90 protein-coding genes (1 of these 90 cut by a window edge) are annotated in these 90,509 nt (G+C 43.8%); 56 read left to right on the plus strand and 34 right to left on the minus strand.

All coding sequences use genetic code 11. The features are described from left to right. The 10 genes in view from gspE to R7R78_RS10580 are tightly spaced (at most 59 nt apart) and all read left to right on the plus strand, a layout consistent with a single transcriptional unit that may run on beyond the window. A protein-coding gene (gene gspE, locus R7R78_RS10535) for a type II secretion system ATPase GspE (RefSeq protein WP_005379296.1) crosses the window boundary here: on the plus strand, positions 1 to 1,119 show its 3' portion. Its footprint begins 384 nt before the window's first position; 1,119 of the gene's 1,503 nt are visible here — the last part of the coding sequence; the start codon falls outside the window, past its left edge; it ends in the stop codon at positions 1,117 to 1,119. Next, positions 1,119 to 2,336: a type II secretion system inner membrane protein GspF gene (gene gspF / locus R7R78_RS10540; RefSeq protein ID WP_005382993.1), complete on the plus strand. Its 1,218-nt coding sequence runs from the start codon at positions 1,119 to 1,121 to the stop codon at positions 2,334 to 2,336. The genes gspE and gspF overlap by 1 nt, the downstream gene beginning before the upstream one ends. Before the next feature lie 59 nt (positions 2,337 to 2,395). Beyond that, the gene (gene gspG / locus R7R78_RS10545) at positions 2,396 to 2,839 is read left to right on the plus strand and encodes a type II secretion system major pseudopilin GspG (protein ID WP_005379298.1); all 444 of its coding nucleotides are present in this window, start codon (positions 2,396 to 2,398) and stop codon (positions 2,837 to 2,839) included. 29 nt (positions 2,840 to 2,868) lie between these two features. Continuing rightward, positions 2,869 to 3,468, plus strand: coding sequence for a prepilin-type N-terminal cleavage/methylation domain-containing protein (locus tag R7R78_RS10550; protein ID WP_017635010.1), 600 nt, complete (start codon positions 2,869 to 2,871; stop codon positions 3,466 to 3,468). Continuing rightward, positions 3,455 to 3,844 carry a type II secretion system minor pseudopilin GspI gene (gene gspI / locus R7R78_RS10555; protein WP_017635009.1) on the plus strand — a complete coding sequence of 130 codons (390 nt, stop codon included), beginning with the start codon at positions 3,455 to 3,457 and terminating at the stop codon, positions 3,842 to 3,844. Before R7R78_RS10550 ends, gspI begins: the two co-directional genes overlap by 14 nt. Next, on the plus strand, positions 3,831 to 4,508 hold the full coding sequence (gene gspJ / locus R7R78_RS10560) for a type II secretion system minor pseudopilin GspJ (protein ID WP_047103742.1): 678 nt from the start codon (positions 3,831 to 3,833) through the stop codon (positions 4,506 to 4,508). The genes gspI and gspJ overlap by 14 nt, the downstream gene beginning before the upstream one ends. Next, a complete protein-coding gene (gspK, locus tag R7R78_RS10565; RefSeq protein ID WP_005379302.1) occupies positions 4,501 to 5,511 on the plus strand; it encodes a type II secretion system minor pseudopilin GspK in 1,011 nt (336 codons plus the stop codon). The genes gspJ and gspK overlap by 8 nt, the downstream gene beginning before the upstream one ends. Beyond that, a complete protein-coding gene (gspL, locus tag R7R78_RS10570) occupies positions 5,480 to 6,682 on the plus strand; it encodes a type II secretion system protein GspL (RefSeq protein WP_167415599.1) in 1,203 nt (400 codons plus the stop codon). Before gspK ends, gspL begins: the two co-directional genes overlap by 32 nt. Before the next feature lie 7 nt (positions 6,683 to 6,689). Next, positions 6,690 to 7,181 (plus strand): type II secretion system protein M, encoded by a 492-nt coding sequence (locus R7R78_RS10575; protein WP_005383002.1) that lies wholly within the window; start codon positions 6,690 to 6,692, stop codon positions 7,179 to 7,181. A gap of 1 nt (position 7,182) precedes the next feature. Beyond that, complete coding sequence (locus R7R78_RS10580) at positions 7,183 to 7,944, plus strand: type II secretion system protein N (protein ID WP_222712369.1); 762 nt, start codon at positions 7,183 to 7,185, stop codon at positions 7,942 to 7,944. Between the two features lie 302 nt (positions 7,945 to 8,246). Here R7R78_RS10580 and cysQ read toward each other — a convergent pair whose 3' ends face one another. The 4 genes from cysQ to R7R78_RS10600 all read right to left on the minus strand — a co-directional run bounded on the left by cysQ (position 8,247) and on the right by R7R78_RS10600 (position 11,272). After that, positions 8,247 to 9,074 (minus strand): 3'(2'),5'-bisphosphate nucleotidase CysQ, encoded by an 828-nt coding sequence (cysQ, locus tag R7R78_RS10585; protein WP_005379308.1) that lies wholly within the window; start codon positions 9,072 to 9,074, stop codon positions 8,247 to 8,249. Between the two features lie 44 nt (positions 9,075 to 9,118). Next, a complete protein-coding gene (gene nudE, locus R7R78_RS10590; protein ID WP_005379309.1) occupies positions 9,119 to 9,688 on the minus strand; it encodes an ADP compounds hydrolase NudE in 570 nt (189 codons plus the stop codon). 176 nt (positions 9,689 to 9,864) lie between these two features. Next, entirely contained in the window at positions 9,865 to 10,449 is a 585-nt protein-coding gene (gene nfuA, locus R7R78_RS10595) for a Fe-S biogenesis protein NfuA (protein ID WP_005379313.1), read from the minus strand. A 97-nt stretch (positions 10,450 to 10,546) separates the two neighbouring features. After that, positions 10,547 to 11,272 (minus strand): amidophosphoribosyltransferase, encoded by a 726-nt coding sequence (locus tag R7R78_RS10600; RefSeq protein ID WP_042522603.1) that lies wholly within the window; start codon positions 11,270 to 11,272, stop codon positions 10,547 to 10,549. A gap of 84 nt (positions 11,273 to 11,356) precedes the next feature. Between R7R78_RS10600 and bioH the strand changes: the two genes are divergently transcribed. Then, positions 11,357 to 12,124 (plus strand): pimeloyl-ACP methyl ester esterase BioH, encoded by a 768-nt coding sequence (bioH, locus tag R7R78_RS10605; protein ID WP_225473514.1) that lies wholly within the window; start codon positions 11,357 to 11,359, stop codon positions 12,122 to 12,124. A 124-nt stretch (positions 12,125 to 12,248) separates the two neighbouring features. After that, positions 12,249 to 12,713, plus strand: a complete 465-nt coding sequence (locus R7R78_RS10610; RefSeq protein WP_005379316.1) for a hypothetical protein — start codon at positions 12,249 to 12,251, stop codon at positions 12,711 to 12,713. A gap of 104 nt (positions 12,714 to 12,817) precedes the next feature. On the opposite strand, the gene R7R78_RS10615 is transcribed toward R7R78_RS10610, so the two are convergent. Further along, the gene (locus R7R78_RS10615; RefSeq protein WP_005379317.1) at positions 12,818 to 15,139 is read right to left on the minus strand and encodes a Tex family protein; all 2,322 of its coding nucleotides are present in this window, start codon (positions 15,137 to 15,139) and stop codon (positions 12,818 to 12,820) included. A 229-nt stretch (positions 15,140 to 15,368) separates the two neighbouring features. Here R7R78_RS10615 and R7R78_RS10620 point away from each other — a divergent pair, with 229 nt between their 5' ends. The 5 genes from R7R78_RS10620 (at position 15,369) to envZ (ending at position 20,603) form a co-directional block, all read left to right on the plus strand. Next, complete coding sequence (locus R7R78_RS10620; RefSeq protein ID WP_225473516.1) at positions 15,369 to 17,249, plus strand: ATP-dependent zinc protease; 1,881 nt, start codon at positions 15,369 to 15,371, stop codon at positions 17,247 to 17,249. Positions 17,250 to 17,366: 117 nt separating this feature from the next. Further along, positions 17,367 to 17,858: a transcription elongation factor GreB gene (greB, locus tag R7R78_RS10625; protein WP_005379321.1), complete on the plus strand. Its 492-nt coding sequence runs from the start codon at positions 17,367 to 17,369 to the stop codon at positions 17,856 to 17,858. A gap of 105 nt (positions 17,859 to 17,963) precedes the next feature. After that, positions 17,964 to 18,359: a DUF1090 domain-containing protein gene (locus R7R78_RS10630; RefSeq protein ID WP_017635004.1), complete on the plus strand. Its 396-nt coding sequence runs from the start codon at positions 17,964 to 17,966 to the stop codon at positions 18,357 to 18,359. 129 nt (positions 18,360 to 18,488) lie between these two features. After that, entirely contained in the window at positions 18,489 to 19,208 is a 720-nt protein-coding gene (gene ompR / locus R7R78_RS10635) for a two-component system response regulator OmpR (RefSeq protein WP_005379333.1), read from the plus strand. A gap of 102 nt (positions 19,209 to 19,310) precedes the next feature. Further along, the gene (envZ, locus tag R7R78_RS10640) at positions 19,311 to 20,603 is read left to right on the plus strand and encodes a two-component system sensor histidine kinase EnvZ (protein ID WP_017820700.1); all 1,293 of its coding nucleotides are present in this window, start codon (positions 19,311 to 19,313) and stop codon (positions 20,601 to 20,603) included. 72 nt (positions 20,604 to 20,675) lie between these two features. Here envZ and R7R78_RS10645 read toward each other — a convergent pair whose 3' ends face one another. The 13 genes from R7R78_RS10645 to R7R78_RS10705 all read right to left on the minus strand — a co-directional run bounded on the left by R7R78_RS10645 (position 20,676) and on the right by R7R78_RS10705 (position 36,689). After that, positions 20,676 to 22,064: a uracil-xanthine permease family protein gene (locus R7R78_RS10645; RefSeq protein WP_005379335.1), complete on the minus strand. Its 1,389-nt coding sequence runs from the start codon at positions 22,062 to 22,064 to the stop codon at positions 20,676 to 20,678. Between the two features lie 232 nt (positions 22,065 to 22,296). Next, the gene (gene recG, locus R7R78_RS10650; protein ID WP_225473518.1) at positions 22,297 to 24,378 is read right to left on the minus strand and encodes an ATP-dependent DNA helicase RecG; all 2,082 of its coding nucleotides are present in this window, start codon (positions 24,376 to 24,378) and stop codon (positions 22,297 to 22,299) included. Between the two features lie 253 nt (positions 24,379 to 24,631). Beyond that, on the minus strand, positions 24,632 to 25,315 hold the full coding sequence (trmH, locus tag R7R78_RS10655) for a tRNA (guanosine(18)-2'-O)-methyltransferase TrmH (RefSeq protein ID WP_017820702.1): 684 nt from the start codon (positions 25,313 to 25,315) through the stop codon (positions 24,632 to 24,634). A gap of 52 nt (positions 25,316 to 25,367) precedes the next feature. Further along, complete coding sequence (spoT, locus tag R7R78_RS10660) at positions 25,368 to 27,488, minus strand: bifunctional GTP diphosphokinase/guanosine-3',5'-bis pyrophosphate 3'-pyrophosphohydrolase (protein WP_005379340.1); 2,121 nt, start codon at positions 27,486 to 27,488, stop codon at positions 25,368 to 25,370. 39 nt (positions 27,489 to 27,527) lie between these two features. Then, entirely contained in the window at positions 27,528 to 27,800 is a 273-nt protein-coding gene (gene rpoZ / locus R7R78_RS10665) for a DNA-directed RNA polymerase subunit omega (RefSeq protein ID WP_005379346.1), read from the minus strand. Positions 27,801 to 27,981: 181 nt separating this feature from the next. Next, a complete protein-coding gene (gene gmk / locus R7R78_RS10670) occupies positions 27,982 to 28,605 on the minus strand; it encodes a guanylate kinase (RefSeq protein WP_005379347.1) in 624 nt (207 codons plus the stop codon). A gap of 448 nt (positions 28,606 to 29,053) precedes the next feature. Next, entirely contained in the window at positions 29,054 to 30,277 is a 1,224-nt protein-coding gene (locus tag R7R78_RS10675) for a tetratricopeptide repeat protein (protein ID WP_005379348.1), read from the minus strand. Between the two features lie 9 nt (positions 30,278 to 30,286). Then, positions 30,287 to 30,919: an energy transducer TonB gene (locus R7R78_RS10680; protein ID WP_005379353.1), complete on the minus strand. Its 633-nt coding sequence runs from the start codon at positions 30,917 to 30,919 to the stop codon at positions 30,287 to 30,289. A gap of 4 nt (positions 30,920 to 30,923) precedes the next feature. Beyond that, on the minus strand, positions 30,924 to 31,331 hold the full coding sequence (locus R7R78_RS10685) for an ExbD/TolR family protein (protein ID WP_005379359.1): 408 nt from the start codon (positions 31,329 to 31,331) through the stop codon (positions 30,924 to 30,926). A 25-nt stretch (positions 31,332 to 31,356) separates the two neighbouring features. Continuing rightward, positions 31,357 to 31,884 (minus strand): MotA/TolQ/ExbB proton channel family protein, encoded by a 528-nt coding sequence (locus R7R78_RS10690; RefSeq protein WP_005379363.1) that lies wholly within the window; start codon positions 31,882 to 31,884, stop codon positions 31,357 to 31,359. A gap of 9 nt (positions 31,885 to 31,893) precedes the next feature. After that, the gene (locus R7R78_RS10695; RefSeq protein ID WP_005384750.1) at positions 31,894 to 33,255 is read right to left on the minus strand and encodes a MotA/TolQ/ExbB proton channel family protein; all 1,362 of its coding nucleotides are present in this window, start codon (positions 33,253 to 33,255) and stop codon (positions 31,894 to 31,896) included. A gap of 3 nt (positions 33,256 to 33,258) precedes the next feature. Then, complete coding sequence (locus tag R7R78_RS10700) at positions 33,259 to 34,023, minus strand: DUF3450 domain-containing protein (protein WP_005379365.1); 765 nt, start codon at positions 34,021 to 34,023, stop codon at positions 33,259 to 33,261. Between the two features lie 65 nt (positions 34,024 to 34,088). After that, on the minus strand, positions 34,089 to 36,689 hold the full coding sequence (locus R7R78_RS10705; RefSeq protein ID WP_225473520.1) for a TonB-dependent receptor plug domain-containing protein: 2,601 nt from the start codon (positions 36,687 to 36,689) through the stop codon (positions 34,089 to 34,091). Positions 36,690 to 37,509: 820 nt separating this feature from the next. Here R7R78_RS10705 and R7R78_RS10710 point away from each other — a divergent pair. The 6 genes from R7R78_RS10710 to R7R78_RS10735 all read left to right on the plus strand — a co-directional run bounded on the left by R7R78_RS10710 (position 37,510) and on the right by R7R78_RS10735 (position 43,781). Then, the gene (locus tag R7R78_RS10710; protein ID WP_005384771.1) at positions 37,510 to 38,535 is read left to right on the plus strand and encodes an ABC transporter permease subunit; all 1,026 of its coding nucleotides are present in this window, start codon (positions 37,510 to 37,512) and stop codon (positions 38,533 to 38,535) included. Between the two features lies 1 nt (position 38,536). Continuing rightward, a complete protein-coding gene (locus R7R78_RS10715) occupies positions 38,537 to 39,580 on the plus strand; it encodes an ABC transporter permease (protein WP_225473521.1) in 1,044 nt (347 codons plus the stop codon). 38 nt (positions 39,581 to 39,618) lie between these two features. After that, positions 39,619 to 41,445, plus strand: coding sequence for an extracellular solute-binding protein (locus R7R78_RS10720; RefSeq protein ID WP_225473522.1), 1,827 nt, complete (start codon positions 39,619 to 39,621; stop codon positions 41,443 to 41,445). Between the two features lie 9 nt (positions 41,446 to 41,454). Continuing rightward, positions 41,455 to 42,312: an ABC transporter ATP-binding protein gene (locus tag R7R78_RS10725; protein ID WP_005379371.1), complete on the plus strand. Its 858-nt coding sequence runs from the start codon at positions 41,455 to 41,457 to the stop codon at positions 42,310 to 42,312. 35 nt (positions 42,313 to 42,347) lie between these two features. Then, the gene (locus R7R78_RS10730) at positions 42,348 to 43,187 is read left to right on the plus strand and encodes an ABC transporter ATP-binding protein (RefSeq protein WP_005379372.1); all 840 of its coding nucleotides are present in this window, start codon (positions 42,348 to 42,350) and stop codon (positions 43,185 to 43,187) included. Positions 43,188 to 43,355: 168 nt separating this feature from the next. Further along, positions 43,356 to 43,781 carry a phosphate-starvation-inducible protein PsiE gene (locus R7R78_RS10735; protein WP_025768316.1) on the plus strand — a complete coding sequence of 142 codons (426 nt, stop codon included), beginning with the start codon at positions 43,356 to 43,358 and terminating at the stop codon, positions 43,779 to 43,781. 55 nt (positions 43,782 to 43,836) lie between these two features. On the opposite strand, the gene R7R78_RS10740 is transcribed toward R7R78_RS10735, so the two are convergent. After that, on the minus strand, positions 43,837 to 44,703 hold the full coding sequence (locus R7R78_RS10740; RefSeq protein ID WP_225473523.1) for a YicC/YloC family endoribonuclease: 867 nt from the start codon (positions 44,701 to 44,703) through the stop codon (positions 43,837 to 43,839). A 184-nt stretch (positions 44,704 to 44,887) separates the two neighbouring features. Here R7R78_RS10740 and rph point away from each other — a divergent pair, with 184 nt between their 5' ends. Then, on the plus strand, positions 44,888 to 45,604 hold the full coding sequence (rph, locus tag R7R78_RS10745; protein WP_017634994.1) for a ribonuclease PH: 717 nt from the start codon (positions 44,888 to 44,890) through the stop codon (positions 45,602 to 45,604). 104 nt (positions 45,605 to 45,708) lie between these two features. Continuing rightward, entirely contained in the window at positions 45,709 to 46,350 is a 642-nt protein-coding gene (pyrE, locus tag R7R78_RS10750) for an orotate phosphoribosyltransferase (RefSeq protein ID WP_026000307.1), read from the plus strand. An 84-nt stretch (positions 46,351 to 46,434) separates the two neighbouring features. Here the strand turns inward: pyrE and R7R78_RS10755 are convergent, their stop codons facing one another. The 3 genes from R7R78_RS10755 to coaBC all read right to left on the minus strand — a co-directional run bounded on the left by R7R78_RS10755 (position 46,435) and on the right by coaBC (position 49,353). Next, a complete protein-coding gene (locus R7R78_RS10755) occupies positions 46,435 to 47,385 on the minus strand; it encodes a Kdo(2)-lipid IV(A) acyltransferase (RefSeq protein WP_033905948.1) in 951 nt (316 codons plus the stop codon). A 6-nt stretch (positions 47,386 to 47,391) separates the two neighbouring features. Continuing rightward, positions 47,392 to 47,982 (minus strand): nucleoid occlusion factor SlmA, encoded by a 591-nt coding sequence (slmA, locus tag R7R78_RS10760; protein WP_005379386.1) that lies wholly within the window; start codon positions 47,980 to 47,982, stop codon positions 47,392 to 47,394. Positions 47,983 to 48,153: 171 nt separating this feature from the next. Beyond that, positions 48,154 to 49,353, minus strand: coding sequence for a bifunctional phosphopantothenoylcysteine decarboxylase/phosphopantothenate--cysteine ligase CoaBC (coaBC, locus tag R7R78_RS10765; RefSeq protein ID WP_225473524.1), 1,200 nt, complete (start codon positions 49,351 to 49,353; stop codon positions 48,154 to 48,156). 193 nt (positions 49,354 to 49,546) lie between these two features. On the opposite strand from coaBC, the gene R7R78_RS10770 reads away from it, so the two are divergent. The 8 genes from R7R78_RS10770 (at position 49,547) to R7R78_RS10805 (ending at position 55,887) form a co-directional block, all read left to right on the plus strand. After that, positions 49,547 to 51,220, plus strand: a complete 1,674-nt coding sequence (locus R7R78_RS10770; protein WP_136976543.1) for a methyl-accepting chemotaxis protein — start codon at positions 49,547 to 49,549, stop codon at positions 51,218 to 51,220. Between the two features lie 114 nt (positions 51,221 to 51,334). Continuing rightward, positions 51,335 to 52,009 carry a RadC family protein gene (gene radC, locus R7R78_RS10775; protein WP_031780918.1) on the plus strand — a complete coding sequence of 225 codons (675 nt, stop codon included), beginning with the start codon at positions 51,335 to 51,337 and terminating at the stop codon, positions 52,007 to 52,009. Between the two features lie 302 nt (positions 52,010 to 52,311). Beyond that, a complete protein-coding gene (gene rpmB, locus R7R78_RS10780; protein WP_005384783.1) occupies positions 52,312 to 52,548 on the plus strand; it encodes a 50S ribosomal protein L28 in 237 nt (78 codons plus the stop codon). A 13-nt stretch (positions 52,549 to 52,561) separates the two neighbouring features. Next, positions 52,562 to 52,732, plus strand: coding sequence for a 50S ribosomal protein L33 (gene rpmG / locus R7R78_RS10785; protein ID WP_004410866.1), 171 nt, complete (start codon positions 52,562 to 52,564; stop codon positions 52,730 to 52,732). Positions 52,733 to 53,007: 275 nt separating this feature from the next. Further along, positions 53,008 to 53,484 (plus strand): hypothetical protein, encoded by a 477-nt coding sequence (locus R7R78_RS10790; protein WP_031780919.1) that lies wholly within the window; start codon positions 53,008 to 53,010, stop codon positions 53,482 to 53,484. A 102-nt stretch (positions 53,485 to 53,586) separates the two neighbouring features. Further along, on the plus strand, positions 53,587 to 54,396 hold the full coding sequence (mutM, locus tag R7R78_RS10795) for a bifunctional DNA-formamidopyrimidine glycosylase/DNA-(apurinic or apyrimidinic site) lyase (protein ID WP_053349744.1): 810 nt from the start codon (positions 53,587 to 53,589) through the stop codon (positions 54,394 to 54,396). Between the two features lie 86 nt (positions 54,397 to 54,482). Next, positions 54,483 to 54,965 (plus strand): pantetheine-phosphate adenylyltransferase, encoded by a 483-nt coding sequence (gene coaD, locus R7R78_RS10800; RefSeq protein ID WP_005379411.1) that lies wholly within the window; start codon positions 54,483 to 54,485, stop codon positions 54,963 to 54,965. Then, positions 54,952 to 55,887, plus strand: coding sequence for a glycosyl transferase family 90 (locus tag R7R78_RS10805; protein WP_136976544.1), 936 nt, complete (start codon positions 54,952 to 54,954; stop codon positions 55,885 to 55,887). Before coaD ends, R7R78_RS10805 begins: the two co-directional genes overlap by 14 nt. 30 nt (positions 55,888 to 55,917) lie before the next feature. Here R7R78_RS10805 and R7R78_RS10810 read toward each other — a convergent pair whose 3' ends face one another. The 3 genes from R7R78_RS10810 to R7R78_RS10820 are packed head-to-tail and all read right to left on the minus strand — an operon-like array spanning position 55,918 to position 58,561. After that, positions 55,918 to 56,706 (minus strand): glycosyltransferase family 2 protein, encoded by a 789-nt coding sequence (locus tag R7R78_RS10810; RefSeq protein WP_005379421.1) that lies wholly within the window; start codon positions 56,704 to 56,706, stop codon positions 55,918 to 55,920. After that, positions 56,703 to 57,470 (minus strand): glycosyltransferase family 2 protein, encoded by a 768-nt coding sequence (locus R7R78_RS10815; RefSeq protein WP_005395793.1) that lies wholly within the window; start codon positions 57,468 to 57,470, stop codon positions 56,703 to 56,705. Before R7R78_RS10815 ends, R7R78_RS10810 begins: the two co-directional genes overlap by 4 nt. A 35-nt stretch (positions 57,471 to 57,505) precedes the next feature. Next, positions 57,506 to 58,561: a glycosyltransferase family 9 protein gene (locus R7R78_RS10820; RefSeq protein WP_017820712.1), complete on the minus strand. Its 1,056-nt coding sequence runs from the start codon at positions 58,559 to 58,561 to the stop codon at positions 57,506 to 57,508. A gap of 107 nt (positions 58,562 to 58,668) precedes the next feature. On the opposite strand from R7R78_RS10820, the gene R7R78_RS10825 reads away from it, so the two are divergent. The 13 genes from R7R78_RS10825 (at position 58,669) to R7R78_RS10885 (ending at position 69,224) form a co-directional block, all read left to right on the plus strand. Beyond that, positions 58,669 to 59,076 carry a diacylglycerol kinase gene (locus R7R78_RS10825; RefSeq protein WP_005395798.1) on the plus strand — a complete coding sequence of 136 codons (408 nt, stop codon included), beginning with the start codon at positions 58,669 to 58,671 and terminating at the stop codon, positions 59,074 to 59,076. A gap of 11 nt (positions 59,077 to 59,087) precedes the next feature. Further along, positions 59,088 to 59,798, plus strand: a complete 711-nt coding sequence (locus tag R7R78_RS10830) for a 3-deoxy-D-manno-octulosonic acid kinase (RefSeq protein ID WP_132936687.1) — start codon at positions 59,088 to 59,090, stop codon at positions 59,796 to 59,798. A 144-nt stretch (positions 59,799 to 59,942) separates the two neighbouring features. Then, on the plus strand, positions 59,943 to 61,007 hold the full coding sequence (rfbB, locus tag R7R78_RS10835; protein WP_213896270.1) for a dTDP-glucose 4,6-dehydratase: 1,065 nt from the start codon (positions 59,943 to 59,945) through the stop codon (positions 61,005 to 61,007). After that, a complete protein-coding gene (rfbA, locus tag R7R78_RS10840; protein ID WP_136976546.1) occupies positions 61,007 to 61,879 on the plus strand; it encodes a glucose-1-phosphate thymidylyltransferase RfbA in 873 nt (290 codons plus the stop codon). Before rfbB ends, rfbA begins: the two co-directional genes overlap by 1 nt. A gap of 30 nt (positions 61,880 to 61,909) precedes the next feature. Further along, positions 61,910 to 62,998: a DegT/DnrJ/EryC1/StrS family aminotransferase gene (locus tag R7R78_RS10845; RefSeq protein ID WP_206170716.1), complete on the plus strand. Its 1,089-nt coding sequence runs from the start codon at positions 61,910 to 61,912 to the stop codon at positions 62,996 to 62,998. Positions 62,999 to 63,061: 63 nt separating this feature from the next. Further along, positions 63,062 to 64,558, plus strand: a complete 1,497-nt coding sequence (locus R7R78_RS10850; protein WP_198556784.1) for an amino acid adenylation domain-containing protein — start codon at positions 63,062 to 63,064, stop codon at positions 64,556 to 64,558. Positions 64,559 to 64,595: 37 nt separating this feature from the next. Beyond that, positions 64,596 to 64,790, plus strand: coding sequence for a phosphopantetheine-binding protein (locus R7R78_RS10855; RefSeq protein WP_161782023.1), 195 nt, complete (start codon positions 64,596 to 64,598; stop codon positions 64,788 to 64,790). Between the two features lie 3 nt (positions 64,791 to 64,793). Further along, positions 64,794 to 65,861, plus strand: a complete 1,068-nt coding sequence (locus R7R78_RS10860; RefSeq protein ID WP_136976548.1) for a ketoacyl-ACP synthase III — start codon at positions 64,794 to 64,796, stop codon at positions 65,859 to 65,861. Continuing rightward, on the plus strand, positions 65,862 to 66,077 hold the full coding sequence (locus R7R78_RS10865; protein WP_021453150.1) for a phosphopantetheine-binding protein: 216 nt from the start codon (positions 65,862 to 65,864) through the stop codon (positions 66,075 to 66,077). Between the two features lie 5 nt (positions 66,078 to 66,082). Next, positions 66,083 to 66,823, plus strand: coding sequence for an SDR family NAD(P)-dependent oxidoreductase (locus R7R78_RS10870; protein ID WP_033905964.1), 741 nt, complete (start codon positions 66,083 to 66,085; stop codon positions 66,821 to 66,823). Further along, positions 66,816 to 67,691: a formyltransferase family protein gene (locus R7R78_RS10875; protein ID WP_198556783.1), complete on the plus strand. Its 876-nt coding sequence runs from the start codon at positions 66,816 to 66,818 to the stop codon at positions 67,689 to 67,691. The genes R7R78_RS10870 and R7R78_RS10875 overlap by 8 nt, the downstream gene beginning before the upstream one ends. 3 nt (positions 67,692 to 67,694) lie before the next feature. Beyond that, positions 67,695 to 68,324 (plus strand): NeuD/PglB/VioB family sugar acetyltransferase, encoded by a 630-nt coding sequence (locus R7R78_RS10880; protein WP_033905966.1) that lies wholly within the window; start codon positions 67,695 to 67,697, stop codon positions 68,322 to 68,324. 39 nt (positions 68,325 to 68,363) lie between these two features. Continuing rightward, positions 68,364 to 69,224, plus strand: coding sequence for a glycosyltransferase family 2 protein (locus R7R78_RS10885; RefSeq protein WP_225473525.1), 861 nt, complete (start codon positions 68,364 to 68,366; stop codon positions 69,222 to 69,224). Between the two features lie 28 nt (positions 69,225 to 69,252). On the opposite strand, the gene waaA is transcribed toward R7R78_RS10885, so the two are convergent. The 9 genes from waaA to R7R78_RS10930 form a co-directional block, all read right to left on the minus strand. After that, on the minus strand, positions 69,253 to 70,521 hold the full coding sequence (gene waaA / locus R7R78_RS10890; RefSeq protein WP_225473526.1) for a lipid IV(A) 3-deoxy-D-manno-octulosonic acid transferase: 1,269 nt from the start codon (positions 70,519 to 70,521) through the stop codon (positions 69,253 to 69,255). Beyond that, entirely contained in the window at positions 70,515 to 71,570 is a 1,056-nt protein-coding gene (waaF, locus tag R7R78_RS10895) for a lipopolysaccharide heptosyltransferase II (RefSeq protein WP_225473527.1), read from the minus strand. Before waaF ends, waaA begins: the two co-directional genes overlap by 7 nt. Beyond that, on the minus strand, positions 71,567 to 72,289 hold the full coding sequence (locus tag R7R78_RS10900; protein ID WP_186584527.1) for a glycosyltransferase family 25 protein: 723 nt from the start codon (positions 72,287 to 72,289) through the stop codon (positions 71,567 to 71,569). The genes waaF and R7R78_RS10900 overlap by 4 nt, the downstream gene beginning before the upstream one ends. After that, positions 72,286 to 73,272 carry a lauroyl-Kdo(2)-lipid IV(A) myristoyltransferase gene (gene lpxM / locus R7R78_RS10905; RefSeq protein WP_132936695.1) on the minus strand — a complete coding sequence of 329 codons (987 nt, stop codon included), beginning with the start codon at positions 73,270 to 73,272 and terminating at the stop codon, positions 72,286 to 72,288. Before lpxM ends, R7R78_RS10900 begins: the two co-directional genes overlap by 4 nt. Before the next feature lie 126 nt (positions 73,273 to 73,398). Then, positions 73,399 to 74,340: an ADP-glyceromanno-heptose 6-epimerase gene (rfaD, locus tag R7R78_RS10910; RefSeq protein WP_017634969.1), complete on the minus strand. Its 942-nt coding sequence runs from the start codon at positions 74,338 to 74,340 to the stop codon at positions 73,399 to 73,401. A 148-nt stretch (positions 74,341 to 74,488) separates the two neighbouring features. Further along, the gene (locus tag R7R78_RS10915; RefSeq protein WP_225473528.1) at positions 74,489 to 76,681 is read right to left on the minus strand and encodes a YjbH domain-containing protein; all 2,193 of its coding nucleotides are present in this window, start codon (positions 76,679 to 76,681) and stop codon (positions 74,489 to 74,491) included. Then, a complete protein-coding gene (locus R7R78_RS10920) occupies positions 76,678 to 77,436 on the minus strand; it encodes a capsule biosynthesis GfcC family protein (protein WP_225473531.1) in 759 nt (252 codons plus the stop codon). The genes R7R78_RS10915 and R7R78_RS10920 overlap by 4 nt, the downstream gene beginning before the upstream one ends. Further along, complete coding sequence (locus R7R78_RS10925; RefSeq protein ID WP_064368922.1) at positions 77,433 to 78,113, minus strand: YjbF family lipoprotein; 681 nt, start codon at positions 78,111 to 78,113, stop codon at positions 77,433 to 77,435. Before R7R78_RS10925 ends, R7R78_RS10920 begins: the two co-directional genes overlap by 4 nt. A 69-nt stretch (positions 78,114 to 78,182) precedes the next feature. Next, positions 78,183 to 78,401 carry a hypothetical protein gene (locus R7R78_RS10930; protein WP_225473533.1) on the minus strand — a complete coding sequence of 73 codons (219 nt, stop codon included), beginning with the start codon at positions 78,399 to 78,401 and terminating at the stop codon, positions 78,183 to 78,185. A gap of 405 nt (positions 78,402 to 78,806) precedes the next feature. Between R7R78_RS10930 and R7R78_RS10935 the strand changes: the two genes are divergently transcribed. From R7R78_RS10935 to R7R78_RS10980, 10 genes are all read left to right on the plus strand, one after another. Next, positions 78,807 to 79,325, plus strand: coding sequence for a porin family protein (locus R7R78_RS10935; RefSeq protein WP_225473534.1), 519 nt, complete (start codon positions 78,807 to 78,809; stop codon positions 79,323 to 79,325). Positions 79,326 to 79,389: 64 nt separating this feature from the next. Beyond that, complete coding sequence (locus tag R7R78_RS10940; protein WP_225473535.1) at positions 79,390 to 82,092, plus strand: SLBB domain-containing protein; 2,703 nt, start codon at positions 79,390 to 79,392, stop codon at positions 82,090 to 82,092. Positions 82,093 to 82,393: 301 nt separating this feature from the next. Then, the gene (locus R7R78_RS10945; protein WP_225473536.1) at positions 82,394 to 83,356 is read left to right on the plus strand and encodes a Wzz/FepE/Etk N-terminal domain-containing protein; all 963 of its coding nucleotides are present in this window, start codon (positions 82,394 to 82,396) and stop codon (positions 83,354 to 83,356) included. A 22-nt stretch (positions 83,357 to 83,378) separates the two neighbouring features. Further along, on the plus strand, positions 83,379 to 84,257 hold the full coding sequence (locus tag R7R78_RS10950; protein ID WP_225473538.1) for a glycosyltransferase family 2 protein: 879 nt from the start codon (positions 83,379 to 83,381) through the stop codon (positions 84,255 to 84,257). Next, positions 84,254 to 85,336: a glycosyltransferase gene (locus R7R78_RS10955; protein WP_225473539.1), complete on the plus strand. Its 1,083-nt coding sequence runs from the start codon at positions 84,254 to 84,256 to the stop codon at positions 85,334 to 85,336. The genes R7R78_RS10950 and R7R78_RS10955 overlap by 4 nt, the downstream gene beginning before the upstream one ends. 11 nt (positions 85,337 to 85,347) lie before the next feature. Continuing rightward, a complete protein-coding gene (locus R7R78_RS10960; RefSeq protein ID WP_225473540.1) occupies positions 85,348 to 86,574 on the plus strand; it encodes a lipopolysaccharide biosynthesis protein in 1,227 nt (408 codons plus the stop codon). A gap of 2 nt (positions 86,575 to 86,576) precedes the next feature. After that, a complete protein-coding gene (locus R7R78_RS10965) occupies positions 86,577 to 87,719 on the plus strand; it encodes an EpsG family protein (protein WP_225473541.1) in 1,143 nt (380 codons plus the stop codon). After that, positions 87,720 to 88,838: a glycosyltransferase gene (locus R7R78_RS10970; protein ID WP_225473543.1), complete on the plus strand. Its 1,119-nt coding sequence runs from the start codon at positions 87,720 to 87,722 to the stop codon at positions 88,836 to 88,838. Beyond that, positions 88,835 to 89,590 (plus strand): hypothetical protein, encoded by a 756-nt coding sequence (locus R7R78_RS10975; RefSeq protein ID WP_187568384.1) that lies wholly within the window; start codon positions 88,835 to 88,837, stop codon positions 89,588 to 89,590. The genes R7R78_RS10970 and R7R78_RS10975 overlap by 4 nt, the downstream gene beginning before the upstream one ends. A 44-nt stretch (positions 89,591 to 89,634) precedes the next feature. After that, positions 89,635 to 90,390 carry a glycosyltransferase family 2 protein gene (locus tag R7R78_RS10980; protein WP_225473546.1) on the plus strand — a complete coding sequence of 252 codons (756 nt, stop codon included), beginning with the start codon at positions 89,635 to 89,637 and terminating at the stop codon, positions 90,388 to 90,390. Positions 90,391 to 90,509 lie beyond the last annotated feature (119 nt).

The following is a 90,509-nucleotide window of genomic DNA, read 5'->3' on the forward strand; positions in this document are numbered from 1 at the left end:
GGCGAAGCGATCAAAGAAGGTGCGTCGGATATTCATATTGAGACGTTCGAGAAAACCCTTTCGATTCGTTTCCGTGTCGATGGCGTATTGCGTGAAGTCCTGACTCCAAGCCGTAAGCTAGCGCCTTTGCTAGTTTCTCGTGTGAAGGTTATGGCTAAACTAGATATCGCAGAAAAGCGTGTGCCTCAAGATGGCCGTATTTCGTTGCGTATCGGTGGTCGTGCGGTGGACGTGCGTGTATCTACGATGCCGTCCTCACATGGTGAGCGCGTGGTAATGCGTTTGTTGGATAAAAACGCGACTCGTCTTGATTTACATAGTTTGGGCATGACACCTTCAGTGCATGACAACTTCCGTCACTTGATTGGCCGCCCTCACGGTATCATCTTGGTGACGGGCCCGACAGGTTCTGGTAAATCAACCACCTTGTATGCTGGCTTGCAAGAGATCAATAGCAACGAGCGCAACATTCTAACGGTTGAAGACCCGATCGAATTTGATATTGATGGCATCGGTCAAACTCAGGTGAACCCAAAGGTCGATATGACGTTTGCGCGCGGCTTGCGTGCCATTCTGCGTCAGGACCCGGATGTGGTGATGGTCGGTGAGATCCGTGACTTAGAAACCGCACAAATTGCAGTGCAAGCGTCCTTAACGGGTCACTTGGTAATGTCTACTCTCCACACCAACACCGCAGTGGGTGCGATTACGCGTCTACGTGATATGGGTATTGAGCCATTCCTTATTTCTTCTTCGTTATTAGGGGTGCTAGCGCAGCGCTTAGTTCGAACGCTTTGTCCAAGCTGTAAAGAGCCGTATGAAGCCGATGCGGAACAGAAAAAACTGTTTGGTATGGAAGCGCATGAACCGTTAGAACTGCACCGAGCAAAAGGCTGTGAAGCGTGTAACCAAAAAGGCTACCGAGGTCGAACAGGTATCCACGAGCTCATTATGGTTGATGAGCAAGTGCAAGAGTTGATTCATCGAGAGTCTGGTGAACAAGAAATTGAGAGAGCCGTTCGCGCCCATACGCCAAGTATTCGCAGTGATGGTTTAAGCAAAGTACGTCGTGGTATTACGTCACTTGAAGAAGTGATGCGAGTGACGAAGGAAACCTAATGGCGGCATTTGAGTACAAAGCGCTAGATGCAAAAGGCAAGCATAAAAAAGGCACGATAGAAGGGGACAACGCCCGACAAGTGCGCCAGCGACTCAAAGAGCAAGGGATGATCCCGATTGAAGTGGTCGAGACGAAAGCTAAATCGGCTAAGTCTTCAGGTTCAGTCAGCTTTAAGCGCGGCATCTCGACATCTGAGCTGGCACTCATCACACGGCAATTGTCTACGCTAGTCCAATCAGGAATGCCTTTGGAAGAGTGTTTGCGTGCGGTCTCTGAGCAGGCTGAAAAGCCGAGGATTCGTTCTATGTTGGCTGCGGTTCGCTCGAAAGTAACAGAGGGTTATCCGCTTGCCGACAGTTTTGCCGATTACCCACACGTGTTTGATGAACTGTACCGCTCCATGGTTGCGGCGGGTGAAAAATCAGGTCACCTCGATACCGTATTAGAGCGTTTGGCAGACTATGTCGAAAACCGCCAAAAGATGCGATCTAAATTGCTTCAAGCCATGATTTATCCTGTAGTTTTGGTGGTATTCGCGGTTGTCATCGTTTCGTTCTTATTGGCGACAGTGGTTCCTAAAATCATTGAACCCATCATTCAGATGGGCCAAGAGTTACCTCAATCGACGCAATTTTTACTGGCAGCCAGTGAGTTTGTGCAAGATTGGGGGCTGATTATTTTCGTTGTGCTGGTGGCGCTTTTCTATGGCCTCAAACTGGCGTTGCAAAAGCCAGACTTTCGCTTAGCTTGGGACAGAAAAATCTTGAGCTTACCGCTAATAGGTAAGATCTCTCGAGGTTTGAATACCGCACGATTCGCACGAACGCTTTCGATCTGTACTTCCAGTGCGATTCCAATTCTAGAGGGTATGCGCGTTGCGGTAGATGTTATGTCTAACCGTTATGTGAAGCAGCAAGTGTTGCTTGCAGCGGATAACGTTCGAGAGGGCGCTAGTTTGCGTAAGGCGTTGGACCAAACCCGCTTGTTTCCACCAATGATGCTACACATGATCGCCAGTGGTGAGCAAAGTGGTGAATTAGAGAGCATGTTGACGCGGGCAGCCGATAACCAAGATCAAAACTTTGAATCAACAGTCAATATTGCTCTGGGTGTGTTTACTCCTGCGCTGATTGCATTAATGGCTGGATTAGTGTTGTTCATTGTGATGGCGACCTTGATGCCAATGTTAGAAATGAATAACTTGATGAGCGGATAATTTCGAATTAAGACGTGTCTACTAACGGCATGGCTTTAATCTAACTTTCGGAGAAAAAAATGAAGTTTAAGCGTAGTAAACAACAGGGTTTTACACTTTTAGAAGTGATGGTTGTTGTGGTTATCCTAGGTATTTTGGCAAGTTTTGTTGTTCCAAACCTATTGGGTAACAAAGAGAAGGCTGACCAACAAAAAGCGATTACGGACATTGTCGCGTTGGAAAATGCCTTAGATATGTACAAGTTGGATAACAGCGTTTACCCAACAACGGACCAAGGTCTAGAAGCATTGGTTAGTAAGCCATCTAACCCAGAGCCACGCAACTACCGTGATGGTGGTTACATCAAACGTCTTCCTAATGACCCTTGGGGCAACCAGTACCAATACTTAAGCCCAGGTGATAACGGTACAATCGATATCTTCACTCTAGGCGCAGATGGCCAAGAGGGTGGAGAAGGTCCAGCTGCAGATATTGGCAACTGGAACATGCAAGACTTCCAATAATTGAGCCTAAGCCAGCACTAATGAAACAAATGCGAAAACATAACGGTTTTACATTGATAGAAATTCTATTGGTGCTGGTTTTGCTATCTCTTACGGCTGTGGCCGTGATCTCGACGTTACCGACTAGCCAAAAAGATCTTTCCAAACAGTATGCTCAAAGCTTTTTTCAGCGTTTACAGCTGCTCAATGAAGAAGCGGTGCTGAGCGGTAAAGATTTTGGCGTTCGAGTGGATGATGCCAAATCGACCTACGCTCTACTGAGTTTAACCTCAGAAGGTTGGCAGCCTCTGAAATTAAAGCAGATTCCGAGCAAAACCAAGCTAGAAGAAGATATTACGCTACAACTCGAGCTCGGAGGTGGTGCTTGGGATAATGATGAGCGCTTATTCAAACCAGGTTCTCTTTTTGATGAAGACATGTTCGCAGAAGAAGAGGACGAAAAGAAAATTGAGCCACCGCAAGTGTTTATCTTTTCCAGCGCCGAAGTCACGCCATTTACCCTGTCTTTTTTTCCGCAAAATGGTGATGCCTTTAATGACGGTTGGCGAGTCATTGGCAAAGAAAGTGGACAAATTTTGTTATTAGCTCCGGGCGAAGAAGTGAAAGAGGATGAGAATGCGCAATTTTAAGCAAGCTCGCCCAAATTTGAGTCATCGCCGGACGAGAGGCATGACCTTACTGGAAGTATTGGTCGCACTGGCAATTTTCGCTACCGCTGCCATCAGTGTCATTCGCTCTGTGAGCCAGCATATTAATACAATCAGTTATCTAGAAGAAAAAATGTTTGCAGCCATGGTTGTGGATAATCAGATGGCAAATGTGATGTTGAATACCGGAGAACTCAAAGCGAAAAACGGCACAGAAGAGCTGGCAGGACGCACTTGGTTCTGGAAAGTCACGCCAGTCGCCACGACGCAGCCATTGCTGAAAGCATTTGATGTGAGCGTCTCGGTAGAGAAAAGCGCGAGCCCTGTAGTAACGGTACGAAGCTATGTGGCGCAATAATAATCCCCGCGCAAATACGCGCCAAAGGGTAAAAGGTTTTACACTTATTGAAGTGTTGGTATCGATTGCCATCTTTGCCAGTTTAAGTGTCGCTGCGTACCAAGTGGTATCGCAAGTACAGCGTAGCAATGCGCTATCACAAGAACGAACCCAACGCTTAAACGAAATTCAGCGTGCCATGGTGATGATGGATAACGATTTTCGTCAAATGGCGATGCGTCAAACACGTACTAATGGTGAAGAGCCTGCTAGCCGGCTAATTTTTTGGTCCGATTACCTGTTGGACTCCGATACCAAAGGACTGATGTTTGCCCGTTTAGGTTGGCACAACCCTCAGCAGCAGTTCCCTCGTGGAGAAGTAACCAAGGTTGGCTATCGCTTAAAAGAAGAAACACTGCAGCGAGTATGGTGGCGCTATCCTGATACGCCGGTTGGGCAACAAGGTACTGTTACTCCATTGCTAACGCAGGTCGAGTCATTTGATATGCGTTTCTATGATGGTAAGCAATGGAAAAAAGAGTGGGCTGAAGAAAAAGCGCTGCCGAAAGCGGTTTCTGTTGTTCTCACTCTCAAAGACTATGGAGAAATTGCCCGCACTTATCTCACTCCTGATGGCACATTGAGTCAGAAAGAGGAAAGTTCAGGAGACAGCAATAATGGTTAACCGTCAGCGCGGTGTTGCTTTGATTATAGTGTTGATGTTGCTGGCGATTATGGCAACGGTTGCTGCCAGTATGTCGGAACGTTTGTTCTTGCAGTTTCAGCGAGGCGCTAATCAAATCAATTACCAGCAAGCGTATTGGTACAGCCTTGGCGTCGAGGCGCTAGCAAAAGTGGGTATCGAGCAAAGTTATAAAGACACCGACACGATTAATATGAGTCAACCGTGGGCGATAAAAGAGCAAGTCTATCCGTTAGATTATGGTCAAGCGGCGGGACGAATTAGAGACAAGCAAGCGTGCTTTAATCTAAATGTATTGAGTCGTGTGCAACCAACGGGTCAGCAAATTACAAGACCATATTTAGTGAATGTATTGCAGCGCTTATTAGAAGAGTTGGATGTCGAGCCATATCAAGCAGAAATCATTGCAGACTCTACTTGGGAATACATTGATGCTGACGACTCTGTCCGTTCGACTACTGGGGTTGAAGACAGCACATATGAAGCGATGAAGCCTTCCTATTTAGCATCAAATGGTTGGATGGCAGATGCTTCCGAGTTACGGGCTGTCTATCAGGTGAGTGGTGAAATTTTCCAAAAATTGGAGCCGCTGGTCTGTGCATTACCAAGTGATGACTGGCGTTTAAACGTGAATACGATTGATGTTGAGCAAGCTCCGATTTTGGTGGCAATGTTCTCACCAAACTTAAGCAGTAGTGATGCGATTCAGCTAATTGAAAAACGCCCATTTGATGGGTGGGATAGCATTGATGAATTTTTAGCAGAGTCAGAAATGGCTGGCTTAAGTGAAGATGTAAAGAAAAACGCCAAAGGCTATTTGGGTGTGGATAGCGCCTTTTTTGAATTGGATGCACAAGTGTTGGTGGATGAATCACGTGTACGTATCCGAAGCCTTTTGCAAAGTACAAATAGAGAAACGGTGACCGTAGTTCGCCGTCGTTTTGGAGGGATCAGTGAGCGAGTTTCTGACCGTTCGGCTGAGTAGCGAACAACAAAGTACCATTCCTTGGGTGGTGTGGTCGACAGATCAACAGGAAGTGATTGCTAGCGGTGAAATCGCCGGGTGGGAACACTTAGATGAGTTGGTCTCATATGCTGGTCAGCGCCAAGTTGTGGCGCTGTTGGCGAGTAATGATGTGGTCCTGACGCAAGTGGATATACCACCTGGTGCAACACGCCAATTCGAGGCGATGTTACCGTACTTAGTGGAAGACGAAGTTGCTCAGGACGTTGATGGCCTGCACTTTAGCGTGTTGGGTAAACAAGCGGACAAAGCGCAGATTTGCGCAGTTGAACGTGCTTGGATTCAGACTGTACTGCAACGTTTTTCAAGCCAAGGTATCGCCATTAAACGCATTTTACCCGATGTGCTTGCATTACCGGTTCGTGGAGAGCACAGCAGTGCTGCAATGATTGGCGAGCAATGGCTAATTCGTCACTCTGCGACAGAGGGCGCGGTTGTCGACGCTTCTTGGTTAGACCTTTACCTCTCTTCTTATCTACAAAATCATGAAGGTTGGAAGCTCGATTGCTATAGCTCGGTCCCGGAATCTGCGTTACCTGAAATATGGGAGCCGCAACCAGAAGAAATGACGATGGCTTTACTGGCGAAGGGGGTGACAGAAAGCAAAGTCAATTTGCTGACTGGGATCTTCAAGCCGAAATCTTCTTGGGGTAAATACTGGAAGCTCTGGCAAAAAGCCACCATTGCTGCGGGGGTGCTTATCGTTGTCATGGTTGCGCAGCAGTTGCTCGTGGTCCACAAGTACGAAGCACAAGCTCAAGCGTATCGTGAGGAGAGTGAGCGTATTTTCCGCCAAGTGTTCCCAAATAAACGACGCATTCCTACCGTTAGTTACCTCAAACGACAAATGGATGATGAAGAGCGCCGCTTATCTGGTGGAAGTGGTCAGCAGGCAATGTTGTCATGGTTGGCGGCATTACCCGCGACGCTTGGTCAGGTCAGCGACTTGGAGATCACTAGCTTTAAATACGACGGACAACGTGGCGAAGTACGTATTCAGGCTCGTAGTTCAGACTTCCAACCTTTTGAGCAGGCTCGTGTGAAATTGGCAGAGAAGTTTAATGTTGAGCAAGGTCAGTTGAACCGTAGCGATAACGTTGTGGTTGGCAGCTTTGTTTTGAAGCGTTTGTGAGGTGATGATGAAAAATTTAATTTCTCAAGCTCAGGTTTGGTGGAGCAGCATCTCGCAGCGTGAGCAGCGTTTGGTCATGGGATGTGGCGCTATTGCCGTTATCGGTATTATTTATTGGGGTTTATTACAGCCAATGAGTCAACGTGCGGAGCTAGCTCAGTCACGTATTCAAAGTGAAAAGCAGTTGCTAGCTTGGGTACAAGATAAAGCGGATGGCATCACTGCACTGCGAAAAAGCAGCGGTGTGAGCTACTCTAGTCAACCGTTGAATCAGTTGGTTTCTTCTTCAGCTCGTCGTTATAAAGTTGAGTTGATTCGAGTACAACCTCGTAATGAGAGCGTTCAAGTGTGGATCAAACCACTCGCGTTTAATCAACTAGTGGATTGGTTACGTTACTTGAAAGAGCAACAGGGTATTGAAGTCGAATTTTTAGATATCGACCGAACAGAGCAAGCGGGCATGATCGATGTAAACCGCCTTCAGTTTAAGCGAGGTTAAGGTGAAGCGAGCAGTACTTTACGTTGTTATCTTTATCGTCTTTTTTTCAGTCAGTCTTTTAATGGGATTACCAGTCTCTTGGGTGTTACAACAAGCACCAACAGTGAGAGGCCTGGACATTCAAGGAGCCAACGGTTCGGTATGGCAAGGTCAAGCTGCTAGTATTCGTTGGCAGCACCAGAACCTTGGAGAAGTTAATTGGGATTTCCAATGGTCGAGTCTACTGACAGGTAAAGCTGAGTTTGCTGTGCGCTTTGGTCGTGGTAGTGAAATGGACGTTCGTGGGCGCGGTTTTGTCGGCTATAGCTTAAGTGATGGCCCTTATGCCAAAAACTTAGTTGCCTCGATTCCGGCGGTAAAAGTTGTTGAGCAAGCGCGCCTCCCTGTGCCTGTTGGTGTTGATGGGCAGCTTGAGCTGAATATTCGTCATGCGACTTATGCTGCGCCTTGGTGTAAGAACGGTGAAGGCACTTTAGTATGGAATGCCAGTGGTATTCAAAGCCCCGTTGGCAGCTTAGATCTCGGTCCTGTGATTGCCGATATAAACTGTCAGGATAGTGTATTGACGGCAACTGGTGAGCAGAGCAGCGAACAAGTCTCTGCGGCGTTCTCAGCAGAGCTGATGCCTAATCAACGATACTCAACCAAAGCGTGGTTCAAACCTGGTGCAGAGTTCCCATCCAGCATGGGGGAGCAACTGAAATGGTTGGGTAAGCCGAATGCTCAAGGTCAATATGAGTTTAATTACCAAGGGCGCTTCTAACCTATCGTGACAAAATCCAATATCTTAAAAGAGCTGCTATTGTGCAGCTCTTTTTGCTTTTGGATCATCGTAAGCTAAAACCTCTATTCGCTGTACATTCGATCTTGATTGGGAATGAGTGAAAGTTTAAAGCCATGATTTTTAATCGATTTGTTTCTTTTGTTCAGCTTTGCAAGTAATTGGAACATAGTAGGCCAAATACTCCAAGTGCTGTACAGAAGGTCAAAAAGAAAAGGCCACGAAGATATTCGTGGCCTTTCTATTGCTAGAATTTTGTGCTCTAAATTTTACCGATAGGGCGCTTAATCTTTGCGTTGTAAAATCTCATTCCAAGGTAAATCCGCATCACCAAGAACAATAAAGTTCGGGTTTTCTAGTGTTTCCCGCTCGTTATATGACAGCGGTTCTAATTGCGTGCTGAGAATACGTCCGCCAGCTTCTTCAACAATGCATTGTGTTGCAGCGGTGTCCCACTCGCCAGTTGGCCCCAGACGTAAGTAACAATCCACAGCCCCTTCCGCGACGAGGCATGCTTTCAATGCCGCAGAACCGAGCGGTATTAAGTCGTAATTCCAGGCGCTGCTCATACGGTTAGTAATACGATTGATGTCTTGGCGACGACTAATAGCAATTGCGATGCTTTGCTCTGGCTGTTCGTGTTTGTGTGTATGGATTTTGACGCTGTCCGACATGTCGGGAATTTTCCAGGCGCCTTTGCCATTATAAGCGTAGTAAGTCACGCCAGATACAGGACCGTAAACGACGCCCATGGTTGGTCGATTGTTGTCGACCAACGCAATAATAGTGGCAAAGTCACCACTGCGAGCGATGAATTCTTGAGTACCATCAAGAGGGTCGACTAACCAATAACGTTCCCACTGAGCGCGTTGCTCTAAGCTTATGTCTGCGTCTTCTTCTGACAACACGGGAATGTCAGGCGTCAGATCACTCAAGCGTTCAGTGATGAACTTGTGAGCTGCAATATCTGCACTTGTTACGGGAGTTTCGTCACTTTTGGTGTAGGCCTCGTATTGCTTCTTTTCATATATTTCGAGGATCATTTGCCCAGCACTGCGGGCAATCTCGATGACTTGAGGAAGTAGGTGAGATAGATCTTTTGTCATTGGCATAAGTGATAGTCCTTACTCACAGTGTTATTCGGTTCTAATGACCGTTATTGGTTATGCTTGTGAGTGGTGTTTGGTAAGTGTTTCAGTGCCAACATTAGCGCTGTGATGCTTCGTGCTTCACAGAAATCCATGTGAGTTAATAACTCTTCGGCTTGCGCAAGTGGCCAACGCACAATTTCCAGTGGTTCAGGCTCATCGCCTTCTTGCTTCTCTGGATAAAGCGCCTGTCCTAAAAATAGAGTCATTTTGCTCGAAAAGTAAGATGGCGCGAGGATAACTTGTTTCAACGGGGTTAACTGATTACAGCCAAAGCCGATTTCTTCTTTTAACTCACGATCCGCAGCTTGGTGTGGTGTTTCTCCTGGGTCAATCAGCCCTTTTGGGAAACCTAGCTCGTAACGTTCAGTTCCAGCGGCGTATTCACGCACCAGTAATAAATCGCCTTGTTCTGTTACAGGGACTACCATTACAGCATCTCGTCCACTTGGCTTCATACGCTCATAAGTACGGTGCTCACCATTGGAAAAACGAAGGTCGAGCGCTTCCACAGCAAACAGTTTGGATTTTGCAACCGTCTGGCATGAGAGTATCTCTGGTGGGGTTCGTTTCGGCATGACGCTGGCTCCTTGGTGTCGTTGGCGTTTACGAGATGCGTAAGATTCTTAATATATGAGAACTCCGCCTGAGTTTCTAGCGGATTTTACGAGTCGAGCTAAGCATCTCAGCATCACCTCAGTATCGATACAAAAATGGGAGACCGAAGCCTCCCATTTTCTGACAGTGTTTACTCTTAGTAGTAAGAGTGATCACCACGGTCATGTTCTGTTGCATCACGAACTGCGGTTAGTTCACCAATGAACTGGTTTAGCAGTTCTTTCTCGATGCCTTCTTTTAGTGTTACGTCAACCATAGAACAGCCATTACAACCGCCACCAAATGCAACAATCGCAACACCGTCTTCAGTGATCTCAACCAAGTTTACGTGACCACCGTGGCCAGCAAGTTGTGGGTTCACTTGAGTTTGGATAACGTACTCAACGCGCTCAACCAGTGGTGCGTCGTCCGCAACTTTACGCATTTTAGCGTTAGGTGCTTTTAGCGTTAGCTGAGAGCCCATTTTATCGGTAACAAAATCGATTTCAGCGTCTTCAAGGAATGGCAGGCTTAGCTCATCCACGTAAGCTGAAAAACCGCTGTAAGAGAGTTCAGTGTCGGTCGATTCTACTGCTTCTGGTGGGCAGTAAGACACGCCACACTCAGCGTTTTGTGTACCTGGGTTCACAACGAAAATACGAATGTTAGTGCCTTCAGGTTGTTGACCTAAAAGGTTAGCGAAATGCGTTTGCGCAGTTTCTGTAATAGTAATATTTGACACGACGAATACCCGAGTAAATTTGTAGGTTACTGCTGCTATTCTACTCTTGTTGACGTATGGGTCTAGTCTTTTTGATGCTAAGGCATGGCGAAGCGATCTAGAGAGAACGAGGAGCAGGTGTTCTGCAGATGCAGTAAATATCGATGCTTTCTACGCCAACTTCAAGTAGTAAATGACATAATTGTCGGACGGTACTGCCTGTGGTGACTACATCATCGACGATGGCAACATGGGAAGAGTGAGGTTGCTTATTGAGAATAAACGCGCCTTTTAAGTTTTGTTCACGGCTTGTTTTGGTATTACCACGCTGTGATTGGGCGAGCTTTACTCGACGAAAGACCTTCGCATCAAAATTAGTCTGCAATTGCTTGGCGAGGTGTCGGGCTAAAACATCACTTTGATTAAAACCCCGGCGCAGGTAACGCTGCCAGTGCAATGGCACACTGGTAATGATTGGAGCTGGCGTGGTGATGCGCTGTGCCAGTTGCTCGGTTAATGCTTTTACATGCCAAGACTCTCCGTGATCTTTAAAGCGCTGTACTTCCCGTGAAAGGGGAAAGTCGTAATCGCCTAACGTGTATAGCCTTTGCCATGGCGGTGGCTTTGAAAGACATTCACCACAAATACTATCCGTACTCATTTCTTCTTTCTGTAATGATAAACCGCAGCGTTGACATCGTTTTACCGGAGTTAGGTATTTTAAACAGTGCTCGCACCAGCGCAGAGTATTTGTGTGGCTTGGTGTTTGAATAGGGAACCGACACAGGCCGCATTGACTGCTCAATACGCGATGCATGATGTTTTGCCAGTGATGAGATAACATAGCGTTTATTCATGGTGATATTTTACTCAGCCTAACGCTTGGCTGAAGCCGTAGGGAATAAAATAAGTGGGAGAGATTGAGAGCATGAGCACGAAATTACACTGGCAGTCATTTGGTCAGGGACCAGATTTGGTATTACTTCATGGTTGGGGCATGAATGGTGCGGTATGGCAGCAGACAGTCGAGTCTCTTCAACCTTATTTCCGAGTTCATGTGGTTGACCTTCCGGGGTACGGGCATAGCGCCGAATCTCATGCCGAAGATTTAGACCATATTGCTAATCTGGTGGTGCAAGGTGCGCCAGAGAAAGCGATTTGGCTTGGTTGGTCCCTCGGAGGTTTAGTGGCGACGCATGTGGCGTTAAATATGCCCGAGCGCGTGGCTAAGTTGATTACGGTTGCCAGCTCACCAAAATTTGCCGCAGAAAAACCGTGGCGCGGCATTCAACCGAATGTACTGAGTGCGTTCACCTCTCAGTTGCTAGAAGATTTCTCACTGACCATTGAGCGCTTTATGGCGTTGCAAGCGATGGGCAGCCCATCAGCGCGTAAAGATGTTAAACAGCTCAAGCAAGCGGTACTATCGCGCCCTCAGCCAAAGCCTGAATCGCTGTTGGTTGGGCTAAACATCCTTGCTGATGTGGATCTGCGCGATGCGTTGACGTCTCTTTCTGTTCCAATGTTGCGTCTTTATGGCCGTTTAGATGGGTTGGTGCCAATTAAAGTAGCTAACGATTTGAGTGAACAGTTGCCTCATACCCAGCAGTTTGTTTTTAATCAGTCCTCTCATGCGCCTTTTATCACCGAACATGACGAATTTTGTGTTCAAATCCGAGAGTTTGCTCACGATTGAGCAAGTGCGAACGGAAATACCTCAAGTTGTTTAAAAAGTGGTCGACATAAAGACTGGTGAGGTTTTATTAGCCAATAAAGCTAAGCCATATTGACGAGTTGGGCGACTCTGAGGAGGGTTCGCAATGATTGTGTCACCGACCAACGTAAGTGTGCCACTGATCGCCCCATCCGTGAATGTGCAGACGGAACAAGCAGCTCGCGACAATAAAGTCCGAGAGCCTGTAACGCCAACGGTCGCATTGGCCAAAACCAATGCAGAGCGAAAAGTAAAAGGTGATGACAAGCGCCGACGTCAGTCTTCTTGGGATCCTTCAGAGCATCCTGATTATGATATGGAAACGGAAGTCGACACGCGTTATCAAGAAGAGCCGGAAGATACACTAGAACGGCTTTTTAGTTTGCTTGCGCTCAAATCGTATAGTGAAGACCAGGGGAAAGGCTACGCGATCCGCTTTCGCTTACCAAAGCGCATTTTGGATGCTGCGATCAATGAAGGATTAATGGAAAAGCGCAGGAAGGTGATCAAGTTTCATTATGGTCATGCAGTCGCTCCCCATACCCCGTCAGAAGTGATAGCAGTATTATGACGACTCAATATCCTACTCAAACAAAAACGCTCCAAGCAGGCTGACTGATTGGAGCGTTTTCTTTTTAGTTATGAAAGCTCGTTAGCGGTGAAGCCTAGGTAAGGTTACTTTTTCGCTTTAGCAAACGCTGCAGCAAACGCACCGCCCATCGCGCTGTTCGATGACGAATCATCACGGCGAGGCTGACGACGCTGCGGTTGGTCATTACGACGTGGCGCTGCTGATGAGCGTTGGCTGCGGTTGTCTTGACCCGGTTCGTCGTTCATACGCATCGATAGACCAATACGCTTACGCTGCACGTCAACTTCCATCACTTTCACTTTGACGATGTCGCCCGCTTTCACCACTTCACGTGGGTCAGACACGTAACGATCTGTCAGTGCAGAGATGTGTACGAGACCATCTTGGTGAACGCCAATATCAACGAAGGCACCGAAGTTGGCTACGTTTGATACCACACCTTCTAGAATCATGCCCGGTTCCAAGTCAGATACCGAGTTTACACCTTCTGCAAAGGTCGCCGTTTTGAATTCTGGACGTGGGTCACGACCCGGCTTGTCTAACTCTTTGATGATGTCTGTAATGGTTGGAACGCCGAAGTTATCGTCGGTGTAATCGACCGCATGCAGACCTTTAAGGAAGCTTGAATCACCAATCAGTGCTTTGATATCTTTGTTGTTCTTCTCAGAAATCGCTTTGACCACTGGGTACGCTTCTGGGTGAACCGCAGACGCATCAAGTGGGTTCTTACCATCCATAATACGCAGGAAGCCCGCACACTGCTCGAACGCCTTAGGACCTAAACGAGGTACTTTCTTCAAGGTTGTACGTGCTTCGAAGCGGCCGTTCTCATCGCGGAAGTCGACAATGTTCTGCGCGATGGTGCTTGATAAGCCTGCTACGCGCGTCAGTAGCGCCGCAGACGCAGTGTTCACATCAACACCAACCGCGTTTACACAGTCTTCCACAATCGCATCTAGGCGTTTTGCCAACATAGATTGGCTTACATCGTGCTGGTATTGACCCACACCAATAGATTTCGGATCAATTTTCACGAGTTCAGCCAATGGATCTTGCAAACGACGTGCAATCGACACTGCACCACGCAGTGATACGTCCATATTCGGGAACTCTTTTGCTGCAAGCTCAGACGCTGAGTAAACCGAAGCCCCCGCTTCACTTACGATGATCTTCTGAACTTTCAGGTTGCCACGTTTGATGACGTCTGCGACAAAGCTGTCGGTTTCACGTGAAGCCGTACCGTTACCAATCGCAATCAAATCCACGTTGTACTTACGCACCAACTGCTCAACGATTTGTGCTGACTTGTCGTATTGTTTTTGTGGTGGGTGAGGGTAGATGGTTTCGGTTGCAAGCACTTTACCTGTTGAGTCGACAACCGCGATTTTTGAACCTGTACGCAGACCCGGATCGAGACCAAGTGTTGCACGAGGGCCAGCCGGTGCTGCCATCAACAAGTCTTTTAGGTTAGTGGCGAATACTTCAATCGCTTCGATTTCAGCGCGCTCTTTCATTGCGCCCATTAGCTCGGTTTCCATGTGCATCGATACTTTGATGCGCCATGCCCAGCTGATCACTTGCTTACGCCAGGTATCCGCCGGTGCGCTGCTTAGCGTCACGCCATAATGGTCGGCGATAATCGTTTCGCAGTAAGACTGACGAGCGCCTTCTTCCTGTTCTGGATCAGCATTCATTGCCAATGTCAGGAAGCCTTCGTTACGGCCGCGTAGCATCGCCAGTGCGCGGTGCGATGGCACTTTGCTTAGGGGCTCGTTGTGGTTGAAGTAATCTTTAAACTTCTCGCCTTCTTGCTCTTTGCCTTCAACGACTCGTGAAACCAGTTCCGCATTGCGATTTAAGTGGTTGCGAATTTTTTCCAGTAAGTTTGCGTCTTCTGCGATGCGCTCCATGATGATCGCGCGAGCGCCATCCAATGCAGCTTTGGTGTCTGCGATGCCTTTGTCTGCATCAAGGTATTTGCTTGCTTCGCTTTCTGGCTCGGTTTGTGGATGATTCCAAAGCTGATCTGCGAGTGGTTCAAGACCAGCTTCAATCGCGATCTGACCTTTCGTACGACGCTTGGGTTTGTAAGGTAGGTATAAGTCTTCAAGACGAGTTTTGCTGTCTGCCTGCGCGATCTCTTGTTCTAGCTCTGGCGTCAGTTTGCCTTGCTCTTGGATTGATTTGAGGATGGTTTGACGGCGATCATCCATTTCACGAAGGTAAGACAGACGGCTGTCCAAAGTACGAAGCTGGGTATCATCAAGGCCCCCCGTCACCTCTTTGCGGTAACGTGCAATAAAAGGGACAGTGTTGCCATCATCAATTAGGGTGACAGCGGCGTTGACTTGCTCTGGGCGAACATTCAGTTCTTGAGCAATCATGCGACAGATAGCTTGGCTCATCCGTGTTTTCTCTTTTAATTCAGTTTTGGTTGTATAGAACATTGGGGTCGTTCGAAGAATTTGCAATGTTTTAAATTAACGAGGCAAAAATTTACCGGGCGCTGGTGGACATCAGTCATATTTATGTCAAAACTGTAATTAAATTGAGAACTTATATCCGCAGTTATCGACTAACCTAATTCCACGGTTGTTGATATCACTAAATGTACCTCGGCTTATACGGATAATCATGATGAAAAAAATGTCTTTGGCGTTAGCGCTTACGAGTGCCTTACTTGCCGCCCCGCTTAGTTGGGCGCAGTCTATCTCAGGAACCACACAAGCTCCCGTTTATCAGCTCGATAACAAATTGGTACTAGGGCGTGTGGAGAGCGTCTACTACAGTGACATTCCGGAACTAAAAGCGGTGCCATTTATTGGCAAGATTGATACTGGTGCAGATACGACATCGATGCATGCGGAGAATATCCATGTCAGTAGCTCACACCCAGATTACCAAGATTTGAAAGATAACGAGTTACTTTGGGCGATTGTCGATGACTTAGGTGGTACGAAGGCAAAGTGGGACGCCGACAGCTTTAAGCCATATCAAGTAAAGGTTAGCTTTACGGTTCCTCACCCTTATACAGGGAAGGAAATACAGATTACCGATGATCTGGAAAGAGTGAGCGCGATTCGCAGTCGGACAAGCAAAAAGCCCATCCTACGCCCGACAATAAAAATGCCGATGACAATCGCTGGTCACACCGTTGAGACGGAAGTGAACCTGACCAAGCGTACGCAATTCTCTTCTCCTATCTTGATTGGTAAAACCTATCTCGATGATAACGCATGGGTCTTCGCTGGTTACGATTACCTTCAAGAACAGCCAAGCGCAAAAATGATTGGCAAAAAAGAGACGGTTGAAGTCGAAGGTGTGCCATATAAGATCAGCATCTCAACTTCTAGCCGTTATACCAACGTCCATGCACTGGACATCAAGGTAGACAAAAAGCATAACGAAGTCTCTTTTATGTTAGAGGGCGAGAATGGCAAGCGTCATCCAATGACATTACCCTTGGTACGAATGCTGAAAACGACCAAAAGCGAGCGCCCTTTAGTCTATTTACCCGTCAAAGTCGGCGAAAATGAAACTCAACGTTGGTTGGTGTATCTGCGTGATCGCAGTAAGTTCAGTTCGCAAATTCGCTTAGGTCGGGACGTCGCGAGTCAGCACTTTGTTATTGATACGGACAGAGAAAATCTACTGGGTGGCGTAGAAAAAACGTTCAAAAGCGCGCTCAAATCAAAACCTCTTGTCGTTTCACCAGAAGAACAGGTCACCATTGATGGTTATACCGTCCCTGCTTACCCCACTTTTACTGTGAAAACGCCATTACTGCGTGTAAATGGGTTTGAAGTAACAGAAAAAGGTAAGGATGAATCCGTCACGTTTTATTTAATGAACGATGAGGGGAAAGAAGAAAAAATCACCAAACCAGTGTTGAAAAAGCTCAAGGTTGGCAGCGCGGTTCGCCCTGTTGTCGAAGGAGACTTTCTTCTCGGTAGAAAAGACACATCAATGAAGTTTGCGCTCGATGTGCTTGATGAGGGTGACACTCAACCCTTTTTCGTCTTTGGTCATGACATAGCCAAGGGTGGTGTGTTGCTGAACACTCGCGCAGATCATCTACTAGATGCAAGGCCACTTTTCAAAGCTGGCCATATCGAAGTGGCGGAAGTTGAGGGGATGTCTTTCCCTGTGAAGTTAGACACGGGTGCAGATGTAAGCTCAATCAATGCTAAGAACATCAAGCAGTTTAAGAAAGACGGCAAAGACATGGTGAGCTTTACCTATGAGAACGATCTTGGCATGAAACAGGCGTTTACTAAGCCTGTTGTTGATGTCATGCGTATTAAAGCGAAGAAAGGCGAGAAAACGAACGTACGCCCTGTGGTTGAAATGCATGTTAAGCTTGGCGAATTAGAGAAGAAGATCCGAGTCAACTTACAGGACCGAGGTCGCTTCCATTACAGCATGATTTTAGGTAAAAACTTCCTAAAACATGGCGCGGTTGTTTCGAGTGATACGAATTACATCGTGACGCAAAAACCGGATTACGAAAAGTAACACTCTGGCCGCCTTATCACCTTGATACCCAAAGCCTGAACAACGTTGGATCTTTGGGTATATCATCTCCTTAATGCTGCCAAAGAGCAGCATTTTTTAGTTGAGATAGGAGTTAATTTGAAAACTAAGCTGATTACACGAGAAGGTTACAACAAACTCAAACAAGAGCATGATTACCTTTGGAATGAAAAGCGCCCGGAAATCACCAAGATCGTCACTTGGGCGGCGAGCCTGGGCGATCGCTCAGAAAATGCGGATTACACCTTCAATAAACGTTTACTCCGTCAGATCGACCGTCGTGTCCGCTTCCTTCGTAAATTCCTGCCAGAAGTCACGATCGTTGACTATTCTCCGCAACAAGAAGGCAAAGTCTTTTTTGGTGCATGGGTGGAAATAGAAAATGAGGCAGGAGAAGTGAAAAAGTTTCGTATTGTCGGGCCTGAAGAGATTTACGGCGATGCGAAAGACTACATCTCGATCGATTCACCTATGGCGCGAGCGATGTTGAAAAAACAAGTGGATGAAGAGTTCACGGTACGCACCCCAGAAGGTGAAAAAGAGTGGTTCATCAACTCAATTGAATATACTCAACCGGCCTCGGAAGACTGAGGCTTTATCACCGATTCAAGTCTCATGAAGTTCACTAGAAGTGACTTGGGTCTCAACGTCAGAATATTTGGTATAAAGGCATGGTGCCTTTCTCGGAGAAGTAAAATGAACAAAGCAGTCATGTGTAGTGCTGCACTAACAATAGGATTCTCACTTTCAGTTTTTGCTCAAGATGAAGTGAAAGGCTGTGACGCTAAAGAGTTAGCGGTAGAGCAGCAGCTTGAGTATGCAAAAGCGCAAGGTAATGAGCATCGCATTAAAGGCTTGGAGCAAGCACTTTCCGCTATCCAGAATGAATGCTCGGAAGGTGAGCTGCGCCAAGAGCTGCAAGCAGAAGTGGAAGAAAAGACTAAAGAAGTTGAGGAGCGAGAGGAAGAATTAGTCGAAGCTCAGCATTCAGGGAAAGCAGACAAAATTGAGAAAAAACGTCACAAGCTGGCTGAGGCACAGCAAGAGCTGCTTGAGGCCAAACGTGAACTGGAATGGAATTATGGTCAATAGTAGGTGCTGAAAATACCTGCTAGAGAGAGAATAAAGCGCTTAAGATAAAAAGAGTAACAATTTGCTTGAGCACGTTAGGAAAAACAGTGATACATTTTCGACAATAGACGCTTCTGAAAGGATGTTTCAATGCAAGAAAATCATAAAATTTTAGTGGTTGATGACGATGCTCGTTTACGTGCTCTATTGGAGCGTTACCTTTCTGAGCAAGGTTTTCAGGTACGAAGTGTCGCCAATGGCGAACAGATGGATCGCCTACTAACGCGCGAAAACTTTCACTTAATGGTGCTAGACCTAATGTTGCCTGGTGAAGATGGATTGTCAATTTGTCGTCGTCTACGCCACGCGAACAACATGTTGCCAATTTTAATGCTCACCGCGAAAGGTGATGAAGTGGATCGCATCGTGGGTCTTGAGGTAGGGGCGGATGATTATTTGCCAAAACCGTTTAACCCACGCGAATTGTTGGCTCGCATCAAGGCCGTATTACGCCGCCAAACTGTAGAGTTGCCGGGTGCACCAAGCACTGAAGAAAAAGTGGTGGAGTTCGGGGAGTTCCGACTCAATCTAGGCACTCGCGAGATGTTCCGCGGTGATGAGGCAATGCCACTCACCTCTGGAGAGTTTGCTGTCCTAAAGGCGCTCGTGATGAATGCACGTGAGCCAATGTCACGAGACAAATTGATGAACATGGCGCGTGGCCGTGAATATTCTGCAATGGAACGTTCTATTGACGTACAAATCTCACGTTTACGTCGCATGTTAGAAGACGATCCGAGCAAGCCGCGCTACATTCAAACCGTATGGGGCCTAGGTTATGTTTTCGTCCCAGACGGCAAAGAGGTGTAACCTCTTCACTCCATAGCCAGCACTTGGCTATAGCAACTTCAGCCTTCATTACCTTCCCTTTGAAGGCTGAAATTTCGCGATTAGGACCACTAGGAACGTTCCATGCGCATCCGAAGTTCATTGACACAATCTATTCTGCTGTTCATCTCTTTGCTTCTCGCGAGCCAAGTTTTCTCTTACTACGCCGTTTTTAACTACGCGTTGATGCCGAGTTTGCAGCAGTTCAATAAAATTCTCGCCCATGAGCTCAATTTGGTGCTTGATGATGAAGGACCTTTAAAGTCTGATGCACCGTTAAGGCGTCAATTGTTAGAAAGATTAGGGGTGACGGTTCATAGTCTCGATAGCGATAAGGCGATTGAATTTCATCACGCAATGTCGATTGATTTGATGTCTGAAGAAATGAGCCAAGAGCTGGGTTCGCCCACAGAAGTGCGCTTATTGCTTGGCGATGAAAGTTACATTTTGTGGATGCACATCGAAAAGTTGCCGAACTCCATCATTCGTATTCCGTTATCTGAGCTGCAAGAAGAAGATTTTGCCCCGCTGTTTCGTAACAGCTTGATTATGGCGCTGCTGATCATTGCAGGTGGTTGGTTGTTTATTCGTTTGCAAAACCGTCCACTTTTGGCTTTAGAGAGAGCCGCGAAAGACGTCGGTCGAGGTGAGATCCCGCCCCCCTTAGCAGAGAAAGGCGCATCGGAGATTCGCTCTGTAACTCGAGCCTTTAATCAAATGTCGAAAGGTATTCAAGAGCTAGAAGAAGACCGAGCCTTATTAATGGCAGGGATTAGCCATGACTTACGAACACCTCTGACGCGTATTCGCCTAGCGACAGAAATGATGTCTCCTGAGGACAGCTATCTTGCGGAGGGGATCATTAGCGATACGGAAGAATGTAATGAGATCATCAGTCAGTTTATGGATTACCTCAAACCGGTGAACCAAGAATCGTTTGAAGCGGTTGATATCAGTACGATTGCCAGTGACGTCGCCAGTTCTGAAGGTGGTTATGAGGTTGAAATTGAAACAGATCTTAATCTTAACTTGCCGCCAGCCAAAGGAAGTGCGATTGCGATTAAGCGGGCGATCAGTAACTTAGTTGTGAATGCGCTACGTTATGGCAATGGCTGGGTCAAAATCAGCACTGGTGTGACAGCAGATAAGCAGCTAGTGTGGATTTCAGTAGAGGACAACGGACCGGGTATCGAGCATTCTCAAATCGCGAGGTTATTTGAACCCTTTACGCGTGGTGACACCGCTCGCGGTAGTGAAGGCACTGGGCTAGGGTTGGCGATTGTGAAGCGTATAATCAGCCAACATTCAGGCTCTGTGGTGATGCGTAATCGCAGTGAAGGCGGTTTAATCGCTCAAATCAGCTTTCCTACCAAGTAAGTCGATGGCCCGCACCCTTTAAAACAAAAAGCCCAACCTAATTAGGTTGGGCTTTTCTTATTCTCAATAATCTTAAGACTCTTTCACTTCCTGAGGAAGTTCATCTTCGTCTTCCAGTTTCTCTGGCAGAAGTAGATTTAAAATGATCGCTGTGATGCCACCTGCTGCAACACCAGTTGAGAAAATACTCTTAATAAATTCTGGCATAAATTGCAGGATCTCTGGTTTTTGTGCGATACCAAGTCCCATTGAGAAGGATAAGGCCATGATCAGAATTGCGCGGCGATCGAGCTCAACACGAGAGATAATACGCACACCAGCGGCAGCAATCGTACCAAACATGACAATCGTTGCGCCGCCAAGTACTGGCTCAGGAATCAGCTGAACAAAGCTAGCGACACCTGGGAACAAGCCAAGAATCACTAACATGCCAGAAATAAAGTAACCCACGTAGCGGCTCGCGACTCCTGTTAGCATGATGATGCCGTTATTCTGGCTAAACGTTGAGTTCGGGAAGCTGTTGAAAACGGCTGCGATTGCGGAGTTTAAGCCGTCTGCTAACACACCGCCCTTAATGCGTTTCATGTACACTGGGCCTTTTACTGGCTCACCAGACACTTCAGATGTTGCGGTAATATCACCGATGGCCTCTAGTGCGGTAATAAAGAAAATCAGTACCAGCGGAATGAACAGAGACCAGTCAAACGATAAGCCATATTGCATTGGTACGGGCAGTGCTACGATCTCAGTTGCGCCTAGCTGAGAAGTATCTACCATCCCCATAAAATACGCCATGATGTAGCCCACTAGCATCGCAATCACGATTGAAGCCACACGGATGTATGGGTTTTTCGAGCGGTTTAAAATCACAATTAATCCAAGTACCGTCCCAGCCAGAGCAAGTTTGTCTAAGCTGCCGAAGGTTCCTTCATTTAATGCTGCGTAGCCACCGCCCATTGATACTAAGCCGACTTGAATCAGTGTGAGACCGATAAGAGTGACGACGATGCCTGAAACGAGCGGAGTGATGATTCGGCGGGCATGCTCCAATACGCGAGATAGGAAAATTTCTGCAAATGATGCGACTAAAATCGTACCAAAAATGGCAGCCATCATGGTGCTGATGTCTGCTCCACCGGCTTTCAGCGATAGGCCTGCTCCAATAATAGGACCTAAAAAGTTAAAGCTGGTGCCTTGAACAGAGAGCAAACCAGAGCCAATTGGGCCAACGGTGCGAATTTGAATAAACGAAGACACGCCTGACGCAAATAAAGACATGCTGATGATGGTGTTCGTTTGGTCTGCAGGTACACCCAAAGACTGACAGATGATCAGTGACGGAGTGATAACCGCGACGAACATCGCCAATAAGTGCTGAAGTGCGGCAAAAATGGTTTGAGGCAAAGGTGGTCGATCGTTGAGTTGATAGACCAGTTCCGAAGATCGGTTTGAAGTTGTCATTGTTTGTCTCGCTAGTCGCAATATTTCCCTAGTTCTCGCTGAATGGGAGAGCAGGGTGGAGTTGACGTCGTTACCTGTGATTGCTGTTAATCAGAGTCAACTCAGGTTGGTGGAGTGTGATCTAACACACTTAAAAATTTGTGCGCGATTATAGAGAGATTTACTCAAAAAGCAAACGTTTGCTTTGTTTTTGGCGTATTAAAAAACGAGCCATTTGGCTCGCTTTCAATCATTACGCTTTGGAGTAAATATCCCGCTCACCCAACCAGCGATCGATAATTGCTGTTGCGTTAGTCGGGTAATTGTCATGAATATGACGCGCAATACGCTGAACTTCGGGAATCAGGCGTTGATCTCGAACTAAGTCTGCGATTTTGAAATCAGCAAGACCTGTCTGCTTTGTACCCAATAGTTCTCCAGGGCCACGAATTTCTAGGTCTTTCTGCGCAATGACGAAGCCATCGTTACTTTCACGTAGTACTCCGAGACGTTTTTGCGCGGTTTTTGACAGCGGAGAGTGGTACAGCAGCACACAATGGCTAGCAACGGAACCTCGGCCCACGCGACCTCTTAACTGGTGTAATTGTGCCAAACCAAGACGTTCAGGGTTTTCTATGATCATCAAGCTAGAGTTTGGCACATCCACACCAACTTCAATCACTGTCGTTGCGACCAGCAAATGCAGTTTATTGTCTTTGAAATCTTGCATCACCGCTTGTTTCTCTGCCGGCTTCATTCGTCCGTGTACTAGACCAATTTTTACGTCCGGTAGCTTACGTTGAAGCTCTTCTGCGGTATCTGCCGCGGCTTGCGCTTCTAATACTTCCGACTCATCAATCAGGGTACACACCCAATATGCCTGCTTGCCTTCGTTTAAGCAGGCATTTCGGACACGCTCGACGATGTCGTCACGTTTTGTATCTGGAATGGCAACGGTTTGAATCGGCGTTCGACCCGGTGGTAGCTCGTCAATCACGGAAGTTTCTAGATCGGCGTAAGCGGTCATGGCTAAGGTGCGAGGAATAGGCGTCGCCGTCATGATCAACTGATGTGGGTAGGCGCCTTGTTTTGCGCCTTTTTCACGCAATTCTAATCGCTGATGGACACCGAAGCGGTGCTGTTCATCAATGATGACCAAAGCAAGGTGATGAAATTCAACGTGCTCTTGGAATAGCGCGTGAGTACCCACTACCATTTGCGCTTCACCACTGGCAATACGAGCCAGCTCGGCTTCCTTTGCCTTACCTTTGAGTTTGCCCGCTAACCAACCGACTTGAATGCCCATTGTTTCAAACCAGTTTGCGAAGTTGATAGCGTGTTGCTCGGCCAATAGTTCGGTTGGCGCCATGAGTGCCACCTGATGGCCATGCTCAATGGCTCTAACAGCGGCCAAAGCGGCAACCAATGTTTTCCCCGAACCAACATCGCCTTGCACTAATCGCATCATTGGGTGCGGTTTTTCTAGATCGGCCTCAATCTCTTGTACTACTCGGGTTTGAGCGTTTGTAGGAGAGAAAGGCAGTTGGGCTAAAAGCTGCGTTTTTAGTTTATGACAAGGACCGAGAGGTAGCGCTGAATCCTTCTGACCTTTGCTACGCACCGCCAGCATCGATAAGTTTTGTGCGAGCAATTCTTCCATGATCAAGCGGATTTGGGCAGGATGTTTGCCTTCGTCAAACTCATCTAAATTAATGGTTGGTGGTGGGCGATGAATGGTGTGCAGCGCTTGCGACATAGTGATTTGATGGTCATACAACCCAGCTGGAAGTAATTCCTGCACTGCGGTTTTATCAAGCAGGGCTAAAGCTTGTTCGGTAAGGTTGCGCAATGTGATTTGGCGTAAACCATCGGTGGTGGGATAAACAGGGGTTAAGCTCTGTTCTACATCGGGCTTTTGCTCGCTAACGTAAAACTTGTAGTCAGGATGAACAATTTCCAAACCCATGCCACCGCGCTTAATTTCACCGTAAGCATGTACTAACTTACCTTGCGTGAAATTGTTCTTCATGGCTGCGGTAAAGTTGAAAAAGCGCAGCGTGATAGTGCCATTACCGTCGCTGATTTTTACCGTTAGCATTTTGCGCTTACCGAAGATGGTGTCGACTGCCATGACCTTACCTTGCACGCCCGCCCAAAGGCCAGCATGCAGTTTGGCAATAGGGTAAATACGAGTACGATCTTCGTAGCGTAACGGAAGGTGAAACAGCAAATCTTGAACGCTATGTAAGCCAACTTTGGCGAGTTTTTCTGCGACTTTCGCGCCAACTCCAGAAAGGGAGGTTAATGGGACGGCAGATAACATTTGGGCGGACATAGAGGGCTCAAGAAAATGGTTAACATAGCAGTATGTTAACCATGGAGCTGTGTTTTTGTACAGGAAAAAATAGTCATGCTTTAGTTAGTGTCATGATTTGACTGATAACCTATCATTCCGAGGAGCTTTAGCGACATCAGGATTCTATTTCCAACAAGTATGTCGCTGAAGTTAACACTATCAGCATCTGTATATTTGAGAATTAGATCCTGAACCACGCTCCTTCGCCGCCGTTCAGGATGACGAAAGTCTGTTACTTGCTTTGCATCTCTTGCCACCACGCGTCATCGGCGATGATTTGACCTTCTTCATCGAGTGGTGGGTAAACGAGCCCTTTTCGTTTCGCGACTTTTGCCAGCACTGGGTGACCACGTTCAAAGAGAATACGGTTGATTGTCTCTTTAGGCAGAGCGCTTTCTTCTCGGTCGTACATGCCTGCGGCTTCACGTTGACGTTGCGCTTCATACAAAATTACGGCACTGGCAACCGATACGTTTAGTGACTGCACCATGCCCACCATTGGGATAATAATGTCTTGATCGGCAAGCTGTTTGGCTTGCTCCGAAGCGCCAACCTTTTCGCTGCCTAAAATGATTGCCGTTGGTTTGGTGTAGTCGATTTCGCGAAAATCGACGGCGGTGTCCGAAAGATTGGTCACCAAAACCTGCATACCTTGCGCTTTGAGTTCGGTAATCGCAGTTTCAATCGAATCGTGAGTATCCACTTCAACCCAGTTACGCGCGCCTGCTGAGGTATGGCTCAGCGTACGCATTTTGTCTGGCCAAATTGCGTGAACTTTGTGTAAGCCTGTCGCGTCAGCGGTGCGGATCACAGCAGAGACGTTGTTTGGCTTATGTACTTCTTCGAGACAAAGTGTCAGATCAGTTTGGCGAGTTTTTAGGACTTGGTGAATACGGTTGTAACGTTCTAGGTTCATATTTATTGAGGTATAAAAAATCGCCACCTAACAGAGTAGGTGGCGATAGAGGTTAGTTCTTTCTGCGTCTGACTCGGGTTGCTTGAGGCATTGCCTTAATCTTACGCATGATACCAGCAAGGTGGACACGATCTTTCGTCGTCAACAGCACTGTCACAGTGTATAAACGACCATCACGTTCTTCCGTTGAAAGACCATGAATGTTTGATCCTGTTTTCGAGATCACGTTGGTCAGTTCTGCAAGAGCACCTTGGTTGTTAAGCATGTCGACTTTAAGTTCAGCAATGAACTCTTTATCGTAGTCTTCAGACCAAGCGACAGCCATATAACGGTCTGGCTCTTTCTGATAACCACGAACGTTCGGACATGTTTCTCGGTGAACAACCAAACCACGACCAGGCGATACGTGAGCAATAATGTGATCATCTGGGATAGGATGACAACAATTTGCAAACGTCAGCAATAAGCCTTCTGCGCCACGAATCGGAAGCTTCTTCTTCGAGTCCGTTGGGATTGAACTTGTTGTCGTGAGCTCTTCGGTGTCACCAAGGAGACGACGTGCGATCACAATGCTCATCAACTCACCCAATCCAATAGCAGCCAATAAATCATCGATGCTTTCTAGGCGAAGATCATTCAAGACTTCTTGGATATTTTCTGGATAAATTGAATCAATCGAGTGACGGCCAAGTGCGTGATTAAGTAGGCGACGACCTAAAGTAATCGACTCTTCACGACGCATCGTTTTCAGTACTTGTCGAATCTTAGTGCGGGCACGAGAAGTCACGACATAGTTCAGCCATGCCGCATTCGGACGCGCACCAGGGGCACTGATAATTTCCACCGTCTGACCGTTTTTCAATGCCTTACTCAATGGGTAAGGGTTACGATCAACACGAGCACCAACACAAGAGTTGCCTACATCGGTATGTACGGCATAGGCAAAGTCGACAGCCGTTGCGCCTAAAGGTAATTCAACGATACGACCTTTTGGTGTGAAGACGTAAATCTCATCTGGGAAAAGATCGGATTTTACGTTTTCAATGAATTCGAATGAGTTACCCGCGCTTTGTTGTAGCTCTAACAGGCTTTGCATCCAACGCTGAGCTTTTACTTGCGCAGTGGTGCCAGACTTGTCGCCTTTGTCTTTGTAAGACCAGTGTGCCGCGACACCTTTGTCCGCCATTTGATCCATATCTTCAGTACGGATCTGAACTTCAACAGGTACGCCGTGTGGACCAACCATGGAAGTGTGTAGCGATTGGTAGCCGTTCGCCTTTGGTACCGCGATATAATCTTTCATGCGACCAGGACGTGGCTTATACAAGCTGTGTACTTGGCCTAAAACGCGATAACAAGTATCAGCGGTATCAACAACGACTCGGAACGCATAGATATCCATGATGGTGTGAAAGCGCTGTTCTTTGGTTTTCATCTTGTTGTAGATAGAGAACAGGTTTTTCTCACGACCAACGACGCGAGCATTCAAGCCAAAATCTTGCAGACGGCCTTCTATTTCGCTGTGAATGCGTTGGATCATCTCTTTACGATTACCACGTGCGGCTTTAACCACTTCTTTCAGTACGCGGTAGCGGTTGGGATATAGCGCCTCAAAGCCCAACTCTTCGAGTTCGGTTTTGATATTGTGAATACCAAGACGATGAGCGAGGGGCGCGTAAATTTCTAACGTTTCACGAGCAATACGACGCTTTTTATCTGGTCGAAGCGCGCCAAGCGTACGCATGTTGTGCGTGCGGTCAGCCAGTTTGATCAGAATGACGCGGATATCTTGCACCATGGCCAGAACCATCTTACGAAAGTTCTCAGCCTGAGCCTCTTTCCTATCGCGGAATTTGAGTTTGTCCAGTTTAGATACACCATCAACCAATTCTGCGACAGTGTTGCCGAATTTCTCTTCGAGATCTTCTTTAGTTACATCACAGTCTTCAATGACGTCATGCAGCAAAGCAGCTTGGAGGGTTTCGATATCAAGGCGCATTTCGGCCAAGATACGAGCCACAGCGACAGGGTGGATGATGTATGGTTCACCGCTAGAGCGGGTTTGCCCTTCATGGGCATCTCTCGCTACCACATAAGATTGACGCAGAGCCTCAATCTGAGGCTCTGTTAGGTATTCTTGGGCAACGTCTTTGAGGCTATCGAATAGATACAAATTATAGGCCCGGGAGGTTGTTGAATTCTAAAGTCAGAATTAACGGTTGTGAGCGATGCTGCTTACTGCCGCTAGCTCTGCCGCTTCTTGCTCTTGCTGTTCTTGACGTTCACGAGCGTCTAGAACTTCTTTAGTAATTAAACCTTCTTCGATTTCGCGTAGAGCGATAACCGTTGGCTTATCGTTCTCTTCTGGCACTAGTGCATCTTTACCGCCAGTTTGCATTTGACGAGCGCGGCGAGCCGCAATCAGTACTAGGTCGAAACGGTTGCCAACTTTTTCAACAGCGTCTTGAACAGTTACGCGTGCCATGAGGACTCCAAATAGTTAACTAAAATTTTAGAATGACGAGAAAGTATACAACCTAACTACTTTATTTACTAGCAATTAGACAAGCCACCGTTTGTGGACTTTCTCAGGTAGTTTATTGTGTTTTTCGCACTGGGCAAAAAACGGGAAATTCTTTATGTTTTACAGCGTGACTTTTTTGAAGTTACTCTGCTAACAACGCGTCAAGCATACCTTTATATTTAGCAGCTTGCTTTTCTTCCTTCAATCTTTCAGCACGCAAGATAGCTTTAAAATCCATCAAAGCGGTATCAAAATCGTCGTTTACGATCACGTAGTCGTACTCGTTGTAATGAGAGATTTCCGACTTGGCTTCAGCCATACGCTTTGCGATCACTTCATCGCTATCTTGACCACGAGTGTTCAAGCGACGCTCTAACTCACCGTTTGATGGTGGCAGGATGAAGATGCTTTTGGCTTCTGGCATTTGTTCACGGATTTGGCGTGCGCCTTGCCAGTCGATATCTAGAAAAACGTCGATACCTTTATTTAGTGTTTCTTCAATCCATACACGAGATGTGCCGTAATAATTACCAAACACTTCTGCGTATTCTAGGAAGTCACCTTTAGCGATCAGGGCTTCAAACTCATCTTTCGCTACAAAATGGTAGTGGACACCATTTTCTTCACCAGGTCGCATGTTGCGCGTGGTGTGAGACACAGACACTTTCATTGCGTAGGTTGGGTTGCGTTCCAACATCGCTGAGATCAAGCTAGATTTACCTGCGCCGCTAGGTGCAGATACGATATAGAGAGTACCTTTGCCCATTGTACTGTTCCACTTTTGATTGGATTGATTGAGTGCCGAAGGAAAGTTCGACATTCTTATAACGATAGCACTGGCATTGAGAAATCAACCACCAAAGGGGTGGATATTGGTGATAATCCCGCCAGAAAAATGGAGGCGAAGAGTATCATGATCTCTATTTTGTTACCAGTTGATCTTTCTGTCTGTGATCGTCTTTGATGAAATAGTTACTTACGCCAGAGTGTTCCTAAACAGCGAAGAAGGAGCGTGATACAGGACTTACCATCCGCGCACTCTGTTATTAAAACCATTTCTACAACCGTTTAGTGTGCTGATTTTAGGTTTAGAGTCCCGATTTGGCTTGCGTGAGTGACTCTGGTTAAAAATAGGGGTTAATAATGATAAGACGGAAAAAAGGGGAAGCTTTCACTTCCCCAGGCGTGCGACTGACTCACACTTAATCTTCGAATTATCCTTGAGACTCTAGGAAATTTATCCAAGGGCTAACGGTTGACCTGAATTTTGGCGATTGAGCAGCGCCTTTCATCGCCTGCAAGGCCTTTTGTGGCTGCTTAAGCTCGAAATAGGCCATCCCGCGAATGTATTCAAGTTCTGCCTTTTGCTCTTTAGAGGCACTGGATGCCGCGCTTTCTACAAAACGAGTTGCTTCAGAATATTGCTTGTCTTGTATCATTAAGCGAGCAATCTGAATTTGCGTTTTAGCAGAAGGAGCGAGGTTATATGACTTTTTATAAGCGAGAATTGATTTATCTAGCTCTTTAGCTTGCTGCCAGAAACTGGCTAGGCGGTCATAGTTTTCCTTCGTCTTTTCAATGTTTCCAGCTGCCATTTCCTTTTCAAGAGTTTTGGCTGCTTTATATGGAATACCTTGGTAAGCCAAGAAGTTTACAAAGCGTAAATATTCCTTCTCTCCTTCTAGTTTCCCCATTTTGTAAACCATTTCTAGGGTGGCTAGAGAGTTGCGCTCTTGACCTAGCTCCATGTAGACACCAGAAAGTTGCATCCAGTAACGCTTTTTCTGAGGGTACTTTGAAGTCAGAGTTTTGAGTACACTGGCAACGCTTTTCAGCTGGCCTAACTCGTAGTGAGATGCAACGAGAATTAAGTACCAAGACTCACTTGGGCTCTTGCTCATCGCGATGGCTTTTTTGGTTGGCGGGATTGCATTTTTGTAATCTTCCAACTGAACATAAGCGCTCGCTAACGTGATATAAGCATGAGCTTGAGGCTTCTCTTTGGTTGTTTCTGCAACCTTGAACCATTCCTTCATCGTTTTTACAGACAACGTATACTTTTCTTCAGCTAGGTAAAGCTGAGCCAAGCTGTAGCGAACTTGTTGAGCAACAGGAACGGGAAGTGCGTCGAGCTGTAATGCTTCGGCAAAGTATTTTGCTGCTTGCACATAATTGTCTTGTAGCGAATACAAAAAGCCAGTCTGCTGAAGTAAAACTGCTCGGTCGTATTTTTTCGAACTTGTGCTTTCTAAAGCGCTTGCTAGTTTTTCTTTCGCTGCTGAATATTTTTCAGTTGCGATCAACTCTTGCACTTTGTTAACGGTTCGAAATGTCCGATCTGATAACTGAGGAGCTTCTTTTGCCATCGTAGGAGCGGCCATTGCCACTCCTGCGAAGAGAATTAAAGAAGCCACTTTGCTTTTCCATAAACTTTTCATCGTGACTCCTTAATTGGTTGAGAACTCTATTTCTTGCGATAGGCGCGAGCTAACAGGTTTCCCGTCAACCAATTTTGGTTTAAATGTCCATTTAGAGACTGTTTTTCTTGCCGCTCGACCGAGGCCTAAGCGTCGTGGTTGCTCTTTAAGAACTTTGATGTCCTCTACGGCACCACGTGCGTTGACGGTAAACTCTAATAAGACGACCCCTTTTTCTATTCCTGCTTTCGCAGCCTTCCTAGGCATTTGAGGTTGGAATGTCGCTAGAGGTGTTGGACCTCCGCTACCCGCGAGTTGCGCACCTCCACCCTGGCTATAATGTCCAAGCACCGAACCACCTGTAACATTTACGGGTAGGTCAAGCTTTGGCATATCCATTGGTGTCTGCTCCATCACCGGTTTTACTGTCGCTGTCACTTTCATTTCTGGCGGCGGCGGCGGACGCTTAGGCGGTGGTGGCTTTGGAAGTTCGCGTTTTTTCTCCTGTATTTTTTCGTCTGGTTTAATGCGAATAAACTCGACCATACGCAGGTCATCATTCGACACTAACTCGTGGCGCTCTTTGTTTACTAGCTTGTCCATCCCCCAGAACAACCCGAGGGAGACAATGAGCGCCAGTGCAATTGAGGCCAGATACCGCATAAGCTTAATCCTTATTGGTTGCGGCAATGGAGATGCTTTCTACACCTGCCATTTTGATCTGGTCCATAACCTTCACGACTACGCCAGCATTTGCTTCAGTGTCGGCTTGGATAACAACTGCGCCATCAGGGCTTTCTGCACGAAGACGTTCAATATTCGCGCGAACTGCGTCCACTTCGATGCGGCGTTTATCAACCCAAACATCACCCGCCGCACCAACTGCGACCATGATGTTACCTTTTTTCACGGTTTGCGCAGAGCTTGCCGTAGGGCGGTTTACTTCTAGACCAGCTTCTTTGACGAACGATGTTGTTACGATAAAGAAGATCAACATGATGAATACGATGTCGAGCATCGGTGTCATATCGATAGCGGTTTCATCACTGCTATCACTGCTATAGCGTCTTTTCATGACCTATACCTCTAATTCCATTTACTCAGGCAATATGCTTTAGCTTATCTTCCAGCTTTTGCGTTGTGACTTTGGCTAAATGATCAAGACGTGAACTAAAGAACAGTCCTGATAGAGAAGCCACCATCCCGGCTAAAGTTGGGATTGTTGCCTTTGAGATCCCCGAGGCCATTGCTCGAGGGCTTCCTGTTCCTGTTACCGCTAAGATGTCGAATACTTGGATCATGCCAACAACGGTGCCGAGCAAACCCAGTAGGGGACAAAGCGCAATCAATACTTTCACGATTGGCAGGCCCTTTTTATTCTCAATGTCCTGACGAGAAACAATTTCTTGTCGGATCATCTTAGCGTTCCAGCTCTGGTGCTCTGATCGCCCCTGCCATGAGCCAACGGCTTTTTTCATGGCTTTTGGAGCGACGGCAGCAAAATAGAACCAACGTTCTAACAATACTGCCCAAAGCATAAAGCTGAGGATGAAGATGGCGACGAGTACATCGCCACCCATTCCCAAGAAGCGCCTAATTGATTCAAGTTCTCCAACTAACCACCACATAACGCCTCCTTAGCTTTCGGCTTTATGTAGTTTTTCCTGATAGCGAGCGATGAAGCCTGCACTCTGTTCTTCAAGAGTTTGAACCAAACGACGACCTTTACTGTGTACGATGGTGTACAGGAACAGTAGAGGAATTGCGACAACTAGACCAAGCATCGTAGTAACAAGTGCTTCAGAGATACCGCCAGCCATTAGCTTAGGATCACCTGTACCAAATAGTGTGATTGCTTGGAACGTACCGATCATACCCATAACCGTACCCAGTAGACCTAGAAGTGGTGCTACAGAAGCGAACAGTTTGATTGAGCTGATAAAGCGTTCAATGCTCGGTGCGTTACGTAGGATGATTTCGTCCAGTTTCGCTTCAAGATCTTCAAGGTTGTCACCTTTGTGCTCTTGGTAAGCCTGGATAACTTCACCCAGAGGGTTACCAGGAATCACGGTTTCTGATTTCGCTTGCTTACGCATTTTACCGCCAATCACTTGAAGGCGTAGGAAGCAAACTAGAGCAATGATAGCGCCAACTGCACCCATACCAAGGATGACGTAACCTACAATGCCACCTTGATCAATACGTTCTTGAACGGTAGGGCTTTGTACAAGTAGAGACAGAATTACACCACGGGATGGGTCAATAAACAGTGGCTCATAGCTGTTTGACGCTGACTCAAAGCCCGCAACATGACGTGTAATATTGGTGCGAGGCTGTCGAGAGAGTTCTTCGAACTTACCTGTTTGAGGTACATAAGTAACGTACTTACCATCGGCAATCGCGTTAAATTCACCGACAAGAGTAACATCGCGAACCGCTTCTTTACCTTCGCCATAAACAACCGTTGCTTGGGTTGTTGCTGTCTCGCCTGAGGCAACCACTTGTTGAAGAATGGTATGCCAGAATGCTTCTAGCTCTTGTGTTGATGGCAGTTCTTTGCTTTCAGCCAGTTTCGTTAGTAGAGCGTCACGCTCTGGGAACTGAACAGCGTTTTGAGAAGCAGCAAATAAGCCCTTAAACTCGCCCGCATATTGGCGGACCACACCAAACATTTCGCCCAAAGTACCAGAGCGAACACGTAAGGTTTCTGTTAGTTCAGTCAGCTGCTTATCGTTTTCATCAAATGTCGCTTTAAGTTGATCGCCCAGTGCTTGCTGTGAAGCTAGCTCTTCACGAGCCTGTTGCAATAATGCCGCTTGCTTATCTCGGTTGTTCTTGAACTCAGCTTCACGGGCTTTGTTCTCTTTTGACTCAACGATGCTTTCTGATTTTACGTTTTTGAGTAGTTCAGATAGGTTTTTAGGCGTTTCTGCTTGTACGCCTGAAACCATAAATAAGCTCGCTAGTAGACCAGCGGCTAGAGTTTTGAATCCTTTCATCTCTTATTCCTCCCCAGCATATACAGGCAATTTGATTAGCGCTGGTGGCGCTTGCTTCTTCGCGATACGAAGGCCTTGCTGTACCGCTATGCGGTAGCTTTCCGGTAATGTTTCCCATTGACGTGTTTGTTGGTTCCACATACCTGTCTCACCACCGTCTGGAGATTGGAATAAAAGCGCCGTGCGACCAATACGTAGGAAGTCGTAAGTCACGGTTTCCCCATTTCTATCTAGGCTAGCTTTGTAAGATTCAATTGAGCGAGAGAAGCCTTCTTCAATTTGGTAGGCTTCCATCACTTTACGGAATTTCTCAGAAGTCGTTACGTCGGCGCGATCCATGAGACGACGCAGTTCTTGGACACGTTTATTACGTTCTTTTTTCTGGAAAGGCAGATCGAGAGTCACAAACTCATCGAGTGCATCGATCATTTTAAGTGTTAGTGGCACTACTTCTGTTGCCGTTTGATCGATCTGAGCTATTTGGTTATTTAATGAGTCCAATTCACCTTGCTGTGATTGAACCATACGATTAATTTGCTCGTTGTAGACTTTCATGCTGTCGATTTGACGTAGCAAGCCTTTGTATTCTGCCAACATGCCTTCAGTACTTTCGGCATAATTGTCGATTTTTTGTTGCGAAGCTTCTGAAGATTGATTTGCTTTTGCTTGTGTGGAAACGACAGCACCAGAGTTGGCCGCTATAGAGCTACTACTGATAGTAAGCAATGCTGCAGCTATGGCACTGAGACCAAATTCCTTGAATTTCATGGTTGCATCCTTGTCAGTGTTTTAGTCAGTCGAAAAGGGCGCGGAAAACCCGCGCCAAATATTTTTTAGAAGTCGTATGATGCCTCGACGTATAGCTGACGTCCGATTGGATCGTCATACCCAGTTGCATAGAATGGAGAGGTATCGCTTAGAGGATCTGCAGGCGGTACTTTGTCAAACATGTTGATAGCACCAAGAGTTACACGACCACTCTCGTTGAATTGGTAAGAAGCCGTTAGGTTCCACGTTGTCATACTAGCGATTTCTGCTTTGTAACCCGCTTTTTTAGCAGAATCACAGTCATCAAAGTAGTAACGGTTTGCGTAGCTTGAACACATACGGTCGCGGTATTTACCAAATAGGTTGATAGCGACATCTTCATATGCCCAGCCAAGATTTAACGTTGCGGTGTATTCAGGCATGAAATCTCTTTCATCCGTTACAGGTTCGCTGTCGTTTTCTTGATATTCAGCAATCAAGATCTTCGTTACAGCAACACGCGTGTTAAATGAACCGAACTCATTAGTGTCGTATGCGTATTTGATCGCTAGGTCAATACCAGAACGCTCTTCATACGACTGGTTCACTGGACCATAGGATACCGACTTGATGGTGCCATCTGGGTTACGAACGACTTCAGTACCTGGGTATTTACCTGGATCGTTAATTACATCTTGGTAAGTTGGTGCAGTTACGACGTCTTCCATTTTGATGTGGTACCAGTCAACGGTTACACCAAGATCATCCACAGGCTCCCACGCTAGGCCCAAGTTAATGTTTGTACTTGTTTCTTCTTTCAGCTCTGAGTTAGGGCCATTAAGCGTATCGAAGTACTGAGTATCACACTCTGGGTACTTATCTTTATCTTGTGGGCCGCTACCACCAGCATTGGTACAAAGCTCTGGGTCAAAGCCAGAACCAAAGCCTCGAGTTTGATCACCAAATAGTCGCTTCAAGTCTGGAGCTCGGAAGCCTAGACCGTAGCTACCACGTAGCAATAGGGTGTCAGTAGGACGGTATGCTAGGGCTACTTTAGGAGTGAATGCGCCACCAGTTGCCGAGTCGTCGAAGTAGTGGTCGTAACGACCAGCGACAGTCATTTCTAAATCTTCAATGATGGGAATAAGAGCTTCAACACCAAGACCAATCTGATCACGGTCACCGCCGCCTGATGTTCCACCTAGGCCAGAGAAACCACCAGCTGCTGTTGTAGCATCAATCGTCTCATTGTAGTCAGTACGGTTCCATTCACCATAGACAGCAAAGCCAGACATACCTGCAGGAAGTTCAACCAAATCACCAGCCAGTGAGCCGTTAACAGAGTAAAGCTTTGAGTAAGCTTCTTTGCTTGAAGTGCCGCTGTATTTGTCTACAACGTCTTGAGAGATAGGCCCTAGAAGATCGACATCACCATTTTGTACAGCTTGGTCGAGAGTTAGGAAGATTGCTGGGTTGCTTGTTTCAACGCTTTGCTCAGAGTAACCAGCGGATAGGTCCCAATCATACGTATCAGCAAGCAGGCCGTTCAAGCCTAAGGTTAAGCCAAAAGAATCGGCTTCAGTGTTACTTTCGCGTGGTCCAAATTCGACCATACGGCGAGTGTATTCGCCTTCGCCGCGGAAGTGAGTGGCATCAACTTCTACGCTGTAAGGGTTAGGTTCGAATTCAGATTCTGTAGACTTGTAGCCAAAACGGGCTTCTGCCATGGCAGTGACATTGTCGTTAATGTCCATTTCACCACGTAAAAGTAGGTCTACTTGTTTGTTTTCTGGTTTTAATGTTCGGTACGCAGAGCGGTTAACACCACACTTTCCATCCGCTCGTTCAATCGCGGCATCACCAACGACTTCTTTACATGAAGAACCAGCATCAGCTGGTGTTAGGACTGTTCCGTTGGCGCCTTCAAAGTTTGCACCGTAGCTAGAGTAGCCACTTAGCTGAGAACGGCTAGAACCGTCATCGCCAGCCCAATCATCTCGGTCAGATTGCTTTAGCATTTCGTTGCCCGCAAATTGGCCAACGAAGAGAATACGTTTGTCGTCAAAGTTTTTGCCAGCTACAACGTCTAAACGACCATTTTGGTAACCACCATCCGTCGCGTCACCCGCGCGTACTTTTACAGAAACGCCATCAAAGTCTTTCTTTAAAATGAAGTTTACGACACCACCGATTGCGTCGGAGCCGTAGATAGCAGAACCTGAGTCGGTCATTACTTCAACACGCTCAATGGCGGCGACAGGGATTTGGCCGATATCTTGGAAGTTAGATGTACCATTTTGTGCTAGCGGGTATTGAGGAAGACGACGGCCATCAATAAGAATCAATGTGCGCGACGCGCCAAGGCCACGTAAGTTGACTGACTGCGCTGCTGGTGTAAACGAGAAAGAGTCTGTTTGAGCCATTACACCACCTGTGTTTTGGGTCAAACTGTTCAATACGTCTTGCGCGCTGTTAAAGCCTTTAGACTCAATGTCTTTACTATTAATAACAGTAACTGGTGAAGGACCTTCCATATCCGTCGTGGAGATACGCGAACCAGTAACTTTCATCTTTTGAAGTTTTTCAACTTGCTGCTCTTCTGCCAGTGCTGTTGCTGGGGCTGCAACTGCTGCTGTCCCCAAAGCAAGGCTTATCGCAACAGATAAAGCGGTTGTGTTTTTATACATCCTTGTTGCTCCGATTATTATTATTTCCTATGTCTGGCCGCATAGCGGCCAAATGTGACGTTAATATTTCGTTAACGTTCGGCCAATGTATAACCGAGATGAAAAAAGGAAGTCAAACCAGTGGTAAACGGGGATGCTTAAATGTAAAAAAGATGTAAATAACCAGACTTCATTTAAAAGGCGGAATAAAAAACCGAATAATGTTTATGAATCGATATTAAATTTCAATAAAACACCGTATTTTGTGTTTCTTATAAACTTTAATGACTTATCTTGCCTATGGTTTTTTAGTGGGTAATTGAATCTGGAAAAAGATATTTTTCCAGTGAATTGTTCTGAGATGAGTTTTATATCGAATCCATACTTTGTTAGCTCGAACTTATTAGGTGGTATCAAAATATGATACCCATTGCGGTTAAAGGGCTCACTCGTATTTTTAGGTCAAATATAACCTTGGATTATGTGTCTATTTATGTGTGTAGGGTGCATTTTTATGTAGGGTTTTGGCTCTAAACAGCCTAGATTGATATTCTGTATGAATTATTTTTGTGGTTTTTTATAATTTTTTACAAAAACATTTCTGTTTTTCGACATCGAAGGAAGTTTGTCATGTTTTGGTTTCAAACACTTGAAGCTGATGTGGATTCAAGATAAATATGACGCTGAAATTATTGCAGTAGTAGAAAAGTCTAGCTCTTGAGGCGCAGGGAGTGTGCTTCAACAGTTTTAGTTACTACGAGATAAATATGCACCATTTTGGGCGGAAAATATCCTCTTTCACTCCGTTTGAACTGGACAGTAGACAAGGAGCAAGTTGTATATGCTGTCGTACTTTTTACGCCGTTTGGCGTTGGTTATCCCAACGTTTCTCGGGATAACTATTCTCATCTTTGCTATCACTCGTTTCGTGCCTGGCGGACCTGTTGAACGCATGTTGTCACAAATGCAGTCCCAGGGGGACGGCGCCGCATCAATGACGTCTGCGGGTGGTAATACGGCCCTTTCTGACGATCAAATCGCGGAGCTGAATGCGTTTTATGGCCTGGATAAACCTGTAACGGAAGCGTACGTCGAGTGGTTAAGTCGTTTGGTAATGCTAGATCTTGGCGAGTCGACGCGTTACTACGAGCCTGTCTCGGACATGATCGCAGAGCGTTTGCCAGTGTCGTTGTTTTATGGCGGCATGACCTTCTTTATTAGTTATTTTATCTCGATTCCTCTTGGTTACTATAAGGCGCTCAAGCACGGTTCTGTGTTTGATTCCGCTTCTTCAGTACTCATTTTCGTAGGCTACGCGCTACCAGGTTATGTGGTGGGTGTATTGCTGATCACGTTATTTAGTTATCACTTGGAATGGTTTCCGATGGGAGGCTTTGTCGGCGATGACTTCGACGATTACGAAACCTTCTTTGAACGCGCTAAAGACATTATGTGGCATGCGGTGTTGCCTTTGATCTGTTACCTCATTGGTGATTTTGCCACGCTGACGATGACAATGAAAAATAACCTGATGGAAAACCTTTCCTCAGATTACATCCGCACCGCAATTGCGAAAGGATTACCTTTCAAAAAAGCAGTTCGTAAGCACGCGTTGCGTAACAGCTTAATTCCAATCGCGAGTCACTTTGGTAACTCTTTGTTGTTCTTCATGACCGGTGCCTTCCTGATTGAAGTTATCTTCAATATTGATGGCATTGGCTTATTGGGTTACGAATCAATCATGGAGCGTGATTACCCTGTTGTTATGGGTATTGTCGCCATTAATGCGTTGTTACTGCTCATTGGTAACATCATTTCAGATATTTGTGTTGCTTTAGTCGACCCACGTGTGAAGTTTGGAGCGTAACATGATTAAAGTTAGTCCATTAACTCAAAAGAAAATTCGTCACTTTAAAGAGATCAAACGAGGCTATTGGTCGTTTGTTGCTCTTTCTATCATGTTGATCCTTTCTCTATTCGCCGAACTTTTGATTAACAGTAAAGCGCTAGTCGTCAAGTTCGATGGTAGCTACTATTTTCCTGTTGTCAGTGACGTACGTTTAGGTAGCGAATTCGGCCAAGAGTCATCCAGCGAAGCGGATTATCGCGTACTGCAAAAAGCGTTTGAGGCCGAAGGGGGCGACAACTTTGTTATTTTGCCGCTTGTGCCATGGAACCCATATGAACAAGATTTTAGTGGTGATTTCCCGCCAACAGCACCTAGCGCCGAAAATAAGCATTATTTAGGTACAGATGTGATAGGTCGCGATATTTTGGCGCGACTTGTCTACGGATTCAGAACGGCGATGGGATTTGCGTTGCTTACGATGGCCATCTCCTACGCGATCGGTACTGCAGTCGGTTGTGCTATGGGCTTTTGGGGCGGTAAATTTGACTTGTTTGTACAGCGACTTATCGAAATCTGGTCAATGGTCCCGTTTTTGTACGTCATTATGATTCTTGTCTCAATCGTTCAACCGACGTTCGCTCTCTTTGTCGCTATTAACGTGCTTTTCACTTGGATGGGGATGACTTGGTACATGCGGACCATGACCTATAAAGAAGCGGCACGAGAATATGTAATGGCGGCTCGTGCTTTAGGGGCATCGACCGGACGTATCTTGTTTAATCACATCTTGCCAAATACGATGGTGATGATTGTAACCCTAGCGCCTTTCACTATTGCAGCTAACATCACAGCACTGACTGCTCTCGATTACCTAGGCTTAGGCTTGATGCCACCAACGCCAAGTTGGGGTGAACTACTGCAACAAGGTAAGTCAAACTTAGATTCGCCATGGATTGTTGCGTCAGTAGTGACTTCTATTGTTCTGGTTCTGGTAATGGTGACCTTTATTGGTGAAGCCATTCGAGCGGCTTTCGACCCGAAAAAATTCACACGCTATGTTTAAGCGAGCATTGTGAGCAAAACATAAAAAAGGGAAGTTTTATGAAGAAATTATTTTTAGCGTCCACGCTGAGCGCCCTGAGTTTTGGTGCAATGTCAGCAACGCTTCCGACCGACTTAGACTGGCAAACAAACTGGGATGAGCCTCAATATGGTTCGCCAGAAGCGAAACGTGGAGGGACTTATCGCACCTTTATGTCAAGTTTCCCGCAGACGTTACGTAGTGTTGGCCCAGATGCTAATGCAGGGCTACGTTCTTTTATCTTAGATGAAACACCAGGCTTGGTGGTCCGCCACCCAGATACTTTAGAGTTCATCCCTGAGCTTGCTAACGAGTGGGCGTTAGCAGGTGACAACAAAACGGTCTATTTTAAACTCAACCCTGAAGCCAAATGGTCGGACGGCAAACCTGTGACTGCCGACGATTTCGTTTTCATGCTGAAATTTTATCGTTCCAAAGACATCTTGGAACCTTGGTACAACGATTACTACAACAAAACGATTGCGGATGTTATCAAGTACGACACTCATACGTTTGCTGTTAAGGCGGCGAAAGAGTTCAATCCGGAAGAATTGCTGTTACGAATGGGGGCGCTGCGCCCACGTCCCGCACATTTTTATGCTAATCCTTCAAAAGATGAAAATGGTGACGGTATACATGACAACTTTGTCCGCTACTACAATTTTAAAAGTGAACCAACGACCAGTGCATACTACCTAGATGACATTAAAAAAGGTAAAAGTGTTACCTTCAAACATGTCGGTGAAGACTGGTGGGGTTACAGCAATAAGTATTATCAACATCGTTATAATGTCGACAAAATCCGCATCACAGTGATTCGCGACAGTGATATCGCGATGAAGCACTTTGAGAAAGGGAAGCTGGACGCATTTGGTCTTGTTTTACCAAGCTTATGGCATGATAAATCGAATACGGAACCTTACCAAAAGGGATACATTCAAAAGTTCTGGGGTTACAACCAATTCCCAGTTGGGGCTGGTGGTGTATGGATGAACACCGCGATGCCTTTGCTGGATGATTTAAACATTCGCAAGGGCATTACTTACGCGATTGACTTTGATGGCATGATAGAGAATGTCATGCGTGGCGACTACTCCCGTAAACCGAACCCGACCGGTTATGGTCATGGTAAATACACCCTACCAGATGCTAAGGCACCGAAGTTTGATCCCGCAAAAGCGGCTGAGGCATTCGAAGCCGCAGGCTTTAACAAAATTGGTTCTGATGGTATTCGTGTTAATGATAAAGGTGAGCGCTTAAGCTTCGAGCTGACCTACGGAACACCTGTTCATACTCCTCGTATTGCCTTTTTGCGTGAGCAAGCCAAGCTAGCAGGGCTGGATATTGAGCTCAAGTTAGTTGATGGCTCATCCATGTTCAAATACGTACGTGAGAAAAAGCACGATTTGGCTTTCTTAGATATGGGTACGTCTGAGATCCCAACGTATTGGGAGTATTTCCATTCAGTCAATGCGAACAAGCCGCAAACTAACTCTTTCACAAACTACAGCACGCCTGAACTGGATGAAAAGATCATCGAGTATCGTTTTGGCATGGATATGGATAAAAAGATTCAGCTAGGTCATGAGATTCAGCGTGACATCATTGATGCTCACGTTATCGTCCCAGGCTACATGGTTCCTTATGTCCGCTATGGTCACTGGCGCTGGTTAAAGTTTCCAGATAAGCCAATGAATCGCATGACAGAGGCGCTGTTCAGTGGTTCAATCATAGGCGATGGCACTTACTGGATTGATAGTGATATCAAAAAAGAAACGAAACAAGCGATGAAGTCAGGCAAAGCTTTTGAACCTGTTGTTGTCGTAGATGACACTTATAAGCTGTAAGGATTGGTTATGGAAAACGATGTAATCCTAAGTGTTAAAGATCTCGAAGTTGAATTTACCACCGATGATGGGCCAGTGAAGGTTCTGCATGGTGTGAACTTTGATGTGCGAGCTGGACGTACACTCGGTCTGGTGGGAGAGTCAGGTAGTGGTAAGAGCGTAACCTCAATGTCGATCATGGGGCTATTACCTAAGCCATATGGCAACATCATTAAAGGTGAAGTGAATTATCGCGGCACCAACCTAGTTGATTTGCCTGCGGAAGAGATGTACGCCATGCGTGGCGATCGCATTTCGATCATCTTCCAAGACCCAATGACGGCGCTCAACCCAGTGCACACCATTGGTCGTCAAATATGTGAAGTGCTTGAGCTCCATCGACCTGAGCTCGACAAAAAGGAGCGGGAGGCGTACTCGATTGAAATGCTGGCAAAAGTAAAAATTCCAATGCCAGAGAAGCGATTGAATGAGTATCCCCATAATCTATCTGGTGGTATGCGCCAGCGTGTCATGATCGCGATGGCATTGGCCTGTAAGCCGGATATTCTGATTTGTGATGAACCGACTACAGCGTTGGATGTTACGGTTCAGGCGTCTATCCTTGAACTGATGAACGAGCTTCAGGAAGAAACGGGCATGGCGATGATCTTCATCACTCACGATCTCGGGGTTGTGGCAGAAGTGTGTGATGATGTTGCCGTGATGTATGGCGGGCGTATTGTCGAAAAAGCAGAAATTTTTGAGTTGTTTGATAACCCACAGCACCCATATACAGAGCGTTTGATGGGGTTGATGCCGAGCTTAGATAATGAGCCAAAGCAGATGATCGATATCAAGCCTATTGATGCCAGTATGTTTGCCAGTTAACTGAGCAAAGTGAACCAGTCATAAAAGAGGATGTTATGGCAAAAGAAGTATTAAGAATTGAAAATCTTAAGCAGCACTTTGTTTCTGGTAAAGGGCTGTTCAAGAAAGGCTACACCATCAAAGCGGTAGACGGAGTTTCACTGTCTGTTTCTGAAGGTGAAACACTGGGGCTAGTTGGTGAGTCAGGTTGTGGTAAAAGCACCCTTGGTCGCACGATCTTAAAGTTATACGAGCCAACAGAAGGTAAGATTTTCTTTGAAGGTAAAGACATCACTAAATTGTCTGTTAAAGAGATGCGCTCGCTGCGTAAAGACATGCAAATCGTCTTTCAAGACCCAATGGAGTCACTCAATCAGCGTCATACCATCGGTATGATTCTGGAAGAACCGTTTGTTATTCATAAAATTGGCACGCCAACAGAGCGTAAACAGTGGGTAAAAGAACTTTTAATCAAAGTGGGATTACCAGAAACGGCAGTAAACCGTTATCCACATGAATTTTCAGGCGGACAACGGCAGCGTATCGGTATCGCTCGCGCGATTGCATTGAAGCCTAAACTGCTGATTTGTGATGAATCGGTATCTGCGTTAGATGTGTCGGTACAGGCGCAAATCTTGAACCTATTGCTACAACTGCAACAAGAAATGAACTTGGCGATCATATTTATCTCTCACGATCTCTCGGTGGTGAAACATGTTTCTGACAAAGTTGCCGTGATGTATTTTGGCAAAGTGGTAGAAGCAGGCAGCGCTAAAGAAATTTATGCAAACCCGCAAAACGAATACACCAAAAAACTCCTATCTGCGATTCCGATCACTCACCCTAAATATCGGAAGAAAAAGCGCGTAGCTGAAAAAAAGCAGCAAGTGGCGTAAGTGATGCCACAGGTCCTATAACACAAAAACGCTCCGCCAAATAAGCGGAGTGTTTTTATGAGTAAATACCAGAACTTGGAGTCGATTCGCACTGATGTTTATTCTGATTGATTGAAGATCGTTGCATGCTAAACTCAAGGCCTATTTTCTTTGTTTGGATAATGGACCATGCCGTCGAATTTACCGAAATCCTTTAGTCGACCTTTCCTGAAAATCTTCCATATTTTGGAGGCGGTGTTATTAGTCTCTATTACCTTGGCGACGTTGTACGCCATGATGCAAGAGTTTGTGCACGTATTTGTAGAGAAGCGTGTCTTACTCACGGATATTCTGTTGATGTTTATCTATCTGGAAGTGCTCGCCATGGTGCAGCAGTTCGTGATGAACGGTAAAATTCCGGTACGCTATCCTATCTACATCGCGATGATGGCCATCGCCCGCTACATCACACTCGGAATGAAAGAGCTGGATGCAGTTTTGGTTGTGTGGTTATCTCTGGCTGCGTTTATTTTGGCTGCGGCTACTTTGCTGATCAGAATTGGGCACCATTATTGGCCCTACGTTGATAACAGTACCTTAGAAAAAGACGAATAAAAGAAAACCCCGTATTAGCGGGGCTTTTTTGTTTCAATACTCGATGACTTTTAGATCATTCAATGTTTTGGATCTGCTCACGCATCTGTTCAATTAGAACTTTCAGTTCAACGCCCGATGCGGTGATGTCGGTGCTGATGGATTTCGACGCTAGCGTGTTCGATTCACGGTTGAACTCTTGCATCATGAAATCTAGACGACGACCCACTGCGCCGCCTTTTTTCAGAATGTTCGTGGTTTCTTTTACGTGAGAATCAAGACGGTCTAGCTCTTCTGCTACGTCTGATTTCTGTGCCAGAAGGATAAGCTCTTGCTCAACGCGAGATGGGTCTAGCTCTACTTTTGCATCTTCAAATTTAGAGAACAGACGCTCACGTTGCCACTCTAGTATTTCTGGCATGCGTGCGCGCACTTTCGCAACTTCTGATGTGATCGCTTCGAGGCGTTGCTCAATCAGCGCCTTCATGTTCTCGCCTTCACGAGCGCGCGCTTCAATAAATTCATCCATTGCGCCATCAAACGCTTCTAGTAGCACTTTATTTACCGCATCCATGTCTTGCTCTGGCGTTTCCATTACCCCCGGCCATTGCATAACTTGAAATGGATTGATTCGGCTCAGTTCACCAGTCATGTGCATGACTTGTTCAGCGGCTTTAATTACCTGGCTAGCAAGCGCTTCATTGATGCTAAGCTCACCTTTTGCGGCAGGGTTTGCTTCAAAACGTAGATTACATTCTACTTTGCCTCGCGCTAAGCGCTTACGAAAACGCTCACGTAAAACGGGCTCTAACCCGCGAAATTGCTCTGGCATGCGGAAGTATGTTTCTAAATAACGCTGGTTCACGCTGCGGATTTCCCATACCGCAGAACCCCAATCGCCTTTTACTTCTTTGCGTGCATACGCTGTCATACTGTAAATCATCGAATTTTCCTGTCTTCATTTTTTGAAAATTACTTCAAGAGTGTATCACGCTGCGTCGATAGGTGCGCGGGATGTATGGATTGTTTATGTTGTGCCAGATGCGTAACCTATGAATCCGGAATCGATTCCGTTATAATCTTCGCCCAACCAAATCGTCTTCTCCTCATATTTAAGGTAGATGCCCATGCGTCCAAACGATCGCAAGGCGGATCAAGTTCGCCCTATCAAAATTACTCGTAACTACACAGCTTATGCTGAAGGGTCAGTGCTAGTTGAGTTCGGTAACACCAAAGTGTTGTGTAATGCGACCGTCGAAGAATCTGTGCCACGTTGGCTAAAAGGTCAAGGTAAAGGCTGGGTTACAGCTGAATACGGCATGCTACCTCGAGCAACACATTCGCGTACTCGTCGTGAAGCGGCAAGTGGAAAGCAAGGCGGCCGTACGATGGAAATTCAGCGTCTTATCGCGCGAAGCCTACGTGCAGTTGTCGATCTAAAAGCCATGGGTGAGTTCATGATCACCGTTGACTGTGACGTTATCCAAGCTGACGGTGGTACGCGTACTGCATCCATCAGCGGCGCAAGTGTTGCAATGGCCGATGCATTCCAACACCTAGTAGATAGCGGCAAGCTAAAAGCAAACCCAATGAAAGGCCACGTAGCGGCAGTTTCAGTTGGTTTGCTAGGTGATGATGTTCTGTGTGACCTTGAGTACGTTGAAGATTCAGCGGCAGACACAGACATGAACGTGGTAATGACAGAAGAAGGCAAGATGATTGAAATTCAGGGCACCGCAGAAGGTGAACCGTTCAGTCACGAGCAGCTGATGGCTCTGCTAGAGTCGGCGAAAGTCGGCATTACGGAAATTGTCGCAGCGCAGAAGGCGGCGTTAGCCAATTGATTTAAATAGCTCCCATTATGGGGGCTATTTTTTTATCTCGACAATAGAGAAATGAATGATTGTCGAGAAGAGACACAAGAAACCAAGGACATAGAGAGAAAATAATGAAAGCATACCAGCGTGAATTTATTGAGTTTGCACTTGAGAAAGAAGTTCTTAAGTTTGGTGAGTTTACTTTGAAATCTGGCCGTAAAAGCCCGTACTTCTTTAACGCTGGTCTTTTCAATACTGGTCGTGACCTAGCGCGTCTTGGTCGTTTTTACGCAGCCGCGCTCGCTGATTCAGGCATTGAGTTTGATGTGCTGTTTGGCCCTGCGTACAAAGGGATTCCAATCGCGACGACAACAGCAGTCGCGCTGGCGGATCATCATGACGTCGACACGCCTTACTGCTTCAACCGTAAAGAAGCGAAAGATCACGGCGAAGGCGGTAACCTTGTAGGCTCTGCGCTTGAAGGCCGTATCATGCTAGTAGATGACGTAATCACAGCAGGTACTGCGATTCGTGAATCGATGGAAATCATTCAAGCAAATGGCGCAGACCTTGCTGGTGTGTTGGTTGCGATTGACCGCCAAGAAAAAGGCAAAGGTGAGTTGTCTGCGATCCAAGAAGTGGAGCGTGACTTTGGTTGTGCAATCATCTCAATCGTTAGCCTGACTGACCTTGTGACTTTCCTTGAAGAGAAAGGCACAGACAAAGAGCATCTAGAAGCAGTTAAAGCGTACCGCGCAGAATACGGCATTTAATTGGTTACTTTTTCCGAAAAAGTAAAAAGGGCAGATGGATATTCATCTGCCCTTTTTTGTTTTTGGATTCATCGCCTTGACCACTTACTTATAGCGAATGCCTTTCTCGACATGCTCATCTTGCATGGTTTTATAGCGTTTATGGAGCCACATCCATTGCTCTGGAGCGCGTAGAATGACTTCTTCCACATACTTGTTCATATAAGCGGCAGCGGCGACTTCGTCTTTTTGTGGATAATCGGCTTCAATGCACTTATCGGCGATGATGTCGTACTTTCCTTCGTCATTGCGAAACCCTGAGCCTGGGATGATCGCACATTTTGAGGTATACGCCAGAATGCTCGTGCCTGTTGTCGTACACGCATCGTCTACGGCAAAGAAGGGCACAAATACTGATTTTTTGCGACCGTAATCGTGATCCGGTAAATAGAACAGACGCTCACCGCTGCGTAAAACACGAATCATCTTTTTTACATCTTTACGATCAATCAGTTTATTGCCGTTATGTGTCCGTCCCCAATACTGGATAAAGTTATAAGCAGGATTATTATGCGGACGAAACGCGCCGTACCCGGCCACGCCTAACACGGCGAAAGCACGCGCAGTGATCTCTAGATTAAGAGCATGGACACAACAAAGTAGGACGCCTTTACCTTCTTTGGCTTTTTCACGCAGTGCGCCGAGATCTTTCTCGACGATCAGGTTTTTAAAGCGCCAAGTCGGCCAGAACCAAGTGATTCCGGTTTCTATCAGTGCCATACCGGTATTTTTGAAGTTCTCTTCAACAATATGTTGAATCTCTTCAGGTGTTTTGTCTGGAAAGGCCAATTCTAAGTTACGCTGAGCAACGTGGACACGCTTTTTACCGTAGCGCATGCCAAGTTTACCGAGTGAACGACCTAATGAAAGCAGCAGCCGATAAGGAAGAATATTGACGAGGATGGCCAACAGACCAAAACCAAGCCATACGCCCCAGTTACGAGGGTGAAGAAGTGAAAGAGAAAACTCGGGCTGCGTGTATTTGTCTTTACTCATAGTCTTTTACTTTATTTGTGCACTTAAAAGCGCCCAGTACTCGTCAAAGTTTGCAGTCGGCTGGTATTTAAAGTCGCTACGCACAAAGCGGTTTAGGCTCCCCTCAACTTGTCCCAGAATTTGCGCAGCTAGGATGCGCTCTTCGACAGGGAAAGACTTCCCTTCACGAATCTTACGTTCACGCAGGATTTGGCGCAATTGTGTTTCTATACGCTCAAAGAGTTGATTGATGCGTTCACGTAGACGTTCATTTTCAAACATTAGAGCATGACCCGACAAAATGCGTGTCAGACCTGGGTTACGTTCAGAGAACGCCAAAATAAGGTGCATCACCATACGAATACGCTCTAGTGTATCTTTTTCGTCGTCTAGAATACGGTTGATGCGTGTCATCAAGGCTTCTTCAATGAACTCAATCAACCCTTCGAACATGCGCGCTTTACTTGGGAAATGACGATACAGCGCGGCTTCTGAAACGCCGACTTGCTTGGCCAGTTTTGCCGTAGTAATGCGTGAAGCGCCATCTGTTGATTCAAGCATTTCTGCCAATGCTTGTAAGATCTCTTCACGACGGTTGGATTTTTTACTGCCGGCCATTAGTTACTTCCTTTCAAAATACAAAGTTGAGCGGAGGGGATTATAAGACGCTATTTCGCCTCAAACTAGACCACTAAGGGTGGAATGGGAGATTTAACACCCTTAGTTGTCATTTTTGTACCAAATTTATGCCAGCTTTTGTAAAAAATTGGCAGGGTTTTCAAACGTTAGTTACATCAATTGATGCATTTTTTCGAGAATTTTAAAGCTCAATGCTTCTTTTGATTCTAAAGCGAGCGCAAGTTCACCTTCAGGCCAGTAAAGGGTAATTGCGTTGTCGTTGCTGTTAAATCCTTGCCCTGCAACCGAAACGTCGTTTGCACAGATCATATCGAGGTTTTTCTTTGTTAACTTGCCTCGAGCATAGGTCGCTACATCATTGGTTTCAGCCGCAAAACCGACGGTAAACGGACGCTTCTCCGTCATTGCTGCCACAGATGCAACAATATCAGGATTTTTAACCATATTAATGACCATTTCGTCGTTGTCTTCTGTCTTTTTCAACTTTTGAGACGCGATCGTTTGTGGGCGGTAGTCGGCAACGGCAGCGCAGCTAATAAAGGCATCATGCTGGCTTGCATGTGTCATAACGGCTTCTTGCATCTCTTGTGCGCTGGAAACATTTATGCGCTCAACACCTACGGGCGTATTTAAACTGACAGGACCGCTCACGAGGGTGACTTTTGCTCCCATCTGCGCTGCGGCGCTCGCCAATGCATAGCCCATTTTCCCGGAGCTATGGTTCGTAATGTAACGCACTGGATCAATCGCTTCGCGAGTTGGTCCGGCGGTAATGAGTATCGACTTACCTTCTAGCAATTTTGGTTGAAAGAACTGTTCACATAGATGTACTAGCTGCATTGGTTCCAGCATTCGACCTGGTCCTACATCACCACAGGCTTGCTCTCCTGCCGCAGGACCCCAGATGTGCATACCACGACGCGCTAACGTAGCGATGTTCTCTTGGGTTGCGATATTGCGATACATCTGTTGATTCATCGCAGGAGAAACAGCAACAGGGGAATCCGTCGCGAGCACGAGCGTAGTAAGTAAATCGTTCCCCATGCCTGCGGACATGCGCGCGATTAAGTCCGCGGTCGCGGGCGCTAATAGCACTAAATCTGCCCATTTGGCCAATTCAATATGGCCCATAGAGGCTTCCGCTGCTGGGTCTAGTAAACTGTCCGAGACAGGACGGCCCGAAACGGCTTGCATGGTTAAAGGGGTAATGAACTCTTTTGCGGCTTTCGTCATTACAACTTGAACTTGCGCTCCTCTCTCTATGAGGCGACGGGTTAGCTCCGCACATTTATACGCGGCAATACCGCCACTGATGCCGAGTAGAATTTTCTTTCCTGCTAGTGTTTGCATGTGAGATCTCCAATTTGATGACCGGATTTTAACACAATTCAAAGTCTGACCGCCCGAGCATATATAACGAGAAGATAATTCACATCAAACTCCAGAGTATTAATCTGACCGAGGAAGGGAAAATTCTCGCCTACCTCACAGACAAGTTGCGCGGAGTTTGCAAGTCTGAAAAGAAAAAGAGGTAGTGGAAACCATGGTGTTGAAAAGTCGAAACAAATTGCTGCTGATAACCCTAATTCCGCTGTTGTTGATCACTACGTTGATCTCAGTGGTGTATTACATCAACAGCAGTAAAAGTTTGGAAGCGGAGCTAGCAAGAGACAGGCAAGAGCTCATCGAAACGAAAAAGAAAGAGTTACAAGCCTACATGATGATGGGCGTGACGGCGATAAAACCGTTATACGACGCGGATGTAAATGGAAGTAATAAAGAGGCAGCAAAAGAAATTCTGAAAGCCATGCGCTTTGAAAGCGATGGTTACTTTTTTGCCTACGACTCTCAAGGTGTGAATACGTTGCACGCCATCAAACCTGCATTAGAGGGTAAAAACCTTTACGACTTAAAAGATGAAAATGGGGTCGCAGTTATTGCGGGCTTGATTGACGCTTCTCAAAAAGGGGATGGGTTCCTCTATTTCTCGTGGCACAAACCGACCATTGACGCACAAGCGCCTAAGTTGGGCTATGCAGAATATCTATCGAAATGGGACTGGGTTTTAGGTACTGGCGTTTATATTGATGACATCGACCAGCAAGTTGCGATGCACAGAGAGTTAAAGACTCAAGAGCTAAAAGAGCATACGTTATCTGCCGTGTTGATTTCCGTTATTGGATTGATCATTACCAGTGTTCTCACCAGTATCGTGGTGTCTAAAGGCATTCAGCCATTACAACATGTCGCGGCTTCATTAAAAGATGTTGCCGCAGGCGGCGGTGACTTAACGGCTCGTTTAAAAGTCGAAAGTCAGGATGAAGTCGGTGAAGTGGCGGCCGCGTTTAATGAGTTTATGGATAAGCTGCACCCACTGATGCAGGACATTCATTGCTCTGCGACGACAGTACAGACCGTTTCTCAAAGCCTGAACACTCAGACCAGCCAAGCGAGCGGTCAAATGCAGGATCACTGTTTAGAGACGGACAAAGTCGTGACGGCAGTGACGCAAATGAGCATGACTGCCAAAGAAGTAGCCAGCAATACTAATGCGACCGCGCAGGCAATTGACGATGCCAACAGTCAAGTCACCGCCGCTCAGCATGAGGTCGAGCAAGCAATAGAAGGCATTACCGAACTCGTGACGGAGATAGACAGCACGTCAGATGCAATTTCTGAGTTGAGTTTACAGACCGAAAAAATAACCAAAGTGCTGGATGTGATTGGCGAGATAGCCGAGCAAACGAATTTGTTGGCCCTAAATGCGGCGATTGAAGCGGCTAGAGCCGGTGAGCAAGGTCGAGGGTTTGCCGTCGTTGCGGATGAAGTACGCTCGTTAGCCAGTCGTACACAAAATAGTACTCATGAAATTGGCGACATGCTCAAGCAGCTACAAAATGGTGTATCAAGAGCGGTCAGTACGATGTCGGTGAGCCAAAAACGAGGTGTAAAAACGGCGGAAGAGTCCGCGCTCATTCAGCAATCTCTTTCTGGTGTTCATCATTCTATCGGAACAATTCGAGATATGGGTATTCAAACCGCGTCTGCCGCAGAAGAACAAAGTGCGGTTGCAGAAGACATCAACCAAAACTTAGTGGCTATTCAACAGATCGTGAACAACATTAATGAGACGTTGCAGCATGCCGAGTCAATCAGCACGCAGCTATCACAGTCTGGAACGGAAATTCACGGCTTGGTTGGCAACTTTAAACTCTGATGAACTGTTAAGTTGCATGGAAAGCACTGATGGTACGAAGAAAGCGAAAGTCATACTCGACTTTCGCTTTTTGTTTTGTGGAATAGGGACACTTTCCATATAAAGGGACATCAGATGATACTGAAAGCTTTGCCAAATGAGTCCATGCCCAGAGAGAAGCTACTGCAACGAGGGCCGCAAGCTTTGACCGATGCCGAACTGCTGGCCATCTTCTTGCGCACAGGCACCCGCGGAATGAACGTGATTGAGCTTGCAGACTTCCTTATTCAAGACTTTGGTTCGCTCAGACAACTATTTTCAGCATCAGAAGAAGAGTTTTGTCGTCACAAAGGATTAGGGCAAGCCAAGTATGTTCAGTTGCAAGCGGTACTAGAAATGACACAACGTTACTTGGCGGAGACGCTAAAGCGTGGTGATGCCTTAACCAGCCCCGACCAAACTAAGTTATATCTGTCTTCTATTTTAAGGGATCGGCAAAGAGAGGCTTTTTATATTCTTTTTCTCGATAACCAGCACCGAGTGATAAAAGATGAAATTTTATTTGAAGGAACGTTGGATGCAGCGTCGGTGTATCCGAGAGAAGTTGTTAAGCGTGCTCTGCATCATAACGCGGCGGCTTTGATTTTGGCGCACAATCATCCTTCAGGCGTTGCTGAGCCGAGCCAAGCTGACAGAAGGATTACAAGGCGTCTCACCGACGCATTAGCATTGGTGGATATTCGTATTTTGGACCATTTCGTCATCGGAGATGGGGAAAGTGTCTCTTTTGCTGAAAGAGGCTGGATGTAACTGTGCGTTTTTTAGGTTGTTAGTTGCTAAAAATCTGCTATCATCCACGCCACTAAATTTTTAACTGAATTCAGCTTGGACTGCTAAAAAAATCTGCTGTCTAAAAAAAGATCACGAAAACCTGTAAAAAGGATCTGTTCGGGTCTTGAGCAATGCATATCAAGTTAGTATAATGCGCGACCTTTGATAGCCTTGTATGGATTTTCCATAGCGGTTCTTAACCTCTAACTTCTTTTCGAGAGATAGAGAGGTTCGGCCACCAAGGTTGATATCGAGCTGAAACGATTTTGGAGAAGACATTCATGTCACGAGTATGCCAAGTAACTGGTAAGCGTCCAGTAACGGGTAACAACCGTTCACACGCACGAAATGCTACTAAGCGTCGTTTTCTGCCGAACCTACAAACTCATCGTTTCTGGGTAGAGAGCGAAAAACGTTTTGTTAAACTACGTCTATCTGCTAAAGGTATGCGCATCATCGACAAGAAAGGTATTGATACTGTTCTTGCAGACATGCGTGCACGTGGCGAAAACGTTTAAGAGGAAATAAGCAATGGCAAAGAAAGGCGTTCGTGAGAAAATCCGTCTAGTATCTTCTGCAGGTACAGGCCACTTCTACACAACTGATAAGAACAAGCGTAACATGCCAGGCAAATTTGAGATCAAAAAGTTTGATCCAGTAGTTCGCCAGCACGTTATGTACAAAGAAGCAAAAATCAAATAATTGGTTTCAGTCTCTTTGATGAATTGAAAAACCCAACTTTCGAGTTGGGTTTTTTATTACCTGAATAAAAGTGCTGAAGATAAAGTGTTCAGTACGTCATCGGATTATAAAGTACTGCTGAAGTTATTTTACTGGTCCGACTCTATACTCGAATTTTTGATTGATCGCTCTCTGCCGCTTAGTCACCACTCCCTACTCACTTGCACACCGTTGTTCTAGTCAAGCTCAATACTCTTTGGTAATTTACTCATAACGATAAGAGAGTAGAGATGGTTATGCGTGTGAGTCCGGCTCGTCGCCGCCGATGGAACAATATTCTTATTCTGGGCATTATCGCGTTTATAGTGATCTTAAATGCGCCGATGTGGATCAAAACTTACCTATTAACAGACCAAGCAGACCCTTACCCAAATGTACTTCGCTCCGACTATACGGTGGAGTCTTTGTACTATAGTGGCTGGGAGTTTGAACTGCATGATGGACGATGGCAATCCAACATCAAAGTTGATGCACCGATCAGTGAACTTGTATCACACTGGCAATCATTGGAAGGGACCGAGCTCACCTCAGAACAGTACGATCATTTAAAACCTAACCTGACGGTACCTGAAACGGTAGAAGTTTGGTATCAGGATCTCGAAGAGCCGCAGCGGGTGACTTTCTTTCGTTTACCTGATTTTTGGCTATTTAAAACCTGGCAAGACAAATGGGTCGCTATCTCCGTCGATGAAAACTACCTTATGCCAGAGTAGAGCCTTTTTGCGTCTATACCCCTAATAAGCCTCCCTATTTATCGTTTTTCTTTTCGATTATGCTAGCAGCGAGAACTATTAGCCGGTGAATTGGAGAATCTAATGCCTGAGTTGCCAGAAGTTGAAGTGAGCCGTATGGGGATTAGCCCTCACATGGTTGGACAAACGATCCAGTCGTTTACTTTTCGAACGCCTAAATTGCGCTGGGATATTCCTACAGAGCTTAAAAAATTGGAAGGGCAGGTGATCCGTGCGATTAGCCGTCGTGCGAAATACTTACTGATCGAGACAAACACAGGTACAGCCATTGTTCACTTGGGCATGTCGGGGTCTTTACGTGTTCTAGATGCTGACTTTCCGCCAGCAAAGCACGATCATGTGGATCTCAAACTAAGCAGTGGAAAAATACTGCGTTATAACGATCCGCGTCGTTTTGGGGCATGGCTGTGGTGTGCTCCTGGCGAGTCACATGCTGTGCTAGCAAACATGGGGCCTGAGCCTTTAACTGAAGAGTTCAATGCGGAATATGTAGCGGAGAAAGCTAAAAATAAGCGTGTTGCCGTCAAGCAGTTCATCATGGACAACAAAGTCGTGGTTGGTGTCGGAAATATCTACGCGAATGAGTCGTTGTTTAAATCTCGAATTCACCCTTCAAGGCCCGCAGGTAAGTTGACTTCTCAAGAGTGGGGGTTACTTGTTGAAAATATCAAAATGACACTTGAGATTGCCATTACGCAAGGTGGGACTACGCTGAAAGACTTTGCGCAAGCCGATGGAAAGCCGGGTTACTTTGCACAAGAGTTATTGGTTTACGGAAAAGCAGGAGAGCCATGCCCAGAGTGCGGCGAACGACTTCAAGAGCTAAAGATTGGCCAACGTAATACCTTCTTTTGTAGTGAGTGTCAGAAGTAAGTCGAGCTATTATCGAGCTTAAGTTGTTGTAATCTTGCGTTCGAGCCTCAATAATTCAATCAGTTTCGAATAACTTAGTAAATTATATGAAAGTCATTTATCCGGGCACTTTTGATCCAGTGACTAATGGTCACCTCAATCTAATAGAACGTACTCACGAAATGTTTGATGAGGTTGTGATTGGCGTAGCCGCAAGCCCATCGAAGAACACTATGTTTTCATTGGAAGAGCGCGTTGCACTGATGCAGGACGTTGTAGCGCATTTACCTGGTGTGACGGTAAAGGGGTTCTCCGGGTTATTAGTGGATTTCGCGAGAGATGAGAAAGCTAAGGTTCTTATTCGTGGTTTACGAACAACGGTAGACTTTGAATACGAGTTTGGACTGACCAACATGTACCGAAAGCTATTACCAGGAATCGAGAGCGTATTTTTAACTCCTGAAGAAGAGTTTGCGTTTTTATCGTCGACTATCGTGAGAGAAGTAGCGATTCATGGCGGAAGTATCGAACAATTCGTTCCCAAGCCAGTAGCCATCGCGATTGGGGAAAAACTGAATGAAAGACAGTAAGTTCCCTTATTATTTCTCAAACGCTCTCTCGACACTTATCCCTCGCTTTGTATATCGAGCACAAGCCAAGCGTTTACTTTCGAATCTGACCGAGGCAGAGCTGCAACGCTGTCTTGAGCGGGTGAACTATTACAATAAGTGTGAAACGCCGTTTTCAGTCGATAGCCGAGAACAAAGTTACTCGACCATCGATACATTCAAAAAAACGAAAGGCTGGACGTATTTTTTCGATCTTCGCCAAGTTGTACGCTATTTCCCTTCCAGTTTTGCGTTTAACTACATCAATGGCGATGTTACACACATCCCCAATGTACCGAGCTTTATAAAAAGCCGCCCTATTTTTGGTAACAACCAAAATTCAGTGGTGTTGAAACTTAATCAAGTTCGTCATTTTAAATTTATTGACGATCCTGTTCGCTATCAAGATAAAAAGGACATGGTAGCGTGGCGCGGCGTGGGTTTTCAGCCGCATCGTAAAAAGGTGATTCATGCGTTTTACAACCATCCGCAATGCAATATTGGCCAGACCCGCCCGGTAGAAGGGAAACCATGGGAAAAGGGCTTTATGAGTATTGAAGAGCAACTGCAGTATAAGTTTTTGCTCTGTATAGAAGGCAATGATGTGGCCACCAACCTTAAGTGGGCTATGTCGTCTAACTCCTTGGTTATTATGTCAAAGCCAAAATATGAGACTTGGTTTATGGAAGGTAAGTTAGAGGCAGGCGTCCACTATGTTGAAGTGAAGGATGACTATTCGGATTTGCCCGAAAAGATGGATTATTACCTAGCGAATGAGCAAGAAGCATTAGCGATCATTGAAAATGCGCACCAGTGGGTTGAGCAGTTCAAAGATAAACGTAAAGAGCGTTTGATCTCATTGATGGTTGCCGATAAGTACTTCGCTTTATCTCAGCAACAATAAAAAGGGGCGAAACGCCCCTTTTTTATAATCTTAAGCTTCTAGAAATTGATCAACACCATTCTCACAGCGTTTAAGCTTGTTTTTAATTGTGTTTTCTAAAATCTCGTCATTTTGTCCGAGTGACGCGCGAGAGTTTTCTACGTGGTACAAGTGGTAGCCTACACCTGCAAATTTTAGGTAAAGACGTGACTTACCCGCATTCAACATGCGATGAACAAACTCGCTGTCTTCGCGTCCCCATCCAACAAAATCTTGGTTGAAGCCATTCACCTCGATGACATCTTGTCGCCAAAACGCCATGTTGCAGCCGCGAGTGGCTTTATCGTTATTACGCTCGTAAGAGAACCATTTCGATAGCAAGGCGTTGGTGATGCAGTTTTTACGATTGCGAATGCCTTTGCTGAAAATGGAAGGCACTAAGCCGTTTTCCATGATGGCCTTGCTGCAGCTTTCATCCGTTAACACACGTCCACCCTGCACAAACCAATTTGGTTTTGCGACTTGCTTATGTGATTCAATAAACGTTTGGGACAGCACCATGTCGCCATCAATCATGATGAGGTAGTCACCTGATGCTTTGGCGATCGCACGGTTGCGGCTCATTGAAAGCTGAAAGCCATTATCCTCGTGCCAACTATGAATCAGTGGAACCGGAAAACCTTCACGCATTTGGTCAACCATTGCTTTGGTGTCTTCTCGAGAGCCATCATCTGCAACAATGACTTCGTCAGGCAAAACGGTTTGACGTTTCACGCTTTCTAACACCGCTTTTAATGCTTCTTTCCAGTTGTAAGTGGTGATAATTAAAGTCGTTTTCATGATTTTTTTGCCTGTTCACGTAAGTAGAGATCGATATATTTTACAAAAGTAGAGTGCATGCTTAGCCAAGCTAGAATGAAGCCATGCTTGCCATCAAGGAAGCCTCGTTTGAGAACATACATCTTCAAAAAGCTAGCAAGAGCGTGAACGATAGCGGTCGTTAAACCCGCTTTCTTTTTACCTTCACGTTCATCCGTCCAGGCCTTGAGGTAGCCAGTGGTTTTATTGATGTAATGATGAAGGTGCTCGTAAGTGTAGTGATGCAGTCGACCATCCAGTTTTTCAGTTTGATAGTTTTTCTCATCAACTTTTTCATGAACGAGCGAATCATTATATTGTGTATATTCGGTGCGATATAAGCGCACAATCCAGTCTGGAGACCAACCAGAATGGTAGATGAACTTACCAAACGCTGAGCTTAGTCGATTAAGTTTGTATAAAACGTTCGGCTTATTGGCTGATACCGCGTGTAAGATACTTTCTTTTAGCTCTGGAGTGACTTGTTCGTCCGCATCAAGCCACAAAACGTAGTCTGCCGTAACGTATTGCTGCGCCAGTTGGCGCTGTTTACCGAATCCTGGCCAATCTAGGTTGGTGTAAAACTTATCTGTGTATTGTCGGGCGATTTCTTCGGTGCGATCAGTGCTGCCCGAGTCTAGAAGGACAATCTCATCGACCCAATCTTTTACTGTGTCTAGACAAGCTTGTAAGTGCTTCTCTTCATTTTTTACAATTAAGGCAACGGCTAAGGTTGGTTTGGACAAGGTCATTTCCTTCTTAACAAATCAAGACAGTAAGTTTACTGGTATTGAGGATACAAATCTTCTAAGACTTGATCGAACATGCTCATTACTTGAGTGCTGGTAATGCGGTTCATTGCCGTTTCATCTTTAGCGCGAGTTCGCCAGCTTAACTCGTGACTGTTTTTACCTGTTTCCGCAAAGATCGTTTCTTCATACACTGAGACAACGTATTTTAGATAACGGTAAGGTCCCACTCGCAGCGGATTATGGTGTGCATAGAGCCCGATGATTGGTGTTTTCATTGCATTCGCCATGTGTGCTGGTCCGGTATCGGGGGCGATGACCATTTCAACCTTATCTATTAACGCAAGCATTTGCAGAATTGAACTTTGTCCAACTAAATTTAGACACGGTTCTTCCAAGCGAGATTGAATGGCCTCTGCCAGATCCAATTCTACCTGAGCAGGGCTGCCTGCCAGAATCACGTTCCAGCCTTTTGCTCTGGCGTGATGAATCACATCCACATAACCTTCCGCGTTCCAGTTTTTATAAGCTTTGCTCGCACCAGGCACAATCAGCAGGTTAGGTTTACTACGAGAAATATGAGACTCTGCCCAAGCTTGATCGTGGTCTGAATAAGAAAGTACCCAGTCTAGTCCTGCCTTTGGTACCCCAATTTGATGGGCAAAGGCCATTAAGCCATCTGCGACATGCAGAGATTGCGGGGAAGGCACTTTGACATTGGTAAATAGTGTTTGAAAGTCCTGGCTTCTATCAGAAGAGAAACCAAGTTTGTATTTTGCTTTAATGCCCAACGTTGCGACACTCGCTCGAATCGCGTACTGCATATGCAATAGCGCATCAAACTCTCTGCCTTTCAGCTGTCGCCAAAGTGATTTGTAGCCATCAAGTCCCGCTTTTTTATCAAAAACAATCACTTCTACACCATCGATGGCGGCTAATAACTGGGCTTCAAGTTTACCCGTTATCCAAGTAATCTGGGTCGAAGGCCAGTGTTTCTGAATAGCTTGAATGCTGGCGATAGTATTGCAAACGTCTCCGATAGCGGACAAACGCAAGACGCATAGTGACGATGGGGCAGAAGTGAACATAATTATTGTCTGATTCGATGAATAGAGGCAGGTAAATTATGCAGACATCCCCAATAAATGTAAAATACACGGCTCGAATATAGCTAAGTACTGATAAGTGTTCTGCAATGTCAAAGACAACACCACATCAATCGCAAGAATCTGGCAAGCCGGGTAACACCGGGCTAAAGCGCATCGTTAAAGCGACGGGTTATTCGATCCAAGGATTAAAAGCGGCTTTTAAGCATGAAGCTGCCATTCGACAAGAGTTGGCTCTGTTGAGTATTGCTGTGATTTTGGCTTGGCTAGTGGATGTCGGCATGGTTGAGCGTATCTTAATGATCGGGGTCGTGGTATTAGTCTTGATTGTAGAGCTTGTAAACTCAGCGATTGAGGCGGTAGTGGATCGTATCGGTATTGAACGGCATGAACTCAGTGGGCGAGCTAAAGATATAGGCTCTGCTGCCGTTATGGTTGCTTTGGCGTTTGCTGCATTTACTTGGTTGTATATATTAGCCAGCCGGTATTTAGGCTAGAGGGTGAGCGCATGACTCAACAGTATAAAAACAACAACCAAGTGATCTGGTTTGATGACGAGATCATTACAGACCCTAGCCAACCGATATTTGATGCGGAATACTGGCAGTCCTTAGACAAGGTGGTTGGCAGTGCGACGGGGCGAGGCACGACATGGTTTATCCAACTAGAGAACATGCAAGCGGCACTACGTCATTACCGTCGTGGCGGTTTGTTTGGGAAGTTAGTTAACGATCATTATTGGTTCTCTGGCTGGGATAACACCCGTTGTGCGCAAGAGTTTCAGCTTTTGTTGGCGCTAATTGAGGCTGGGGTGCACGTTCCTCGTCCTATTGCAGCAAGAGCCGTAAAGTCAGGACTCTTCTATCAAGCTGATTTATTAAGTGAGCGAATCCCAAACGCCAGAGATCTGGTTAGTATCTTGCAAGAACAGTCTTTATCGGTAGAAATGTATCAGAAAATAGGGCAAGAAATTGCCAAGATGCATCAGGTTGGCGTTAACCATACCGATTTGAATATCCACAATATCTTGATCGACGACAAAGATAAGGTATGGATTATCGATTTTGATAAGTGTCGTTTTGAAACTTCTGGTGACTGGAAGCATCAAAATCTAAATAGACTTCTGCGTTCATTTAATAAAGAGCGTTTAAAGCGACAGATTATTTGGCAAGAATCCGATTTTGAACATTTTCAGGACGGTTATGCTTCTCAATCTTAATTGAGTTTTTTATCATTTTATATTGATTGCTCTAAGTAAGCCTTCTTGAGTCTAACGATGCTCGAGTGAGTCTATAAACTACAATAATCATAAAGTATTCATGTGTATCTGATGGCACAAAAATTAACGTAGGTAACATTTGTAATGAAAATATTAGTAACCGGTGGAGCAGGCTTCATTGGGTCAGCTGTTGTCCGACATATCATTCGTGACACCCAAGATACCGTCATCAATTTAGATAAACTGACCTACGCAGGGAATCTAGAATCACTGGTTGATGTCTCAGAGAGTGAACGTTACTACTTCGAGCAAGTGGATATCTGTGACCGAGCTGAACTAGATCGCGTGTTTTCAGAGCATCAACCCGATAGGGTGATGCATTTGGCGGCTGAGTCTCATGTCGATCGTTCTATTGATGGTCCTGCTGCTTTTATTGAGACCAACGTGATGGGCACTTACCATCTGCTCGAAGCGGCCCGTCAATATTGGTCGAACCTAGATGAAGCGCGCCAATCGGCATTCCGTTTTCATCATATTTCTACGGATGAAGTGTATGGCGATTTAGAGGGTACGGACGATTTGTTCACCGAAACCACCTCATACGCGCCGAGCAGCCCATATTCTGCATCTAAAGCTTCGAGCGATCACCTGGTTCGCGCTTGGCAACGTACTTATGGCTTACCAACACTTATCACTAATTGCTCCAACAATTATGGCCCGTATCACTTTCCAGAGAAGTTGATCCCTCTGATGATTCTAAATGCCCTCGATGGCAAGCCGTTGCCTGTGTATGGTGATGGTATGCAGATCCGAGATTGGCTGTTTGTGGAAGACCATGCTCGCGCGCTTTACAAAGTGGTCAACGAAGGTGAAGTCGGTGAAACCTACAACATTGGTGGTCACAATGAAAAAGCGAATATTGAAGTGGTGAAAACCATTTGCTCGCTACTTGAAGAGCTGCGACCAAACAAACCTGCAGGTGTTGAGTCTTATGAATCTTTGATCACGTATGTGAAAGATCGCCCTGGTCATGATGTGCGCTACGCAATTGATGCCACCAAGATTGCTCAAGAGCTTGGCTGGACGCCAGAAGAAACGTTTGAAAGCGGTATTCGCAAAACCGTCGAATGGTACCTAAACAACCCACAATGGTGGCAACGTGTGCTTGATGGTTCATACAGTTTAGAGCGATTAGGAGCGGGCGAATAATGAAAGGCATTATTTTAGCAGGTGGCTCGGGCACTCGCCTTTACCCTATTACACGCGGTGTCTCTAAGCAGTTACTGCCGGTTTATGACAAACCAATGATTTACTACCCGTTGTCAGTACTTATGCTTGCGGGCATTCGTGAAATCTTGATCATCACCACGCCAGAAGACCAGGAGGGTTTTCAGCGTCTATTAGGTGATGGCTCAGAGTTTGGCATTGAGTTGCAATACGCGATTCAACCAAGCCCAGATGGCTTAGCTCAAGCCTTCATCATTGGTGAAGAATTCATTGGCGATGACTCAGTATGTTTGGTGCTGGGTGACAACATCTTTTATGGGCAAGGGTTCACACCTATCCTTCAGCAAGCTGCGATGAAGACCCGTGGCGCGACGGTATTCGGTTATCAGGTTAAAGATCCTGAGCGATTTGGCGTTGTAGAATTTGATGCCAATATGCAGGCGATTTCGATTGAAGAAAAACCAGTAAAGCCTAAATCCAATTATGCTGTCACTGGGCTGTATTTTTATGATAACCGAGTCGTCGAATTGGCAAAAAAAGTCAAACCTTCAGCTCGTGGTGAATTAGAGATTTCGACGCTAAACCAAATGTACCTTGAGCAAGGTGACCTGAATGTTCAATTACTAGGGCGCGGCTTTGCTTGGTTAGATACTGGAACGCATGAAAGCCTACATGAAGCTTCTTCGTTTGTTCAAACCATTGAAAATGTTCAAGGTCTTAAAGTTGCCTGTTTAGAAGAGATTGCGTGGCGCAATGGGTGGTTAACAAGAGACCAGATACTATCCATTGCAAAACCGATGCAAAAAAATGATTACGGACGTTACCTTTCCGAGTTAGTCACCGAACAAAAATAGCACTACTCGTTAGTTGCAATGAGATATTAAATGATGAGCAATGAAATTGTTCCTGTAACAAAACCATATCTACCGTCAAAAGATAAGTATAAACAATATGTTGATCGTGTGTACGAGAGCGGTTGGTTGACCAATAGTGGTCCTCTCGTTAAGGATTTAGAATCTCGACTAGCTGAGTATCTTGGTGTTAAGCATGTTATATTGGTTGCAAATGGCTCATTGGCACTTCAAGTTGCTTACAAAGCACTTAATCTAGCTGGAGAGGTGGTCACAACACCTTTCTCTTTCGCTGCGACCACAAGCACGCTTAATTGGGAAAATTTAACCCCTGTTTTTTGTGATATTGAAAGTGATACCTTTAATATCAATCCTGATTTAATTGAAGATCTTATTACAGAAAAAACGTCTGCAATAGTACCGGTGCACGTGTTTGGTAACCCATGTAAAGTAAATGAGATTCAAGCTATAGCAAACAAGCACGGTCTAAAAGTTATCTATGATGCCGCTCATGCTTTTGGTGTGGACCTAAATAAAAAAAGTGTATTAACGTACGGTGATATAAGTACATTAAGTTTCCATGCCACAAAGTTATTCCACACGATAGAGGGTGGAGCTGTGATTACACAATGTGATGAGCTAGCAGCTAAAGTACGCTCTATGATTAACTTTGGAATAACAGGACCGGATTCAATAGAAGGTGTTGGAACCAATGCCAAGATGAATGAGTTTGAAGCCGCTATGGGTCACTGTGTTCTAGATGATATAGAAAGTATCATGACCAAGCGAAGAGGCTTATGGCAAAGTTATCAAACCCACCTTTCTGATGTTTTCCAAATGCAATATTGGTCGGATAGCTCAAAACCTAATGGTGCGTACGTACCAATCGTGTTTGACTCGGAGCAGTCATTACTTAGAGCTAAGGCTAACTTGGAAGCGAATAACATTTTTCCAAGAAGGTACTTTTATCCAAGTTTAGATCTTGTCGATAGTTATGGTCATGAAGGAACTCCATGTGAAGTTAGTCGCTCGACTAGTAAAAGGATCTTATGCTTGCCTATATATTTTGATTTGTGTGAATCAATGGTAAACAAGATAAAACAAATACTTAAAAAATCATGATTGGTTGCAAAAAGAGAGTATAAGATGAGAAACAGCATCCTGAAATATCTACAAGCATCGTCGATGAAACATCCAGAAAATATTTGTGTTTCGGATTCGATCCACTCTTTGACTTATGCAGAAAGTACAGCAAAGTCATATGCTATCTCATTGCAACTAAGACAGCAGGGAAGTTTAAACAAGCCGATTGTTGTGTTTGCGAAAAAATCTGTAAATGCACTCTCCATGATCTTTTCTGCGACAATGGCTGGAGGGATTTACTGCCCCGTAGACATTAACTCACCTAAAGAACGACTATTAAAGATCTTATCTAACCTTCAAGATTGTCTTGTTCTTTATGATGAAACGTCTCGAAATTTATTAAATTCATTAGAATTAGATAGTCCAATTTCAACTATTAATATCGATGAAATACCAACATCTAAGCTACCTATGCAAGATATTTGGGCTGATATCGAAAAGTTTAATCAAACCGTTATTGATAAAGATCCATGTTATATAATTTTTACTTCAGGCTCTACAGGCACACCAAAAGGTGTCACTATTTGCCATTCTAGTGTTATTGATTATATTGATTGGGCTAATTCAGCCTATGAAGTGAGCAAGGCTGATATTATTGGTAGTCAAGCACCACTATTCTTTGATAACTCGACTTTAGACATCTATTTGGCGTTGTCTAATGCGGCAGAATTGCATGTTATTCCTGAAAGCGTGTTTATTTTTCCTCAGAAAACACTTGAATACCTGAAAGAAAAAGCAATAACAACGATCTTCTGGGTTCCTTCATTGCTTGTAAATATTGCGAACCTTAAGTTACTTGATCAGTTTCAATTGCCATGCTTGAAGAATGTATTGTTTGCTGGGGAAGTAATGCCAGCGAAGACGATTAAGTACTGGTTAGATAAGCATCCTAATGCTCATTACTCTAACTTGTACGGACCAACAGAAATTACCGTTGATTGCACCTACTATGATGTGCCGTCAGACTGGGATGGGGATAGCTTACCTATAGGGATCCCTTGCCATAACTCAGGAATTCTAATCCTAGATGAAAACGACCAACGTAATGATGAAGGTGAATTGTGCGTTCGAGGCTCTAGCTTAGCGCTTGGGTATTGGGCTAACTCAGAAAAAACAGAAGAGGTATTTTGTCAAAACCCACTTCAAGATAAATACATTGATATGATCTATCGTACCGGAGACTTGGTTAGACTTGTTGATGGTTTAATTTATTATATTGGTAGAAAAGACTTCCAGATTAAGCACAATGGCTATCGTATAGAACTTGGTGAAATTGAGTCTCAGATCATGGAGCTAGATGCTGTCGAACAGTGTGTTGTTGGTTATTTATCAGAAGATAAAGTGCTTTATTCTTTTGTTCAATGCAGTAGTTCGATGAGTGAAGTTGAGCTTAAAGTTGCACTGACGAAACGTTTACCAAAGTACATGATTCCAAGCAAGATTGGCTTTGTACAAGAAATGCTTTTTACGCCAAATGGTAAGTTAAATAGAAAAGCTTTTTCAGAGAAAGCACTACAAGAATTTGTAAAGGTTAAATAGTAGTATGTGTGAAAAAATTATAGCAATCTTAACCACAATGAAACCAGAACATGAGTTTGCTAAAGATACTGAACTTTTTGAATCAGGTCTGTTGGACTCTTTTGATTTGTTAGTCCTAGTAAGTGAGATCGAAGCTCAGCTAGCTATTTCAATTCCTGGTGAAGGTTTGGTTCCTGAGAATTTTGTTTCGCCGCATGTTATTGGTGAGTATCTTAAAACGATTCAAGGTTAATTTATGAAAAGTGATATTGGCAATATCTCGCTGAAAGGGATAGTCGCAGCCGTTCCAAAGCATATTTCTTACTTTGATGATGAGATAAAAAACTACTCACACACAGAGCAGAGTTCTAAAAAGCTGAAGAAGCTAATGGGATACAATCAACATCATGTTGTTTCAAAAGAAACGGCGCTCACTGATATGATTTTTCCTTTGCTTGAGGACCTGTCAACCACTCTTGGGTGCGACTATCAGGATGTGGATGGAATTTTGGTGGTAACTCAAACTCCTGATTACCCAATTCCGTCAACGGCTTCGATAGTACATGGCGCTTTTGACTTTAAAACCGATTGTTATTGCATGGACATCAACGATGGTTGCAATGGCTATATTCGAGGTTTGTTTGAAGCTTCGAGCCTAGTTCGTAATAGTGATGCGCAAAAAGTGTTGCTAATTGCTGGTGATGTTTTAAGCCGTAAGGTTTCTTTAAAAGATCGTAACTCATACCCTCTTATTGGGGATGCAGTTACTATCACTTTAATAGAAAGAAGAGCGGAAAATGTGAAGGCCCCTCTTGAGATCAAACATGATGGTAAAGGAGCAAAAGCTTTAATGATCCCATCAGGTGGTATGGTAAACCCTTGTACCTCTGATACTGCCGCTCTTGCTGAGGACGAAGAAGGAAATTGGCGTTGTTCTGAGCATTTGGTCATGCAAGGTAGAGATGTTTTTACGTTTACTCAAACAACGGTAATCAATTTTATTAAAGAGTTTATTGAAACGAACACAAAACCAGAAGAGATTGACTACTTTTTCTTTCATCAAGCAAATAAGTTTATCTTGGATCGTTTCCGTTCAGCACTGAAGGTAACGGAAGAGCAGTTACCTTCAGAGGTAGTGACTATTTATGGTAACTCTTCGTCCGCAACTGTCCCAATGTCGATTTTATCATCTTGGATGAAGAATTCGGGCTTTGAGGGTAAAAAAGCACTATTATCAGGCTTTGGTGTAGGTCTGAGTTGGGGGGCGACCTTGATTGATGTCAATGAACTTACACTATGTAAACTAATTAAGTTGGATGTATAAATGACTGTTTTTTTGGAAGAACTAGCTGAGATCCTAGAGTTGGAAGTAGAAGAGCTAACTCCTGATTTTGAATATCAAGAAACGGAAGAGTGGGACTCTTTAGCCCAATTATCTCTTATCACTTTATTCGCAGATGAATATCAAGTAGAAATTGGACACGGTGATTTAATCGAACGAAAAACTGTGGGTCAATTGCTCGAGCTACTTCCTCAGTAATTTCGATGAAAAGAAAAGTTCTTATCACAGGAGCGACTTCAGACATTGGCTTGAGTATTGCTCACAAACATGTTCAAAAGGGAAACTTTGTGATCCTTCTTGGACGTAATGAAGAGAGCCTTAAAACCGCTGAGGAATCTTTAGGAAAAGATTCCTCAGCCGCTTATGTTTGGGATTTGAAGTCTCCTTCATCATTAAAACCGCTGCTGAAAAAGATCGTTACTGAGCAAGGTAAAGTTACAGATCTTATCTGTGCTGCGGGCTACCATAAAATCTTGCCGTTGAAGTTAGTATCGGATGAAGAGCTTCTTTTGACTATGCAAACGAACGTAAATAGTCACTTGATCCTTTGCCAGCTTTTTTCGAACGCTTTATATTCAGATAAGTCTCAGGATAGAAGTATTACACTGATTTCTAGCATTGCCCATTTCGTTGGTGAGCCAGGATTAGTTGCTTATTCTGCAGCAAAAGGGGCTTTGATTTCTGCAAGTAAATCAATGGCTAGAGAATTAGCTCCGCGTAAAATCAGAGTAAATACCGTTTCGCCTGGATGGGTTGAGACCAAGCACACAAAAGATGTAGCGGTTGATTTGGGCGAAGCAGCACTTGAAAAGTTACATAACCTATATCCTTTAGGTTTAGGCAAACCTGAAGATGTTGCAGAGGCCTGTTATTTTTTGAGTAGCAGAGCGTCTCGCTGGGTGACTGGTTTAGATCTTGTGATTGATGGAGGGCGCAGTGTCTAAATTAAAGTTTGAAACCGTAATCGTGATCGGTTTTGGTAAGATAGCTCAAGACGTTGCTTCCAAGCTTCTTCAATATGATGTGACGCTGAAATTGTTACAGACAGAGATGCAACCTTTTTCTACTCTTGAGTCATTTGCTCAAAAACACGACGTCGCATATCAATTTAAGCATACGAAAGAAGATATCGAGTCTTCGTTACTCAGGTGGCTGTCTGGTAATACATTAATCATCAGTGCGAATAATAACTACCTTTTTAAAGGGAAGTTACTGACTTTAAAGAATGTAACTATTATCAATTTTCATAATGCACTTTTACCAAATTTACGAGGAAGAAACGCACCTAGTTGGGCTATTTTTCATCAATTAGAAAAAACCGGTGTCACTTGGCATTATGTTGATGAAGGTGTAGACACTGGTGAGGCTATTGCTTTTTCCGACGTATTAGTTGATAAGCATGACAAAGCATATCAGGTCGCTCATAAATGTATGCATGCCGGATTAGAAGCCTTTTCAAACGTAATTGATGAATTGTTGCAAACAGGCAGTACTCCTTGCTTGACTAAACAGCCATTGAGATACGACTATCTGTATCTGTCCAAAGATATCCCCGGAAATGGCTGGCTAGATATAAAACAATCAACGCTTGAGAACTATCGCATATTGAGAGCATTAGATTATGGACCATTTAAAGTTTTTCCTAAGGCTCTAATTGATAATGATGGTGATAGATACTCTGTACGTGCTTATCAGTTTATTGATGAACCAAGCGATAAATCTGTAAATAGTAGCGAAAATAGCATCGTGATAAATGATGAGTTTGGCTTATTAAAAATACACGTTGAAAAAACCGAGATTGAGCAGGGGTAAATAATGTCTAATCCAATTATTATATTTGGAGCTAGTGGTCTAGCTGCGGAAGTGTACAGCTGGATACAAGATGTAAATGATATTCGTGAACGTTTCTTGTGTTTTTGTGTGACTGACGAATATTTTGTATCAGGAACAACATTTTATGGCCACGAAGTAAAATCAATCTCCATGCTAGATGATCTTGAACAGTTTGATTTTATTTTGGCATTTGGAGGGGAAGGTTATGCTCGCGCTAGTATTGCCGAAATGCTAAAAGATAAAGGCGGTAATGCTATCTCATTTATTCACCCTAGTGTTGTGTTGAGCCCATTCTCTTTAATAGGTGAAGGTGTAATTATTAACCCAAACTGCAGCATCTCTCCTGGTGCAGCTATTGGTGACTTTTCGCTCATCAACTGTAATTGTGCTATTGGACATGATGTCAAAATTGGTCGCTATACCTCTTTACTAGGAAGCAATACCATCAATGGTCATGTAGAAATTGGTGAGAGAGTATTGATTGGCTCCGGAGCAACTATCCACCCTAAAGTTAAAGTAGCAGATGATGCGACAGTTGGCATGGGAGCTGTCGTATTTACCAAAGTGAGGTCAAATACCACCGTTCTAGGTAATCCTGCTAAAAAGATATAACTCTTCTTAATTAAATAAAATAGAAGACAGAGGAATAAAATGTCCACCAAAGTCTCGGTTATTTGTACTTGCTATAATCACGAAAAATATATTGAGCAGACACTTTTATCTATACTTAATCAGACAGTAGACTTTGAATACGAGTTGCTTATACATGATGATTGTTCTCCTGACAATAGTCGAAAAATTATCGATAGAGTTTTTAATGAGTATTCTGGGAAATGCCAAATAAAGAGAATTTATCCAGAGGAGAATATATACTCTAAAGGGTCATCAGCTGTACTTTTTAACATGTTGCCTCATGTTGATGGGGAGTTCATCGCTTTTTGTGAAGGTGATGACTATTGGGTTGATGACAACAAGCTTCAAAAACAGCTTGAAGCTTTGGCAAACCATAAGGATATTAATGCTTGTTTTCATCCTTCTTTGACTTTGCTAAAAGACCAGTTGGTTGACAAGAAATACGGATACCAAGGCGATTTAGAAAAGAAAATACCTTATCAGTACGTCATTAAGAAGGGCGGAGACACTATGCCTATGGCATCGATGTTTATTAGAAAAGAGCCGTTTTTTGACCTAATTTATCAACATGAAGACTTTTTCAAGCTTTATGGCGAGCACTCTGTGTTGCAGATTATCAATAGTATCGAGCAAGGCGCCTGGTACCTCCCTGAAAAAATGTCGGTTTATCGTAGCATGCATGAGGGCTCTTGGAGTCTCCAGCAAGCAAAAGACCCAACGGCAGAAGACCGAGAGTTTGAGCAATATAAAATCCGTATTCTTGGTTTGAACAAGATCTATCGCTATAAGTATTGGATATGCTTTTTAAGTATATATCTGAAAAAATCGAAAAAACATTACCTAAAGAAAATAAAGCGTTGGTTTAAAACTAAAGCTTAAAATAAAGCCGAGTTAATACTCGGCTTTTTTAGATAGAAGAGGTGGCTGTGGTGGTACGTTGTAAGGAGCCTGAGTTTGCTAACATAAAATGAGCAAGCTCTGACGTGATGTGCTCATGAACTGCGACGTCTTTAATTAGAGCCACGATAGCTCTTGCCAGTTCATCCTCATTTTTCACAATTTTGATGAGGTTGTTCTGCTTCATTTCATGTACGATTTCTTTGAAGTTAAAGAAGCTTGGACCATTGATAATAGGGACACCCAAAGCAGCAGGCTCCAATACATTGTGCCCACCAACCTTATCTCCAATTAGGCTTCCCCCCATAAAGCAGATGTCCGCTGCGCCAATCAACGTTAGCATCTCACCCATTGTATCGCCGAGATATACTTGAGTATTCGTCTCTACTGCATGCGTTGAAGTACGACGCACAGTGTTAAAGCCTTGCTGTTGGCAAAGTGCAAACACATCATCAAATCGTTCCGGATGGCGAGGAACCAAAATAAGTAATGCATTTGGATGAGATTTTAAAACTTGTCTATGTGCATCTAATACCTGTTCGTCCTCGCCTTTGTGGGTGCTAGCTGCAATCCAAATCGGACGATCGTTTCCAAGTTGGGCTCGAAGCTGCTGTCCTTGCTGTTTCACTTGCTCTGATATTTGAATATCGAACTTAATCGAGCCAGTAACGGATAGTTTCTTTTTCTCAACGCCTAAGCGTTCGAAGCGCTCTGCATCTGAATCCGTTTGGCAGAGTACTTGAGTTAGGCATGGATGAAGCTGGTTAAAAAGCCGCTGTATTTTGGCGTAGTTCTGACACGATTTTTCAGATAGGCGAGCATTCACGACTGTTATAGGGATACCCGCTTTGTAAACATGGTGAAGCGTGTTTGGCCACAGCTCAGTCTCAATGATCAACATTTGTTTTGGTTGTACTGATTTAAGAAAACCTTTGATAGCAAAACCAAAGTCAATTGGCATATAGCGGTGTTCAATTAAATCACCCAACTTAGCAATCTGTTCAGCTCCGGTACTTGTTGTTGTAGTAACTAGAATAGATTGTTCGGGGTTTTGTTCCTTAAGGGCTTTAATTAAAGGTGTTGCTGCTATGCTTTCACCAACAGATACGGCATGTATCCAAATAGGTTTGTCGTTGCTTTTTAGCTTGGGAGTTATGCCAAAGTGCTCTTTCCAGCGAGAGCCAAACTGAGGCTTATTTGGTTTGCTCTTGTACAAACCAAATAAAAGCAGCGGTGACGCTAGGGCGAGTAGTAAGGTATAAACAATACGAACTAACATGAGCTTATCGTAATGGCGTCAAGTTTTTGGATACTATCTAGCACTTGCTTAGGCGAAAGTTCTGTCAAACACTTAAGGTGTTTGTATTGACATTCACGCTGGAAACAAGGGCGACAATCAATATCGGTATGAACAATCTCCACTTTTTCTGCGAGTGGGGGGGTGTACTTCGGTGAAGTTGAGCCATACACTGCAACAACATTACAACCAACCGCAGCTGCCACATGCATTAAGCCTGAGTCATTCGCGACAACAGTCTTACATGCAGCAAGTAGGTCGACCGCTTCAATTAAGCTGGTTTGGCCTGCCAGAACATGAATGTGCTCATGGAATTGCGTCGGAACAAGTGCGCGAATATTGTTACAAGTCTCTAAGTCCTTTTGAGAACCAAACAACCAGATTTGATGCCCAGAACGAGCCATTTGTGTCGCAACTTCAGCGTAGTGTGTTTCGGGCCATTTTTTGGCAGGACCAAACTCTGCTCCTGGGCACAGTCCGATAATTGGTAGGTCTTGGGCTAAGTTGAACTTTTTGATCGTGGCTTGTTGCTCTGCCGCGTTGATTTCAAGGCGTGGGCGAGGCAAGGTTTCAAGCCCGCCGAGAGAGTTAGAATCCACCATTTCTGCTTTTGGATAAGCTAACGCTACATAGCGCTCTACCATGTACTGAAAAGACTTCATGTTAGGGCGTAAATCATTCAATAAACCATAGCGCATTTCTCCTTTCCAGCCAGTACGAAGAGGAATGTTGGCAAACCATGGGATCAGTGCCGATTTCGCTGATTTAGGCAAGATATAGGCGTGGTCATATTGCTTTTCACGTAACGATTTGCCAATTTCCCTGCGGCCTAATAAGTTAAACTCACCATGACCGATAGGCATTTCAATCGCTTGATGGATTTCTGGCATACGCTCAAGAATCGGTTTACACCATCCTGGAGCGATAACGTCAATTTGGCTATCTGGATGGCGTTGCTTTAATACGATATATAACGATTGCGACATTACCATATCGCCGACCCATGCAGGGCCAATGACTAAAATCTTCATGCTTTGTTTTTCCAGTATAGGAATTTCAAAATTGACTCATAAGTTCTAAAAAGTTCAGCGTATATTTTATTCGCAAGAGTCATTTTGGATTTATCTTTTCTTTTACCACCAATCGTCGAAGCAATCTCTGCTCTAGTAAAGAGATCTGGAGACACGCTGTAAACTTGAACACCATGTCTCCATGGTTTTTCCATGTAGTCATCGACTGGTTCAATAAACTTTTGAGCATGCATAACAAACTTTGATGCTGCTTTAGGTGTGACGATATAAGCGGTGGTACCACAAGTGCCTGCTGAGTATCCCCCTAGCATATGATTATCATCAATAGGTACGATTGGGGTGAATACACGCTTCTGAGTGGCAGACAATTTGATGTAGTCATAATTAGAAGTCAATGGAAGGGTATGTTCGAGTACTTGCTTCAGCCCTTCTACGGGGTCGACGTTGTCTTCTAAGATGACGATCGGTTCATCAAGCTCAACACATCGAACCCACAACTCGTAATGGCTTGCAAAACAGGCGACTTCACTGGTTTTTAATTGATACCCTTTGCGGCGTAGAGTAATGGTTGGACGACTTTTTTCTGAATGAAGAAAACGGTCAACAGAGCCATCTACTGCATCAAAAAATTCAAACGTAATGCCTTGTTGTTTTAACTTTTCTTCAATACGTTCTCGGCGATCTAGTGATCGAGCCAAGCTTACGACAAATACTTTCACTGCACTTTCCAGTCGCTGTTATATCTTGGTTTAAACAAATTGTAATAGTTATTGCCGTCTTCTTGAGAGTGCAGCAACTGTAGTACCCACATATATTGTTCGGGTTTATCACCGACAAAATATTCAATGGCTTCATTACAGGTACGAGCGTCTTGCTCTTCGCCTTTATCCAGCTCAAACGCTGGTAAAATCTCAATATCAAACGTACCATCTTCAGTGTTCATCGACGCAAATAGAGGCAGTACTTTTGAGCGTGATAGTTTCGCAATTTTGCCTAAACCAGGTAGCGTTGCTTTACGTGTTGCAAAAAAATCCACAAACACACTATGCTCTGGGCCGTGATCTTGATCAGGTAGATAATACCCTACATAGCCATCTCGAATGGATTTCAGAAAAGGCTTAATGCCACCTGAGCGTTCATAAACACGGCCACCGTATTGGACTCTTTGCTTGTGCATCAGCCAGTCAGCAACATCATTCTTTTGTTTCTTCGCCATTGCAGAAACTGGCATTCCCATTGAAGCGAGCAAGATAGCAGGCACATCAATTGCCCAAGAGTGGGGAACCATTAAAATCACATTTTCGTTGTTATCAATGTGCTGTCGTAAAATGTCTAGGCCGCGAATTTGGCAACGGTTCTGAAGCCATTTTGGTGAGCGTAAACTTAGTAACCCGAAGCGAAAAAAGAACATGGCTGCTGTGTAGAGTGTTTTTTCTATCAAAGTTTCACGTTCTTGGAACGACTTTTCCGGAAAACACAGCTCAAAGTTAACCCTCGCTCGGTGAGCTGGACCTTTGTGGGATTTACACAGTTTTTTGGCTATGGTTTTCGCTAACCACTTTTGTAAACCCAGAGGCATTAATGATAACGGTAAAAATAAGATAACACCTAACCACGTGCCCCAGTACTTAGGCGACAGAAAGTGGCGCTTAAACTCAGGGTTATATGCTTTAGGGTCGAAGTCATCACGTTTTATGGTCATGGCGTGTCTAGTTACCTATTCGTGTGTGGGCGAAGTGGTTTAAATGAGAAAAAGATAGTTAGGAATGATACAGGCTATTGCACTTGAGTAAAGGTGGCAGGTTATGGTTCTACCACCTTGTGGTGCTTAACTGTTTTGGATAGTCAAGTATTCGGCAACGCCTTCTGCAACTGTCTTGAATTCAACATCACAACCTGCGGTGCGCAGTTTGGTCAGATCCGCTTGTGTGAATTCTTGGTAAGCGCCTTTTAGGTGTTCAGGGAATGGGATGGTTTCAATTTGGCCTTTGCCATGATGCTTGATAACTGCTTTTGCTACCTCTTCAAAAGATTCAGCACGGCCAGTACCACAGTTAAAAATACCTGATACGCCGTTTTCTAAGAACCACAGGTTTACTTTACATACATCACCAACGTAAACGAAGTCGCGTTTGAATGATTCGCTGCCCGCGAACAATTTAGGATTTTCACCTGCGTTAAGTTGGTTGTTTAGGTGGAACGCAACTGATGCCATGCTACCTTTGTGGTCTTCACGTGGGCCATAGACGTTGAAGTAGCGGAAGCCGGTGATTTGAGAAAGGGTCTCACCATGCTCTTCAGCGTCTTGCCATAGGCGACGAACGTAGTTATCAAACTGCTGTTTCGAGTAACCGTATACATTCAGTGCGCCTTCGTATTCGCGTTCTTCAACGAAAGTATCGGTATCGCCGTAAGTGGCTGCGGAAGAAGCGTATAGGAATGGAATCTCGCGATCTAAACAGTAATGCAGCAGCTCTTTAGAGTACTCGTAATTGTTTAGCATCATGTACTTACCATCCCACTCAGTCGTTGCAGAGCAAGCACCTTCGTGGAAAATTGCCTCAATCGGACCAAAATCATCGCCCGCCATAATTTGGGTCAGAAAGTCGTCACGATCCATGTAATCTGTGATGTCCAGATCAACTAAGTTCTTAAACTTTTTGCCATTTTTTAGGTTGTCGACAACCAGGATATCGTTAATACCAGCTTCGTTTAGTGCTTTAACAATGTTGCTGCCGATCATGCCAGCGCCACCAGTTACGATGATCATAGAACTTCCACCATAGATTAAAATTTTCTCAGGAATTCTAGCAAGAAACGAAAAGTAGCGCTATTGGAAGCAGGAAGATAGGTTTGAGTCTTCTATGACTCTGTATCTAGATATGAAAAAGGGAGCCGCAGCTCCCTTGATTACTTTATTATTCCACATCCGAACGGTTAGGCCTTTGATACCAAGGATTTCGCTCATCGGTCAACTCAATCAAGCTGTATTTACGTCCGAGTTTCTGTCCTCCGTCACGAGTAAGAGGCTGCCAACTAAAGTTCGCACGATTGTTGCTTGGCTTAACGGTCATGATGTCAAATGGAATCGACAAGTAGAAACCTTTGGTAAAGCTACCTTCACCAAATTCATCCGCAGACAAGTCTGTAAATGACGCAAAGGCACCAGCAATTACGCCACTCTTGAACTGCTTAGAAACGTTGATTTGTGTACCAACATCACCAGCTAGGAACTGACCAACATCGAATTGGATCATCAAGTCTTGTAGGAATTCCCATTGAGGGTAGTAGTAACCAGATACAAAACCAGTGAAGCCTTTATCAATAACTTGGAACGGACGTCCATATTCTGGCACGTTTTGCCATTTCTCATCGTAAACACCGAAGTAACTTTGTGGATCACGTTGAGAAATTACGTTGACGTCAGCGCCAATCGCCCAGTTAGCTCCTTGTGGACGGTAAAGAAACTCGGTACCGACTCCAGCAAACATACTCTCCAGATAGCCCGCGTAGAATTGCTGATCCATCGTATCGGAATACTCTTGGAACCAAGTCAATTGTAAGTTTGACATGGTTACAGCATGTTCATTTTGGTAAGCGCGGAACATGGTGCGAACACGAGGAACAGTAGTGCCATCAGGTGGAGTGACATAAATAAACTTATCGTAGTTGTTATACCAATCCCAGTATAACGAACCGCCAATTTCAAGGTTGTCCGTCAGCCAATATGAGGCATTACCGCTTAGCCCTACACTAAAGAGATAGAAATCTTCAGCGTTTCCGAGAGTTTGAACTAGTTTAGGTGCAAAGCCCCAATCAAAACGTTCAAAACCATCGTAGACAGATTCTCCCATTGGCTGAGTAGTAGCCCTTGAGGTTGCATCTTCTATTTTCGGATTGATGTAATTAACTTGGGCAAAGTCGCGATATTTCTCTTTGGAGATAACCGTTTGATCGCCGATCAGACCACGACTGCGTTCATTGATAGTAAAGGTATCAATGTTGTCTGGCACTTCGTTGTAAAGGACTGCCGCTGCTTTTTCATGAGCTTCATTGCGATCACGATACTTTTTCTGCTCACCAACGACAGTTACTGTATTGTCATCAACATAAATACGCGTGTTTTGGTAACCAGCAATTTTGTCTAAATCTTCTGTTACACGTTCCCAATCAACATCAGACAGTTCTTCAGGCTGGCTATCTTCGATTTCTGGTGTTGGTGTATCTCGCCAGAATGATGGCATGTCATTGAAATTAGTGTTTAGCGTTAAGCCTGCTACTAAAGTATCGCCGCGTTCATAACTTAAACGAAAATCGGCCATGCCTAGACGGTAGAGGACACCAAAGTTCCATGGTGTGTGGGGCTTCATATCAACATCTGCCCCCACAACTGCATAGTCTGTAGAATAATCATTGCTGTCGTACTCAACTTTAAATCGTAAAGGAGCGTGCAACGTCTGGAACTCTATACCACCAAATAAAGCCGCAGGCCCTTTGAAAGCTCTGTCAAAATTAGTTGTTCCTCCAGAATCAAGAAACTCTTCAGAACGTTCACAGAATTTGTCTGATGCTTTGCAAAATGGATTGGTTATATTGTCTCTGGTTCCCAAGTAGCCCCAACCCATACCCAAAGTAAAATCAAAAGTACCTAATTTCGAATTAGAATATCGTTTTGTCGCTGCAATAAACTCAGCATCAAAAAGGCCGGTACCAGCAAAGTCTCGTACTCCCAGGGCGATTTCTGGTATGTATTCAGATTCTTCCCATAATCTAAATTTAAAATCTATCCCTTTGTCTGTGTATTCATTATCAACATCGGGGAAGGATGATGAGTAAGGCAGGTCCTTAACTTGAGTGTAACGGATGGTTGTTTCTAACCAAGGCATGAGTTGCAGAGTTACATTGTAAAAAAGGTACTCATCACTACCTGTTACCGAAAAGTTGAATTCCCCTTCAGGAGCCATACGTCCGGTTGGCATCTGCATTAAGCCAACACCACCAAAGTCAGATTGAGAAGGTTGTAAAGAGGGGGCCTCAAAGGGCATGTCTTGAGCCCAAACCAATGCTGGGCCCATTAAAGAAAGGGTTAAGCTTTTTCTAATTGGCATCATTGTGGTCTCTTTGTAGAATTTGGTATCAATTGAGTGAGTAGACGGACAATATCTTGGTCCATTTCGGAGTATTCAAGATTACCAAACGGAATATATACCAATGTCAGAGGTGGTAAGTAATATTGTGTCGTTAACCAAGCTCCGTGATGCGGCTTAACTACGTGACCATCTGGGTAGATCAACACTGGCTGTGTTGATAACGCACCAATGTTATTTTTCAAATTCTCTATTTGTCTTTGCAAAGGGATGCCTGCTTGCGCCTTAACGGAATACACGCTACTTAGGTTTCCTAAGTAATACACTTTTTCTTCGCGTAGAGGGCTAGCGAGCAGGTAATCGCCGCTCAACAGTGGGTTGTCGATTTTATCTAGTCGAATTTTATCAACATCGATCGCAGACAGTAAGCGTGGTGCAAAGCTTTGCTTCTGAATGAACTTGTAGAATGGATGTGCGACCAAATTGTGTTGAATCATTTGATTGAGCACCGAGTTCTTTAAAGCGGTAGAGGTTTTCTCGGCGTGTTCCGATTTATCAAACAAAGTGGTACCAAGAGAATATTGCAGAGAGACGCTTTGCTCCCTAGCAAGTGCTAACACACTTTCTAAACGAGCCGTCCCTTGAAATTGTAGCCGTTTGCCTGCTTCTAGCAATTCAACATTTAATGGTTGCATAGCAGAGGTTTCTGTTTGAGCGAAGCTAGGCATGCTCAAAAGCGGCATGACCAAACCGAATAATGTGAGTAGTTGCTTGCTCATGATTTGCTATATCCCTTCAAAATAGTTAACTCAACCGGAATCATATTTGGCCCTAGGTGTTGCAAGGTTTTAACGACCTGACCCTGTTCATTGACCCAATAGTAGTTTTCGACCGATTGAGAAAGACTTCTAAACTCAACAGCTTCTTTATATACGTTGGTCATAGTGCTAGAAATAGGTGTTGTTAACGTTTCTTGGCCTGAGTAAGAACGCGTTATGTTTGCAGGAAAGCCATAACGGTATTGTGTTGCCCAATCGTATGAGAGTGCGTAGTTGACAGAGGTTGAGTCTAAAGAAAAATCTGGAACGTCACCGTAAACACCCGCTAAGTCGCCACTCTGTAGTCCAATCGTTTTGACGATGTGCCCATTTTCTGTAACGATCATGGCTTTATCGGCGCTTACCCATTTCAATTGTGTTTTTCCATTTTGCGGATTTCGTTCCGCGAAAGCTAAAACGACAAACACCTGCTTCTGATTTCCAAGTTTCAAATAGGCACTGGCATATGGAATAGCATTGATTTCTTCTGGTGTCATCTCTACATCAATGTAGTTACCGTAGGCTTCTTGGACGGTTGCTGAAACATCATTGAATTTCTGTGTGCAGCCAAAGAGTACAAGGAGTAATGGAAGAATGAGGAGTTGGCGTATCCATTTAGGTATTCGGAAGATATTCATTGATCCCTCTTACAAATAAAATCGCCCTGACTTAATCAGGGCGATTGGCTTCTGTTCTACAAAACGAAATTAGTTAGAAGTAGAAGTAGAAGTAGATGTTGAAGTAGATGTTGAGTCGCTATCTGACGCTGCAACTGCTACTACAGTTACTGCTGCTGCTGCGCCTACACCTACAGCTGTCGTGCCAGTTGCTGACGCAGAAGCTGCGCCTGTTGAGCCTGCTTCTTCTGCTGCAAATGCAGATGTTGCGCTTAGAGCCATAAGAATAGCTAGAGCTGTATTCTTCATTATTAATCCTTGTGTATCCGGTATAAAAACATCGATGTTTGGTAGCATAAAAAATGCTCCAAATTATATTCTAGATAAAAAAGCCTTAGCATGTAAATAGTTTCTTATTTTGCCATGGCTTTCGATCTCATTTCTAACACCAGCGTGACATTGCACGGTTATCTTGCTCCCTTGCTTGCTGATAAACTATCAAGAGTGCATAATTTGTCTGCCTATTTCCTTCAGCACTAGAGGCTTGAAGTCAATAGGTCGTTTTTACTTAGACCATATAGAAAGCGATACAGTGGCTTACGCTCCATGCCTCAGGGCGGTAGCGTGCAAGCTTTTCAGTATTTAATGATCTGCATAGCAAAATTTAACTTTGCCTTGTCAGGCAATATTATTACCAGTACTAGGAACTTTTACGTGATAAGAAAGCAGCATTGTTTGGGAATACTTGGTGCACTGGGCTTGAGCCTGAGTTCTTTTTCAGCGTCAGCCGATTTTTACGCAGGCGCTCTAGTGAGCTACTCAAATGCAGAATTGAAAAGCTCACCTTCTGAGTCCGTGAAAGAGGGAAGCCCCTTTCTTCTTAGTGCTCAAGCAGGATACTTCTTTAATGACTACATTGGTTTAGAAGGGCGTTACGGGACATCAGTTCAACGTGACAGTGGTCTTGCTGTTGATAGCGCTTTGAGCGGCTTTGTTAAGCTGAATATGCCAGTTTCAGAGCGAGTTGCACTTTATGGTTTAGCTGGATATTCAAGCGTTCAGCTTGATCTACAAAATGTAGGTTCTCACAAAGAACAAGGATTTAGTTTTGGGTTAGGTATGCACTACGCTTTAAATAACCAAAGCGCGGTGATATTTGAGTTCGTTGATAACGTCTCTGAAGACCAAGTTCGCCTTAACTCGATTACACTGGGTTTTCAGCACCGATTCTAATTTAAATACCTAGAGCTCAAACTTGGGGCTAGGGTCTTTTATTCAATTATTATAGTGACATACCATGTTTAAAGGATATTTCTCTATTGCCGCTTTTATATTGGCAAGTACGTTTGCGTCTTATTCAATGGCACAAACACCCACTCCAGAACAAATGAAAATGTTTCAAAACCTACCCGCCGACCAACAAAAGGCCTTGGCGAGTAAGTATGGTTTCTCCATTCCTTCTAGTTCATCTTCAAACAAGTCTCCTTACGAAAATCCGCAAGTAATCCAACCTAGAACTGAAGCTAGTAGCGCTGTATCTTCCAATATCGAAGAACAATGGCTCAAAAAAGGTGAGCAGGGAGAGCTTAAACGCTTTGGTTTAGATCTTTTTGCTGGTTCTCCAAGCACCTTTGCTCCGATCAGTGATGTTCCTGTGCCAGCAAATTACACCGTGGGTGCAGGTGATGAAATCATTGTGCAGTTGTTTGGTAAGGAGAATGAAACGCATCGTTTACGCGTAAATCGTGCGGGCACAATCAACTTCCCTTCACTTGGGCCAGTAAATGTTGCAGGCATGCACTTTTCTGATGTTCGAGACTCTCTGACGCAACGTGTAAAAGAGCAAATGATTGGTGTGCGCAGTGATATCTCATTGGGTGAATTACGCACCATGCAAGTGTTTGTAATGGGGGATGCATATAAACCTGGTGCCTACACGGTTAGCGCATTAACGACAATTTCACAAGCTATCTATTACAGTGGCGGTTTTGGTGAAAGTGGGGCCCTAAGAGATATCCAACTAAAGCGTGATGGTAAAATCATTCGTAAGTTGGATATGTATGACCTGTTACTAAAAGGTGATGCAAGTAATGATGTGCGCTTACTACCGGATGATGTTGTTTTAATTGGTTCTGTTAACGATACGGTGTCTATAGAAGGCGAGATCAACCGTCCGGCAATTTATGAAGTCAGGGCCGGTGAAACTTACCAACAACTTATTCAGATGGCAGGTGGTTTTACTGCGAATGCTCATGTCGAGCAGTTGGAGATAAAACGCTACGCTTCACATGGCGCTCGTGAAGCTCTGACGCTTGATTTCAATAAAACGCAAGATCGAAAGAGTAAAGTTAAAAATGGCGACGCCATCAAGATCTTGAAAAAAAGCGAAGAGCTTACTCGTTACGTACAGATAGAGGGAGATGTTCGTCATCCTGGCTATGTGGAATGGCGCAATGGTCTTCGTGTTGCTGATCTTTTCAAATCTGTTGACTCAGCGTTTAATTCTACAGCTGATGTTAACTATGCGGTTGTGGTAAGAGAGATTAATCCGCAACGTGATATTGAAGTGTTCCAACTAAGCTTAGCCAACGCAATTCTATCACCAGGTAGCCAAGATAACCTCCAGTTACAATCACGAGATCGTATATTGGTTTTCAACCGCTTTAATAACGAAGACTTGGATACATTGGCAACACAAGAGGCTGTTGTAAAAGCAAAAACATTGGAGCAAGCGCAAGAGCAAGCTGAGCTTGAACAACAGAAAGAGCAAGAAGTGATGAGCTCTTCTGTTGCCGTTTCGCATTCAGCAAACGATACGCTGAATAACCCGAGCACCACAGGGCAGGCGAAACCAGCTAAAATCATTTTCCGTGGTAAAGAGATTACAGAGGAAGACTTTGAAAAGCTGAAGCAAAATACTCGTCGCACTTTACTTGCCCCTGTGTTGTTACAACTTCAGCAACAGTCTCGTTTGGGGCTAGCTCCTCAAATTGCTGAAGTCTTTGGTGAAGTGAAGCACCCGGGACGCTACCCGATCACCCCAAGGATGACGGTATCAACGCTTATTGAAGCAGCAGGTGGTTTGACTTACAACGCATTCACAATTAATGCAGAACTAGCGCGAACCGCGATTAATAGTGCGGATGAGCGTGCGTATATTGATGTTGAACGTATTGATTTGCGTAAAGCAATCCAAGGCAGCGTTTCGGACGATGCAATTATTGTAGGCCGAGATCGTTTGAACATCCTAGAAAAGCCAAATGTGAAGCTACAAAGCACAGTCACTTTACAGGGTGAAGTTCGTTTCCCTGGAACCTATACCGTGCGTCAAGGTGAAACTCTGAACGAGTTATTGGAGCGAGCAGGTGGTCTCACAGAGTTTGCTCATCCTCAAGGAGCGATATTTACGCGTGAAGCATTGCGTTTACAAGAGCAGAAGCTTTTAAACCAATATGCAGCAGATATGCGCAAAGAAACCGCGAAGAAGACGTTCCGAGCCGATAGTAATATGGGCTCTGTAATTTCAGACCCAGAGAAAACTTTAGCGTTTGTAGAGGAAGCAAGTCGAAGCAAAGCACTTGGCCGTATGGTAGTACAGTTAAACCGTATTTTAAAAGGCGAGCGCTCAGCAGACTTTATGCTTGAGGACGGTGATTTCCTCTTCGTTCCAACTTTCCGAAACACTGTTTCAATTATGGGTGAAGTTCAGGTTCCAATTACTTACTTACTAGATAATAAGTTAGATGTGAACGACTACCTAAATAAAGCCGGAGGCGCTAAGAAGCAAGCGGACGAAGACCGTATCTTTGTCGTTCGCGCAGACGGTTCGGTTTATAAGCCAACATCAGGCTATTGGTTCGGCAACAATCATGAAGAGCTAAAAGCGGGCGACACAATTGTTGTACCGATTGATACCGACTACCGCGATGCACTAAGTACTTGGACTGCAGCCACTCAGATTCTTTATCAAACAGGTGTAGCGATAAACGCGTTGAAGTAAAGGTAAAAGGTCCTAGGGAATAATAGCTCCTAGGACCTAGTATTTTGAGAATACTGATTATGGAGCGCTTCACTTACCGATGACGAGAGCTTAAAACCTCATTCCACGAAAAGAAGCGAGACTAGGAATTTGTTCTCATAAAACGTCGACTGCGTTTGAAAGCAAAAGCGGAAGATTCGCGTGTCTGCAATCGAATTAATATTCAGTATTCATTAATCCATACACATTTTCACCGATCCTACTCTTGGCTCTAGATTAAACGTCTAACCTAGAACCTAGGATCCTAGGACCCAGAACTTCCATGGAACCACAAAAAGAACCCAACCCAAACACCTTACCATATCCACTCCAACCGCAAAACGTAAGTGATGAAATCGACTTGCGTGAGCTCTTTAAAGTCTTATGGAAAGGCAAGTGGATCATCATTGTCACTACATTTGTTTTTGCTATTGGCTCTGTACTATACGCACTAAGTTTGCCAAATATTTACAAAGCCGATGCTTTGTTAGCGCCTGCAGAAAGTTCAAATGGCGGTGGATTATCTAGTATGGCAAGTCAATTAGGAGGGCTTGCAAATTTAGCAGGAGTTAATTTAGGGGCATCAGAGTTGTCTCAAACTGACATTGCTGTTCAAGTACTAAAGTCAAGAAAATTCATTGAAAATTTTATCATTAAACATGACTTACTTATAACTTTGATGGCAACGAAAGCATGGGATATATCTAATGATGAGCTAATTTACGATGAAGAAATTTATAATGTTCAATCAAAAGAATGGTTAAGAAAACCAACAGGACTACGCAAGTCTAAACCATCATATCTTGAAGCTTATGACTACTTTATTGAGCACGTTCTAGAAATAAAGCAGGATAAAGATAGTGGTTTATATCAGATATCAGTAATGCATTATTCGCCTAATATAGCAAAGGAATGGGTGGATTGGTTGATTGAAGATATTAATATTGATATGAGAAAAAGAGCAATCGACGAGTCGTCAAGAAACTTAAAATACCTAAACGAGCAGCTAAATCGGACTTCATATTCTGAAATGAAAAGTACATTTTATAAACTAATCGAAGAGCAAATGAAAAGTTTGATGTTAGCTGAGGCTCAAGAAGAATATGTTTTTAAAATTATAGATCCTTCAGTTGTGCCAGAAAATAAAGCAAAGCCTAAGAGAGCGATAATTTGTATACTAGGAACTATGCTTGGTATTTTGTTTTCGATATTATTTTTGACAGTTCCTTTTATTTTTAAAAAGTAAATCTGAGTTTAGGTGGTGTAGTTTGAATATCTCTGTTGTAATTCCAATGTACAATAAAGAACAATCAATAAATAAAACAATATCAAGCATACTGGATCAGGACTATAAGTTTCCTTTTGAAGTTGTGGTTGTAGATGATGGTTCCACCGATGATAGTGTCCAACGTGTTCTAGAAGTACAAGATGATAGAGTTAGATTAATTAGGAAAAAAAATGGCGGCGAATCAGATGCACGAAATATAGGTATTTTAAACTCTAGATATGAGAGTGTTGCTTTTTTAGATGCAGATGATTTGTGGAAGAGCGACTTCTTATCTACGGTGTATAACCTATCAACCAAATATCCAGCTGCTGAAGTTTTTTGTACGAAGTATGCTAGAGTAAAAGAGAATCATTATGACGAACCCGTACACTCAATTTGGAATGAACGTCATGGCTTGATTGATAATTATTTTGAACAAGTGAATGAGACATTAGGTGATATGATTTTAACTTCATCATCTGTTTGTATAAAAAAAAGTGCGATATCTAAAGTTGGGTTGTTTTATTTTGGCGATAAATTAGGGGCTGATCAAGACTATTGGTACCGTATATTCTCAAAAGATGTTGTTGTAGCATTTTCAAATAAAGTTTGTGCTTTATATATTTTAGATGAAACCGAAAGAGTCTGTGATAACTATAAAAGATTTCAAGAATTAAAGTTCATAAAAAGACGTTTTAATCATAAAAGTCCTATTTCTCAAAAACGATATTTAGCTAATGCTAGAATTGGTGCTATCAACGATGTGTTTAACTCGGGGAATAAAACAAAAGCTATCTTATCTATAGTCAAAGAGTTACCAATGTTAGTTTACGCAACACCTAAAAGACTTGTAGCATCTATAATTAAGGTATTGAAATGAGAGAGATTGCATTTATTTTAAATGAAGATAATGTTGTATTCCATGATGAAGTTTTAAAAAAACCATGCTCTGGTACATTATACTCAGCATTAAAGCTAGTTGATAAATTTAACAATTCTCATAAAGTCACGGTGTATCACAAAGGAAATGCTGACTGCAGAGATAATGTGAACTATGAAAACATTCAAGAACTGAATAAAGTTGACTTTAGAGACTGTGTGTCAATATTTGTCGGTGCGGCCGGGAAGTTGATTAAATCTAATGCGATGAAATTTTCAAAGAGTTATTATTGGCTTCATAACTACGAAAGAACGAATAATATGTTGGAGCTAATTAAAGAAAAAAAATTAAATGGTATTGTTTGTGTTTCTGCCTATCAAATGTTTACTATGCTGAAGTCTAATACATTTTTTAATTCAACATATATTCATAATCCTTTTAACTTTTCAAATGAATTAAATGTAGCATTCTCTGGTGCGTTAAAAAAAGAAAAAGGATTACATAATCTAATATATATGTGGAAGCGGTTATCAGATAAGGGACTTGATATTAATTTGCATATTTTTGGAAGTGGTAACATTTATGGGAAAGAGTCAAATGATATTGGTATCACTAAGGTTGTAGATAAAGAATACGAGGCTAGTTTTATTGATTGTATTTTGGATGAAAATGGCAATATAGATAAAAAAGTTAAATTTTATGGTTTAACTGAAAAAAGCAAAATGCTCCCAGTTATAGAAAAATGTGATTACTTTATTTCCGGTTTGAACGAAAAAGGCGCAGCTGAATGCTTTTCTATTGCGTTTCTGGAAGCGCAGAGTGTAAAAACACCAGTTTTAACTCTAAATCGAGGGGGACAAAGCGAATCATTATTCATTGATGGGTCGAAGTCTTTTCCTAATGTAACAAAACTTGAAGCACATATCTTTGATAACCACAAAAAAAGACAAGAACTATCGATTGATAACATATTCGATGAATGGATGGATCATATCTACTTCGGCAATAAGGGAGTGGTAAAAAAAAGAGTTAAATCTATAGCTTCCGGTATAAGCGTTTATTTTGACAAGCTTAGATAGATCTTAAACTAATGAATTTTAAAGTACTAAAAAGTTTCACTAAATTTTTGAGTGGTAATACACTAGCATCAATATTATCTCTGGTTAATTTGTCCATCATATCTCGATATATTGGTCTAGAAGGGTTTGGTTATTTTATTTTATGTCAAACTGCCTATTTGTTAGTTGAACAAGTTTTTAATATAAGAGGATGGCAATATTATATTTCGCAGTCTAAATATGAAGTTAATGACATAAAAAAACTTTACGGAATTAACAATTCGATTAATATTATCGCATTTTTATTTTCTACTAGCCTTGCTTATATAAGCTACTTATCGGTGGGGTTAGACTTTGAGTTATACGTCGGTATCATTATATATCTCTCTTTAATTCTATTTAGAAATTATGACTCAGCATATGTTGTGTTAAGACAACGAGACATGTATGGCACGCTATCTATGTTTAATGTGGCTCTATCAGCTTCAAGGTTATTGGCTATTTATTTAATGAATAGTTATCTTGACATGAAGTTTATAGATGTTGTCTGTGTTTTTGTTATAAGTGAAATGATATATTTTATTTTCCTCAATTTATATTCTAGCTATCTTTCTGGAGGTTATATTTCATTGTTTAAATTTGATAGCTCTACAATTAAAAAGGGAGCTGAAATTAATTTAACAACTGTTTTTGATCTACCTGTCAGTACGTTAGATACATATGTTGTAAACTATTTCTTTGGTGCAGAATCGGTTGGGATATATAAGTTGATAAGAAAGTACGTATCAATACTGGGACGAGTCGTCTCTCCTCTTAATCAAGTCATGTTTCCTGAAATAGTCAATGTAAAGTCTGATAGAAAAATAAATATTGTTTTGAAATGTATGTTAGCAACGTTTTTGATATGTGTATCTCTTGGCATTTCTATATATGTTAGTATATTCAGCTTTAATCTTGATTTCTTTAGTAGTATTAGAGATTCAGACTTTAATAACATTGAGTTTTACTTTTTGTCTATTTTAGGTATTGAGGTCTTAGCTCTAACATTCAGTATATTGAACTATCTTTTAGTATCTTTTGGTAAAAATGTTACAAATGGAAAGGCTGTACTATTGGCTAATTTTGTATTTTTTATAATGTTATCTCTGTTGAGTTATCTTACACAGAGCCTAATATTAGCCACATCATTATCATTATTTTTGCAAGTTGGTGTTTTAATTGCATATAGACTTAAAGTTACTTGCCAGTTCGGGGCTTAACGATGTCATATCTAGCGATGCCTTTTTATAATGTGATGATCTTTATTGTTCCTTATTTTTTAATGTTTTTTTGTATCAATATTAGAAATTTTAGGATTTTTTCACTATTATACGTTCTGTTTTATTTATTCGCTATTTTAGTGTTTTTATTTAATAAGCCAATTACAGGTGGTGACATATTAGAGTACTTTAATCGATATCTAAGTCAAGTTGACTACTATCGATTAGAACCATTGTTCGGTTTGTATACTGAGTTTATTAAATTTTTAGGCTTTTCTCCAAGCGCCTATGTTAGTATTTTATCTTTCAGTTGCTTTATTCTTCAACTTCTTACATTCTCATATGTCTGCAAAGAAAATAGACTGCTGGCATTCATGTTGTTGCTATTCAACTCTTTCGCATTGCTTACTTGGAGTGGTATTTACAAAAATGGAATTAGCATTCCATTTTTAATCTTAGCTTTTTATGCCCTTTCAAATAGAAATGTATTATTGTCATTTACATCCGTGACAATTGCTTGTTTGTTTCATACTTCTGCTATTATTTACTATCCTGTCTTGATTTATCTATCTATCTTTAAAAAGGAAGTTAAGTTAGAAAAAGTACTCATTTTAATTTGTGCTGTTAGTATTCTTATATCGTTTGTTTTTGATTTTCATCTTTTCAAGTCTATCATTAGAGTTCTAGTAGTTGATTACTTGAAGCCATTTATTCCAGAAGCTATGGCTAGACCACTAAGGTATTTTACGGCAGATGTTACTGAGTTTAATAATAGTGACTCAGTGTACTTGTTACAAACCTCAAGAGTTTCGCTTGAAATATTCATTCAGTTCTTTGTTTTCTTCTTTTTATCTAAATTACATTTAAATAAACATAACGTAGTGAGTTTCTGGCGTCGTGCTTATATTTTGTCTGTGTTTATTTACTCATTGACGATTGGAGTGGCTTTTAGTTATAGATTTTATTTAGCAACATCATTTATATTTACAGTGTATCTATACTTTGTGATGATTTACTCAAGTAAAAAACTATACTTTATGTTGTCTCTATATTTGGTAATTAGCTATTTAATTTTTTGTTTCTATTCTTTACCTCCTGAAAAAATAGGTTTAATGTATTTAAATCCTTTGAATATTGGTTATTAAATGAAAAAGATATCGATAATTATACCTACCTTGACAGTCGGAGGGGGGGAGAAAGTAGCAGTTGAAAATGCTAATGATTTATCATCGGCCGGATATGAGGTTTACCTTATCGTTCCTAAAGGGAAAATTATAAAGCAAACAGTTAACCCTTCTGTTCGGCTTATCACTGGGAGTTGTTCGAACCTTATTGCGGATGTGCTATTCTGTTTGCGAAAGTTAAGAATGATAAGACCAGATGTGGTTTTGTCTTATATGGAGAGAGCGAACTTTATTAATATAATATCATCTTTTTTTGGAACATGGGATATATATTGCTCTATCCATACGGTTCCATCTGAAGCATACAAAACAAGAAGCTTTATCGCAAGACTTCTAATAAAGATCTCAATGCTAATTTCAAAAATGAGGCAATTGCCATATATTTGTGTTTCTAAAGGTGTAAAAAACGAGCTTGAGGAACACTATAAATTAAATAATGTACATTTAGTTGAAAACTACATTAATGATAGGGAAGTTGTTGAGTATGGCGACGATGATATGTTAAGCCTAGACTCAAAGGTAATAATCTCTTTTGTTGGTAGATTGAATAAAATTAAAGGTGCAGACGTTTTCATTGATGCTATTGGTCTTGCAAATAGAAAATCTAAATTAGTAAACAAGAAGTTTTGGGTTGTCGGCGATGGAAAAGAACGAAGAAATCTTGAGTTATTAGCTCATGAGTTAGAAGTTAGCCATTTAGTTGAGTTTTGGGGGGAGAAAGAAGATGTTGATAGGTATTTCTATTATTCCGACTATCTTATAGTTCCTTCTTATTTAGAGGGGTTTGGATTAGTCGTTTTAGAAGGGTTGATTTATGGCTGTCAGGTCCGTGTCTCGAAATGCAAGTATGGCCCTTCGGAGATAATTAGTCATTTTAATGAAATGACTGATGATAACTCATTTTCTGATCCTAGCCTTAATCGGGAAATTGCTGTAGAAGAGTTATCTGAGATTATTTTAAAGTCTGAACATAAAAAGCAGTTAAACGATATAAATGAATTGAAGAACAAGGTTATTGAAGTATATGGTAGAGAGATTGCCATAGAAAAAATCATTAATGTAATTGAGAGGGAAAGGTGAAATATATTATTTATTCTGGGTGGTGGTGTGATGAGAGTTCGCGAACTGACCAAAGAGATGTTTATCTCGGTGATGATACTCTACGAACCAGTGCATTTCATGATAAGTGGTTTCAATGTATCGACACTTACACTAATCCAGAAAAAGTGCTGATAATTGACTCTGCATCACCAGTCAAGCCGAACTATGAAGGCAAAGGTATTGAGTTTTTATCGCTAGACAAAAACTATGGACATTCAACTAATCATACTGGGTTGATGTGTGGTGTAACTCGAGCTCATCTCATGGGAGTTTACTACGCGTACTTATGTGATGCAGACTATTGCGTATATATAGAGCAGGATGCAGTAATAAAAGGGGATGGCATTGTAGAGTACGCGATTAGCAAAATGACCAAGCCGTATATGTTTGGCACTGGAAAAGGCACTCCTTATGCAACCCAGCAGTCTTTTTTCGTAATTAGAAAAGATGGTTATATCCCATTTATAAATCGAATGAGCAAAATAAAGAGTAGCTGTAATAAAATTGCACCAGAAAATAAATTTGCAATTGCTTCAAGTCGATTCCTTTCACTTTTGCCTGAGTTTATTTTTAAGTTGCGAGGTATAGGTAAAGTTCTTAGATATTGGCCTAGCTTTAATATCGTTCCTTTCGGTTATGGGAGAACTCGACCAATTGACTTCTCAAGCCAGTATATGTATTTCCAACATGGAAGTAATGAAGAGTTGGAACAGTTTGATAAGTCACTTTAAATTATAAAATCTTTCTGTACTAACTTTAAAGAAGGAGTGGCTAAATGCAACCCTTAGTATCTGTGATTATGCCCAGCTTTAATTCGTCAACAACGATTGAAGAAAGTATCGAAAGTGTATTGGCTCAGGCGTATAAAAATTGGGAGTTGATAATCGTAGATGACCGATCATCGGATAAAACTTGGGAAGTGATCACTGGCTTTGCAGCGCAATACGACAATATCCATGTTTACCAGAATGAAAAAAACCAAGGGGCTGGCGCAAGTCGTAATTTCGCGATAGAAAAGGCAAAAGGCCGCTTTATTGCCTTTTTGGATTCGGATGACCTCTGGACAGAAGATAAACTGTCAGAGCAAATCGCGTTCATGCTCGAAAATGATTATCCGCTGACCTACACGCACTATAGTCGTTTTAATAGTGACGAAGAATTGAATGTCGTCACTGCACCTGAGTATACGACTTATAAGAAGTTGATGTACAGTAATGTCATTGGCTGCCTGACGGCGGTTTATGATACTAAGGTATTAGGTAAGCGTTATATGCCCTTGATTCGAAAGCGTCAGGATATGGGGCTATGGCTGGAAATCTTAAAAGATACTCCAAAAGCTTATTGCTTACCTAAGACGTTAGCGAAGTACCGTATGGATACTGGCATGACATCAAATAAATTCAGTGTATTGTCATATCAATGGCGCTTCTACAGAGACGTTGTGGGATTGAACATACCGAGAAGCATGTTTACCTTTTCAGTCTATGCCGTAAAAGGCACGATGAAACATCGCTCGAAAAGAAAGTCATAGTGAACTATATGACGAGTAAGTTGCCGATCATCATAAAATGACTGACCCGTCCTGATATGGGTTGACACTTTTTAACTAAAACGCTCGATGTACTTCATCGGGCGTTTTGTATTTTAAAG

This window comes from Vibrio sp. 2134-1 (genome assembly GCF_033339495.1).

What these genes read in the sequence shown, in the direction of transcription:
- rfbA (WP_136976546.1), top strand. Translation starts at nt 61,007, where the DNA reads ATGAAAGGCATTATTTTAGCAGGTGGCTCGGGCACTCGCCTTTACCCT.
- R7R78_RS10770 (WP_136976543.1), top strand. Translation starts at nt 49,547, where the DNA reads ATGGTGTTGAAAAGTCGAAACAAATTGCTGCTGATAACCCTAATTCCG.
- waaF (WP_225473527.1), bottom strand. Translation starts at nt 71,570, where the DNA reads ATGAAGATTTTAGTCATTGGCCCTGCATGGGTCGGCGATATGGTAATG.
- radC (WP_031780918.1), top strand. Translation starts at nt 51,335, where the DNA reads ATGATACTGAAAGCTTTGCCAAATGAGTCCATGCCCAGAGAGAAGCTA.
- R7R78_RS10870 (WP_033905964.1), top strand. Translation starts at nt 66,083, where the DNA reads ATGAAAAGAAAAGTTCTTATCACAGGAGCGACTTCAGACATTGGCTTG.
- R7R78_RS10630 (WP_017635004.1), top strand. Translation starts at nt 17,964, where the DNA reads ATGAACAAAGCAGTCATGTGTAGTGCTGCACTAACAATAGGATTCTCA.
- R7R78_RS10880 (WP_033905966.1), top strand. Translation starts at nt 67,695, where the DNA reads ATGTCTAATCCAATTATTATATTTGGAGCTAGTGGTCTAGCTGCGGAA.
- R7R78_RS10970 (WP_225473543.1), top strand. Translation starts at nt 87,720, where the DNA reads ATGAAAAAGATATCGATAATTATACCTACCTTGACAGTCGGAGGGGGG.
- rfaD (WP_017634969.1), bottom strand. Translation starts at nt 74,340, where the DNA reads ATGATCATCGTAACTGGTGGCGCTGGCATGATCGGCAGCAACATTGTT.
- R7R78_RS10845 (WP_206170716.1), top strand. Translation starts at nt 61,910, where the DNA reads ATGATGAGCAATGAAATTGTTCCTGTAACAAAACCATATCTACCGTCA.
- R7R78_RS10730 (WP_005379372.1), top strand. Translation starts at nt 42,348, where the DNA reads ATGGCAAAAGAAGTATTAAGAATTGAAAATCTTAAGCAGCACTTTGTT.
- R7R78_RS10735 (WP_025768316.1), top strand. Translation starts at nt 43,356, where the DNA reads ATGCCGTCGAATTTACCGAAATCCTTTAGTCGACCTTTCCTGAAAATC.
- R7R78_RS10940 (WP_225473535.1), top strand. Translation starts at nt 79,390, where the DNA reads ATGTTTAAAGGATATTTCTCTATTGCCGCTTTTATATTGGCAAGTACG.
- R7R78_RS10710 (WP_005384771.1), top strand. Translation starts at nt 37,510, where the DNA reads ATGCTGTCGTACTTTTTACGCCGTTTGGCGTTGGTTATCCCAACGTTT.
- rfbB (WP_213896270.1), top strand. Translation starts at nt 59,943, where the DNA reads ATGAAAATATTAGTAACCGGTGGAGCAGGCTTCATTGGGTCAGCTGTT.
- R7R78_RS10825 (WP_005395798.1), top strand. Translation starts at nt 58,669, where the DNA reads ATGTCAAAGACAACACCACATCAATCGCAAGAATCTGGCAAGCCGGGT.
- lpxM (WP_132936695.1), bottom strand. Translation starts at nt 73,272, where the DNA reads ATGACCATAAAACGTGATGACTTCGACCCTAAAGCATATAACCCTGAG.
- R7R78_RS10960 (WP_225473540.1), top strand. Translation starts at nt 85,348, where the DNA reads ATGAATTTTAAAGTACTAAAAAGTTTCACTAAATTTTTGAGTGGTAAT.
- R7R78_RS10915 (WP_225473528.1), bottom strand. Translation starts at nt 76,681, where the DNA reads ATGATGCCAATTAGAAAAAGCTTAACCCTTTCTTTAATGGGCCCAGCA.
- R7R78_RS10810 (WP_005379421.1), bottom strand. Translation starts at nt 56,706, where the DNA reads ATGAAAACGACTTTAATTATCACCACTTACAACTGGAAAGAAGCATTA.
- R7R78_RS10620 (WP_225473516.1), top strand. Translation starts at nt 15,369, where the DNA reads ATGATGAAAAAAATGTCTTTGGCGTTAGCGCTTACGAGTGCCTTACTT.
- R7R78_RS10945 (WP_225473536.1), top strand. Translation starts at nt 82,394, where the DNA reads ATGGAACCACAAAAAGAACCCAACCCAAACACCTTACCATATCCACTC.
- R7R78_RS10820 (WP_017820712.1), bottom strand. Translation starts at nt 58,561, where the DNA reads ATGTTCACTTCTGCCCCATCGTCACTATGCGTCTTGCGTTTGTCCGCT.
- R7R78_RS10980 (WP_225473546.1), top strand. Translation starts at nt 89,635, where the DNA reads ATGCAACCCTTAGTATCTGTGATTATGCCCAGCTTTAATTCGTCAACA.
- R7R78_RS10645 (WP_005379335.1), bottom strand. Translation starts at nt 22,064, where the DNA reads ATGACAACTTCAAACCGATCTTCGGAACTGGTCTATCAACTCAACGAT.
- nudE (WP_005379309.1), bottom strand. Translation starts at nt 9,688, where the DNA reads ATGCCGAAACGAACCCCACCAGAGATACTCTCATGCCAGACGGTTGCA.
- gspK (WP_005379302.1), top strand. Translation starts at nt 4,501, where the DNA reads ATGGTTAACCGTCAGCGCGGTGTTGCTTTGATTATAGTGTTGATGTTG.
- R7R78_RS10860 (WP_136976548.1), top strand. Translation starts at nt 64,794, where the DNA reads ATGAAAAGTGATATTGGCAATATCTCGCTGAAAGGGATAGTCGCAGCC.
- slmA (WP_005379386.1), bottom strand. Translation starts at nt 47,982, where the DNA reads ATGGCCGGCAGTAAAAAATCCAACCGTCGTGAAGAGATCTTACAAGCA.
- coaBC (WP_225473524.1), bottom strand. Translation starts at nt 49,353, where the DNA reads ATGCAAACACTAGCAGGAAAGAAAATTCTACTCGGCATCAGTGGCGGT.
- R7R78_RS10755 (WP_033905948.1), bottom strand. Translation starts at nt 47,385, where the DNA reads ATGAGTAAAGACAAATACACGCAGCCCGAGTTTTCTCTTTCACTTCTT.
- cysQ (WP_005379308.1), bottom strand. Translation starts at nt 9,074, where the DNA reads ATGCCAATGACAAAAGATCTATCTCACCTACTTCCTCAAGTCATCGAG.
- rpoZ (WP_005379346.1), bottom strand. Translation starts at nt 27,800, where the DNA reads ATGGCACGCGTAACTGTTCAAGACGCTGTTGAAAAAGTTGGCAACCGT.
- R7R78_RS10965 (WP_225473541.1), top strand. Translation starts at nt 86,577, where the DNA reads ATGTCATATCTAGCGATGCCTTTTTATAATGTGATGATCTTTATTGTT.
- bioH (WP_225473514.1), top strand. Translation starts at nt 11,357, where the DNA reads ATGAGCACGAAATTACACTGGCAGTCATTTGGTCAGGGACCAGATTTG.
- gspJ (WP_047103742.1), top strand. Translation starts at nt 3,831, where the DNA reads ATGTGGCGCAATAATAATCCCCGCGCAAATACGCGCCAAAGGGTAAAA.
- R7R78_RS10550 (WP_017635010.1), top strand. Translation starts at nt 2,869, where the DNA reads ATGCGAAAACATAACGGTTTTACATTGATAGAAATTCTATTGGTGCTG.
- pyrE (WP_026000307.1), top strand. Translation starts at nt 45,709, where the DNA reads ATGAAAGCATACCAGCGTGAATTTATTGAGTTTGCACTTGAGAAAGAA.
- ompR (WP_005379333.1), top strand. Translation starts at nt 18,489, where the DNA reads ATGCAAGAAAATCATAAAATTTTAGTGGTTGATGACGATGCTCGTTTA.
- gspF (WP_005382993.1), top strand. Translation starts at nt 1,119, where the DNA reads ATGGCGGCATTTGAGTACAAAGCGCTAGATGCAAAAGGCAAGCATAAA.
- rpmG (WP_004410866.1), top strand. Translation starts at nt 52,562, where the DNA reads ATGGCAAAGAAAGGCGTTCGTGAGAAAATCCGTCTAGTATCTTCTGCA.
- R7R78_RS10830 (WP_132936687.1), top strand. Translation starts at nt 59,088, where the DNA reads ATGACTCAACAGTATAAAAACAACAACCAAGTGATCTGGTTTGATGAC.
- R7R78_RS10610 (WP_005379316.1), top strand. Translation starts at nt 12,249, where the DNA reads ATGATTGTGTCACCGACCAACGTAAGTGTGCCACTGATCGCCCCATCC.
- mutM (WP_053349744.1), top strand. Translation starts at nt 53,587, where the DNA reads ATGCCTGAGTTGCCAGAAGTTGAAGTGAGCCGTATGGGGATTAGCCCT.
- R7R78_RS10600 (WP_042522603.1), bottom strand. Translation starts at nt 11,272, where the DNA reads ATGTTATCTCATCACTGGCAAAACATCATGCATCGCGTATTGAGCAGT.
- R7R78_RS10675 (WP_005379348.1), bottom strand. Translation starts at nt 30,277, where the DNA reads ATGAAAAGTTTATGGAAAAGCAAAGTGGCTTCTTTAATTCTCTTCGCA.
- R7R78_RS10790 (WP_031780919.1), top strand. Translation starts at nt 53,008, where the DNA reads ATGCGTGTGAGTCCGGCTCGTCGCCGCCGATGGAACAATATTCTTATT.
- gspI (WP_017635009.1), top strand. Translation starts at nt 3,455, where the DNA reads ATGCGCAATTTTAAGCAAGCTCGCCCAAATTTGAGTCATCGCCGGACG.
- R7R78_RS10805 (WP_136976544.1), top strand. Translation starts at nt 54,952, where the DNA reads ATGAAAGACAGTAAGTTCCCTTATTATTTCTCAAACGCTCTCTCGACA.
- R7R78_RS10885 (WP_225473525.1), top strand. Translation starts at nt 68,364, where the DNA reads ATGTCCACCAAAGTCTCGGTTATTTGTACTTGCTATAATCACGAAAAA.
- R7R78_RS10700 (WP_005379365.1), bottom strand. Translation starts at nt 34,023, where the DNA reads ATGAAATTCAAGGAATTTGGTCTCAGTGCCATAGCTGCAGCATTGCTT.
- rph (WP_017634994.1), top strand. Translation starts at nt 44,888, where the DNA reads ATGCGTCCAAACGATCGCAAGGCGGATCAAGTTCGCCCTATCAAAATT.
- R7R78_RS10865 (WP_021453150.1), top strand. Translation starts at nt 65,862, where the DNA reads ATGACTGTTTTTTTGGAAGAACTAGCTGAGATCCTAGAGTTGGAAGTA.
- R7R78_RS10855 (WP_161782023.1), top strand. Translation starts at nt 64,596, where the DNA reads ATGAAACCAGAACATGAGTTTGCTAAAGATACTGAACTTTTTGAATCA.
- R7R78_RS10695 (WP_005384750.1), bottom strand. Translation starts at nt 33,255, where the DNA reads ATGAAAGGATTCAAAACTCTAGCCGCTGGTCTACTAGCGAGCTTATTT.
- R7R78_RS10705 (WP_225473520.1), bottom strand. Translation starts at nt 36,689, where the DNA reads ATGTATAAAAACACAACCGCTTTATCTGTTGCGATAAGCCTTGCTTTG.
- R7R78_RS10720 (WP_225473522.1), top strand. Translation starts at nt 39,619, where the DNA reads ATGAAGAAATTATTTTTAGCGTCCACGCTGAGCGCCCTGAGTTTTGGT.
- R7R78_RS10925 (WP_064368922.1), bottom strand. Translation starts at nt 78,113, where the DNA reads ATGAATATCTTCCGAATACCTAAATGGATACGCCAACTCCTCATTCTT.
- R7R78_RS10725 (WP_005379371.1), top strand. Translation starts at nt 41,455, where the DNA reads ATGGAAAACGATGTAATCCTAAGTGTTAAAGATCTCGAAGTTGAATTT.
- R7R78_RS10685 (WP_005379359.1), bottom strand. Translation starts at nt 31,331, where the DNA reads ATGAAAAGACGCTATAGCAGTGATAGCAGTGATGAAACCGCTATCGAT.
- R7R78_RS10615 (WP_005379317.1), bottom strand. Translation starts at nt 15,139, where the DNA reads ATGAGCCAAGCTATCTGTCGCATGATTGCTCAAGAACTGAATGTTCGC.
- gspG (WP_005379298.1), top strand. Translation starts at nt 2,396, where the DNA reads ATGAAGTTTAAGCGTAGTAAACAACAGGGTTTTACACTTTTAGAAGTG.
- R7R78_RS10680 (WP_005379353.1), bottom strand. Translation starts at nt 30,919, where the DNA reads ATGCGGTATCTGGCCTCAATTGCACTGGCGCTCATTGTCTCCCTCGGG.
- waaA (WP_225473526.1), bottom strand. Translation starts at nt 70,521, where the DNA reads ATGTTAGTTCGTATTGTTTATACCTTACTACTCGCCCTAGCGTCACCG.
- R7R78_RS10690 (WP_005379363.1), bottom strand. Translation starts at nt 31,884, where the DNA reads ATGTGGTGGTTAGTTGGAGAACTTGAATCAATTAGGCGCTTCTTGGGA.
- R7R78_RS10955 (WP_225473539.1), top strand. Translation starts at nt 84,254, where the DNA reads ATGAGAGAGATTGCATTTATTTTAAATGAAGATAATGTTGTATTCCAT.
- rpmB (WP_005384783.1), top strand. Translation starts at nt 52,312, where the DNA reads ATGTCACGAGTATGCCAAGTAACTGGTAAGCGTCCAGTAACGGGTAAC.
- R7R78_RS10575 (WP_005383002.1), top strand. Translation starts at nt 6,690, where the DNA reads ATGAAAAATTTAATTTCTCAAGCTCAGGTTTGGTGGAGCAGCATCTCG.
- R7R78_RS10850 (WP_198556784.1), top strand. Translation starts at nt 63,062, where the DNA reads ATGAAACATCCAGAAAATATTTGTGTTTCGGATTCGATCCACTCTTTG.
- recG (WP_225473518.1), bottom strand. Translation starts at nt 24,378, where the DNA reads ATGTCCGCCCAAATGTTATCTGCCGTCCCATTAACCTCCCTTTCTGGA.
- R7R78_RS10930 (WP_225473533.1), bottom strand. Translation starts at nt 78,401, where the DNA reads ATGAAGAATACAGCTCTAGCTATTCTTATGGCTCTAAGCGCAACATCT.
- R7R78_RS10920 (WP_225473531.1), bottom strand. Translation starts at nt 77,436, where the DNA reads ATGAGCAAGCAACTACTCACATTATTCGGTTTGGTCATGCCGCTTTTG.
- envZ (WP_017820700.1), top strand. Translation starts at nt 19,311, where the DNA reads ATGCGCATCCGAAGTTCATTGACACAATCTATTCTGCTGTTCATCTCT.
- coaD (WP_005379411.1), top strand. Translation starts at nt 54,483, where the DNA reads ATGAAAGTCATTTATCCGGGCACTTTTGATCCAGTGACTAATGGTCAC.
- R7R78_RS10715 (WP_225473521.1), top strand. Translation starts at nt 38,537, where the DNA reads ATGATTAAAGTTAGTCCATTAACTCAAAAGAAAATTCGTCACTTTAAA.
- R7R78_RS10740 (WP_225473523.1), bottom strand. Translation starts at nt 44,703, where the DNA reads ATGATTTACAGTATGACAGCGTATGCACGCAAAGAAGTAAAAGGCGAT.
- trmH (WP_017820702.1), bottom strand. Translation starts at nt 25,315, where the DNA reads ATGAACCTAGAACGTTACAACCGTATTCACCAAGTCCTAAAAACTCGC.
- gmk (WP_005379347.1), bottom strand. Translation starts at nt 28,605, where the DNA reads ATGGGCAAAGGTACTCTCTATATCGTATCTGCACCTAGCGGCGCAGGT.